The 115343-nt window shown below is 69.5% G+C and carries 85 protein-coding genes, 3 tRNA genes and 6 pseudogenes (2 of these 94 cut by a window edge); 37 read left to right on the forward strand and 57 right to left on the reverse strand.

The window, feature by feature from the left end; translation table 11 throughout:
* Both rng and CJ022_RS06175 read right to left on the reverse strand, forming a co-directional pair.
* Positions 1 to 440: the start of a ribonuclease G gene (gene rng, locus CJ022_RS06170; RefSeq protein WP_101925797.1), read on the reverse strand. Its footprint begins 1072 nt before the window's first position; 440 of the gene's 1512 nt are visible here — the first part of the coding sequence; the start codon lies at positions 438 to 440; the stop codon falls past the left edge of the window.
* An 8-nt stretch (positions 441 to 448) separates the two neighbouring features.
* Complete coding sequence (locus CJ022_RS06175; protein WP_101925798.1) at positions 449 to 1057, reverse strand: Maf family nucleotide pyrophosphatase; 609 nt, start codon at positions 1055 to 1057, stop codon at positions 449 to 451.
* Positions 1058 to 1179: 122 nt separating this feature from the next.
* On the opposite strand from CJ022_RS06175, the gene CJ022_RS06180 reads away from it, so the two are divergent.
* The 3 genes from CJ022_RS06180 (at position 1180) to CJ022_RS06185 (ending at position 3082) form a co-directional block, all read left to right on the forward strand.
* Positions 1180 to 1920 carry an SIMPL domain-containing protein gene (locus CJ022_RS06180; protein WP_101925799.1) on the forward strand — a complete coding sequence of 247 codons (741 nt, stop codon included), beginning with the start codon at positions 1180 to 1182 and terminating at the stop codon, positions 1918 to 1920.
* A gap of 1 nt (position 1921) precedes the next feature.
* A complete protein-coding gene (locus CJ022_RS17045; protein ID WP_158238368.1) occupies positions 1922 to 2095 on the forward strand; it encodes a hypothetical protein in 174 nt (57 codons plus the stop codon).
* Between the two features lie 279 nt (positions 2096 to 2374).
* Positions 2375 to 3082 carry an energy transducer TonB gene (locus tag CJ022_RS06185; protein ID WP_101925800.1) on the forward strand — a complete coding sequence of 236 codons (708 nt, stop codon included), beginning with the start codon at positions 2375 to 2377 and terminating at the stop codon, positions 3080 to 3082.
* Positions 3083 to 3148: 66 nt separating this feature from the next.
* Here the strand turns inward: CJ022_RS06185 and rlmH are convergent, their stop codons facing one another.
* The 6 genes from rlmH to leuS all read right to left on the reverse strand — a co-directional run bounded on the left by rlmH (position 3149) and on the right by leuS (position 9176).
* Positions 3149 to 3619 (reverse strand): 23S rRNA (pseudouridine(1915)-N(3))-methyltransferase RlmH, encoded by a 471-nt coding sequence (gene rlmH, locus CJ022_RS06190; RefSeq protein WP_101925801.1) that lies wholly within the window; start codon positions 3617 to 3619, stop codon positions 3149 to 3151.
* 39 nt (positions 3620 to 3658) lie between these two features.
* Complete coding sequence (gene rsfS, locus CJ022_RS06195; RefSeq protein WP_101925802.1) at positions 3659 to 4072, reverse strand: ribosome silencing factor; 414 nt, start codon at positions 4070 to 4072, stop codon at positions 3659 to 3661.
* Positions 4073 to 4100: 28 nt separating this feature from the next.
* A complete protein-coding gene (gene nadD / locus CJ022_RS06200; RefSeq protein WP_233198630.1) occupies positions 4101 to 4757 on the reverse strand; it encodes a nicotinate-nucleotide adenylyltransferase in 657 nt (218 codons plus the stop codon).
* A gap of 5 nt (positions 4758 to 4762) precedes the next feature.
* Complete coding sequence (gene holA, locus CJ022_RS06205) at positions 4763 to 5809, reverse strand: DNA polymerase III subunit delta (RefSeq protein ID WP_101925803.1); 1047 nt, start codon at positions 5807 to 5809, stop codon at positions 4763 to 4765.
* 31 nt (positions 5810 to 5840) lie between these two features.
* Positions 5841 to 6371 (reverse strand): LPS-assembly lipoprotein LptE, encoded by a 531-nt coding sequence (locus CJ022_RS06210; protein ID WP_101925804.1) that lies wholly within the window; start codon positions 6369 to 6371, stop codon positions 5841 to 5843.
* Positions 6372 to 6437: 66 nt separating this feature from the next.
* Entirely contained in the window at positions 6438 to 9176 is a 2739-nt protein-coding gene (gene leuS / locus CJ022_RS06215) for a leucine--tRNA ligase (protein WP_458351492.1), read from the reverse strand.
* 167 nt (positions 9177 to 9343) lie between these two features.
* Here leuS and CJ022_RS06220 point away from each other — a divergent pair, with 167 nt between their 5' ends.
* Together CJ022_RS06220 and CJ022_RS06225 are read left to right on the forward strand one after the other, a co-directional pair.
* On the forward strand, positions 9344 to 11062 hold the full coding sequence (locus CJ022_RS06220; RefSeq protein ID WP_101925806.1) for a sensor domain-containing diguanylate cyclase: 1719 nt from the start codon (positions 9344 to 9346) through the stop codon (positions 11060 to 11062).
* A 64-nt stretch (positions 11063 to 11126) separates the two neighbouring features.
* Complete coding sequence (locus CJ022_RS06225) at positions 11127 to 12461, forward strand: metal-dependent hydrolase family protein (RefSeq protein WP_101925807.1); 1335 nt, start codon at positions 11127 to 11129, stop codon at positions 12459 to 12461.
* A gap of 6 nt (positions 12462 to 12467) precedes the next feature.
* Here CJ022_RS06225 and CJ022_RS06230 read toward each other — a convergent pair whose 3' ends face one another.
* The 3 genes from CJ022_RS06230 to CJ022_RS06240 are packed head-to-tail and all read right to left on the reverse strand — an operon-like array spanning position 12468 to position 13910.
* A complete protein-coding gene (locus tag CJ022_RS06230) occupies positions 12468 to 13046 on the reverse strand; it encodes a hypothetical protein (protein WP_101925808.1) in 579 nt (192 codons plus the stop codon).
* Positions 13034 to 13249, reverse strand: coding sequence for a helix-turn-helix transcriptional regulator (locus CJ022_RS06235; protein ID WP_101925809.1), 216 nt, complete (start codon positions 13247 to 13249; stop codon positions 13034 to 13036). Before CJ022_RS06235 ends, CJ022_RS06230 begins: the two co-directional genes overlap by 13 nt.
* Positions 13250 to 13271: 22 nt before the next feature.
* On the reverse strand, positions 13272 to 13910 hold the full coding sequence (locus tag CJ022_RS06240; protein WP_143703898.1) for a hypothetical protein: 639 nt from the start codon (positions 13908 to 13910) through the stop codon (positions 13272 to 13274).
* A 153-nt stretch (positions 13911 to 14063) separates the two neighbouring features.
* On the opposite strand from CJ022_RS06240, the gene trxA reads away from it, so the two are divergent.
* Both trxA and CJ022_RS06250 read left to right on the forward strand, forming a co-directional pair.
* Positions 14064 to 14954 (forward strand): thioredoxin, encoded by an 891-nt coding sequence (trxA, locus tag CJ022_RS06245; protein WP_101925811.1) that lies wholly within the window; start codon positions 14064 to 14066, stop codon positions 14952 to 14954.
* Between the two features lie 71 nt (positions 14955 to 15025).
* Positions 15026 to 15508, forward strand: coding sequence for a DUF4442 domain-containing protein (locus CJ022_RS06250; protein WP_101925812.1), 483 nt, complete (start codon positions 15026 to 15028; stop codon positions 15506 to 15508).
* On the opposite strand, the gene CJ022_RS06255 is transcribed toward CJ022_RS06250, so the two are convergent.
* Complete coding sequence (locus CJ022_RS06255; RefSeq protein WP_101925813.1) at positions 15475 to 16803, reverse strand: hypothetical protein; 1329 nt, start codon at positions 16801 to 16803, stop codon at positions 15475 to 15477. The genes CJ022_RS06250 and CJ022_RS06255 overlap by 34 nt on opposite strands.
* A gap of 249 nt (positions 16804 to 17052) precedes the next feature.
* On the opposite strand from CJ022_RS06255, the gene CJ022_RS06260 reads away from it, so the two are divergent.
* The 4 genes from CJ022_RS06260 to CJ022_RS06275 all read left to right on the forward strand — a co-directional run bounded on the left by CJ022_RS06260 (position 17053) and on the right by CJ022_RS06275 (position 23737).
* Positions 17053 to 18756: an NAD(P)/FAD-dependent oxidoreductase gene (locus CJ022_RS06260; protein ID WP_101925814.1), complete on the forward strand. Its 1704-nt coding sequence runs from the start codon at positions 17053 to 17055 to the stop codon at positions 18754 to 18756.
* A 176-nt stretch (positions 18757 to 18932) separates the two neighbouring features.
* Positions 18933 to 21005 carry a bifunctional serine/threonine-protein kinase/formylglycine-generating enzyme family protein gene (locus CJ022_RS06265; protein WP_101925815.1) on the forward strand — a complete coding sequence of 691 codons (2073 nt, stop codon included), beginning with the start codon at positions 18933 to 18935 and terminating at the stop codon, positions 21003 to 21005.
* 49 nt (positions 21006 to 21054) lie between these two features.
* Positions 21055 to 21756, forward strand: coding sequence for a DUF502 domain-containing protein (locus tag CJ022_RS06270; protein WP_101925816.1), 702 nt, complete (start codon positions 21055 to 21057; stop codon positions 21754 to 21756).
* Positions 21757 to 21841: 85 nt separating this feature from the next.
* Positions 21842 to 23737 (forward strand): DUF885 domain-containing protein, encoded by a 1896-nt coding sequence (locus CJ022_RS06275; protein ID WP_101925817.1) that lies wholly within the window; start codon positions 21842 to 21844, stop codon positions 23735 to 23737.
* A 428-nt stretch (positions 23738 to 24165) separates the two neighbouring features.
* On the opposite strand, the gene CJ022_RS06280 is transcribed toward CJ022_RS06275, so the two are convergent.
* Entirely contained in the window at positions 24166 to 25569 is a 1404-nt protein-coding gene (locus CJ022_RS06280; protein ID WP_101925818.1) for a DEAD/DEAH box helicase, read from the reverse strand.
* Positions 25570 to 26014: 445 nt separating this feature from the next.
* On the opposite strand from CJ022_RS06280, the gene CJ022_RS06285 reads away from it, so the two are divergent.
* Positions 26015 to 26380: a hypothetical protein gene (locus CJ022_RS06285; RefSeq protein ID WP_101925819.1), complete on the forward strand. Its 366-nt coding sequence runs from the start codon at positions 26015 to 26017 to the stop codon at positions 26378 to 26380.
* Between the two features lie 3 nt (positions 26381 to 26383).
* On the forward strand, positions 26384 to 28240 hold the full coding sequence (locus tag CJ022_RS06290; RefSeq protein WP_101925820.1) for a monovalent cation:proton antiporter-2 (CPA2) family protein: 1857 nt from the start codon (positions 26384 to 26386) through the stop codon (positions 28238 to 28240).
* Between the two features lie 45 nt (positions 28241 to 28285).
* Here CJ022_RS06290 and CJ022_RS06295 read toward each other — a convergent pair whose 3' ends face one another.
* Both CJ022_RS06295 and CJ022_RS06300 read right to left on the reverse strand, forming a co-directional pair.
* Positions 28286 to 31867 (reverse strand): ABC transporter permease/M1 family aminopeptidase, encoded by a 3582-nt coding sequence (locus CJ022_RS06295; protein ID WP_101925821.1) that lies wholly within the window; start codon positions 31865 to 31867, stop codon positions 28286 to 28288.
* Positions 31868 to 31879: 12 nt separating this feature from the next.
* Positions 31880 to 32791, reverse strand: a complete 912-nt coding sequence (locus CJ022_RS06300) for an ABC transporter ATP-binding protein (RefSeq protein ID WP_101925822.1) — start codon at positions 32789 to 32791, stop codon at positions 31880 to 31882.
* 292 nt (positions 32792 to 33083) lie between these two features.
* Between CJ022_RS06300 and CJ022_RS06305 the strand changes: the two are divergent.
* Positions 33084 to 35136, forward strand: a pseudogene (locus CJ022_RS06305) (M13 family metallopeptidase).
* A 393-nt stretch (positions 35137 to 35529) separates the two neighbouring features.
* Positions 35530 to 37542 (forward strand): annotated as a pseudogene (locus CJ022_RS06310) (M13 family metallopeptidase); the annotation flags it as partial.
* A gap of 140 nt (positions 37543 to 37682) precedes the next feature.
* On the opposite strand, the gene CJ022_RS06315 reads toward CJ022_RS06310, so the two are convergent.
* The 4 genes and pseudogenes from CJ022_RS06315 to CJ022_RS06330 form a co-directional block, all read right to left on the reverse strand.
* Positions 37683 to 38330 carry a rhomboid family intramembrane serine protease gene (locus CJ022_RS06315; RefSeq protein WP_101925823.1) on the reverse strand — a complete coding sequence of 216 codons (648 nt, stop codon included), beginning with the start codon at positions 38328 to 38330 and terminating at the stop codon, positions 37683 to 37685.
* Between the two features lie 62 nt (positions 38331 to 38392).
* A complete protein-coding gene (locus CJ022_RS06320) occupies positions 38393 to 38761 on the reverse strand; it encodes an MGMT family protein (RefSeq protein ID WP_101925824.1) in 369 nt (122 codons plus the stop codon).
* A gap of 299 nt (positions 38762 to 39060) precedes the next feature.
* Positions 39061 to 40171, reverse strand: a pseudogene (locus CJ022_RS06325) (anion permease).
* A gap of 103 nt (positions 40172 to 40274) precedes the next feature.
* Positions 40275 to 40901, reverse strand: coding sequence for a DUF47 domain-containing protein (locus CJ022_RS06330; protein ID WP_101925825.1), 627 nt, complete (start codon positions 40899 to 40901; stop codon positions 40275 to 40277).
* Positions 40902 to 41166: 265 nt separating this feature from the next.
* Between CJ022_RS06330 and CJ022_RS06335 the strand changes: the two genes are divergently transcribed.
* Together CJ022_RS06335 and CJ022_RS06340 are read left to right on the forward strand one after the other, a co-directional pair.
* Entirely contained in the window at positions 41167 to 42477 is a 1311-nt protein-coding gene (locus CJ022_RS06335; protein WP_101925826.1) for a hemolysin family protein, read from the forward strand.
* A complete protein-coding gene (locus tag CJ022_RS06340; RefSeq protein ID WP_101925827.1) occupies positions 42464 to 43111 on the forward strand; it encodes an exopolysaccharide biosynthesis protein in 648 nt (215 codons plus the stop codon). Before CJ022_RS06335 ends, CJ022_RS06340 begins: the two co-directional genes overlap by 14 nt.
* Before the next feature lie 153 nt (positions 43112 to 43264).
* On the opposite strand, the gene CJ022_RS06345 is transcribed toward CJ022_RS06340, so the two are convergent.
* From CJ022_RS06345 to CJ022_RS06355, 3 genes and pseudogenes are all read right to left on the reverse strand, one after another.
* On the reverse strand, positions 43265 to 45397 hold the full coding sequence (locus CJ022_RS06345) for a putative bifunctional diguanylate cyclase/phosphodiesterase (protein WP_101925828.1): 2133 nt from the start codon (positions 45395 to 45397) through the stop codon (positions 43265 to 43267).
* Positions 45394 to 46281 (reverse strand): phosphate/phosphite/phosphonate ABC transporter substrate-binding protein, encoded by an 888-nt coding sequence (locus CJ022_RS06350; protein ID WP_233198637.1) that lies wholly within the window; start codon positions 46279 to 46281, stop codon positions 45394 to 45396. Before CJ022_RS06350 ends, CJ022_RS06345 begins: the two co-directional genes overlap by 4 nt.
* 124 nt (positions 46282 to 46405) lie before the next feature.
* A pseudogene (locus CJ022_RS06355) lies at positions 46406 to 47150 on the reverse strand (RNA methyltransferase).
* Between the two features lie 100 nt (positions 47151 to 47250).
* Between CJ022_RS06355 and CJ022_RS06360 the strand changes: the two are divergent.
* On the forward strand, positions 47251 to 48081 hold the full coding sequence (locus tag CJ022_RS06360) for an inositol monophosphatase family protein (RefSeq protein WP_101925830.1): 831 nt from the start codon (positions 47251 to 47253) through the stop codon (positions 48079 to 48081).
* Between the two features lie 369 nt (positions 48082 to 48450).
* Here the strand turns inward: CJ022_RS06360 and secF are convergent, their stop codons facing one another.
* The 6 genes from secF to CJ022_RS06390 form a co-directional block, all read right to left on the reverse strand.
* The gene (gene secF, locus CJ022_RS06365) at positions 48451 to 49383 is read right to left on the reverse strand and encodes a protein translocase subunit SecF (protein ID WP_101925831.1); all 933 of its coding nucleotides are present in this window, start codon (positions 49381 to 49383) and stop codon (positions 48451 to 48453) included.
* Positions 49384 to 49398: 15 nt separating this feature from the next.
* A complete protein-coding gene (secD, locus tag CJ022_RS06370; protein ID WP_101925832.1) occupies positions 49399 to 51279 on the reverse strand; it encodes a protein translocase subunit SecD in 1881 nt (626 codons plus the stop codon).
* A gap of 134 nt (positions 51280 to 51413) precedes the next feature.
* Entirely contained in the window at positions 51414 to 51752 is a 339-nt protein-coding gene (gene yajC / locus CJ022_RS06375; protein ID WP_101925973.1) for a preprotein translocase subunit YajC, read from the reverse strand.
* A 113-nt stretch (positions 51753 to 51865) separates the two neighbouring features.
* Complete coding sequence (tgt, locus tag CJ022_RS06380) at positions 51866 to 53002, reverse strand: tRNA guanosine(34) transglycosylase Tgt (RefSeq protein WP_101925833.1); 1137 nt, start codon at positions 53000 to 53002, stop codon at positions 51866 to 51868.
* A gap of 25 nt (positions 53003 to 53027) precedes the next feature.
* Entirely contained in the window at positions 53028 to 54068 is a 1041-nt protein-coding gene (queA, locus tag CJ022_RS06385; protein WP_101925974.1) for a tRNA preQ1(34) S-adenosylmethionine ribosyltransferase-isomerase QueA, read from the reverse strand.
* A gap of 337 nt (positions 54069 to 54405) precedes the next feature.
* A complete protein-coding gene (locus CJ022_RS06390) occupies positions 54406 to 54837 on the reverse strand; it encodes an Lrp/AsnC family transcriptional regulator (RefSeq protein ID WP_101925834.1) in 432 nt (143 codons plus the stop codon).
* A gap of 228 nt (positions 54838 to 55065) precedes the next feature.
* Between CJ022_RS06390 and CJ022_RS06395 the strand changes: the two genes are divergently transcribed.
* Positions 55066 to 56565: an aminotransferase class III-fold pyridoxal phosphate-dependent enzyme gene (locus CJ022_RS06395; protein WP_101925835.1), complete on the forward strand. Its 1500-nt coding sequence runs from the start codon at positions 55066 to 55068 to the stop codon at positions 56563 to 56565.
* A gap of 95 nt (positions 56566 to 56660) precedes the next feature.
* Here CJ022_RS06395 and CJ022_RS06400 read toward each other — a convergent pair whose 3' ends face one another.
* The 3 genes from CJ022_RS06400 to CJ022_RS06410 are packed head-to-tail and all read right to left on the reverse strand — an operon-like array spanning position 56661 to position 59823.
* Positions 56661 to 57272, reverse strand: a complete 612-nt coding sequence (locus CJ022_RS06400) for an inorganic diphosphatase (RefSeq protein ID WP_101925975.1) — start codon at positions 57270 to 57272, stop codon at positions 56661 to 56663.
* Complete coding sequence (locus tag CJ022_RS06405) at positions 57263 to 58699, reverse strand: purple acid phosphatase family protein (protein ID WP_233198632.1); 1437 nt, start codon at positions 58697 to 58699, stop codon at positions 57263 to 57265. Before CJ022_RS06405 ends, CJ022_RS06400 begins: the two co-directional genes overlap by 10 nt.
* Positions 58699 to 59823 (reverse strand): NHL repeat-containing protein, encoded by a 1125-nt coding sequence (locus tag CJ022_RS06410; protein ID WP_101925836.1) that lies wholly within the window; start codon positions 59821 to 59823, stop codon positions 58699 to 58701. The genes CJ022_RS06405 and CJ022_RS06410 overlap by 1 nt, the downstream gene beginning before the upstream one ends.
* A 201-nt stretch (positions 59824 to 60024) precedes the next feature.
* Here CJ022_RS06410 and CJ022_RS06415 point away from each other — a divergent pair, with 201 nt between their 5' ends.
* Together CJ022_RS06415 and upp are read left to right on the forward strand one after the other, a co-directional pair.
* Positions 60025 to 62289: a TonB-dependent receptor plug domain-containing protein gene (locus CJ022_RS06415; RefSeq protein WP_101925837.1), complete on the forward strand. Its 2265-nt coding sequence runs from the start codon at positions 60025 to 60027 to the stop codon at positions 62287 to 62289.
* A 109-nt stretch (positions 62290 to 62398) separates the two neighbouring features.
* Positions 62399 to 63031: a uracil phosphoribosyltransferase gene (gene upp, locus CJ022_RS06420; RefSeq protein WP_101925838.1), complete on the forward strand. Its 633-nt coding sequence runs from the start codon at positions 62399 to 62401 to the stop codon at positions 63029 to 63031.
* Positions 63032 to 63165: 134 nt separating this feature from the next.
* Here upp and CJ022_RS06425 read toward each other — a convergent pair whose 3' ends face one another.
* From CJ022_RS06425 to rsmD, 7 genes are all read right to left on the reverse strand, one after another.
* Entirely contained in the window at positions 63166 to 63573 is a 408-nt protein-coding gene (locus CJ022_RS06425) for an MAPEG family protein (RefSeq protein ID WP_158238369.1), read from the reverse strand.
* Positions 63570 to 64472 carry an MBL fold metallo-hydrolase gene (locus CJ022_RS06430; RefSeq protein ID WP_101925839.1) on the reverse strand — a complete coding sequence of 301 codons (903 nt, stop codon included), beginning with the start codon at positions 64470 to 64472 and terminating at the stop codon, positions 63570 to 63572. The genes CJ022_RS06425 and CJ022_RS06430 overlap by 4 nt, the downstream gene beginning before the upstream one ends.
* A 124-nt stretch (positions 64473 to 64596) precedes the next feature.
* Positions 64597 to 66264 carry a gamma-glutamyltransferase family protein gene (locus tag CJ022_RS06435; RefSeq protein WP_425490797.1) on the reverse strand — a complete coding sequence of 556 codons (1668 nt, stop codon included), beginning with the start codon at positions 66262 to 66264 and terminating at the stop codon, positions 64597 to 64599.
* Positions 66261 to 66515 carry a YfhL family 4Fe-4S dicluster ferredoxin gene (locus CJ022_RS06440; RefSeq protein WP_101925840.1) on the reverse strand — a complete coding sequence of 85 codons (255 nt, stop codon included), beginning with the start codon at positions 66513 to 66515 and terminating at the stop codon, positions 66261 to 66263. The genes CJ022_RS06435 and CJ022_RS06440 overlap by 4 nt, the downstream gene beginning before the upstream one ends.
* A 148-nt stretch (positions 66516 to 66663) precedes the next feature.
* Positions 66664 to 67152 carry a hypothetical protein gene (locus CJ022_RS06445; RefSeq protein WP_101925841.1) on the reverse strand — a complete coding sequence of 163 codons (489 nt, stop codon included), beginning with the start codon at positions 67150 to 67152 and terminating at the stop codon, positions 66664 to 66666.
* Positions 67153 to 67190: 38 nt separating this feature from the next.
* Positions 67191 to 67685: a pantetheine-phosphate adenylyltransferase gene (coaD, locus tag CJ022_RS06450; RefSeq protein ID WP_101925842.1), complete on the reverse strand. Its 495-nt coding sequence runs from the start codon at positions 67683 to 67685 to the stop codon at positions 67191 to 67193.
* Between the two features lie 76 nt (positions 67686 to 67761).
* On the reverse strand, positions 67762 to 68322 hold the full coding sequence (gene rsmD / locus CJ022_RS06455) for a 16S rRNA (guanine(966)-N(2))-methyltransferase RsmD (protein ID WP_101925843.1): 561 nt from the start codon (positions 68320 to 68322) through the stop codon (positions 67762 to 67764).
* Between the two features lie 81 nt (positions 68323 to 68403).
* On the opposite strand from rsmD, the gene ftsY reads away from it, so the two are divergent.
* Genes ftsY through CJ022_RS06475 form a run of 4 tightly spaced genes read left to right on the forward strand, consistent with a single transcriptional unit; the run spans position 68404 to position 72363 of the window.
* Complete coding sequence (gene ftsY / locus CJ022_RS06460; RefSeq protein ID WP_101925844.1) at positions 68404 to 69720, forward strand: signal recognition particle-docking protein FtsY; 1317 nt, start codon at positions 68404 to 68406, stop codon at positions 69718 to 69720.
* Entirely contained in the window at positions 69717 to 71006 is a 1290-nt protein-coding gene (locus CJ022_RS06465) for an AsmA family protein (RefSeq protein ID WP_101925845.1), read from the forward strand. Before ftsY ends, CJ022_RS06465 begins: the two co-directional genes overlap by 4 nt.
* On the forward strand, positions 71003 to 72112 hold the full coding sequence (mutY, locus tag CJ022_RS06470; protein WP_101925846.1) for an A/G-specific adenine glycosylase: 1110 nt from the start codon (positions 71003 to 71005) through the stop codon (positions 72110 to 72112). Before CJ022_RS06465 ends, mutY begins: the two co-directional genes overlap by 4 nt.
* Entirely contained in the window at positions 72109 to 72363 is a 255-nt protein-coding gene (locus CJ022_RS06475; protein ID WP_101925847.1) for an oxidative damage protection protein, read from the forward strand. Before mutY ends, CJ022_RS06475 begins: the two co-directional genes overlap by 4 nt.
* Here the strand turns inward: CJ022_RS06475 and CJ022_RS06480 are convergent.
* Both CJ022_RS06480 and CJ022_RS06485 read right to left on the reverse strand, forming a co-directional pair.
* Positions 72339 to 72794, reverse strand: coding sequence for a DUF6491 family protein (locus tag CJ022_RS06480; protein WP_143703899.1), 456 nt, complete (start codon positions 72792 to 72794; stop codon positions 72339 to 72341). The two genes, CJ022_RS06475 and CJ022_RS06480, sit on opposite strands and share 25 nt — an antisense overlap.
* Positions 72795 to 73120: 326 nt before the next feature.
* Positions 73121 to 73196 (reverse strand) — tRNA-Phe (locus CJ022_RS06485).
* Between the two features lie 246 nt (positions 73197 to 73442).
* Between CJ022_RS06485 and CJ022_RS06490 the strand changes: the two genes are divergently transcribed.
* The 5 genes from CJ022_RS06490 (at position 73443) to dxs (ending at position 79888) form a co-directional block, all read left to right on the forward strand.
* On the forward strand, positions 73443 to 73916 hold the full coding sequence (locus CJ022_RS06490; RefSeq protein ID WP_101925849.1) for an LEA/WHy family protein: 474 nt from the start codon (positions 73443 to 73445) through the stop codon (positions 73914 to 73916).
* A gap of 83 nt (positions 73917 to 73999) precedes the next feature.
* Positions 74000 to 75790: an acyl-CoA dehydrogenase C-terminal domain-containing protein gene (locus CJ022_RS06495; protein WP_101925850.1), complete on the forward strand. Its 1791-nt coding sequence runs from the start codon at positions 74000 to 74002 to the stop codon at positions 75788 to 75790.
* Positions 75791 to 75950: 160 nt separating this feature from the next.
* A complete protein-coding gene (locus CJ022_RS06500) occupies positions 75951 to 76613 on the forward strand; it encodes an HNH endonuclease (protein WP_101925851.1) in 663 nt (220 codons plus the stop codon).
* Between the two features lie 121 nt (positions 76614 to 76734).
* Positions 76735 to 77910 (forward strand): hypothetical protein, encoded by a 1176-nt coding sequence (locus CJ022_RS06505; RefSeq protein ID WP_143703900.1) that lies wholly within the window; start codon positions 76735 to 76737, stop codon positions 77908 to 77910.
* A gap of 61 nt (positions 77911 to 77971) precedes the next feature.
* Positions 77972 to 79888 carry a 1-deoxy-D-xylulose-5-phosphate synthase gene (gene dxs, locus CJ022_RS06510; protein ID WP_101925853.1) on the forward strand — a complete coding sequence of 639 codons (1917 nt, stop codon included), beginning with the start codon at positions 77972 to 77974 and terminating at the stop codon, positions 79886 to 79888.
* Positions 79889 to 79933: 45 nt separating this feature from the next.
* On the opposite strand, the gene CJ022_RS06515 is transcribed toward dxs, so the two are convergent.
* The 10 genes and pseudogenes from CJ022_RS06515 to thrS all read right to left on the reverse strand — a co-directional run bounded on the left by CJ022_RS06515 (position 79934) and on the right by thrS (position 88986).
* Positions 79934 to 80986 carry a TraB/GumN family protein gene (locus CJ022_RS06515; RefSeq protein WP_101925854.1) on the reverse strand — a complete coding sequence of 351 codons (1053 nt, stop codon included), beginning with the start codon at positions 80984 to 80986 and terminating at the stop codon, positions 79934 to 79936.
* A 149-nt stretch (positions 80987 to 81135) separates the two neighbouring features.
* Positions 81136 to 81212, reverse strand: a tRNA-Pro gene (locus tag CJ022_RS06520).
* A gap of 49 nt (positions 81213 to 81261) precedes the next feature.
* A complete protein-coding gene (locus CJ022_RS06525) occupies positions 81262 to 81618 on the reverse strand; it encodes a MerR family transcriptional regulator (RefSeq protein ID WP_096209477.1) in 357 nt (118 codons plus the stop codon).
* Positions 81611 to 81928, reverse strand: a complete 318-nt coding sequence (locus tag CJ022_RS06530) for an integration host factor subunit alpha (protein ID WP_101925855.1) — start codon at positions 81926 to 81928, stop codon at positions 81611 to 81613. The genes CJ022_RS06525 and CJ022_RS06530 overlap by 8 nt, the downstream gene beginning before the upstream one ends.
* Positions 81929 to 81946: 18 nt before the next feature.
* Positions 81947 to 84322, reverse strand: coding sequence for a phenylalanine--tRNA ligase subunit beta (gene pheT, locus CJ022_RS06535; RefSeq protein ID WP_101925856.1), 2376 nt, complete (start codon positions 84320 to 84322; stop codon positions 81947 to 81949).
* Positions 84323 to 84410: 88 nt separating this feature from the next.
* On the reverse strand, positions 84411 to 85406 hold the full coding sequence (pheS, locus tag CJ022_RS06540) for a phenylalanine--tRNA ligase subunit alpha (RefSeq protein WP_101925857.1): 996 nt from the start codon (positions 85404 to 85406) through the stop codon (positions 84411 to 84413).
* 169 nt (positions 85407 to 85575) lie between these two features.
* On the reverse strand, positions 85576 to 85935 hold the full coding sequence (gene rplT, locus CJ022_RS06545) for a 50S ribosomal protein L20 (RefSeq protein WP_101925858.1): 360 nt from the start codon (positions 85933 to 85935) through the stop codon (positions 85576 to 85578).
* Between the two features lie 10 nt (positions 85936 to 85945).
* Positions 85946 to 86143 carry a 50S ribosomal protein L35 gene (gene rpmI / locus CJ022_RS06550; protein ID WP_101925859.1) on the reverse strand — a complete coding sequence of 66 codons (198 nt, stop codon included), beginning with the start codon at positions 86141 to 86143 and terminating at the stop codon, positions 85946 to 85948.
* Between the two features lie 357 nt (positions 86144 to 86500).
* Positions 86501 to 87046 carry a translation initiation factor IF-3 gene (infC, locus tag CJ022_RS06555; protein WP_101925860.1) on the reverse strand — a complete coding sequence of 182 codons (546 nt, stop codon included), beginning with the start codon at positions 87044 to 87046 and terminating at the stop codon, positions 86501 to 86503.
* Positions 87047 to 87112: 66 nt separating this feature from the next.
* Positions 87113 to 88986: pseudogene (gene thrS, locus CJ022_RS06560) on the reverse strand (threonine--tRNA ligase).
* Positions 88987 to 89350: 364 nt separating this feature from the next.
* Between thrS and CJ022_RS06565 the strand changes: the two are divergent.
* From CJ022_RS06565 to CJ022_RS06585, 5 genes are all read left to right on the forward strand, one after another.
* Positions 89351 to 91474: a TonB-dependent siderophore receptor gene (locus tag CJ022_RS06565; RefSeq protein ID WP_101925861.1), complete on the forward strand. Its 2124-nt coding sequence runs from the start codon at positions 89351 to 89353 to the stop codon at positions 91472 to 91474.
* Positions 91475 to 91505: 31 nt separating this feature from the next.
* Positions 91506 to 91775, forward strand: a complete 270-nt coding sequence (locus CJ022_RS06570; RefSeq protein ID WP_101925862.1) for a hypothetical protein — start codon at positions 91506 to 91508, stop codon at positions 91773 to 91775.
* On the forward strand, positions 91772 to 92038 hold the full coding sequence (locus CJ022_RS06575; RefSeq protein WP_101925863.1) for a hypothetical protein: 267 nt from the start codon (positions 91772 to 91774) through the stop codon (positions 92036 to 92038). Before CJ022_RS06570 ends, CJ022_RS06575 begins: the two co-directional genes overlap by 4 nt.
* Positions 92039 to 92063: 25 nt before the next feature.
* On the forward strand, positions 92064 to 93644 hold the full coding sequence (locus tag CJ022_RS06580) for a PepSY-associated TM helix domain-containing protein (protein WP_101925864.1): 1581 nt from the start codon (positions 92064 to 92066) through the stop codon (positions 93642 to 93644).
* 75 nt (positions 93645 to 93719) lie between these two features.
* On the forward strand, positions 93720 to 94757 hold the full coding sequence (locus CJ022_RS06585) for a LacI family DNA-binding transcriptional regulator (protein WP_199171438.1): 1038 nt from the start codon (positions 93720 to 93722) through the stop codon (positions 94755 to 94757).
* A 98-nt stretch (positions 94758 to 94855) separates the two neighbouring features.
* On the opposite strand, the gene CJ022_RS06590 is transcribed toward CJ022_RS06585, so the two are convergent.
* Positions 94856 to 96589, reverse strand: coding sequence for an alpha-amylase family glycosyl hydrolase (locus CJ022_RS06590; RefSeq protein WP_101925865.1), 1734 nt, complete (start codon positions 96587 to 96589; stop codon positions 94856 to 94858).
* Positions 96590 to 96611: 22 nt separating this feature from the next.
* Positions 96612 to 98099, reverse strand: a complete 1488-nt coding sequence (locus CJ022_RS06595; protein WP_101925866.1) for an MFS transporter — start codon at positions 98097 to 98099, stop codon at positions 96612 to 96614.
* A gap of 200 nt (positions 98100 to 98299) precedes the next feature.
* Here CJ022_RS06595 and CJ022_RS06600 point away from each other — a divergent pair, with 200 nt between their 5' ends.
* Positions 98300 to 99919 carry an alpha-glucosidase family protein gene (locus CJ022_RS06600; protein ID WP_101925867.1) on the forward strand — a complete coding sequence of 540 codons (1620 nt, stop codon included), beginning with the start codon at positions 98300 to 98302 and terminating at the stop codon, positions 99917 to 99919.
* A gap of 31 nt (positions 99920 to 99950) precedes the next feature.
* On the opposite strand, the gene CJ022_RS06605 is transcribed toward CJ022_RS06600, so the two are convergent.
* Positions 99951 to 100928 (reverse strand): oxygenase MpaB family protein, encoded by a 978-nt coding sequence (locus tag CJ022_RS06605; protein ID WP_101925868.1) that lies wholly within the window; start codon positions 100926 to 100928, stop codon positions 99951 to 99953.
* Positions 100929 to 101289: 361 nt separating this feature from the next.
* On the opposite strand from CJ022_RS06605, the pseudogene CJ022_RS06610 reads away from it, so the two are divergent.
* Positions 101290 to 103982, forward strand: a pseudogene (locus CJ022_RS06610) (TonB-dependent receptor).
* 267 nt (positions 103983 to 104249) lie between these two features.
* Here the strand turns inward: CJ022_RS06610 and CJ022_RS06615 are convergent.
* From CJ022_RS06615 to uvrB, 4 genes are all read right to left on the reverse strand, one after another.
* A complete protein-coding gene (locus tag CJ022_RS06615) occupies positions 104250 to 104477 on the reverse strand; it encodes a hypothetical protein (protein ID WP_101925869.1) in 228 nt (75 codons plus the stop codon).
* On the reverse strand, positions 104477 to 113221 hold the full coding sequence (locus CJ022_RS06620; protein ID WP_425490798.1) for a GH36-type glycosyl hydrolase domain-containing protein: 8745 nt from the start codon (positions 113219 to 113221) through the stop codon (positions 104477 to 104479). The genes CJ022_RS06615 and CJ022_RS06620 overlap by 1 nt, the downstream gene beginning before the upstream one ends.
* Positions 113222 to 113615: 394 nt before the next feature.
* Positions 113616 to 113690, reverse strand: a tRNA-Val gene (locus CJ022_RS06625).
* Between the two features lie 196 nt (positions 113691 to 113886).
* Positions 113887 to 115343, reverse strand: partial view of an excinuclease ABC subunit UvrB gene (gene uvrB / locus CJ022_RS06630; protein ID WP_101925870.1) — the 3' portion only. It continues 577 nt past the right edge of the window; only the last 1457 of its 2034 coding nucleotides appear in the window; the start codon falls outside the window, past its right edge — the gene reads right to left on this strand; its stop codon occupies positions 113887 to 113889.

Consider the following 115343-nt stretch of genomic DNA (forward strand, 5'->3'; position numbering starts at 1 on the left):
GCCGAAACGCCGATCGCACGCGACTGCGGCAGCAGCACGAGATAGCGCGAGGGAATGCTGATCTGGGTCGTCAGCCGCGCGCCCTTGCTGCCGATCGGATCCTTGACCACCTGCACCACGATGTCCTGGCCGTCGCGCAGCAACTCGTTGACCGGCACCGGCGCGGCGGGTCCGCCGAGCAGGCCGCCGGCGTCGTCGCCATTGGTCTGCGGCGGGCGCACCACGTCGTTGGCGTGCAGGAACGCGGCGCGCTCCAGGCCGATGTCGACGAAGGCCGCCTGCATGCCGGGCATCACCCGCTGCACCTTGCCCTTGTAGATGTTGCCGACCACGCCCCGCCGCCAGCCACGCTCGATGTGCAGTTCCTGCAGCATGCCGTTCTCGACGACCGCCACGCGGGTCTCGCGCGGGGTCACGTTGACGAGGATTTCTTCGGACATGCGCGCGCCTACTCCGGGCTTGCGTCGTGGGCGTGGACATCGAACGGACGCGGCGCGAGGCCCGCGCGGCGCAGCAACGCGGCGGTCTGCTGCAACGGCAGGCCGATCACCGCGGAATGGCTGCCCGACAGGTGCGTGACGAACAGTTCGGCGCCGCCCTGGATCGCGTAGGCACCGGCCTTGCCATGCGGCTCGCCGCTGGCGACGTAGGCCGCGATCAAGGCGTCGTCGAGGATGTCGAAGGCGACCGCGGTGACGACGTCGGCCTGCAGGACGCCCGCCGACGACGCGAGTGCGACCGAGGAGATCACCTCGTGCGTGCGGCCGGACAGGCGCTTGAGCATCGCCACCGCGTCGGCATCGTCGCGCGGCTTGCCGAAGACCTCGCCGTCGAGCACGACTTCGGTGTCGGCGCCGAGCGCATGCACTCCGGCCTCGACGCTGACCGCGGCGAGCCCGGCCACGGCCTTGTCGCGGGCGACCCGGCGCACGTATCCCGGCGCGGTTTCGCCCTCGGCGCGGCACTCGGGCACGTCGACATCGACCACCCCGAACGGCAGTCCGAGGCGGCGCAGCAGGTCACGTCGACGGGGAGATTGCGAAGCCAGATACAGCATGCCGCAAGGATACCTCGCGGCCGCCGCGGCCAGCCTCGCAGGGCGCGGCCTAACCCCGTTCCGGCTCACGGGCCGTTCACTGGATCCTGACGACCCTTGTTCCGTCGTCCCTGGAGACCACCATGCGCCGCCCATCCCGTTCCACGCTCCGCCCCCTGCTGCTCGCCTGCGGCCTCGCCCTGGGAACCCTGTCGATGACCGCCAACGCGCAGGATGTGACGCCTGTTTCCGCCACGCCCGGCACCACCCTGCTGTCGGTGTCGGCCCAGGCAGAGGCCAGCCGCCGTCCCGACATCGCCATGCTGTCGACCGGCGTGGTCACCCAGGCGGCCGACGCCAACGGTGCGCTGCGCGCCAACAGCGAGCAGATGACGACGCTGATGGCCGCGATCAAGGCCGCCGGCATCGCCGAGCGCGACGTGCAGACCTCGGGCATCAATCTCAATCCGCAGTACCGCTACGCCGAGAACGAGCCGCCGGTCATCACCGGCTACCAGGCCAACAACAACGTGAACCTCAAGGTCCGCGACATCGCGCGCCTGGGCCAGGTGCTCGATGCGCTGGTCGCCAGCGGCGCCAACCAGATCAACGGCCCGACCTTCGAGATCGAGGATGCCGAAGGCGTGCAGGACGAAGCGCGCGCCGCTGCACTGAAGAAGGCGCAGGCCCGTGCCGAGATGTACGCCGCGTCGCTGGGCCTGCGCGTGCTGCGCATGGTCAGCATCAGCGAAGGCGGCGGCTTCGCGCCCCCGCGGCCGATGATGGCCATGCGGGCGATGGCCGACAGCGCCGCGCCCCCGGTCTCGCCGGGCGAAACCACCCTGAGTGCCAACCTCGACATCGTTTTCGAACTGGGACGCTGACATGACCGACCACAAAGACACCCCGCCCCGCACACCGACCGCCGACGAGGCGCCCGGCTACGCCGAGAAGCAGCCCCGCGACAAGGGCGATGCCCAGCAGAAAGACACCGGGCGCAAGCCCAATCCGGACGACGGCGGTCTCGATCGCGAGCCGGAGACCACGCCGGGCGACTGAGCCCGGTGAGACGCTGCATCGAAAGGCCCGCCACGTGCGGGCCTTTTTTTTTGTCGGTCTGGTGTCGAGTCAATCGCCTCCACCGGCAGCACCACCGCCGGTCGCGCGTCGCAGACCGTGCGTCGGCACGGCCTTGCGGGTGTCGATTCGGGGAGCGCAGCGTCGAACCGCAGTCGCGTCTCAGGCTGGTGGTTCACGGCTCCTTCGACCCCGGGGAAACCGCCAGTGCGTTCACGATCCCTGCCGGGCGGCCAGCCCGGTCTCGCAAGGAGGTGGAGCATGGTGCTGCAGCAGCAAGGTCACGTGTTCTTCGCCCGTCGATCGCAGGAAGACGGCCCCGACCCCACCCGGATCATCGGCATCACCGGCACGCTCGCGTTCAACGCGGTCGTGTTGATGGTCCTGCTGGTCCCCAATCCGTTGCCCGACACGCTGTTGTCGGCACCCGAACGCGCCCCGGAGTTCCGCTGGATCGAGCCTGAGCCGCTGCGTCCGCCTCCGCCGCCTGTCATTGCCGAGGTGGTCCCGCCGCCGCCGCAGCCCCTCCCTCGTCCCGCCCTGCCGGTCGCGGTCGCGCCCGTCACGCCTGGTCCCACACCGGTTGCCGTGTCCCTCGCCCCGTCGCTGGCGGACCCCGGCCCGGCCGTCGATGCGGATCCGGGCATGACACACGCCAGCCCGGCAACGACGGCTGTTGCTCCATTGGCGGGCGTGCAACTCCGGTACGCCAGCGCGCCCGCCCCCGCGTATCCGCGCGATGCCCTGCGCCGGCAGGCCGAAGGCGTGGTGCAACTGGAGGTGCTGGTCGGCGTCGACGGGCGTCCGCTGGAGGTGCGCATCCACCGCAGCAGCGGCGATCGCGAACTCGACCAGGCGGCGTTGCGGCACGTTCGCCGTCACTGGACGTTCGAACCGGCAATGCGGAATGGCCAGCCGGTGCAGGCCACCGGCCTCGTGCCGATCGCGTTCAGTCTCGAGCGCGGCTGAGAGGCAAGCGCGCGGCGGCGCGGGATGGCAGACGTCCTGCGTCGCCGCGTCGTCGCTGGCCCCGCGTCAGGCGCGGTGATAGGGATGGTTGGCCAGCATCGCCGCGGCGCGGTACAGCTGCTCGGCGGCGACCAGGCGCACCAGCATGTGCGGCAGCGTCAGCGGGCCCAGCGACCAGCGTTCGTCGGCGCGTTCGAGCACCTCGGGTGCATGACCCTCGGGGCCGCCAATGAGGAAGGCCAGATCGCGACCCTGCATGCGCCAGTGTTCGAGGCGCTGGGCGAGATCTTCGGAGGTGTGCAGCCGGCCGCAGCCGTCGAGGGCGACGACCAGCGCGTCGCGCGGCACCGCGGCCAGCACGCGCGCGCCTTCGTCGGACATCGCGCGCACGGTGTCCCGGCCCTTGCCGCGCAGGCCGGGCTCGATTTCGATCAGATCCAGCGGCAGCCAGTGCGACAGCCGCTTGCGGTACTCGGCGAAACCCTCGGCCACCCAACCGGGTGCGCGTTCGCCGACGGCGATCAGTTTCGCCTTCATGCCGCTTCCACGCCCGGCGAACAGACCGGGACGCCGCGATCAGGCATCGCGGCGCGGACCGCGGTCCTCGCCCGGCGGCTCGTCGCCGACGGTCCACAGGCGCTCCAGCGCATAGAACTCGCGCACGCGCGGCAGCATCACGTGGACGATCACGTCGCCGAGGTCGACCAGCACCCATTCGGCTTCCCGCTCGCCTTCGACGCCGAGCGGCTGGCAGCCGAGCTTCTTCGCGTGCTTGATGACCTCGTCGGCGATCGACTTGACGTGGCGGCTGGACGTGCCCGAGGCGACGACCATGAAATCGCAGACGCTGCTGCGGCCCCGGACATCGATGTCGACGACGTCGACGGCCTTGAGTTCGGCGACGGCCGCGCGTGCGACCTCCAACAGCGCGTCGGGGGACGGCGGTGGCTCGGGAAGACGGGTCTTGATGACGTGCGCGGGATTGGACAAGGCTCTGGCTCGGAAAGTGCGGCGGAAATTATAGCGGAGCGGCGCGGCCGGCCCCGTACAACCCCTTCTCCTCGATGAATGCGGCTACGTTCCCGGGCAGCAGACCCGTGACCGAGCGGCCTGCGGCGAGCCGGGCACGCACCTCGGTCGCCGAGACCGCCACCAGCGGCTGGCGCAACCGGTAGACGAGGCCGGCCGGGGCGTGTTCGAGCGCCTTGGGCACGGCGGCCCAGCGGCCACGGACCGCAGCGGCGAGCGGCGGCGGCAACACGGCACCCAGCGGACTGCCCGGCCGTTCGGCGACGACGAGGTGGGCCAGATCCAGCAACGACGTCCAGCGCGACCAGGACGGCAGGCCGAGGAAACTGTCGGCGCCGACCAGCCACGCCAGCGGCTGGACCGGACCGAGCGTCGCGCGCAGGGCCTGCAGGGTGTCGACGGTGTAGCTGCGACCGCTGCGTTCAAACTCGAACCGGTCCAGCACGAGACGGGATTCACCGGCGATCGCACGCTCGATCATCGCCGCGCGCTGTGCCGCGGGCGCGCCGGGCGGCGGACGGTGGGGCGGATCGGCGGCGGGCATCAGACGGACCGGGCAGGCCAGCGCATCGCGCGCGGCGCGTGCGATCGCAAGATGGCCCGTGTGGATCGGATCGAAGGTGCCGCCGTAGACCAAATGCAGCACAGAAGTCAGGCCGCGAGCAGCGCGCCGGCCCTGGCGTCGGCGACCGCGACCAGCAGCCGCTCGAGCACGATCCACGCGTCGACCGGATCCTGTCCCGGCCGGCCGCGGCCCTTGGCGATGCGATCGATGCGCCCGGCTTCGACCACGAACCGTTCCCAGCGCGCGGCGGGATGCCGCTGCAGGGCGCGACGGTAAACCGCCTGCTTCGCATCCCAGATGCGCTGCGCCTTGAACTCGGCCGCCATGTTGCCGCCGCGCGCCTGGGCCTGGGCCAGCGTCGCCGCGCGGGTGAGCTCCATGACGATCATGCCCATCAGCGCCGGGATCGCATCGCCTTCGGCGCGCAGGCCGGCGAGCATCCGCGACGCCTGCGCCGGCTGGCCGTTGAGCGCCGCGTCGATCAGCCGGAACACGTCGAAGCGAGCGGCGTCGGCGACCAGCGCCTCCATGCGCGCCGCATCCAGCGTGCCGCCATCGGCGAGCAGCGCGAGCTTGTCGACCTCCTGCGCGGCGGCCAGCAGATTGCCGTCGACACGCGCGGCCAGGCTCTGGACCGCGGCATGGTCGGCCAGCACGTGGCGGCTGCGCAGGCGCGCTTCGATCCAGCTTTCGAGTTCGTGCGGCTTGACCTGCCAGGCGACGACGAGATGCCCGACCGCGGCGATCGCCTCGCTCCACTTGCCGCCGTGCTGGCGGCTCCATTCGCCGCCGGTGACCAGCAGGGTGACGTCGGCGGGCGGATCGGCGCAGAACCCGGCGATCACCTGGGCGCCTTCCTTGCCCGGCTTGGTCGTGGGCAGACGTACTTCCACCAGGCGCCGCGACGCGAACAGGCTGGGGGCGCGGAACGTCGCCTCGAGCCCGTTCCAGTCGATGTCGCGGCCCTCGGGCTCGAACACCTCGCGCTCGGCGACGCCCTGCTTGCGCGCGGCCGCGCGGACCGCGTCGGCGGCCTCGAGCACCCGCAGCGGTTCCGGACCTGCGATCAGATACGCCGGCCGCAGCGGCTCGCGGTCGAGCTGCGCGGACAGGCGTTCGGGTGTCAGCTCCACGACGGCCGCGTGGCGATGGCGCGCCGCGGGTTCACTCGGCGGCGCGGAGCTGCGGATTGCGGAACACGGCGTCGACGCGGCGGAGGATCGAAGCGCTCATCTCGCGTTCCATCTCTGCCGACAGCAGGTCGCGCTCGGAATCGGTACCGATCGCCTGCGTCGGAATCGACAGGTAATCGCGCGCGAGCTCGATCGCCTGCGCCGGCACGATGTCCTCGCCGTCCGCGTCGACCATCGAGAACACGACGCCATAGCGCAGCGTGAACTCCTGCGCACGCCCCTGGGCGTCGATGCTCAACGGCGTCGAAGCCCAGCGTTCCGACTCGATCCGCAACGTCGCCACGTCGGTCTGGCTGGCGCTGGCACGCTGCACACCCGCGCTGTCCAGCGACCGGTTCAGCAACTGGGCGAGACCGCTGTACCGGTCGCGCGCCGTCACCTTCACCGGCCCGAGATCCGGCGGCAACGTCAGCGCGTTGCGCAGGTGGAAACCGCAGGCCGGCAGCAGGAGCACGAGGCCGAGGGCGGCGAGACGGATCGAAAACGGGCGGAGTCGGTTCATGCGCGAAGTCTGGACGAGGCGGAAGGGGGCGGCAAGCAGCGATGGACGGGCAGCGGAACGCCCGGTTCAGCCCGCGACGATGTTGACGATCTTGCCCGGCACGACGATGACCTTGCGCACCGTCAACTCGCTCAGGAACTTGACGACATTGGGCTCATTGAGCGCCATTGCTTCGATCTGCTCCTTCGGCAGGTCGACCGCGACCTCGATCGTGCCACGCAGCTTGCCGTTGACCTGGATCGCCAGTGTGACCGCGTCGCGCGCCAGCGCAGCCGGATCGGCCTGCGGGAAGGCCTGGTCCTCGAGCAGCGTCTCGGCGTGACCCAGCACCTGCCACAGCGTGTGCGCGATGTGCGGGGTGATCGGGTTGAGCAACAGCACGATGGTCTCGAACGTCTCCTGGCGCAGCGCGCGCGCGTTCGCATCCGCCTCGTCGAACTTGCCGACGTGGTTGAGCAGTTCCATCACCGCGGCGATCGCGGTGTTGAAGCTGTGGCGGCGGCCGTAGTCGTCGCCCACCTTCTGGATCGCCTCGTGCAGCTGGCGGCGCAGGGTCTTCTGCGCGGGCGTCGCGGCAGCGACATCGAACGCGCCGACTTCCCCGCCCTGTACGTGCTTCTGCACCTGGTTCCACAGACGCCGCAGGAAGCGCGACATGCCTTCGACGCCGGCCTCGTTCCACTCCAGCGACTGCTCGGGCGGCGCGGCGAACATCGAGAACAGGCGCACCGTGTCGGCGCCGTACTTGCCGATCATCGACTGCGGGTCCACGCCGTTGTTCTTCGACTTGGACATCTTCTCGGTGCCGCCGATCGAGACCGGCTGGCCGTCGATCTTCGACGTGGCGCCGGTGATCCGGCCCTTGTCGTCGCGGGTGATCTCGACGTCGGCCGGGTTGATCCAGTCCTTGGCGCCGTTGCCCTGTTCCCGATAGAACGTGTCGGCGATGACCATGCCCTGGGTCAGCAGGTTGATCACCGGCTCGTCACTGCGCACCAGGCCTTCGTCGCGCATCAGGCGGTGGTAGAAGCGGAAATACAGCAGGTGCAGGATCGCGTGCTCGATGCCGCCGATGTACTGGTCGACCGGTGTCCAGTAATCGGCGCGCTCGTCGACCATGTCGGCCGCGCCCGGCGAGGTGTAGCGCGCGGTGTACCAGCTCGACTCCATGAAGGTATCGAAGGTGTCGGTCTCGCGTTCGGCGGCGCCGCCGCAGGTCGGGCACGAGGTCTTGCGCCACTCGGCGTTCGACTTGATCGGCGACTGCACGACGCCCGGGTTGGCGAACGCGTCCTCGACGTCCTCGGGCAGCAGCACCGGCAGCTGGTCCTCGGGCACCGGCACCGCGCCGCAGGCGTCGCAGTAGATCACCGGAATCGGGCAGCCCCAGTAGCGCTGGCGGCTGACGCCCCAGTCGCGCAGGCGGTAATTGACCTTGCGATTGCCGCGGCCCTGCGCTTCGAATCGGGCGGCCAGGGCGTCGAGCGCCTGCTGGAAATCGAGACCGTCGAACTCACCGGAATTCACCAGCCAGCCGCGATCGGTGTAGGCGCCTTCTTCAGCAATGCGACGCTCGAACGACTCGACGACCTGAACGGCCGCGCCGGTGTCGTAGACGTCGAGCGACGCGCCGCCGCCGAGTGCCGTCGCCACCGGATCGGCGTGCGCGCGGCGGTCGCGGCCGATCTCCTGCAACGCGTCACGGACCTCGTCGGGCACGACCACCATCTGGATCGGCAGGCCGTAGGCCTTGGCGAATTCCCAGTCGCGCTGGTCGTGGCCGGGCACGGCCATGACCGCGCCGGTGCCGTAGCCCATCAGCACGAAGTTGGCGACCCAAACCGGGATCTCCTCGCCGGTGACCGGATGGATCGCGCGCAGGCCGGTGTCCATGCCGCGCTTGACCTGGGTTTCCAGTTCGGCTTCGGACACGCCGCCCTGGCGCAGGTCGGCGATGAACGCCGCCAGATCGGCATCGGCTTCGGCCGCGCGCATCGCGAGCGGATGCTCGGCGGCGACCGACACGAACGTCACGCCCATCAGCGTGTCGGGGCGCGTGGTGTAGACGGCGAGCGTGTCGTCGCTGCCGGCCACGTCGAACGAAAATTCGAGGCCCTCGCTGCGCCCGATCCAGTTGCGCTGCATGGTCTTGACCGACTCCGGCCAGCCGCCCAGTGTGTCCAGGCCGTCGAGCAGTTCCTGCGCGTACGCGGTGATCTTGAGGAACCACTGCGGGATCTCGCGCTTCTCCACGACCGCGCCCGAGCGCCACCCGCGGCCGTCGATGACCTGCTCGTTGGCCAGCACGGTCTGGTCGACCGGATCCCAGTTGACGACCGAATTGCGGCGGTAGGCCAGCCCCTTCTTCATCAGACGCACGAACATGCGCTGCTCGTGGACGTAGTAGTCCGGCGCGCAGGTCGCGAACTCGCGACTCCAGTCGATCGCATAGCCCAGCGACTGCAGCTGGCCGCGCATGTGGTCGATGTTGGCGTAGGTCCACTTGGCCGGCGCGGTCGCGTTCTTGATCGCGGCATTCTCGGCCGGCAGGCCGAACGCGTCCCAGCCCATCGGCTGCAGCACGTTCTTGCCGGTCATGCGCTGGTAGCGGCTGATGACGTCGCTGAGCGTGTAGTTGCGCACGTGGCCCATGTGCAGCGCGCCGGACGGGTACGGCAGCATCGACAGGCAGTAGTACTTCGGCTTGTCGGCCCGCTCGGTGACCTCGAACGCGCGGGTCGACGTCCAGAACCGCTGGGCATCGGATTCCACCGGAGTGGGCTGGTAGGCGTTGGGATCGACGATGACGGATTCGCTGGACACGGACTGCATTCTGCTGGCGGAGGACAGCCGGCAAGCCTACCGCAGGGGCTGGGGCGCCGCCACGCGGACCGCGCGCGCCTGGTGGCCCTCCGGAGGCGGCCGACGCGACCCCTGCATCGCCCGCTACAATCCGGTGCCTGCTTTGCCGAGTGTGTCCTCTGTCCAACTCGTCTTCCCGGTTCAAGTCCTATCGGCTGCCTGCGTTCGCACTGGCGCTGCTGCTGCTCATCGGCACCGGCGCGGCGAGCGTCGTGGGCGTCGAGAACCTGCGCGCCAGCAACGCCTGGATCGAACACACCTACCGCGTGCTCAACCGGATCGAGGTCGTCGATCAACTGGTGCGCAGCAGCGAGGCCAGCGGCCGCGCCTACCGCCTGACCGGGCATCCCGAATTCCGCCAGCAGTACCTGCGGGTCGTGCCCGGCGTCGAACGCGAAGTCGGCGCGCTGGTCGCCCTGACCGCCGACAACCCGGTCCAGGCGCCGCGGGCGCGGGTGCTGCAGGCCCTGGTGCGGACCCACATGGCGGAGCTGCAGCGGCTGCACGACATCCAGGAGATGTTCGACATGGAGGCCGCGCGGACGGCGACCGACGCCACCCGCGCGCTCACCCAATGGCGCCGCATCGAGGACGTCAGCGCACAGATGCGCGACGAGGAGACCCGCCTGCTGACCGAGCGCGAGGCCCGCAGCCAGCGCGCCGCGGTCTGGCTGACCGTGCTGGTGGTGCTCGGCACGCTGGTGTCGGCCGGCCTGATGATCTGGCTGATGTGGAATGTGACCCACGAGAACCGGCGCGCGCAGACGCTCGAGCGCGAGGCGCGCGACGCCTTCCACGAAATGGCCCTGAGCATGGCCAAGGCCGACCGGCTGTCACAGCAGCGGCACCAGCTGAGCCGCTATTCCGGCCTGCTGCAGAGCTGCGAGACGCGCGACGAGATCGTGCGGCTCACCGGCGACACCCTCGCCGGCCTGATTCCCGGCGTCAGTGGCCAGTGCTATCTGCTGCGCGCCTCGCAGAACTTCTACGAGAGCATCGCCACCTTCGGCGACGCGACGATCAGCAGCGCCGACATGCTGCTGCCCAACCAGTGCTGGGCGCTGCGGCGCGGACAGCCGCATCACCTGCCTGCCGGCGCCGGCGGCATGCGCTGCGATCATCTGGATGCCGAAGCCCCGCTACCCGCAACGTCTAGCCTGTGCCTGCCGCTGGTCGCGCAGGGCGCGGCGATCGGCCTGCTGCACATCAGCGCGCCCGCCGACGGCATGATCGACGACGGCGATACCGCGATCGTCGGCCAGATCGCCGAGCAACTGGGCCTGGCGATCGTCAACCTGCAGCTGCGCGAGACCCTGCGCACGCAGTCGCTGCGCGACCCGCTGACCGGTCTGTTCAACCGCCGGTATCTCGAGGAAAACCTCTCGCGCGAGCTGCAGCGCTGCGAACGCCGCGGGCTGCCGTTGTCGGTGCTGATGCTCGACGTCGACCACTTCAAGCGCTTCAACGACAGCCACGGCCATGCCGCCGGCGACGCGCTGCTGAGCCAGGTCGGCCGCCTGATCCAGAGCCGGGTGCGCAGCGAGGACATCGCCTGCCGCTACGGCGGCGAAGAGTTCACCGTCGTCATGCCGGAGATGGACGCCGAAGGCGCGTGCCAGCGCGCCGACGAGATCCGCACCGCGATCGAGACCGCCACCGTGCTGCACCTGCGGCAGACGCTCGGGCCGGTGACCATTTCGATCGGCATCGCGACCTATCCCCACGACGGCGCCACCGCCGAACTGCTGCAGCAGATGGCCGACGCGACGCTCTATCGCGCCAAGGCCGAAGGCCGCAACCGCGTGCTGCACGCCTCGCACCGGTCCTGAGCCCTGCCCGCGCGGCCCGCCGCGTGCTTCAATCCGGGACCTGCCGCCGCTTCCGGAGATCCGCATGGCCCGTCGTTCCCGCGCCCCGTCCCTCGCCCTGCTCGCCACCGCCCTGCTGCTGCCCGCGTGCGCATTCGCCGCGGACCGCACCGCCGTGCACTGCGAGCGGCTGTTCGACGCGCGCAGCGGGCGCATGCTCGGCGAGCACACGATCCTGGTCGACGCAGGCCGCATCGCCGAGGTAATCCCGGGCCGCGCCAAGCTCGAGGGCGACGTCGCATCGATCGTGCTCGGCGACCGCACCTGCATGCCCGGCTGGACCGATCTGCATGTCCACCTGGGGTCCGAATCCAGTCCGCAGAGCTATTCCGAAGGCTTCCGCCTCGATCCGGTCGACTTCGCCTTCCGCGCCGTCGGCTACGCCGACAAGACGCTGCAGGCCGGCTTCACCACGGTCCGCGATCTCGGCGGCGAGGTCAGCCTGCACCTGCGCGATGCGATCAACCAGGGGCTGGTGCACGGTCCGCGGATCTTCGCCGCCGGCAAGTCCATCGCCACGACCGGCGGTCACGCCGATCCGAGCAACGGCTACAACTCGATGCTGTCGCACCTGATGGGGCCGCCCGGGCCGACCGAAGGCGTGATCAATTCCGTCGACGATGCGCGCCAGGCCGTGCGCCAGCGCTACAAGGACGGCAGCGACGTCATCAAGATCACCGCGACCGGCGGCGTGCTGAGCTACGCGAAATCGGGCGACGCGCCGCAGTTCACCGTCGACGAGATCCGGACCATCGTCGACACGGCGAAGGACTACGGCTACACGGTCGCCGCGCATGCCCACGGCACCGAGGGCATGAAGCGCGCGGTCGAGGCCGGCGTCACCAGCATCGAACACGGCACGCTGATGGACGACGAGGTCATGCGCCTGATGAAGCAGCGCGGCACCTGGTACGTGCCGACGATCTACGCCGGCCGCTTCGTCGCCGACAAGGCGAAACAGCCGGGTTACTTTCCCGAAGTCGTCCGGCCCAAGGCCGCGGCGATCGGCGCCCAGCTGCAGGCCACCGCCGAGCGCGCCTACCGCGCCGGCGTGCCGATCGCCTTCGGCACCGATCAGGGCGTGGGCCCGCACGGCGACAATGCGCGCGAGTTCGTCTACATGGTCGAAGCCGGGATCCCGGCCGCGTATGCGCTGCAGTCGGCGACGCTGCATGCGGCGACCGTGCTCGGCGTCGACGACCAGGGGGTCATCGAAGCCGGCAGGCGCGCCGACATCATCGCGATGCCCGGTGATCCGCTCGCCGACATCAACGCCGTGCTGGGCGTCGATTTCGTCATGAAGGAAGGCCGCGTGTTCCGCCAGCCCGACGCCGACGCAGCGCCCGTCGCGATCGAGTAACGGGCGTCAGCGGCGCGGCAGGCGCCAGGCCAGCCACAGCGTCCACGCCCACCAGCACGCGAGCACCACCCGTTCGGCGATGCCGGGGCCGAGCAGCCCCGGCGCCAGCAGGCACAGGCCGACGACACCGGCCAGCAGCAGCGCCGGCCACCGCACCGCGCGCAATGCCAGGCCGGACAGCAGCGCCCCGGCCGCGAACGCCAGGTTCCACAGCATCCAGGCCACCGCGTGCCAGCGGCTCGTACCGGCGTCGAGTTCGAGCGGATCGAGTGCGAACGCGCCCTGCGCCGCGAATGCCAGCGCCGCCAGCAGCATCAGCCGCAAGGCGATGCCGCCGACCAGGCCGGTGCCGGCGGGCAGACCCGTGCGCAGGCGCATCGCGACGCCGGCGACGACCACACCCGGCGCGCCCCAGACCAGCAGATTGAACATCCAGGCCAGCGGCAGGCCGGCGGCGCCCGGCAAGGCGAGCGGGGCGCCGGGCGGCAGGGCCGTCATCGCCGCGAAGGCCAGCAGCGTCAGCAGGCTGCACGCGTGCGCCGCCGCGACGGCGCGCCACAACCGCGAGCCGTTCAAGCCGCCCACCGGAACACGTCCTCGACGCCGACACCGAACGTGCGTGCGATCCGGAACGCGAGTTCCAGCGACGGCGCATACCGGCCTGCTTCCAGCGCGATGATCGTCTGCCGCGTGACCCGGCAGGCATCGGCCAACGCCTGCTGGGTCATCTCGCCCCGTTCGAATCGCAGGCGTCGGATCTCGTTGGCGATGGGGGTGCCGCCGCTCACAGGCCTGTTCCTTTATCGCAGGTCACGCTGCGTCCCGACGATCGTGCCAGTACAGGGCCGCCGTCGCTGCGTACTCGACCAGCCAGCCGCACATCAGCAACAGGATCAACAGATTGGCGATCATGAAATGCGTGGCCCAAGCCAGGCGCTCCACCGGAGACAGACCCAGCGTCACCGCCAGCGCGACGACAGCGAACACAAGCGCGGCGCGGCCCCACCCGGCAGCGCGCGCTTCGATGTCGCGGTCGCGCTCGTCGGACTGCACGTGTCCGTTCCAGCGAGCGGCCAGCACCCGCGACAGCACGGTCCAGGCGATCAGCAGCACGACCAGATTGCGCACCACCACGCGGGAATGCGGGGCATGCGGAATCGACTCGCTGCCGAACACATGCAGCTTGCTGACGAAATACAACGTAGCCACACACATGAAAACGGTGCCAATCCAGGCCTGCCACTCGCCCGGCGCCATCCCCTGCTCGAGCTCGCCGCGCGGCATCGTCGAAACCTGATAGAGCGCTAGCCACGCCGTGCCGACCAGCAGGACCGAGCCCAGCATCCCGACGTCGACGCCAAGTCGCGTAGTGCGACCCGCCAACAACAGCCAGAGAGCGAGGCCGGCCAGCAGCAACATTCCCGTCCATTTCCATCGGCGCCAGACCATGGTGTCAACTCCAGCAGACTCAAAGTAAAAAATAATTTACATCCCCAATGCGGCATGTCAACTATTTTTGACATGGTTGTATCCTGCGCCGGCGCCGCCATGCTTCGGTATCGGCGCCAGGCGCCTTCCCCACGACCGCCCACGGAACCCTGCATGCTCTTCAACGGCAACGCCCCCGCTCCCGCTTCCGCCCCCTCCGCGCACGTGTTCGACGCGACAACCGCGACCTTCGAGACCGAGGTGCTGCAGACATCGCTGCAGACGCCGGTACTGGTCGATTTCTGGGCCGAGTGGTGCGAACCCTGCAAGACGCTCGTGCCGGTGCTCGAGAAGCTGGCGGCCGAATACAACGGCGCGTTCGTGCTCGCCAAGGTCGATGTCGACAAGGAACAGCAGATCGCGGCTGCGTTCCAGATCCGTTCGGTGCCGACGGTGTTTCTGCTGGTCGGCGGGCAGCCGGTCGACGGTTTCCCCGGAGCCCTGCCGGAAGGCGAGATCCGCGCGTTCCTCGAACGCCACGGGATCGTGCCGGCGGACGCTGCCCCCGCGGAAGATGTCGCCCCCGTGCCGCTGGATCCCAGGGCGGAGGCCGAACGCCTGCGTGGCGAAATCGCCGCAGCGCCGGACAAGGACGAACTCAAGCTCGACCTCGCGCTGGCGCTGCTGCAGACCGGCGACACGGCGGAAGCCGAACAGTTGCTCGACGGCCTGCCGGCGAACCTGTCGACCGACGACCGTGCGGTGAAGGCACGTGCGCGCCTCGGCTTCGCGACGGTGCTGGCCGGCGCGCCGTCGATCGATGCCCTGCAGGCGACGATCGCAGCGGATACCGCCGATCTGCGCGCGCGCCACCTGCTCGGCGTGCACCACATCGTCGCCGGCGACGCGGAAGCGGGACTCGCGCAATTCATCGAAGTCCTGCAGCGCGACCGCGATTTCGACGACGGCCTGCCGCGCAAGGCGCTGATCGATGCGTTCCGGATCCTCGACGACGCCGAGCTCGTCGGCCGCTACCGCCGCAAGATGGCGTCGCTGCTGTTCTGATCGGGCGCATCCGGGCGCGTGCGCGCCGTCGCGTCTGGCAAGATCGGCGTCCCCTCGCCGATCGTACGCTCATGACACCGCGCCGTTTCCGCCTGCTGATGAACCTGTGGCCGCCGTTCCTGTTCGCGGGCATCCGCGTGACCCGGATCGACGACGGCTTCCGGCATGCGCGCGTCGAGCTGCGCCAGCGCTGGTTCAACCGCAATTACGTCGGCACGCACTTCGGCGGCAGCCTGTTCGCGATGACCGATCCGTTCTGGATGATCATGACGCTGCGCGCGCTCGGCAAGGACCACGTGGTCTGGGACAAGGCCGGCGAGATCGAGTTCATCCGCCCGGGCCGGGGCACCGTGCACGCGGCCTTCGATCTCGACGACGTCACCGTCGAGACGATCCGCGCCGCGACCGCCGATGGCCGCAAGCACCTGCACTGGTTCACGACCGACGTGCTCGACGCCTCGGGCGAACCGGTCGCCCGCGTGCGCAAGCAGGTCTACGTGCGCCGCAAGCGACGCAGCGGTCAGTCGGACGCCGCCGTCGATTCGACGAGATAGGGCGGCAGCGGTACCGACCACGTCGCGCCGCGGGTGGTGTCGTACTGCGCAATCTCCAGTGAACGCCCGTCGGCGGTGACCGTGATGTCGCGTGCGGGACTGCGCATCGCTGCAGGGCGGCGTGCGAGGCGTTCGGCGAGCGTGCCGTCGTCGGGCTGCTCGCGCAGCCAAGCCAGAGTCGCGAGAAGTTGGAGACGGGCGTTCTGATCTTGAGCCCGCCACACGTAGCTCCCGAATCCCGGACCGGAGATGTCACCCACAATGCACCCGGCACTATTGGCGATGCACTCGAAGCGGCGCCAGAGCGGCACCGAGTTGGCGGGGAAGACCCGCCGATAATCTATTTGCAGTGGTATGCCCTGATCGATGCAGGGAGTAATCATCTGTTCCGCCATGAAAGCCCTGAAACCATCTCGATCAAGCACAAGCCAGCTCCACCACGTGTGGCGACGCATCTCCGGTATCGCTTCAGTCGCGCCCATACTCCATGCGAATTCACCGCGCATAGCAGGACATATGGATGCGTCGGCAGCCACCGGCGCGGCGAGTGCAGCCTCGCAGCTTGACGGCAGCGGTATGTCGCGCGGTAGCTCTGCAACCATGCGGGCCAGCAAGGCCCCATAGCCTTCGGTCGCAAGCCAAATCCCGAGCATCCGTACGATCAGCGTGTCGCTGCGGACCCCGATGCGCCTCCACGTCGTAATTCCGCGGCAAGTCGCCTCGATAGCGCCAGCTCGATCGCCCTGCGCGAAACGGACGGCATGCGCTGTGATCGGCCAGCTGAGCAGGGTGAATGGTGGGAAAGGCGCCCGGTGATCGGGTGGAAGACGTGAACGATGGTGATCGTAAGACGCCAGCGCTTCGACACGTTCGATCAGTCGCGCGTTGTCGCCGACCAGCGAAGCGTACTCGTCAAGGGCGGCGTAGACCTGACTTAGACACTTCGCGCCATCGGCGCCACAGGGTGTAACCGTGCGCTGGGCGGGGTCCAGGTCCGGGTAGCGCGCAGCAACCGTCGTGAACGATAGCGGTTCGTCGCGAATTTGCGCCGCCTCCGTCAGCGCCTGCATATCCGCATCCGCGACCGCCGCGATCTCCGCGTCAGGCACGTCGTAGGGCAGTACCCAGATCGCATCGAAGGCATTGCGCCCTTCGAACGCGTTCGGCGTCTCCAGCAGCGCCAGTGCCGCGCGCTGTTCCGGCGTCGGTCCACGCAGCCGCGACCATGTCCACAGCGCCGCCAGCACCAGCACCACGATCAGCAAACCCACGCCCAACCGCTTCAACCAGCGCATGCCCGATCCCCTTGTCCCCGCATCCTGCGGACCTGCAGTCTGCCATCACGACCGGTCGGCGCGACGAGCGGGCCTCGTCTCCCGGGTTCGGCGGGTATCCTGTCCGCCGCGTCAGCACCCCTGTCGCGGCCGTGAGACGTGCCGGTCCCCGCATCTGCAGCGACGCCGCGCCACAGCTCCGGTGCACGCGCCCCGCCCCGCGCCTGCCTCCGGCGCGCAGTCCACGACACGTCCACTTTCCGAATCCCGATGCTCCGACTCACCGATCTCAAACTGCCCCTCGACCACGACGACGCCGCGTTGCCCGCCGCCATCGTCGCGCGCCTGGGCATCCATGCCGACGAACTCACCGGTTTCACCGTGGCCAAGCGCAGCTACGACGCGCGCCGGCGCGGGGCGATCGTCCTGATCTATTCGGTCGACGTGGCGACGCCGCGCGAGGCGGACATCCTGCAACGGCTGGCGCTCGATCCCGAAGCCGCGTCCGCGGGCGAGCAGGCAGACGGCGCCGTGGCCAGTGGCAGCGGCAAGATCGGCCCATCCCCGGACACCTCGTACCGCTTCGTCGCGCATGCGAAAGAGGCGCTGCCGCTGCGCCCGCTGGTGATCGGCACCGGTCCCTGCGGCCTGTTCGCCGCACTCGTGCTCGCGCAGATGGGGTTCCGGCCCATCGTGCTGGAACGCGGCAAGGCCGTGCGCGAACGCACGGTGGACACCTTCGGCCTGTGGCGGAAGAAGGTGCTCAACCCCGAATCCAACGTGCAGTTCGGCGAAGGCGGCGCGGGCACGTTCTCGGACGGCAAGCTCTACAGCCAGATCTCTGACAAGCGCCACCACGGCCGCAAGGTGCTGACCGAATTCGTCGCCGCGGGCGCGCCGGAGGAAATCCTCTACGTCAGCAAGCCGCACATCGGCACGTTCCGGCTGGTGTCGATGGTCGAGCACATGCGCGCGACGATCGAATCGCTGGGCGGCGAGATCCGCTTCTCGAGTCGCGTCGACGACCTGCTGGTCGACACCGGTGCCGACGGCGTGCGCCATGTCCGCGGCGTCACCCTCGCGAGCGGTGAGGAAATCCGCAGCGACCACGTGGTGATGGCGCTGGGCCACAGCGCGCGCGACACCTTCGCCATGCTGCATGCGCGCGACGTGTTCCTGGAGGCGAAGCCCTTCTCCATCGGCTTCCGCATCGAACATCCGCAATCGCTGGTCGATGCCGCGCGCTTCGGCCCGCAGGCCGGCCATCCGCTGCTGGGCGCGGCCGATTACAAACTGGTGCACCACGCCCGCAACGGCCGCTCGGTCTACAGCTTCTGCATGTGCCCGGGCGGCACCGTGGTGGCGGCCGCCAGCGAGCCCGGGCGCGTCGTGACCAACGGCATGAGCCAGTACTCGCGCAACGAACGCAATGCGAATGCGGCGATCGTCGTCGGCATCGCGCCCGAGGATTTCCTGCCCTATGCGCCCGAAGGCGGGCCGCTCGCCGGCATCGCCCTGCAACGGCACTGGGAGTCGAACGCGTTCGCGCTCGGCGGTGGCGAGTACGAGGCCCCGGGCCAGCTGGTCGGCGATCTGCTCGCCGGGCGCGCGTCGAACGCGTTCGGCAGCGTGGTGCCCTCGTACACGCCGGGCGTGCGCCTGGGCGATCTGTCGAGCGCGTTGCCCGAGTACGCGATCACCGCGATCCGCGAAGCCCTGCCCGCCTTCGACCGGCAGCTGCGCGGCTTCGCGATGCACGACGCGTTGCTGACCGGCGTGGAAACCCGCACCTCGTCGCCGCTGCGCATCACCCGCCATGCCGACGGCCAGAGCTTGAACACGCGCGGGCTGTTCCCGGCCGGCGAAGGCGCGGGCTATGCAGGCGGCATCCTGTCGGCCGGCGTGGACGGCATCAAGGCGGCCGAGTCGGTCGCGATGGCGCTGGTTGCCGCGGGGCACGCACGCGCGACCTGACCGCGAGCCGGTGCGCGACCGCATCGCGCGCATGCTCCGCCGCCCACACGGTGCCCGGCGTGCCGTTGCGATTCGCCTGCACGCGCACCGTGCTGGATCCACAGTCCTGAACCCGTCCGGCGTCACACCGTTTTCGTTCGCGGCATGGGTATGCTGTCCGCCGCACAGGGGGACGCATGCCGCACACGACACCTGGAACCGAGGCCGCGCCGGTCCTGCCGGACATTCCCGGCTACCGGCTGCTGCGCGTCGTCGGCCACGGCGGCATGGCGACCGTCTACAGCGGCACCCAGCTGTCGCTGGGCCGCGACGTCGCGATCAAGGTGATGCTGCCCGAAGCGCTCGCCGACGAGGTCAGCCGGCGGCGGTTCGAGAACGAAGCACGCACGATCGCGCGGCTCGAACATCCGCACATCGTCGGCATCCACGAGGTCGGCCGCACGCGCGAGGGCCTGCCGTGGTACTCGATGCCGTTCCTGCCGCACGGTCACCTGGGCCAGCGCGATCTCAAGGGCCAGCCCGAACGCATCCACGACGTGTTGCGCGCACTGCTGTCCGCGCTCGGCTACGCGCATGCGCGCGGCGTGATCCATCGCGACGTCAAGGCCGAGAACGTGCTGTTCGACGAGGCGGACCGGCCGCTGCTCGCCGATTTCGGCATCGCCCTGCGCCGCGGTTACGGCACCCGCGTCACCATGGTCGGGCTCGCCGTCGGCAGCACCGCCTACATGGCGCCGGAGCAGGCGCGCGGGCACCAGGTCGACCACCGCACGGATCTCTACAGCGTCGGCGTGCTCGCCTGGGAAATGCTCAACGGCGCGCTGCCGTACCAGGCCGACGACGCGTTGTCGATGGCGATCCAGCACACCCAGAGCCCGATCCCGCGGCTGCCGCCGGCGCTGCGCCACTGGCAGCGGTTCATGGACCGCGCACTGGCCAAGGAACCGGGCCGGCGCTTCGCCGATGCCGCGGACATGCTCGACGCACTCGCCCGCGTGCCGCAGCGCGAAGGACGCGAAGCGGCGATCACCCAGACCTTCCGCAAACTCGGCGCCAGCGCGCGCCGGTCGCCGCGGGCGGTGTGGATCCCGGTCGTGCTGCTGGCCGCGGCCGGCACCGGTCTGCTGCTGCACACGCTGCGCACGCCGGAGTCCGAAACCGCCCCGGTCGCCTCGATCGGCCGCACGGCCGCGTCCGGCGACGTCACCGGCGACGCCGCGGACGCAGGCGAGGGAGCGGCCGACCCGGCGACGCGCGCCGCGTCGCCGCCGACGGACGCCGTCACGGCCCCCCGCGCCGCACCGATTTCACCGAGCGACCGCCACATCGCCGACGCCGAGCGCCAGATCCGCGCCGGCAACCTGACCACACCCGAAGGCCGCAGTGCGCTCGACCAGCTGCAGAAGGCCTGGGACGCGGACCGCGAACACCTGCGCGTGCCGGCGGTCGCCACGCGACTCTTCGCCGCGATCGGCACCCGCGCCGGCCAGCTGATCGCACGCGGCGACGATCGTGGCGCGGCGGCGCTGCTGGAACAGACGCGCTCGCGGGCCGCGGGGATCGGCCAGGCCGACGGCGACGCGATGCGCGCCCTGCATGCGCCGGTCGTCGCCGCGATCACTGCGCGCATCGACCAGGCGACCGAGCGCGTCGATCGCGACCAGGCGATCGCGAGTCTCGCCGCCGCGGCCGCGGCCGGCCTCGACGCACCGACGACGTCGCGCTTGCGGCGCGCGGCGCAGACGATTCCGGATCTCGCCGACGCCGGCGATCACGCGCCATCGGGCATGCGCGTGGTGCGCACGGCCGATACCGTGTTCGGCATCGCCAACGCGCCGGTGAGCCGCGCCGAATATGCACGCTTCGCCAGCGCGACCGGGCGGCGGGCCGCGAGCTGCCGGGCACGCGGCTCGGTGCTGCGAGCGCTGGCGCCGCGCAGCTGGGAGAAGCCGGGCTTCGACCAAGCGCCGGGCGATCCGGTGGTCTGCGTGACCTGGCACGATGCGGTCGACTACGCCCGCTGGATCAGCGAGCGCACCGGCCGCGGCATCGTCGTCGCGTCCAACGCGCATGGCGCCGCGCTGCCGCCGTCGGCGTCCGCGCCGGCCGAGTGGCGCAGCGACTGCGCCGCGGTCTGCAAGCAGCGCGTCGCCGTCGGCCGCGGCCACGACGACGGCAAGGACAGCCGGGCGCTCGAACCCGACCGCGGCTACGACGACGTCGGCTTCCGTCTGGTTCACCTGCCCTGAGGCCGGCGGCCTATGATGCGCGTCCCCGCATCGTGTCCGTCCCGTCGCCATGAGCAACACCACCTTGAGCGGCCGTCTGCAGCGCCTGTTCCTGACCGGCCTGCTGACGTTGCTGCCGATCTGGCTGACCTGGATCGTCGTCAAGTTCGTCTTCGTATTGCTGTCGGACATCAGCCGGCCGTGGGTCGCGCCGCTGGCGCACCAGATCGCGGCGTGGTTCCCGAACTCGCTCGGCTGGATCAACGTGGCCTCGGTGCAGGCGACCATCGCCCTGGTCGCGACCATTGTGCTGATCCTCGTCGTCGGCTGGCTGGCGCGCCGCGTCGTCGGCCAGCGCATGCTGTCCTGGGTCGAGGCGCTGGTACGGCGCATCCCGCTGGCGAACGTCATCTATTCGAGCGCGCGCAAGTTGCTCGACATCCTGCAGACCAAGCCCGACGGCACCCAGCGCGTGGTGCTGATCGACTTTCCGCATGCGGAGATGAAGTCGGTCGGCTTCGTCACCCGGGTGATCCGCGAAGCCGGCACCGGTCGTGAACTCGCCGCGGTCTACGTGCCGACCACGCCGAACCCGACGTCCGGCTATCTGGAAATCGTGCCGCTGGACAAGCTCACGCCGACCGACTGGACCGTCGACCAGGCGATGAGCTTCATCATCTCCGGCGGCGCGGTCGCGCCGGACACGATTCCGTTCGATCCGCCCGCGCGCGCCCGGCCGTCCGCGCCACCGGCGCCGACGGCACCGCACTGAGTCCGCGTCGCGACGCGTGACCTCCGTCCCTTGCCACGCGTGGCACCGCGGACCACCATCGACGCTTCGCCTCCGGAGCCTCTCCATGACCCGTCCGCTCGTCCTCGCCATCGCATTCGCCCTGACGGCGACCGGGAGTCTCGTCGCCTGCAGCCGCGATGCCGCACCGGTCGCCACGCCCGCCACCGATGCCGCCGCACCTGAGGATGCGGCTGCGAAGGCCGCGCGACTGACCGCGCTCTATGCCGAGTTCTGGGAAGAGACGCTGAAGCTCAATCCGGTGCAGGCCACGTTCCAGGGCGACATGCGCTACAACGACCAGCTGCCCGATTTCGGCAGTGCCGACTACCGCGCGCAGTTGCATGCATTCAACACGCGCTGGCTCGAGCAGGTCGAGGCGATCGGCGAGGCCGGCCTGACCGGGCAGGACCTGCTGAGCTACCGGATCTTCGTCGACGAACGCCGCCGCGCGCTCGACGGCGAGCGCTTCCCGTCGTGGATGCTGCCGGTCAACCAGATGGGCAGCATCGTCAGCTATGCGGTGATGCTGGGCTCGGGCCAGACCGCACAGCCGTTCAAGACCGTGCAGGACTACGACAACTGGCTGGCGCGCGCGGCGCGTGTGCCGGTGCTGATCGATACCGACATCGCCAACATGCGTGCCGGCATCGAGGCCAACGTCGTGCAGCCGCGCGTGGTGATGGAGAAGGTGTTGCCGCAGCTCGACGCGGTCATCCAGGCGACGCCCGAGGAAAGCCCCTTCTGGGGCCCGCTCGCGCAGTTTCCCGACGAGGTGCCGGAGGCCGAACGCGAGCGCCTGACGGCCGCCTTCCGCACGCTGATCGTCGACCAGCTCAATCCCGCGATGCAGCGCCAGCGCGACTTCATCGCCGACGAATACCTGCCGCAGACGCGCGACAGCGTCGGCATCGACGCGCTGCCCGACGGCATGGCGTGGTACGCCTACTCGGCCCGGCAGCAGACCACGACCACGCTGGCGCCGGACGCGATCCACCAGATCGGTCTCGACGAGGTCGCGCGCATCCACGGGGAAATCCGCGGCGTCATGACCGAGGTCGGCTTCGACGGCTCGCTGCAGGACTTCTTCAGGTTCATGCAGAGCGACAAGCGCTTCGAGTTCCGCTCCGAGGATGCGCTGCTCGCCGCGTACCGCGCCCTCGAGGCGAAGGTCGAGACGCGGGTACCCGAGCTGTTCTCGCTGACGCCGAAGGCCGGGTTCGAGATCCGCCCGGTCGAAGCGTTCCGCGCCGAGTCCGCGGCCGGCGGCTCCTACATGTCGCCGAGCGAGGACGGCAGCCGGCCGGGCATCTTCTACGTCAACACCTTCGACCTGCCGACGCGCAAGACCTGGGACGCGGAAGACCTGTTCCTGCACGAAGCCATTCCCGGCCACCACTTCCAGCTGGCGCTGCAGCAGGAACTCACCGACCTGCCCGCGTTCCGCCGCTTCGGCGGCGAGACCGCCTTCATCGAAGGCTGGGGCCTGTACGCCGAGGGGCTCGGGAAGGACCTCGGGCTGTACACCGATCCCTACAGCTACTTCGGCCGCCTGCAGGGCGAGCTGTGGCGCGCGGTCCGTCTGGTCGTCGACACCGGCCTGCACAGCAAGGGCTGGACCCGCCGGCAGGTGCTCGACTACATGTTCGAGAACTCCTCGGTCAGCGAGCCCGACGCGATCGCCGAGGCCGAGCGCTACATCGCCTGGCCCGGCCAGGCGCTGGCATACAAGATCGGCGAACTGAAGATCAAGGAGCTGCGCGCGAAGTCCGAAGCCGCGCTCGGCGAGCGCTTCGACATCCGCGAGTTCCACGCCGAAGTGCTGAAGGACGGCTCGGTGCCGCTGGCCGTGCTGGAGGCGAAGATCGACACGTGGATCGCCGCCGTGCAGTCGCGTCCCGCGACGCCCGGTGCCGACGCCGGAACCGGAGCTGCCGCGGACGCACCTGCCGACGCGGGTTGATCGCACGACCGCGCGGCACTACCGAGCCGCGCGCTTCCCGGTCAGGAGCGCGCTCGCGCGCGATGGTCGCGTGGGGATCGTCGTCTTCGCGTGCGTGCATGTGGCCTGCACGACGGACGCATGACCGTGACGGCTTGTCGCGCGCAGGCGCGCTTCTACAGGAACTGCTCGCAGCCACGCGATTGCGAGACGGTTCGGGGACGAGGATCGGAGTCGCCGTTCGGCACGGAATGCCGTCGACAGGACCGTCAGCTCGGCTCCACGGGGTACCGCGTGCGGCGCGCGATACGACGTTCAATCCCTCCCCAGCACACGAGCAACCGGGACGGTTGCGATGGCTTGCTCGGCAACAGCCGCCGGTTCGCAGACAAAAAGAAGGGCCGGCAATGCCGGCCCTTCTTCATCGCGTCAGCGCAACGCGCCGGGGATCACGCGCTGTCGCGGCGTGCGCCCTGTGCGCGGCCCGGGCCGCGGCTCTGCTTCGGGCCCGCGTGTGCGTGCGCGCCGCGTTCCTGCGGCTTCGCGTGACCATGGCCACGGCTGCCGGCCTTGCGCGGCGGGCGCTGGCCTGCCGGCTTCTGCTCGCCCGGGCGCAGGCCCGGACGCGCGCCCATCGACGGCTTGCGCTGCTGCTGGCCGCCGTTCTTCGGGATCGGCGTGTCGAGGCGGATCGGCCGGCTCGGCGCGAAACCTTCGACGACTTCCATCGTCAGTTCGGCGTTGAGCATGCGCTGGATCTGGCGCAGCAGGCCGCCCTCTTCCGGCGACACCAGCGACAGTGCCTCGCCCGTCGCACCGTTGCGACCGGTGCGGCCGATGCGGTGCACGTAGTCCTCGGCGACCATCGGCAGGTCATGGTTGATGACCAGCGGCAAGTTCGGGATGTCGAGGCCGCGCGCGGCGACGTCGGTGGCGACGAGGATGCGCGCCTTGCCACTCTTGAACAGGTTCAGGGCCTTCTGGCGCTGCGCCTGGCTCTTGTTGCCGTGGATCGCGACGGACGGCAGGCCGGACTCGGCCAGCTGCTCGGCGAGACGGTTGCAGCCGTGCTTGGTCTTGCCGAAGATCAGCACCTGGTCGGTGTGGCGCTTGGACAGCAGTTCGACCAGCAGGTCGCGCTTGCGCGCGTTGTCGACCGGATGCGCGCGATGGCGGATCGTCTCGGCGATCGTGTTGTTGGTCGCGACCTGGATCTGCTTCGGATCGCGCAGGAACTCCAGCGCCAGCGCGCGGATCTGCGACTCGAACGTGGCCGAGAACAGCATCGTCTGACGCGTCTTCGGCACGCGGCCCATGATGCGCTTGATCGACGGCAGGAAGCCCATGTCGAGCATGCGGTCGGCCTCGTCGAGCACCAGCACTTCGACCATGTCGAGCTTGGCGTGGCCCGATTCGATATGGTCGAGCAGGCGACCCGGGCAGGCGACGAGGATGTCGACGCCGCGGCGCAGGTTCTCGATCTGCGGCTGCATGCCGGCGCCACCGAACACGGTGGTGACGTTCAGGCGCAGGTGCTTGCCGTAGCTCTTGATGCTGTCGGCGACCTGCACCGCGAGCTCGCGGGTCGGCACCAGGATCAGCGCGCGCGGCTTGCGCGGACCCTTGGCCGGCGTTTCCTTCGACAAGCGCTGCAGCAGCGGCAGGCCGAACGCGGCGGTCTTGCCGGTGCCGGTCTGGGCGCCGCCCAGCAGGTCGTGGCCGGCCAGCGCCAGCGGGATCGCCTGGGCCTGGATCGGCGTCGGCGTCGTGGAGTTGGTTTCGGCGAGCGCGCGCAGCAGCGCGGGCGACAGACCCAGGTCTTCGAAGGTCTGGGTTTCGGTTTCGAGCGTCATGGAGGGAACTCCTTGCGCTTCCGCACGCCGCCGTCCGTGGATCGTGCAGACGCACGACACCGGTGACGGGAACGCTGGGAAGTCTTGCTCGGAGCTATCCAGAACCGCGCTGCGAGCAATGATGGAACGGCTGCCGGATGCTCCGGGCCGTGGTCTGCGCGACGAAAGACGTGCGGAATAAGTCCGCGCGGATCGGAGATCGATCAATGCGGAAGGCGTACCAGGATCGTATCCGTCGACGCGGATCGCGTCGGACGGGGGCAGCCGTGTTGCAGAACGAGACGGAGTGTACGCCAATTCAGCTTGATTCTCCAGCCGGGGTGCCAGACCGGCGATCACCGGGGACAGCGCCGCATTCCTGCGACGCAGCATCCGGCGGGGCGGCTCTGGGCGAGACCATGGCCCTGTGGCAGCATCGACCGCATTCCCGGCTGGATCCCTCTCCATGCGCCACCGCTCCGGTGCCACGTCGCCGACTGCCCTGCTCGCCCGCTGGCTGCTGGCCAGCGTCTTCCTCGTGCTGGGCGGCTCGCGTCTGTGGATCGCGGTCGAGGGCGCGACAGTGCCGGACGCCGCGCTGGCCTTCAGCGTCGCGGAATGCGTGCTGGGTCTGGTCATCGCCAGCGGGTGGCGACTGTCGTGGACCGCATCCACCGCCGCCGCGCTGCTGCTGGTCGACGCCGTCGTCTCGCACCCGTTCTGGACGCTCGACGCCGCCGCGCGCGATGGCCAGCTGCTGCATTTCATGAAGAACGCCGGGCTCGTCGGCGGCTTCCTGCTGCTGGCGCAGTCCGCGCCGCGGAGGCGCTGAGCCATGGCCGGCGACGCGGGAATGGTGACCGAGCAGCTGGTCCGCGTGGTCGCGCTGCTCGGCGCGGCCGTGGTCGCGGTGCCGCTGTTCCGCAGGCTCAAGCTGGGTTCGGTGCTCGGCTATCTCGCGGCCGGCCTCGTCATCGGCCCGTTCGGCTTCGGCTGGTTCTCGGATCCCGAATCGATCCTCCACGTCGCCGAGCTCGGCGTGGTGATGTTCCTGTTCGTCATCGGCCTCGAGATGCGCCCCTCGCACCTGTGGAGCCTGCGCCGGCAGATCTTCGGCCTCGGCGCGCTGCAGATCATTCTCAGCATCACCGCGCTGACCCTGCTCGGCGCGGCGTTCGGCTTCCCGTGGCCCATCGCCTTCGTCGGCGCCGCCGGCTTCGTCATGACCTCCACCGCGGTGGTGATGCAGCTGCTGTCCGAGCGCGGCGAAGTGGCGCTGCCGCACGGCCAGAAGATCGTCTCGGTGCTGCTGTTCGAGGATCTGCTGATCGTGCCCTTGCTGGCCCTGATCGCATTCCTTGCGCCGACGCCCGAGGCCGCGGTCGACGCGCCGTCGCGCTGGGTGTCGGTCGGCATCGGCATCGCATCGCTGGTGGGTCTGATCGTCGCCGGCATCTACCTGCTCAATCCGATGTTCCGGATCCTCGCCGCGGCCAAGGCCCGCGAGGTCATGACCGCGGCCGCGCTGCTGGTCGTGCTGGGCGCGGCGCTGCTGATGCAGCTCGGTGGCCTGTCGATGGCGATGGGCGCATTCCTGGCCGGCGTGCTGCTGTCGGAATCCTCGTTCCGGCACCAGATCGAGGCCGACATCGAGCCGTTCCGCGGCATCCTGCTGGGCCTGTTCTTCCTCGGCGTCGGCATGGCGCTGAACCTGACGGTCGTCGCGGCGAACTGGCCGCAGATCGTCGGCGGCGTGCTCGCGGCGATGGCGACCAAGGCGCTGTGCATCTACCTGGTGGCGCGCGTCACCCGCAGTTCGCATCCCGAAGCGCTGGAGCGCGCGGTCCTGATGGCGCAGGGCGGCGAGTTCGCGTTCGTGCTGTTCTCCACGGCCGCGGCGACCGGCCTGATCGCCGCCGAGGTCAATGCCAACCTGACCGCGATCGTCGTGCTGTCGATGGCGTTGACGCCGCTGGTCGTGCTGGTGAGCCAGCGCTTCATCGTCAGGGCGCGGGCCGCGCGTCCCGACGACGTGGAAGAAGTCGCAGGCCAGAGTGGCAGCGTGCTGATCATCGGTTTCGGCCGCTTCGGCCAGGTCATGAGCCAGTCGCTGCTGGCGCGCGACGTCGACGTCACGATCATCGACACCGACATCGAGATGATCCAGAGCGCGGCCGAGTTCGGCTTCAAGGTCTACTACGGCGACGGCACCCGGCTCGACGTCCTCCGCGCCTCGGGCGCGCACACCGCACGCGCGATCGCGGTCTGCATCGACGACCGCAGTGCCGCGAACCGGATCGTCGAACTCGCGACCCACGAATTCACCCAGGCCAAGCTGCTGGTGCGCTCGTTCGACCGTGAGCACTCGCTGGCGCTGGTCAACGCCGGCGTCGACTTCCAGATCCGCGAGACCTTCGAATCGGCCGTGCAGTTCGGCGCCGCAGTGCTGCGCGAGCTCGACGTCCCTGAAGAGGATGCCGACACCATCGCCGCGCAGGTCCGGCGCCTCGACGCCGAGCGTTTCGAGCTGGAGACCGCCAGCAACGACACCCGCGCCGGCATTCCGCTGCTCATCAAGAACACCGGTGCACCGGGTCCGAAACCGACGCCGCTGACGCGCCCCAAGCGCGAGAGCAAGTCGCTCAACGATCCGGCCGCTTCGACGCCCGGCCACGAGCCGCCGTTGCCCTGACCGCGGCCGACGGGGCGATGATCCGCATCGCCCCGTCGCAGTCCCTTACAACGTCACCCGCCGCCGATTGTCCGCCGACACCCGGTCGATCAGCTTGTTGTAGGGATCGAAGCCGGCCTCGAACGGCGCCTCGTCGACGGTCACGGTGATCACCGGATCCGCCGTCGTGATGTGGTGGCGCTCAAGGTACAGCACCTTCTCGTCGCGTTCCTTGCCCGACGGTCTGCGTGCGAACACGCCGACCTCGACCCAGTCGTCGAGCGCGCCCTCGGTCTCGCGACCGGTGCCGTCGGCGTAGCGCTTGGCCGCGTGCAGGGTCAGCGTGACGTCGTAGCGGCCATCGTCGCGACGCGTCGCCGCCGCGGTCACGACGCGGTTGTCGTAGAAGCTGATCGTCTCGAATAGATCGGTGATCAGCGTCTGCTGGTCGGGGCGCGCTTCTTCGCGGATGTAGTCCAGCAGTTCGCGCGAGGTCGTGTACGGCGGCGGCTGGTAGCCCTTGTCCTCCAGGAAGCGCTTGAGCGCGCGATTGAGCGCGGCCTCGCCCATCTCATCGCGCAGGCGGTAGAACACCAGCGAGCCCTTCTGGTAGTGGATGTGCTGCTGGTTCTCGACGCGATAGAGCGGCAGCTCCTCCAGCAGCTCGCCGCCACGCCCGCCCAGATAGCGGTCCAGTTCGTACTTCAGGAACTGGCGCATGCGCGTGCGCCCGTACGTCTGCTCCATCACCATCAGCGCCGAGTACTGCGACAGCGATTCGGACAGCATCGTCGCGCCCTGCACGTTCGCGCCGATCACCTGGTGCGCCCACCACTGGTGCGCGACTTCGTGCGCGGTGACGTAGAACACGTAGTCCAGCGTGTCCGCATCGCGCAGGTCGGCGATGAAGCCGATCGACTCCGAGTACGGCACCGTGTTGGCGAAGGCCTGGGCGAAGCTGGCATAGCCGGGAAACTCGATGATGCGCAGTTGGCGATGCTGGTACGGGGTGAAGTTCGCCTCGTAGTACGCCAGCGACTTCTGCGTCGCCTCGATCATGCGGTCGACGTTGAACGGATGCTTGGGATCGAAATACACCTCGATCGGGATGTCCTTGTACATGCCTTTGCGGACCTCCCAGCGCGCCGACAGGAACGCGTAGAAGTGCAGCATCGGGCGATCCATCGCGTAGCTGAAGCAGCGGCGTCCGTCGCGTTCGAACTCGCGCTCGATGTAACCCGGCGCGAGCGCGATCTGGTCGGGCGCGGTGCAGATCGTGGTGCTGAAGTCGATCCAGTCGGCGTCGTCGGTCAGATAGGTATTGGCACGGGCGGCTTCGTCCTCGAGTTTCGGCATGCGCCGCGGCTCGCCCAGATCGCGCTTGCGCCGCTCGTTGCGGTCGCTGATCTCGGCGCGTGCGGTGTAGCCGAACTGCGGGAACATGCCGCTGTTGAAGAAACTGCCGTTCTCGACGAACTGCGTCTGCGCCTGGCCGCTGGTGAGGCCGGTCGGATGGAAGTCCACCTGGAAGCGGAACTCGCGCGTTTCGCCCGGCGCCAGCGGCGTCGCGAGCCGGTAGATGCGATAGCCCAGCGGTTCGTCGTGCCGCGCGAGCGTCTGCCCGCCCAGATCGACACCGACCAGCGCGCGGTCCTCGGTCATGCCGATGTGGATCTCGGGGATCGGCCCGGTATGCGGATTGCGCACCGTGTACACCAGCGTACCGGTCATCGATTGCGTTTCGGGACGCAGATCGATCTCCGAACGACTGGCGACGATGCGCGGCTGGGGGAGCGACTCGTACTGCTTGTAGTCCCGCTCGTAGCGGGCCTGCAGATCGAGCTGGCCGTCGGGCGAGACGAACTCGTTGCGGACGTTGGTGTTCCAGAACAGCACGCCGCCGACCGCCGCGAAGGCGAGCACGGCCACCGCGAACGCCACGCCCAGGCCGCCGCGCAGCTGCGTGCGCATGCCGGCCAGGCGCTGTCGCCAGCCGCCCTCCACGCCGCGCACCCACAGGGCGGCCGCGAGCAGCAGCATCGCCGCGACGAACAGCCCCCAGTAGCCCTGGAACGCCAGCTGGCCGGCGAGGAAATGGCCGTAGCCGTTCATGTCGGAATACGGCGCGTTCGGCCAGGCGCCGATGGTGTAGAGGTTGTGGGTGAAGTCGAGCATGCCGAGCACGGCCTGCGCGACGAGCACCAGCACCAGCAGCCCGTAACCGATGAACTTGTTGTTGGCGAAGACCTGCAACGCCAGCGCCAGTCCGCCCATGATCACGTAGGGAATCGAGTCGAACACCAGCGCCTGCGCGTAGACCAGCGGTTCGAGCTGCACGCTGCCCTTGAACAGCTGGATCGCCATCGCCATCGCCATGCCGATCAGCTGGAACAGCGCGATCACGACCAGCAGGGTCAGGAACTTCGCCAGCAACGGAATGCGGTTGGGCACCGGCATCGCATCGACCACTTCGTTGAGCTTGGCGCTGCGTTCCTTCCACACCAGTTCGCCGGCGTAGAACATCACCACGATCATCAGCAGGAAGCTGTAGCTGCCTCGCAGCGCATCGAGCATCTGCGAGGTCACCGGGTAGACCGGGGTGCCGTACATCGACTCCTGCAGCAGCGCCGAGGGCACGAAGTTGACGATGCCGAACAGCAGCATCACCAGGAACGGCACGCTGCGCAGCACGCCTGCGGTATCGAAGCGCAACTGCCGCCAGGTCTGCGTCCATGCGGTGGACGAGCCGAATACCGGCTGTACGCGGATCGGTGCGCGCGACGGCACGACGGCCGCCACGGTCGCCGGCGGCGCCACGCGGCGGCGCGTGAACAGGCTGCGCCCGGTGCCGCTGCGCTCGGTCCGGAACAATGCGAAGGTCGCCGCCAGCAGCATCAACGACACGCCCCCCCACAGCGCGCGGTTGGCGAGCAGATAGCCGGCGAACGCCGGCAGGCCGGCGTTGCGCTCCTCGGCCGACCAGTACCGCACCGTGCGCGACAGCGCGCGTGCACCCAGCGGCTCGACCAGCGTCGCCAGCCAGATATTGTCGATGTCCCGCATCATCGCCGCGCTGATGAAATAGAGCACGAAGAAGGCCAGCACGCCGATGTAGACCCACAGGATCGCGCGCGTGGTGACCGCCAGCAGCGCCAGCAGCGCGGTGACGAACAGCAGGTTCGGTACCACGATCACGCCCAGCGCCCACAGGTAGGGCCGCAGCGACACCGGCCCCAGGCGCGCTGGATCGATCCACGGCATGAACTGCGCGACGAACAGGCCGATGGCGATGACGACGAACACCGCCAGGCTCGCCAGCAGGGCGGCGCCGATCCGGCCCAGCAGATAGTCGCGCCGTCGCACCGGTCCCGAGAACAGAAGATCCGCGGTGCCCTGCTCGAAATCGCGCAGCAGCGCGGTGCTGACGAAGATCGGCACGATCAGCATCGTGAGCAGGGTGAACGCGCCGAACAGCTGCGCGACCACGACCGGCGCATTGCGGTGGACATTGCCGATCGCGCCGCCGATCTGCACGGCATCGCTGGAGGCGGCGCCGAACCCGAGCAGCGCGAACAGCACCGCGAGGAACCAGAGCAGCGGCGAGCGGAGCTGCTGGCGCAGCTCGAAGCGGAAGAATTCGAAGATCACGGCGGCCTCCGTTCAGGCGGCCGGCGCAGGCGTCGCCTGCTGCCGCGCCTGCAGGCGCAGACGCTGGAAGTACACGTCCTCCAGATCCGGATCGATCTGCACGAAGCCGTCCTCCGGCCGCTCCGCGCTGTGCACGTGGATCACCGGCTGGCCGGCGACCAGGCGCGTCGACAGCACCGTGTGCGCGGCCTCGTAGCCGGACAGCGTCTCCTTGGTGACCTGCTTGCGCCAGACCTGCTGCGACAGCGCGTCGATCGCGTCGCTGGGTCGCCCGGTCAGCAGCACCTGGCCGCGATTCATGATCGCCATCGTCGGGCACAGATCGGTGACGTCCTCGACGATGTGCGTCGACAGGATCACCACCACGTCCTCGCCGATCGCCGCCAGCAGGTTGAGGAAGCGGTTGCGCTCTTCGGGATCGAGGCCGGCGGTGGGTTCGTCGACGATGACCAGGCGCGGATTGCCGAGCAGCGCCTGCGCGATCCCGAAGCGCTGGCGCATGCCGCCCGAGAACGTGCCGAGCTTGCGCTTGCGCGCATCCCACAGGTTCACCTGCGCCAGCAGGCCGTCGACGACTTCGCGCCGCTGTTTGCGGTCGGTCAGGCCCTTGAGCACCGCGAAGTGCTCGAGCAGATCCAGCGCGCTGACCTTGGGATAGACGCCGAAATCCTGCGGCAGATAGCCGAGCTGCCTGCGCACCGCGTCTTTGTCGCGCAGCACGTCGATCGGACCGTCGCTGCCGTCGAGCGTGACGCTGCCGCCGTCGGCCGACTGCAGCGTCGCCAGCGTGCGCATCAACGAGGACTTGCCCGCGCCATTGGGACCCAGCAGGCCGAACATGCCGCGCGGGATATCGAGCGTCACGCCGTCGAGGGCGCGCACGCCGTTGGCATAGGTCTTGGTGAGGTCACGGATCGCGAGCATCGGTCTTCTCCCTGTGCCATCGGCACGACGCGGTGATCGTCGCCCAGGACCCTCGGGCCTGCACGGGTCGAACGTCACCCTGCCGGATGGACACATTCGGCAACACCGCAGGAAAAATGCCCGTTCCGACAACGGCTTGACCCGGAACCGCGGCGACGCGTCGCCGCGCCCGCCATGACCTTCGACACCCTCCCCGCCCCGGCGCCGGGCGTAGAGTGCCGGCAGCCCGGGCGCTGCCGTCCGGCGTTCTTTCCTTTCCGGAGTTCCCGCCGTGATCAACACCCCCAAACGCCTGTTCCTGACCGGCGCCATCGTCTTCGCGCTGTCCGCCTGCGGCAACGACGCCGGGACGCCTGCCGCGCCGACCGCGGCCACGCCGCCGGCCACGGACGCCGCACCCGCGCTGACGCTCGACGAAAGCACGCTGCCGCCCTACAACCGCTTCCTCGCCAGCGACCTCGACACCAGCAAGAACGCGTGTACCGATTTCGGCGGCTACGTCAACGGCACCTGGCTGGCGGCGAACGCGATTCCGGGCGACCGCACCTCGTGGGGCGCGTTCGAGATGCTCGACGAACGCTCGACCGCCGTGCAGCACCAGCTCGCGCAGCAGGCGGCCGCCGACGCGAACGCGAGCGGCACCGAGAAGCTGGTCGGCGATTTCTGGGCCACCGGCATGGACGACGCCAAGATCAACGCGCAGGGCATCGCGCCGCTGCAGGCCGAGCTCGCCGCGATCGACGCGTTGACCGACACCGCCTCGGTGGTGAACTGGCTCCGCACCACCGCCGCCAAGGGCCAGGGCTTCCTGTGGGGCATCGGCGCGATGCCGGACTTCAAGGACTCCTCGGTCAACATCGCCGCGACCGGCCAGGGCGGTCTCGGCCTGCCCGACACCACCTATTACACCGCCGCCGACAAGGCCGGCATCCGCGAGGCCTACGTCGCCCACATCGCCAAGGTGCTGGAACTGTCGGGCACGCCGGCCGCCGACGCGCAGGCCCAGGCCGCCAACGTGCTGGCGTTCGAGACCCGCATCGCCAAGGCGTCGAAGTCGCGCGAGGAGTTCTCGCGCAATGTCGAGCTGTACTACAACCCGATGAGCGTGGCCGACGCCGACAAACTGACGCCGAACTTCCCGTGGACCGCGTTCTTCGAATCGCAGGGCATCGCGGTGCCGACGACGTTCTCGATGTCGGTGCCGACGTTCCACCAGGAAGTCGACAAGATGCTGGTCGACGTGCCGGTCGACCAGTGGAAGAGCTACCTGCGCTTCCATGTCGTCGACGGCGCCTCGCCGTACCTGTCGGACGCGTTCGCGCAGCAGAACTACGCCTTCTACAACAAGACCCTGAGCGGCCAGCAGGAGATCGAACCACGCTGGAAGCGCGTGCTCGGCACCGTCGACAGCCAGGTCGGCGAGGCGATGGGCCAGCTGTACGTGCAGGTCGCGTTCCCGGCCGAATCGAAGGCGAAGATGGAAGCGCTGATCAAGAACCTCAGCGACGCCCTGAAGATCCGCATCGAGAATCTAGAGTGGATGAGCGCCGAGACCAAGCAGAAGGCGCTCGAAAAGTGGAACACCTTCGAGCCGCGCGTCGGCTACCCGGACAAGTGGCGCGACTGGGCCGGCCTGACCACGAGCCGCGACAGCTACATCGGCAATGTCATGGCCGCGACCGAGTTCAACTACAAGTGGGACCTCGGCAAGATCGGCAAGCCGGTCGACAAGAGCGAATGGGGCATGCGCCCGCAGACGGTCAACGCGTCCTACAACCCGCTGGCCAACCAGCTGACGTTCCCGGCCGCGATCCTGCAGCCGCCGTTCTTCGATCCCGACGCCACCGACGAGATGAACTACGGCGGCATCGGCGCGGTGATCGGCCACGAGATGACCCACGGCTACGACGACCAGGGTGCGCGATTCGGGCCGACCGGCAACATGGAGAACTGGTGGAGCGAGGCCGACATGACCGGCTTCAAGGCGCGCACCGGCAAGCTGGTGCAGCAGTTCAACGACTACACGCTGCCCGACGGTCGCGCGCTCAACGGCAACCACACGCTGGGTGAGAACATCGCCGATCTCGGTCGCCGGCGACACGCCCGACCCGGTGACCGACGGCCTCACCCGCGACCAGCGCTTCTTCCTGAGCTGGGCCACGGTGTGGCGCCGCAACTTCACGCCCGAGGAGCTGACCAAGCGTCTGGCGACCGACGAGCACGCGCTGTCGTCGTTCCGCGCCATCGCCGCACCGTCGAACCTGCCGGCCTTCGCCGCCGCGTTCGACTGCAAGGCCGGCGACCCGATGGTCCGCGGCGGCGAACAGCAGGTCGTGATCTGGTGAGCGGGACGCGCCACTGATCGAAGGAAAGCCCGGCAGCGATGCCGGGCTTTTTTCGTTGGCCGGGTGCGAACCGACGGCGCGGATTCCCGAACGGCATCGAGATGACGCAGCTGCCGCGCGCGGCTTGACGCAACACACGTCCACACATGGCGCAGCCACGATGCCGCCCGGCATGCCGACAGGTGTCGATGCGATGCCGACAACCGCATCCTGCAGGAGTGCGCGCGCGCGACCGGTCGCGCACCTGAACGCGCCGCCGCGACGCGCAGTGAAGACAAGGCGCCGCTCCCGCGCCGGGGCGTCGTGCCGCGGCCGTCGACGGGCGTGACACCACACCGTTTCGGCCGCCACGGCTTGCTAGACTTGCGCGATTCACGCCGCACGGACTCCGCGATGCCGATCCAGTACCCGTTTGCCCGCCCCGCCCTGCTCGCCGCCTCGATCGCCCTGCTCGTGGGCCTGAGCGCGGATGCCGATGCCCAGCGTCGCCGCGCCGCCGCCCCCAAGGGTCCGCCGCCGGTCACCGCTTGCACGGACCTCTACACCTTCGTCAACAAGGACTGGCTGGACGCGAACGTCGTCGTCGCCGGTCAGGGCACGCGTTCGGCCTTCGGCGACCTGCAGGCGCTCGCACTGCAGCAGCAGCGCGATCTGCTCAACGCCGCGATGCAGGCGCCGCAGAACAACGTGCAGACGCTGCTCGGCGATTTCTGGGCCAGCGGCCTCGACGAAGCCGCGGTCGAAGCGGACGGCGCCCAGCCGATCGCCCCGCTGATCGCACGCATCGACGGCATCCGCCGCACCCGTGACGTCGCCCCGGCGATCGCGGCGCTGCACCAGGTCGGCATCCCGGTGCTGTTCAACTTCGGCGCCGAGATCGACCTCGCCGATCTCGAAGGCCACATCGGCTACTTCACCCAGGGCGGCCTCGGTCTGCCGGACCCGGCGTTCTACACGCGGGGAGATGCCGAGTCCCACGAGATCCGCGCGCAGTACACCCAGTACGTGCGCAACATGCTCGCGCTGACCGGCACCGCCGAGGACCGACTGGACGCCGAGTCGCAGCTGGTGCTCGACCTCGAGAACCGCATCGCGGCGATCTCGCGGCCGCTCGCCGACCTGCGCGATCCGCGCACGCAGTACGCGCTGGTCCCGACCGAAGGCCTGGGCAAGCAGTACCGCCGCCTGCAGCTCGACGAGTTCCTCGCCGCGCAGGGCGTCACCGACACCAACGTATCGCTCGCCAATCCGGAACTGTTCGCGCAGCTCGACGCGCTGGTCAATTCGCTCAAGCCCGAGCAGTGGAAGGCCTACCTGCGCTTCCATATCGGCAACGCGATGGCGCCGTACCTGGCGAAGAGCTTCCGCGACGCCGAGTTCGAATTCGCCGGTCGCATCCTGCGCGGCGAAACCGCGCCGCCGACGCGCGAAGCGCTGGTGCTCGGTGCGATCAACCGCGCCGCGGGCCCGATGATGTCGCGTGAGTACGTCGCCCGGCACCTGCCCGATGCGACCCGCGCGCGCGCCGAGAGCGTCGCCGGCCAGGTCCGCGACGCGCTGGCCCGCGGCATCGACCGCAACGCCTGGATGAGCGACGCCGCCAAGACCGAAGCCCGCGCCAAGCTGGCCAAGCTGAAGATCGAGATCGGCGCGCCGGTGCAGGACATCGACTACACGGTGCAGCCGATGGGCCGCGGCAGCTTCGGCGGCAACATGCTGATCGCCGCGACCTGGCGTCATGCGCAGGAGATGCGCCGCATCGGCCAGGCGGGCGCCTCGCGTCGCTGGGACGTGCTGCCGCAGACGCCGGCGCTGGCCTACGACATCGCGTTGAACCGGCTGATCGTCTCGGCCGCGGTGCTGCAGGCGCCGGTGCTCGACATGAGCGCCGAGGGCGCCAGCCATTACGGCACCTATGGCGCCCTGGTCGGCCACGAGCTCAGCCGCGCGCTCGACATCAAGGGCAAGGTCGTCGACAGCAGCGAGACCGTCCGCACCTGGTGGACGCCGGCCGACGACGCCGCGTGGCTGACGGCGACCGACAAGCTGGTTGCGCAGTACAACGCCTATCCCTATCCCGGACTGACGGCGGTCAACGTCAACGGCGCGCTGACCCGCGACGAGAACGCGGCCGACCTGGCCGGTGTCGAGCTGGCCTGGGACGCGCTGCAGCAGTCGAGCCCGGAGCTGCAGCAGTCGGGCAAGGAAGCGTTCTACCGCGGCTGGGCCCAGCTGTGGCGCCAGCAGTCGGCGGTCGACACCGCGACCCGCAACGCCGCCACCAGCCTGCAGGCGCCGGGCATCTGGCGCGTCAACGGCCCGCTGGCGAACCAGCCGGCATTCGCCGAGACGTTCTCCTGCAAGGCCGCCGATGCGATGACGCGGGTCGAGGACGACCAGGTCCGCACCGCGCCCGGCTCGAATACGACGACGCCCGCGCAAGCGGGCGTCGTGCGTTGTGGAGGTCGGAGGATGCGCCGGACCCTGCCGGCGCGTCTGCTCTGCCCTCGCGGCGTGCCGCGAGCAATCTTCGCGTCGCGGTGGACCTACAGCCGGCGCACGTGTCCGCGGCGACGGCGATTGAACGGCGGACGCCCGCGCCAGTGCTGGATCAGCAGCCAGCCGAACAGCATGCCGCCCAGGTGCGCGAAGTGGGCCACGCCCGACCGCGTGCCGGTGATGCCGAGCACCAGCTCGACCAGGCCGTAGACGATGACGAAGGTGCGCGCGCGCATCGGGATGGGCGGGAACAGCAGCATGATCCGCTGGTTCGGGAACAGCATCCCGTAGGCCAGCAGCAGGCCGAACACGCCGCCGGACGCACCGAGCGTCGGATACGGAAATGCGCCCTGCGCCAGCGACCAGGTGACCACGCCCAGCTGGCACAGGCCGGCGCCGACCACGCACACGCCGTAATACGTCAGGAACCGCTTCGGGCCCCAGGTGTGCTCCAGCTGCGCGCCGAACATGAACAACGCGAGCATGTTGAAGAAGAGATGCGTCAGGCTGCCGTGCAGGAACCCGTAGGTCACCAGCTGCCACGGCATGAACGACAGGCCGCCCGCATCGCCGCCGCCCAGCGGCCACAGCATGAAGGGATAGAACGGCGCGTTGTTCAACGCCAGCTGCAGCACGAACACGATGGCGTTCATGACCAGCAGCGCTTTCACGACAGGCGGCAGGTTGGGGAACATCCGGACTCCTCGACAATGCCGCGCCATGATACCGGCCGCGCGCGATGCGATGGCGTCGTCGCTCAGGACATTGCGTCCGGACCCCAGACCGCTGCATCGAGCGCCGTCGCCGCGACCGGCATGCGCACGCGTCCTCGCACGACCTCGACGCCTTCCGCGCGCAGCCGCTGCGTCTGTTCGACGAAGCCCGGCGTGTCCGCCGCGAATGCGATGCGGCCATCGCTGCGCACGATGCGATGCCAGGGCAGGTCCGGATCGCCATGGTCGCGCAGCACCCGCGCGACCAGCCGTGCGCGTCCCGGCAGGCCGGCGCGCCGGGCGATATGGCCATAGCCCGCGACGCGACCGACCGGCACCGCGCGGATCGCCGCGAGGATGCGGGCCCGGGAGGCGGCGTATCCGCTGTCGGCGTCCGACGTGTTCACTGCCATGCGTGGTGCGCGCTCGGACCCGGCGTGGCGGGACGCGTAGCGTGCGGAAGCCGTCCGATGCCGGGGAGCACCAAGCCGCCGACGCATCCGCCCTGCACCCACGGCAGCAACACCGAAGACGTGCCGCCGAGGTGCGGCCGCGTGGTGGACGGCGCGACAGGGCGGGCCGGTCCGATCGCGTGCGGGACCGGCCTGCATTTCGGGTCGAACGTCGTCAGGCCGGATCGGGGCACGGGCACGTCCTCCTGCAGGTGGCCGAGGACTCTAGCAAACGGCCGACGGATGTCGGCCTCCGCCGATCAGACCCAGCCGACGCTGTGCAGCAGCCGGAACAGGCCGTAGGCGATGCCGCCGGACATCGGGATCGTCAGGATCCACGCCCAGATCATCTTGTTGACGACCGTCCACTTGATCGCGTTGAGGCGCTTGGCCGTGCCCACGCCCATGATCGCCGCGGAGATGTTGTGGGTCGTCGAGACCGGAATGCCCAGCGACGACGCGCCCAGGATCACCGAGGCGGCGCTGGTCTCGGCCGCGAAGCCGTGGATCGGGTGCAGCTTGACCAGCTTGTGGCCCAGCGTCTTGATGATCCGCCAGCCGCCGGCTGCGGTGCCCGCCGCCATGACCAGCGCGCAGGTGATCTTGATCCACAGGTCGATGTCGCCCTCGGCCAGCGCGGCGTCGGAGGGATGCAGGAATGCCAGCCAGGCCGGCAGGTCGTCGAGCGTGCCGACGCTCTGCGCGCTGACCAGGGTCAGCGCGACGATGCCCATCGTCTTCGTGGGCGAAGCCCATGCCGGCCGCCGAGACGATCTGGCTCTTGCCGAAGAACGCGTTGACCCACCGCGGCCGCGCGATCCGCGCGAGCACGCCGCCGCTGCGCGCCATCATCGAGATCGCGAAGAACAGCACGCCCATCATCAGGAAGCCGGCCGCGAACCCGAGCACCGGGGAACTCACCATCGGCACGATGACCTTCCACAGCACGCCGGCGCTGTGCCAGAACGGCTCGGCCGGCTCGGACCAGATGACGACACCGACATTGTTGTTCGCCGCGGCGAAGGCGGCGCCGATCAGCCCGCCGATCAGCGCGTGCGACGACGACGACGGCAGGCCCCACCACCAGGTGATCAGGTTCCAGACGATGCCGCCCAGCAGCGCGCAGAGGATCAGCTGCGAGCCGACGTCGACGACGCCCGCGTCGATGAGCCCCGACGAGATGGTCTTCGCGACCGCGGTGCCCATCAGCGCGCCGATCAGGTTCATCGACGCGGCCAGGCCGACGGCCTGCATCGGCGACAGCACCTTGGTGGCGACGACGGTCGCGATGGAGTTGGCGGTGTCGTGGAAGCCGTTGATGTACTCGAACACCAGCGCGGTCGCGACCACGATCAGCACGAGGGTCAGCATGGCGCGGCCTCCCCGCGCGGACGCGGACCGGAGACGGCGCGCGACGGCATCGCGGACGGCGAAGCGGACTGGATACGCATGGTCTGGCAGGTCCCGGGGCGGCTCAGGAGTTCTTCAGCACGATCTCATAGGCCACCACGCCGGCTTCGCGGCAGCGGTCGATGGCCTTCTCGAGGATTTCGAAGAATTCCTTGAGCAGGAACATCTGCAGCGGATCGAGCTTGCCCGAGTAGATGTCTCGGTACAGCTCGAGCATCAGCCGGTCGGCCTCGTTCTCCAGCGCGCGCAGTTCGTCGTTGAGCGCCTTCATCGGCTCGAGTTTCATGCTGCGCAGGGTCTTGACCATCTTCACGACGACGGCCGACGCCTGTTCCAGCATCGCCGCGCGCGGGGCGAAGTCGATGTGCTCGAGGTGCATCGTCGCCAGCGAGTAGCGGTCGGCGAACTTCTCGATCTGCTTGGGGATCTTGTACAGCGCCGAGCCCAGCGCCTCGATGTCCTCGCGCTCGATCGGCGTGATGAAGCTGTCGACCAGGGCCTGGCTGATCTTCTCCGAGATCTCGCGCTCGCGGTGGCGGGCCAGCTTGAAGGCGTCGAGCGCCGGCTGCCGGTCGGCCTCGCGCAGCATTGCGTGCAGCGCCCGGGCGCTGTCGTGCGCGGCGATCGCGGCCTCCTCCAGCAGGGTGTAGAACTGGTTGCCTTGACCGAACATCGTCTGCAGGGAAAACATGACGCCGCCTTGGATTCTGGTCGCCAGCGGAGGGCTGGCGCTTGGACAGGCGCGGATTATGACGGTTTGATGACAGTTCGGGCCAGCCCGGCCCCGTGGCGTCGTCTCGACGGCCCCCTGCTATAGTCCCCGCCGCGCCCCAATGCGCTGCCGATCCCCCGATGGACGACGACTCTAGACCGCCCCCCGGCCCGCGTGATGTTCCCGCGGCCGCTCGCTTCCCCCTCCTGACGATGCAGGCGCCCGCCGCTTGCGTGGTGCACTGATGTTCGAATTCCTGGTCGTTCTCCTCCTGATCGCCTGCAACGCGTTCTTCGCGATGTCGGAAATGTCGGTCGTGACCTCGCGCAAGCCGCGGCTCAAGCAGCAGGCGCAGACCAGCGCCAGCGCGCGCCGGGCGCTCGAGCTGGCCGAGCATCCGGAACGGTTCCTGTCGACCGTGCAGGTCGGCATCACCCTGGTCGGCATCCTGACCGGCATGTTCGGCGGCGACGCGATCGGCGCGCTGATCGGCCGCTGGCTGGTCGAGCACCTGCCGATCCTCGGCACCTACGCGATGACCGTCGGCCTGGTGCTCGCGGTCGGCATGATCACCTTCCTGACCATCGTGCTGGGCGAGTTGCTGCCCAAGCGCCTGGCGCTGCTGGCGCCGGAGAAGGTGGCCAGCGCGATCGCGCTGCCGATGCAGATCCTGTCGCGGGTCGCGACCCCGGTGGTCACGCTGCTGAGCAGCAGCACGCGAGGCCTGCTGCGGCTGCTGCGCCTGCACCGGACCGAGGCCTCGCAGGTCACCGAAGAAGAGATCCGCATGCTCGTCAGCGAAAGCCACGAGCAGGGTGTCATCGACGCCGACGAGCGCAACATGATGAACCGCGTGCTGACGCTCGGCGATCGCGACGCGGAAAGCCTGATGACGCCGCGCAAGCGCATCGCCTGGCTCGACAGCGCGGCCAGTTTCGAGGACAACCTCGCCGACATGCGCGAGACGCCGTATTCGCGCTATCCGGTCTATCGCGGCAGCGATGCCGACGTCGTCGGCGTGCTCGAGATCAAGTCGCTGATCGACCGCCTCGAGGAACGCGAGTTCGACCTGTTCAAGTATCTGCGCGAGCCGCTGTTCGTGTCCGAGTCGACGCCGGCGATGAAGCTGCTGGAGATCCTGCGCGAGGCGCAGCAGTCGCTGGCGCTGGTGGTCGACGAATACGGCGACATCACCGGCATGGTCACGCTCAACGACGTCATGGAAGCGGTCATCGGCCGCACCCAGAGCAGCGGTGCGGATTCGACGCCGCTGGTGGTCATGCGCGAGGACGGCTCCATGCTGATCGACGGCAGCCTGACCACCGACAACCTGCGCGAGCTGATCGGTGGCGGCCCGCTGCCCGGCGAGGACGAGCATTTCTTCCACACGGCCGCCGGCATGACCATCGCCACGTTCGGCCGCATTCCGAACGTCGCCGAACACTTCGACTGGAACGGCTGGCGGATCGAGATCGTCGATCTGGATGGACCCCGCGTCGACAAGCTGCTGCTGCAGCGGCTTGCGAGCGACGAGGTCGCCGATGACGCGGGATGACCGCCGCGCGCCGGATGCCGCCGCGCGCGCGGAAGCCGGCACCCGCGACCTGCTGGCGGCCATGGCGTTCGGCGACCCCGACGACCAGCTGCGGTTCGGCGAGCTGCTGATCGGGCTCGGCAAGCGGGTCTTCGGCATGATGCTGTTCGTCGCGACGCTGCCGGCCTTCATCCCGGTGCCCGGTGTCGGCGGCGCGGTCGGCGGCCCGCTGGTGGCGCTGGTCGGCCTGCAGCTGCTGGTCGGCCTGCGCAAGCCGTGGCTGCCGCGCTTCATCGCCGAGCGCGGACCGCACCGCAGCTCGGTGCAGCGCTTCGAGAAGATCCTCGAACCCTGGTTCCGGCGGCTGGAGCGTGTCAGCCGTCCGCGGCTGCCCGCCCTGCTCGACCACCGCGCGGCGGCGATGTTCACCGGCCTGTTGCTGGTGCTGCTCGGCGTGCTGCTGGCACTGCCGATCCCGTTCACCAACTACGTCTTCGGCGTGCTGCTGCTGGCGTTCGCGCTGGCGCTGCTGGAGCGCGACGGCGCCCTGATGCTGGCGGCGTGGGTCGCGGGCATCGTCGCGATCGGGTTCTTCGGCGTGCTCAGCGGCGCGCTCGCGACCGCGGCGACCGAATGGCTGGGGCGGCTGTTCTAGACGCGCGGTACCGGGATACGTGGGACGACCCGCGGCGACGTTGATCGGGCGTTTGCTGAAGACGCGATGCGTGCGGGATGCATCCGGGCACCCTCGCGCGCGCGCCGTCACCCGCCTGCACGGCATGCCGTGCCGACCGACCGGGCCTCGCGCTCACTCCAGCAGGGCGCGGAATTCCTCGGCCCGCATCGGATACCCGAGCCAGTAGCCCTGGGCGAGATCGCAGCCGCGATCGCGCAGCACGTTGAACTGCCCTTCCTTCTCGACGCCTTCGGCGACGACGGTGATGCCGAGCGAATGCGCCATCGAGATGACGGCCGTCGTCAGCGCCAGGTCGTCGGGGTCGCGCAACAGGTCGGCGACGAAGCTGCGATCGATCTTGACGCCATCGACCGGCACCCGCCGCAGATGGCTCAGACCCGAGAAACCGGTCCCGAAATCGTCGAGCCAGACCTTGACGCCGAGCCGGCGCAGCGTCGTCAGCAGCTGGCCGATGCGCGCCTCGTCGCCGATGATCGCGGTCTCGGTGAGCTCGATGTGCAGATGGCGCGGATCCAGCGCGCAATCGCGCAGCGCCGCTTCGACATCGTTCGCGAACTCGCCGCTGCGCAGCTGGCGCGGCGAGACGTTGACCGACACGAACAGGTCGGCCGCGTCCGGCACCGCCTGCTGCCAGGCACGCGCCTGGACGCAGGCGGCACGCAGCACCAGGGGGCCGATGACGTCGATCAGGCCGCTCTGCTCGGCGACGTCGATGAACACCGCCGGCGACACCGCGCCCAGCTCCGGGTGCTGCCAGCGCAGCAGGGCCTCGACGCCGACCAGCACGTTGTCCTCCATCCGGTACACCGGCTGGTAGACCAGGCTCAGTTCGTCGCGATCCCAGGCCCCGCGCAGTTCCTGCTCCAGGCGGACCCGGCGCTCGACCGCCTGGTTCATCTCCAGGCTGTAGAACCGGTAGCCGTTCTTGCCCGACTGCTTGGCCTGGTACATGGCGATGTCGCCGTTGCGCAGCAGCATCGCCGTCGTGGCCGCGTCGTCGGGAAACACGGTGACGCCGATCGAGATGCCGAGGAAGACCTGGCGTCCCTGCACGTCGATGGGCTGGGCGACGATCTCGACGAGTCGCGCCGCGAGCCGGCCCGCGCTCTCGGCCAGGGTCTCGTCGGCGTCGCCGTCCTGCTGGAGCAGGACCACGAACTCGTCGCCGCCGAAGCGCGCGACCATCGCGTCGTCGACGCCGTGCGCATCCACGGCGTCGCGGATGCGCGCGGCGAACTGCACCAGCGCTTCGTCGCCGACGTCGTGTCCGAGGGTGTCGTTGACGCGCTTGAAGTCGTCGATGTCGGCGAACAGCAGCGCGACGCGGCCGGGCCCTCCCTGCAGCGCAGGCAGACGCTGGTCGAGACTCTCGCGCAGCGCCAGCCGGTTGGCGAGGCCGGTCAGCGTGTCGGTATAGGCCATGCGGCGGATGTCGCGGTCGTGACGCGCGATGCTGTCGCGCATGCGGTCGAAGGCCCGCATCAGGTCGCCGATCTCGTCGCGGCGGCCGTCGGCCGGCAGGCGCGCGGCATAGTCGCCCGCTTCGATCTGCTGCGCCGCTGCGGCCAGTTGCCGGACCGGACGCACCAGCCGGCGCTGCAGCACCAGCGCGACCACCGCGCCGAGCGTGACCAGGGTCAGCAGCAACAGGCCGATGACCGTCAGGTGGCGCAGGCGGATCCGGTCCAGCTGCGCCTGCATCGCCGCGACGACGCCCCGCTCGTCCGCGCGTGCGGTCGCCAGCGAGTAGCCGATGCGCACGCCGCCGAGGCGCTGGTCGCCCATCAGGATCGGCGCGGCGATGTCGAACAGGTCCTCGTCGCGCTGCACGTGCAAGCCGAGCGCGGCGACCGCCTCGCGCGAGAAGGCGTCGTCCATCGGTTGCCCGTAGACGGCGATCTCGCGCGTGCCGTCGTGCAGGATGCGCCCGTCCGCGTCGTAGACCAGCACGTAGCTGACGTCGGGCTGGCGCAGCACGTTGCGGATCGTGGTGCCGATCGCCTCGAGGTCGAAGTAGTACACCGGGTTCACCAGGGCCTCGGCGACCTGCTCCGAGATCGCCTTGCCGCGCGACAGCAGCCGCTGCGACGCCAGCGTGTGCATCGACTCCTGACTCAGCGCGAGGATCGCCCGCTGGGTGCGGTTCTGCTGGTGCAGCACCAGGCCGATCGCCACGACGGCGAGCAGCAGCGTGACGCCGCTGAGGGCGAGGAAGGTCCGCTGCAGGCCACCCTCGCGCGTCATTCGACGTCCGCCGCGACGCGCAGGGCGCCCACGCCCAGCTGGTCGATCTCACGGCGCACGTCCGCGTCGACCGGCAGGAGCGCGGTCGTGCGGAAGAACCGCTGGAGGGCATCCTGCGCCGCGGGATCGTCCGCGGCGGCGAGCAGCACGTCGCGCAGGCGCGCGGCCACCCGCGGCTCCAAGTCGCCGCGCACCATCTCCAGCGCACGCGGGAACGGCGGCGTCGAATGGAACGCCACGAAATCGCGCTTGAAGGCCGGCGGCACGCGCCGCGGGTTGTCCCAGTCGAGGTTGCTCATCGCGCCCGCGTCGACCAGGCGCTTGTGCACCCACGACGCGATGTTGAATTCCGAACGCGCGAACAGGTAGCCGACCGAGCCCGCGCCCGGCTGGTCGGTCGGCGACAGCAGGATCTCCAGCGGCAAGCCGCGCACCAGCAGTTCCCCGGCGGGCACGAAGTACGCACTGGACGACTGCCGGTTCTGGAACGCGAGGCTGCGGCCGCGCAGATCGTCGAGCGTGGCGATGCCGCTGTCGCGGCGCGCGAAGAAAATCGTGTGGTAGCGGCTGACGCCGTCGCGCTCGGTCAGCAGCATCGGCACCGCGCCAGCGCGCGATTCCAGCAGCGTCGCGCTGCTGGCGGTCTCGGTCACCCAGTCCACGCGGCCGCGGCGCAGGTAGCTCTGCATCTGCTGCACGTCGCGCGCCATCAGGATGCGGCCGCGGGTGATGCCGACATCGCCCATCCGCGCGACCACGTAGTCGAGCAGCGGCCTGAGCTGTTCGTAATGCGACTGCGGATCGTCGCTGATCCGGCCGAGCACCAGTTCGTCGGGATGCTCGGTGGCCTCGGCCAACGCGCCGCCCCAGGGCAATGCGGACAGGAGGATCGCGGTGAACACACCGGACAGGACGCGTTGGAAAGACGGGAATCGCGCTGTCACGGAATCGCCGGACCTGGAGGCAAGTCGCGAGACTAGCGGAAAGCCCGGCCGCGCGACAGCGCCGTCAGGCGCGGTCGGCGTCGCGCGCGAGGCGCGCCATGCGCTGGGCATCGGCGAGGATGCCGCGCAGCAGGCGCACTTCCTTCTCGTCCAGCCCGGTGCGCACGAACAGCCGGCGCAGCTTGCGCATCGCCGAATCGGGCGCGCGGCCCTTGTGGAAATCGATCGCCTCGAGGGTGTCGGCCAGCTGGCCGAAGAAGCCTTCCAGCTCGGCGTGCGGCACCGCATCGGGGGAGGCCGGCCAGCCGCAGTTCGTAGCTCAGCACCTGCACGGCGGCCGCCAGGTTCAAGGAGCTGTAGTCGGGATTGGCCGGGATGTGGACCGCGGCCTGGCACAGCTGCAGCTCGTGGTTCTCGAGACCGGTGCGCTCGCGGCCGAACACCAGCGCCACCTCGCCACCGGCGAGCGCAGCCGTGTGCGCGGCGGCGGCGGCATCGCGCGGGCGCAGTTCGCGCAGCTGCACGCGGCGGCTGCGCGCGGTGCAGCCAAGCACCAGGCGGCAGTCGGCGACCGCGTCGGCCAGGGTGTCGACGACGACGGCCGAGGCCAGCAGGTCGTCGGCGCCGGCGGCCATCATGTCGGCCTCGTTGTGCGGATATTTCTGCGGATCGACCAGCACGAGCCGGTGCAGCCCCATCGTCTTCATCGCGCGGGCCGCGGAGCCGATGTTGCCCGGATGCTGGGTGCCCACCAGCACCACGCGGAGGCGGCTGGCGGCGTCGGACGCGGGTCCGGTCGTGGTGTTCATGGGCGCGTGCATGACGCGAATGGTAAACTGCGCGCCCGGCCAACGCGCCGGCAGCGCTCTTTTCCCCCTCGATTCCCGACTGCGCCCGGAGCTGTCCGCGATGCAACAACCTGCTGTCAACATCATGATCAAGGCGGCACGCGCGGGCGGCAACGTCCTGCTGCGGCACATGCACCGCCTCGATGCGCTCAACGTGGTCGAGAAGGACCGGCTGGATTACGCCAGCGAGGTCGACGGGCTGGCGGAAGAGGCGATCGTCAAGGAACTGCGCAAGGCGCATCCCGACTACGCGGTGCTGGGCGAAGAAGGCGGCGCGAAGCCCGGACGTGGCGGCGGCACGCGCTACACCTGGGTCATCGATCCGCTCGACGGCACCAGCAACTATCTGCGCGGCATTCCGCACTGGTGCGTCTCGATCGCACTGGTCGAGGGGGTCGAGGCGATCCACGGCGTGATCTTCGATCCGCTGCGCAACGAGCTGTTCACCGCGAGCCGCGGCGGTGGCGCCCAGCTCAACGAGCGCCGTGTGCGTGTCGCCGACCGTCGCGACCTGTCGGGCGCGATGCTCGCCACCGGCTTCGCACCGCGCGAGCGCAAGCGCGCCGGCGCCCAGCTGCGCGGCATCGACGTGCTGCTGGAGACGGCCGAGGACATCCGCCGTTGCGGTTCGGCCGCGCTCGACCTGGCTTACGTGGCCGCGGGTCGCTACGACGGCTATTTCGAAGCCGGCGTGCATCCCTGGGACATCGCCGCGGGCGTGCTGATGGTGCGCGAAGCCGGCGGCCGCATCTGCGATTTCAAGGGCGCGCCGACCGGTCCGATGAACGCCGCGCCGGCCGGCGGTCGCCAGATCGTGGCGGCCAACGTCAAGCTGATCGACGGCCTGCAGAAGTCGCTCGTCGCCTCGGGCTACGCGAAGGCGTTCGACTGACGGTGTCGGATCCCAGCGTCGCTGGATGATCGGAGAAGCCGCGCACCGCGCGGCTTTTTCTTGGGCGGCAGCGCGTGTCGGGCACTTCGTCCGCCCATCGAGCCCGCACAACCTGCTGGAGCGCGCTCGCGCGCAACAGCCCAGGACCTTGCCGGCCTGCGCGTGTCCATCCCCATGCCGGTTCGCAAACGTGGCGTACGCGGGTGCGCGCAAGCATGCCACGCGAACGGATGGCGCCTGCTCGGCCCTGTCGGGCGCGAGCGTCCCCTGCAGGGAACGCGGGGTCCCGGAATCCGGGAACACGCCCCGCTCGAACCCAAAAAAAAGCCGCGCAACGCGCGGCTTTTCCCGTTTCGGCACCCTGCCCGGTCAGGGACGACGGGCCAGCGCGGCCTCGTCGCGGGCCTTCGGCAGCAGGTCCTGCTTGGTCACCCGCAGCGGACCGACGGTCAGCAGCGGACAGGCGATCAGGATCGACGACAGCGTCGCCACGACCGCACCGATCATCTGGGTCAGCGCCAAGCCCTCGAGCGAGCCGCCACCGTAGAGGAACAGCGCGAGCACCGACAGGAAGAACACCAGCGACGTGATGATCGTGCGCGACAGGGTCTGGTTGATCGAGCGGTTGAAGACTTCCAGCGGCTCGGCGCGCAGGCCGCGGAAGTTCTCGCGCACGCGGTCGAACACCACGATCGTGTCGTTGATCGAGAAGCCCATGACCGCGAGCAGGCCGGCGAGCACCGTCAGGTCGAACTCGCGTCCGGTCAGCGCGAACAGGCCCGCGACCACCAGCACGTCGAACAGCGTGGTGATGCTGGCGACGATCGCGAACTTCAGCTCGAAGCGGAAACCGATGTAGAGCAGGAAACCGACCAGCACGAAGATCGCGGCGTAGATCGCGTTCTGGCGCAGGTCGCCCGAGACCTGCGAGCCGATCGATTCGATGCCGAGGATGCGGCCCGGATTCTCGTCGGTGGTCTTGCCGTCGACGTTGGTGACGTCCTCGGCCGCACGCACCCGGATCAGCAGGTCGTTGCCGCTGCCGAAGGTCTGCACCTGCGCGTTCTCCACGCCGGCGACGTCCAGGCGCTCGCGCACGTCATCGACGCTGACCGGGTTCTCGAAGCGGACGTTGACCGCGGTACCGCCGGTGAAATCCAGGGCGAAGTTGAAGCCCTTGATGCCGATGACGGCCAGCGCGCCGACGATCAGCGTCGCGGCGATCAGCAGCCAGATGTGGCGGAACCGCATGAAATCGATGCGGGTGTCGTTGGGGATCAGCGAAAGCGGGAACAGTGTCATGGTCAGGATCTCCCGTCAGATCGCCAGAGTCTTGAGCTTCTTGCGCGGCGCGTAGATCAGCGTCACCAGCGCGCGCGACACGACGATGGCCGTGAACATCGACGCGATGATGCCGATCACCAGCGTGACCGCGAAGCCCTGCAGCGGACCGGTGCCGAAGGCGTACAGCGCGATGCCCGCGATCATGCCGGTGAGGTTGGAATCGAGGATGGTGTCGGAGGCCTTCTCGTAGCCGGTCACGATCGCCGCCTTCGCCGGCATGCCGGCGCGGAGTTCCTCGCGGATGCGCTCGTTGATCAGCACGTTGGCGTCGACCGACAGGCCGATCGACAGCGCCAGGCCGGCGAAGCCGGGCAGCGACATGGTCGCGCCGAACAGCGACATCACCGCGACGACGATCAACAGGTTCAGCACCAGCGCCAGGCAGGTGACGATGCCGAACATGCGGTAATACAGCATGAAGAACACCAGGGTGAACAGAAACGCGTAGAGCACCGCGGTCATGCCGCGCTCGACGTTCTCGGCACCGAGGCTCGGACCGACGACCCGCTCCTCGACGAAGTCCATCGGCGCGGCCAGCGCGCCGGCCTTGAGCTGGCGGGCGAGATCCGCCGCTTCGTCGTGGCTCAGGCCCGTGGTCTGGAACTCGCGGCCGAACACGCCCTGGATCGTCGAGGAGCTGATGACGCGCTCGACCGAGCGCGACGAGCGGACTTCCTCGCCATCGACGACGCGCACCGTCGGGATGCGTTCGACATAGACGATGCCGAGGCGGTTGCCGACGTTCTGCAGCGTGTGGTCGAGCATGCGCTTGCCGCCGGCGCTGTTGAGCGTGATGCCCACGGCCGGGGTGCCGGTCTGGGAATCGGTCTGCGGCGTCGCGTTGATCAGCTGGTCGCCGGACACGAGCACGCGTCGCGACAGCAGCAGCGGCTGGTCGAGATCGTTGTAGTAGACGCGCGAATCGGCCGGGATGTTGCCCGATGCCACGGCCGCGGCCGCCTGGTTCTCGTCGCCGGTGACGGCGCGGAACTCCAGGGTCGCGGTCGCGCCGATCAGGCGCTTGGCCTCGGCGGTGTCCTGCAGGCCGGGCAGCTGGATGACCAGACGGTCCTCGCCCTGGCGCTGCAGCACCGGCTCGGACACGCCGATGGAATTGATGCGGTTGGCGATGACGGTGCGGTTCTGTTCGACGGCATCGGTCGCGATGCCGGCGATCTCGGCCTGCGACAGGCGGACCGTGATGCGGTTGCCGTCGACCGCCGTCTGCGGCGCGTTGCCGGGCATGCCGCCCGAGGTGCCGGCGACCGCGGTCGCGACGAGGCCGCGTGCGCGGGCGACGTCCGCGCCCTCGACCAGCACGATGCCGATGCTGTTGTCGGCGCGGCGCTCGACGCTGGAATAGCCGATGCGCTCGTCGCGCAGCGTGGTGCGGATGCCGTCGGCGTAGCCGTCGACGCGCTTCTGCAGCGCGGCTTCCTGGTCGACCTGCATGACGAAATGCACGCCACCCTGCAGGTCCAGACCCAGCGACATCGGCGAGGCGCCGATGTTCTCGAGCCACTCCGGCACCGTCGATGCGAGATTCAGCGCGACCGAATAATCCTCGCCCAGCGCGCCGCGCAGGGTGTCCGATGCGAGCGTCTGCGCGTCGGAATCCGGCAGCCGCACCAGCAGATGGCTGTCGTCGATCTCGACGCCCACCGGCGTCACGCCCGCGGTCTGCAGCAGGCCGTCGACCCGCTGGCGCAACGCATCGTCGACGCGCGCCTCGCTGGTGTTGGCGGTGATCTGCACCGAAGGATTCTTCTGGTAGATGTTGGGCAGCGCGTACAGCGTCGACACCACCAGCACCAGCAGGATCAGGACGTACTTCCAGCGGGGAAATTCAAGCATTGCGGATACCGCCTAGCGGAAAGGGGTGGAACGCGCCCGGGATCGGACGCGGCACCGCCCCGGCGTGGGGACGGCGCGCGACCGGAAACGGGGCGTCCGCGGACGGACCCGGCGGGCCCGGTGGCCGGATGCGATCAGGCCGACTTCAGGGTGCCCTTGGGCAGCACGTTGCCGACCGCGCCCTTCTGCACGCGGATCTCGACGCGCTCGGCGATCTCGATCGTCAGGAAGCTGTCGCCGATCGCGCGGACGACGCCCGCGATGCCGCCGTTGGTGATGACTTCGTCGCCGACCGACAGCTTCTCCAGCATGGCGCGGTGTTCCTTGGTGCGCTTCATCTGCGGGCGGATCATCAGGAAATACATGATGCCGATCAGGATGATCGGGAAGGCCAGCGTCGACAGCATGCTCGGGCCCGCGGGGGCGGCAGCGGCGGCGTGGGCGGGAGCGATCACAAGGTCGAGCAGATTCATCGGGGCATCCATCGGGCGAAAAACAGCGGGCGATTATGCCACGACCCGGCGCCGGCACAGGGACGGGCGGCGGCGGGGCCGTGGCGGCAAGGGTCGCGGGGGCGGGACGGCACTCAGGCGGCGCCGGTTCCCCGTCGCGCCGCATGGAAAGACTCCCGGAACACGGAAAAGGTTCCCGCGGCGATCGCGGCGCGCATGTCGGCCATCAGCGTCTGGTAGTACCAGAGGTTGTGCAGGGTGCCGAGCATCGGCCCGAGCATCTCGCCGCAGCGGTCCAGATGCCGCAGGTAGGCGCGGGTGAAGCCGCCGCTGCAGGCCTCGCAGCCGCAGCCCTCCTCGATCGGCCGCAGATCCTTCTCGTATTGCGCGTTGCGGATGCGGATCACGCCGGTCGAGGTGAAGAAATGGCCGTTGCGCGCGTTGCGGGTGGGCATCACGCAATCGAACATGTCGACGCCGCGGGCGACCGCTTCGACCAGATCCTCCGGCCGCCCGACGCCCATCAGGTAGCGCGGGCGGTCTTGCGGCAGCTGCGGCGCCGTGTGATCGAGCATCGCGTTGCGCTCGTCCTCGGTCTCGCCGACCGCCAGGCCGCCGATCGCATAGCCGTCGAAGCCGATGTCCTTGAGCCCCTCGGCCGAACGCGTGCGCAGGTCATGGTGCACGCCGCCCTGCACGATGCCGAACAGCGCGGCATCGTTGCCTTCGTGCGCACGCTTGGAGCGCGCCGCCCAGCGCAGCGACAGCTCCATCGACGTCTCGACGACGCGCGGATGCACCGGCTTGCCGTCGATCTGCACCGGCGGGCACTCGTCGAAGATCATCACGATGTCCGAGTCGAGCACCTTCTGGATGCGCATGCTCTCCTCGGGGCCGAGGAACACCTTCGAACCGTCGGTCGGCGCGGCGAAGGTCACGCCCTCCTCGGTGATCTTGCGCTTGTGCGCCAGCGAGAACACCTGGAAACCGCCCGAATCGGTGAGGATCGGCCCGTCCCAGCGCGCGAACCCGTGCAGGCCGCCATGCGCCTCGATGACGTCGAGCCCCGGCCGCAGATACAGGTGGAAGGTGTTGCCGAGGATGATCTCCGCGCCCAGCGCACGCACCTGGCCGGGCAGCACGCCCTTGACCGTGCCGTAGGTGCCGACCGGCATGAAGGCCGGGGTTTCGACGGTGCCGCGCGGGAAGGTCAGCCGGCCGCGGCGCGCGACGCCATCGGTGGTGAGCAGTTCGAATTGCAGTCGGGACATGGGAACTCGTGGGCGCGGACGACGGTCAGGCAGCGGGCGCGTCGGCGCCCCACAGCAGCATCGCGTCGCCGTAGGAGAAGAACCGGTACTGCGCCTGGACCGCATGCGCGTAGGCCGCGAACACGCGGTCCTTGCCGGCGAAGGCCGAGACCAGCATCAGCAGGGTCGATTCGGACAGGTGGAAATTGGTCACCAGCCCGTCGACGCTGCGGATGCGGTAGCCGGGAAAGATGAAGATCTGGGTCTCGCCCGCGAACGGATGCAGCTCGCCGTCGACGCTGGCGCTCTCCAGCGCGCGGACGACCGTCGTGCCGACCGCGATGACCCGGCCGCCGGCCTCGCGGGTGCGCCGGATCTGGGCGACGAGTTCGGCGCCGACATTGAGCCACTCGCTGTGCATGCGGTGCTCGCGGACATCGTCGACCCGCATCGGCAGGAAGGTACCGGCGCCGACATGCAGGGTCACGTGGCCGAAGGCGACGCCCCGCGCGCGCAGGCGCTCGAGCAGCGCGTCGTCGAAATGCAGGCCTGCCGTCGGCGCCGCGACCGCGCCGACCTCGCGCGCGAACACGGTCTGGTAGCGCTCCGCGTCGTCGTGGCCGGGCGCGCGGCGGATGTAGGGAGGCAACGGCATGCGCCCCGCCTTCAGCAACCAGGACTCGAGCGTGTCGTCGATCTCGAACCGCAGGTGGTAGAAACCGTCCTCGCGCGCCAGCACCTCGGCCTCGCCACCGCCGTCGAGCACGATGCGGCCGCCGGGCCTGGGCGACTTGCTCGCGCCGATCTGCGCCCGCGCCTCGTTGCCGGGCAGCAGCCGCTCGATCAGGATCTCGACCCGCCCGCCGCTGGTCTTGTTGCCGAACAGCCGCGCCGGAATCACCCGCGTGTCGTTGAACACCAGCAGGTCGCCCGGCTGCAGCAGCGCCGGCAGGTCGCGCACCTGGCGGTCGTCGAAGGCGCCGTCGCCCGGCGGCACGTGCAGCAGACGGCTGGCCGAGCGCTCGGCCAGCGGCGCCTGGGCGATCAGCGCCTCGGGCAGGTCGAAATGGAAGTCGGACTTCTTCAAGGGACGCGAAGCGGCGATGCGGCCGCACATTGTAATGAAGTGGACGGGTCGCCCGCCCTGCCTGCCCGGGGCCCGCTGGCGGATGCGCCGGCAGACGCGGTCAGTGCCGCCCCCGACTCCGTCGACGGTCAATCCGCCATGGGCGTCCGACTGGACGTGGCACGCCTCATCCCTTCTCCGTACACGGGGCGCGGTGCCCTTCATGTCGGAAGGTGGTCATCGCCGGATGCCCGCGCCACCGCGGCAAGCCGCCCCCGCCGCTGGACGCTCCAGCCGGCAGACCTCCCACGCGAGTGAACGGCGCCGTGATCCCGGCCTCCAGCGCGCGGCGCCCGCGTCAGCGCTCGAACTTCGTCGACAGGATGATCGACGAGGTGGTGCGCTCGACGCCCTCGATATAGCCGATGCGGTCGGTCAGCACGTCCATGTCGTCGACCGAGGGCACGACGCCCAGTGCGATCAGGTCGTAGGGCCCGCTGACCGAATGCAGGCTGCGGACCTCGCTGATCGCGCGCAGCGCGGTCACCACCGGGGTCATCTGCCGCGGGCGCACGGTGATCATGATCTGGGCGCGGATGTGGCTGCGCTCGTGGTCGTCGCGCACCCGCACCGTGTAGCCGCTGATGATGCCTTCGCGCTCGAGCCGTTCGATCCGGCTCTGCACCGTGGTGCGCGACAGCTGCAGGCGGCGTGCGATCTCCGCGGTCGACAGGCGCGCGTTCTCGCGCAGCAGCGACAGCAGCAGGGCATCGGAGGCTTCGGTGCGCATTAGGACGAACAGGTTCGGCGATCTGCCGATAGTCTACGGCTTTCTGCGCAATCCGCACCTTACAACCGACAGTTTGATCGAGATAATGGAGTGACCGCGTCGTGTCTCGTCGCCGGCCGTGCCCATCGGGCAGGCGCCGCGATCTCATCGCCGCGCCCGGCCCCGGACCGCGCCGTCGATGCGACGCCGACCCGATCCGCCGCCTCCCCTGCTTTCCAAGGAGCCCGTATGTCCGTCATCGCCCCTCTCGCCCCGCTGCGCCAGCACGGCGGCCAACGCACCACCGGCCTCGCCGACGACGTCCTGGCCACGTTCGCCGCCACGCACCCGGACCTGCGCGAGGCCATCGATGCCGCCGCCGCCGAGTACGCGCGCATCCAGGGCGAGTTCCCCGAGCTGCTGGACCTGGACGAGGACGCGCAGGTGCGCGCCGTGCAGGCCGGCTACGTGAACTTCTATCCCGGCGACGCGGTGAATCCGTACGTCGCGCTCGTCGCGTGCGGCCCGTGGATCGTCACGCTGAAGGGCGCCGTGCTGCACGACTCCGGCGGCTACGGCATGCTCGGCTTCGGCCACACGCCTGCCGCGGTGATCGAGGCGATGGCGCGTCCGGTGCCGATGGCCAACATCATGACGCCGAGCCTCTCGCAACTGCGGCTCGAGCGCGCCCTGCGCCGCGAGATCGGCCACACGCGCGGTGACGACGCCTGCCCCTTCAGCCACTTCCTGTGCCTGAACTCCGGCTCGGAATCGGTCGGCCTGGCCGCGCGCATCGCCGACATCAACACCCGCACCCAGACCGATCCGGGCGGGCGCCACGCCGGCCGCACGATCAAGCGCGTCGTGGTCAAGGGCAGTTTCCACGGCCGCACCGAACGCCCGGCGCTGTATTCGGATTCCTCGCGCGCCGCGTACAAGAAGTATCTGGCGAGCTTCCGCGACGAGGATTCGCTGATCACCGTGCCGCCCTACGACGTCGACGCGCTGCGCCAGGTATTCGCCGATGCGGAGAGCAACGGCTGGTTCGTCGAAGCCGTGTTCCTCGAGCCGGTGATGGGCGAAGGCGACCCGGGCCGCGCGTTGCCGCCGGCGTTCTATGCCGCCGCGCGCGAGCTCACGCGGGCGCACGACAGCCTGCTGCTGGTCGATTCCATCCAGGCCGGCCTGCGCGCGCACGGCGTGCTGTCGGTGGTCGACTACCCGGGCTTCGAAGGCCTGGACGCGCCGGACATGGAGACCTATTCGAAGGCCCTCAACGCCGGCCAGTACCCGCTGTCGGTGCTCGCCGTGAACACGCGCGCCGCCGGCCTCTACAAGAGCGGCGTCTACGGCAACACGATGACCGCCAACCCGCGCGCACTCGACGTCGCCTGCGCCGTGCTCGACCAGCTGACCCCGGCGATCCGCGAGAACATCCGCATCGCCGGCCGCAAGTCGGTCGAGAAGCTCGAAGCGCTGAAGGCCGAACTCGGCGGACTGGTCACCAAGGTCCAGGGCACCGGACTGCTGTTCTCCTGCGAACTCGCGCCGCAGTTCAAGTGCTACGGCGCCGGCTCGACCGAGGAATGGCTGCGCGAGCGCGGCCTCGGCGTGATCCACGGCGGCACCAATTCGCTCCGCTTCACCCCGCACTTCGCGATCGCCGACGACGAGATCGACCTGCTGGTCGCGATGATCGGTCGCGCCCTGCGCGAAGGACCGCAGCAGCAGGCCGCCGCGGCGGCGTAAGCCGCGCAACTACCGCTGTTTGCAACAGGAAAGCCGCCGGTCTCCCGGCGGCTTTTTCTCGTGTCACCCATCCGAGCGTGCCCGTGCAGGCCGGCTCAGTCGTCGAACGCGTCCACAGCGGCGCGGATCAGCCCGCGCGCCTCGTCGGCGTCGCCCCAGCCCGACAGCCGCACGCGATTGCCACCGGCCGGCAGGTCCTTGTAGATCCGGAAGAACGCTTCGATGCGCGCGCGCTCCATCGCCGGCAGGTCGTCGAGCGAACGGATTTCGGCATACGTCGGATCCACGTCGTCGGCCGGCACGCCGATGAGCTTCTCGTCGGCGGCGCCGTCGTCGACCATGCGCAGCACGCCCAGCGGCCGGAACCGGACCAGCACGCCCGGCGGCAACGGCGCGCGCGTCAGCACCAGCGCGTCGAGCGGATCGCCGTCGCCGGCCAACGTGCCCGGCAGCGCACCGTAGTTCGTCGGATAGGCCATCGGCATCGACAGGAACCGGTCGACATGGATGCGGCCGGCGGCATCGCTCTCGTACTTGATGACGCCGCCCGCCGGGATCTCCACCCGCAGCACGGCCTCGTCCGGCGCATTCGCCGGTTGCCGGTCGTGTGCAGGCGGCGTTGCAGCCGACGCCGCGACCGGGATCGCCAGCGCCGACGCGGTGACGAGCACCGCTGCCGCGATGCGACGGCGCAGGCTCACTCCCAGCACCGGTCGGTCCGACCCTTGAGCGTCGCAGCCCGGGTGCAGTCGCGCGGCGCGATCCGGCCCTCGGTGATCTCGTGCAGCGTGCGCGTGGCCGGCGTCGCGCCGCGGAGTTCGAACGCGTCGTAGAGGCGGCCGGTCGCGGTACGCGATTCGTAATGCAGCGTATCGCCGTCGAGGCGGATGACCTGGAACAGCTGCGTGTCCTCCGCCGTCGGCGCCATGTCGCGACGCGCCCCGTCCGACAGCCGGTACTGCTTCGCACCGACCACCGAGACCAGGTACTGCGGCGTGGCGCGCGACGCGTCCTCGCCGGCGCGACGACCGTAGACGTGGTCGTGGCCCTGCAGCACCAGATCGACACGGCGACGTTCCAGCACGGGCAACACGTGATCGCGCAGGGCGACGTTGTCGCGGTCCTGGCGCGGCGAATACATCGGCTGGTGGATCAATGCGATCGACCACGGATGCGGGTTGTCGGCCAGCGTGCGATCCAGCCACGCCGCCTGCGCTTCCGCCGTGCCGAGATCCAGCGCCGAAGTCCCGTCGAGCACCACCACGCGCACGCCCTGGTAGTCGAACCAGTAGCTCGTGCCCTCGGCGCCCGACGCGCCGTTGGCCGGCAGCGCGAACGTGCGCGACCAGTGTCCGCCGAGCACGCGGCGCTCCTGCGGCGTGTCCTCGAACTCTTCCCGGTACTCGTGGTTGCCCGGCGCCGGTGCGTTGACGACCATCGTCGCCAGCGGCCCGATCGCGTCGAACCACTCACCCCATTCGTTGTCGTCTGCGCCGTCGCCGCCGCTGACCAGGTCGCCGGCGAACAGCGCGAGCTTCGCGTCGGGCGCACGGCGATGCGCTTCGCGCAGCACGCGCGTGCTGAGGCTCGCGTTCTTGTTCTGGGTATCACCGAAGTACAGCAGCGTCAGCGGCGTATCGGCCACGGCCGCGGTGCGGGTCTGCATCCACGGGCTCCAGGTGCCGCCGCCCTGCACGCGCCAGGCGTAGAGCGTGTCCGGTTGCAGGCCGTCGATATCGGCGTGATGGAATTCGGCGGCGCCGTTCTCGCCGTCCAGGGACGTGCTGCGCGCCGCGATGCGGCGACGCGGGCCCATGTCCGGCGAGTCGCCAGCGACGACGACCTCCACGACGAGCGCATCGACGACGGGCGACGACTGCGCCGGCAACGCCGTGCGCCAGGACACGCCGAAGCCCGTCGAGGCATCCTGCGCCGGCGAGGCGACGATGCGGTCGGGAAAGACACTCGGCGCGTAACGCATGACGCCCTTGGGGACGAGCGTATTCGGCTCGGGCGTCGTGGCGTCCGCCGGCGTCCGGCCGATGTCGGCGGCGCCGGCCGCGGGCAGTGCCAGCAGCAGCGCCATCAGCAGGAGGCTGCGGCGCAGCGGCGACGGAATGATGGACGCGGCCATCAGCGGGCGCACGCCGGCAGCTTCAACGCGGACGCGATGTCGCGCCAGTCGATGGCGACCGCGCCCTGGTCGTCGTGCACCGCGTACAACACGCCGTCGGGGAAGGCCGCCGTCGGCGCATCGTGCAACCAGATGCCGTCGGTATTGGCCACCGTGGGCCCGGCGACCACGCCGGCATGGGCCAGCGACGCGCGTTCGAATAGATGGAATGCCGTGCGGCCCTTGCCCTGCTCGGTGGTGATCCACCAGCCGCTGCCGTCGGCGCAGGTCTTCAGCATGATGCCTTCGGCCTGCGCCTTCAGGAATTCGCCGCCGATGGTGCGACCGCTGAACCTTCCCTGCAGGTCGTAGACCTTGAACTCGTTGGCATAGGTCTCGTCCTCTTCGGCCACGAGGAGACGATCGTTGGCCGCGTCGCCCCACAGCGATTCCACCACGCGCAGCGCGCCTGCCGGCGACGTGTCGCCGAACGCGCCGAGGTGCCGGCCGGTCAGGGCATCGCCGTCACCCGCGACCGCGAAGCGGTGCACGCGACGGTCGAGCGCATCGAGCGGCGGCAGGATGTCGTCGCCCGCGGCGTCCTCGCCCGCCATGTAGGCGTCGGTCACGTAGACCTCGTAGCCGCCGGCCACCGGGGTCACCCACAGGCCGTACGGCTGCTCCAGCACGTCGGCGCCGAACACCGCGACGGGCTGCATGCCGGGCAGGCGCAACACCTGCACGCGGTGGTTGTCGCGCTCGACGACGAAGGCCAGGTCGCCGGCGACGGCAATGCCGTTGGGACGGTCGAACTGGCCCGGGCCCTGGCCCGGCCGGCCGACGTGTCGGACGAACGCGCCGGTGCTGCCGTCGTAGATCACCAGGCGATCGGTGGCCTTGGCCGTCGCCAGCAGCAGCACGCGGCCGTCGGCACCGGTCCAGCTGGCGACCGAATCGATGTTGTCCGCCGGCGTCATCGGGGTGACGAACGCCTCGGGCACCGGCACGGCGTCCAGGGTCGCGGCAGGACGGATGGCTTCACGCGCGCGGTCGGCGCGATCTTCGGCATCGCCGGCGACGGGCGTGCCCGCACAGGCGGTGAGCAGGAAGCAGGACGCAGCAACGGCAAGCAGACACTTTGGCATCGGAAAATCGACCTTTGGAGCGGGAGGGCTGTCATCTAACCGTCAAATCATCCGCGCGCTTCATGACGGCTGGATTGCAGACGCCGCCGCTGCCGGTGCGGCGCGGGTACGGTCGCACGTCCGCGTCCGGGACGGTCACACGCCTGACATGCAAGCGACATTCAATGCCCGGATCACTTCACACCCGGATTCCCCGCGCGCATGAACCGCATCTCCAAGGCCACCGTCCTGTCGCAGGCCCTCCTGCTTGCCCTGGTGGCGCCGACGGCACTCGCCCAGACCACGACTCCCGACGGTGCGTTCGATGCCGCGCCCGATCCCAAACAGCTCGACACGGTCGTCGTGCAGGGCGAGATCGCCTACCGCAACCGCACGCCCGACACCGAGCCGGTGCTGAGCTACGACCTCGAATACTTCCAGCGCTTCGAGCCGAACACCGTCGGCGACATGGTCAAGCGCGTGCCGGGTGCGGCGTTCGTCGGCTCGGACATCATGGAATACGACGGCGTGCAGCTGCGCGGCCTCGGCGGCGGCTACACCCAGGTGCTGATCAACGGCAAGAAGGTGCCGGGCGCGGGCGACGACCGCTCGTTCTGGGTGGACCGCATCCCGGCGGAGATGGTCGACCGCATCGAGGTCCTGCGCAGCAACAGCGCCAACCGCTCCGGCGACGCCATCGCCGGCGCGATCAACATCGTCCTGCGCGACGCCTACGAGTTCGACGGCAGCTACCTGCGCGTCGGCGTGAACCGCTGGGACGACGGCGAGGTCAACCCGACCTTCGGCGCCGTGAACAGCGGCGACGCGCTGGGCGGCCGCATCCTCGCCGGCGTCAACGTGCAGGACCGCTACCGCGCCAAGACCAAGCGTTCCGACCGCTTCGCCGATCCCTCGATGGAGGAACTGGTGAGCTTCGAGGACCAGCAGGAGGTCAAGGACGGTCGCGACTACTCGGGCAACGTGTCCTACACCGCCGACATCGGCGCCACCGGCCGCCTGAGCATCGACGGCTTCTACGTCAAGACCGATCGCGACATCACCGAGGTGTCGTTCGAAGAGGAATACGACGACGGCGAGGTCATCACCGCCGACGTGCCCGGCATGGCGACCGTCGACCAGAAGAACTGGGGCGTCGGCGCGGAATACAAGTTCGACATGGCCGGCGGCACCACCGAGCTGGACGCCGACTACGCGCGGTTCGAAGACAAGACGATGGAGACCGAGGAAGCCCACGCCTACGTCGATGGCGAGTGGGACGAATCCGAGGCCGAGCGCCTGGACATCGACGCCAGCGACGCCGAGACCAGCTTCAAGCTGGCGCACAAGCGCCCGGTCGGCAGCACGGTCATGGAGTTCGGCGTCGACTACCGAAGCAAGGAGCGCGAGATCGACCACGCCTACTACGAGTTCGCCGCCGAGAACGAAGGCGACCCGGTGGTCTACACGCCGGACACCCTCGTCGGCAGCCTCATCGAAGAGACCCGCGTCGATCCCTACCTGATGTTCTCCGGCGCCGCCGGCGTGCTGGCCTGGGAAGCGGGCCTGCGCTACGAGACCACCGATTCGGACGTCGAATCGACCCAGGACGGCGACACCCTGCGGGTGACGAAGGACTACAGCGAACTGCTGCCGTCGCTGCACCTGAAGTGGGACCTGACCGATGCCGACCGCGTCAGCCTGTCGCTGGCGAAGAGCTACGGCGACAACGACTACATCGGCAATCCCGATCTCGATGCCGAGTCCGCCAACGGCCTCGATCTGGGCTACGAGCGTCGTCTGGGCAAGCGCGGCGTCGTCGGCGTCAATCTGTTCTACCGCGACGTCAGCAACCTGATCGAACTGGTCAACACCGGCGCGCCCAGCGACGAGATGCAGGGCATCTGGGAAGACCTGGTGGACGACGGCGAGTATGCGACCGTCGAAGAGGCGATGGCCGCGGAGCCCGCGGAGAGCTTCGTGTTCACGTCGGCCAACGTCGGCGACGGCAAGGTCTACGGCGTCGAGTTCGACCTGTCGACGCCGCTGACCAGTTTCGGCATGGACGACACCGGCGTGTTCATGAACTACGCCTACGTCAAGTCGAACGTCGACGACTTCATCGGCGAACGCCGCTTCAACGACCAGGCCCGCTCGACGTTCAACGTGGGCTTCATCCAGGATCTGCCGACGCTGGCGGCCAGCTTCGGTCTGTCGTACCGCAAGCAGGGCGACGCCTACAACCGCATCGTCGGCGAGGAGGTCACGATCAGCTACGGCGACGACCTGGAAGCGTTCGTCGAGAAGCGCTTCGGCACCAACGTCTCGCTGCGCCTGACCGCGTCCAACCTGCTCGACGCCTCGAAGGACGAGGAGTTCCACAAGTTCAACACGGTCGGCGACCAGCTTGCGCGCGACTACGACGAGTACGAGCTGGAAACGGAGTTCGCCGGCCCGAGCTACCAGATGGTCATGCGCTGGGCGTTCTGAGCGCACTGCCAACGCGACATCGGGAAAGCCGGCGCACGCCGGCTTTCTTCTTTGTGGGCCGATCGGGTTTGAGGCAGACTCCCTGCCACGTTTCCCGCCCGGCACCGCCATGAAGATCGTCGAAGTCCGTCATCCGCTGGTGCAGCACAAGCTCGGCCTGATGCGCCGCGCCGACAACAGCACCAAGACCTTCCGCGAACTGTCGGCCGAGGTCGCGACGCTGCTGACCTACGAGGCGACGGCGGATCTGGAAACCGAGGACGCCACCGCCGACGGCTGGGCCGGCCCCGTGCAGGTGCGCCGCATCAAGGGCCGCAAGATCACCCTGGTGCCGATCCTGCGCGCCGGCATCGGCATGCTGCCGGGCGTGCTCGACCTGATTCCCGCGGCCAAGGTCAGCGTGGTCGGCATCAGGCGCGACGAGGATTCGCTCGAGGCCGTGCCCTACTACGAGAACCTCGTCGGCGACATGGCCGACCGCACCGCGCTGATCCTCGATCCGATGCTGGCCACCGGCGGCACCCTGATCGCGACGGTCGCGATGCTCAAGGCCGCGGGCGCGAGCCGGATCAAGGGCCTGTTCCTGGTCGCCGCGCCCGAAGGCCTGCGTGCGCTCGAAGCCGTGCACCCGGACGTCGAGGTCTACACCGCCTCGATCGACGACCGCCTCAACGAGAAGGGCTACATCCTGCCCGGCCTCGGCGATGCCGGCGACAAGATCTTCGGCACGCGGGTGGATTGAGCGCGCGCCACCGACCTACGTCCGCGCGATGCGCGCGGCGACATGCACCGGCGCCAGTCGAGAAGAAACCGCAGGCGCGCGCGCTTGCGCGATGCAACCGGGCAACACGCGGACGCGCGGTACCCGCGCCTATCTCAGGCCGTGATCATCGCGCCGGCGATGAACCGTCCGATGCCGATCGCGGCCATGACCAGCATCACGGCGAACGTCAGCAGCGCGCCGGTCGCGCGGCCGAACGAATAGCCGGCCGACCCGCCGAGGCCGATCGCATGCAGCACGCGCGCGACCAGCAGCGCGATGCCGCACGTCCACAGCAGCGTGGTGCTGGTCGTGGCCAGTTCCAGCATCGCCAGCATGAGCAGCGACAGCGGCACGTACTCGCTGAAGTTGCCGTGCACGCGCACCTTGCGCGTCAGCGTTTCGTCGCCGCCGGTGCCGACGCCGATCTTCTTGACGTTGCGGTGCAGGACCACGCGCGCGGTCAGCGCCAGATACAGCAGGACGTGCAGCGATGCGATCAACAGCGAGATGCGTGGGGTCACAGGACGTCCTCGGCGCGCAGCGGGCGCGCGGCCAGCGATGCGGTGGGGTGGATGGCGGTAAAGCGGCCCTTGTCGTCCTGCGCCACCTGGGCGAGCGCGACGTCGGGATCGTGGGTGAAGAACAGATGGACCCCGCGCGCGGCCTTGTCGGCGAGAAAGGCCTGCTTCTCGTCGATGATCAGCTCGGGATAGCGGTCGAAGCCCATCGTGATCGGCACGTGCACCCAGGGCACGCCCGGCACCAGATCGGCGCAGAACACCACGCCGCCGTGTGGCGCGGCGTCGCGCAGATCCGGACCGACCAGTTCGGCCAGCATCATGCCCGGCGTGTGGCCGTCGCTGTAATGGAAGCGCACCGCGTCGCCGAGCGATGGCGTGCGGTCGCCTTCGACGAACTCCAGCCGCCCGGTGGCTTCCAGCAGGTCCGGCAGTCCGGGAATGAAGCTGGCCCGGTCGCGCGCATGCGGGCGGCGCGCGCGCAGCCAGTGCGCCGTGCTGAGCACGAAGGTCGCGTTGGGAAACAGCAGCTCGGGCGCACGCCCCTCGGCCCAGGGCGCCAGCAGGCCGCCGGCGTGGTCGAAATGCAGATGGCTCAGCACGACGACGTCGATGTCGGCATGGTCGAAGCCGGCCTCGCGCAGCGACTCCAGCAGTACGTGGCGGTCTTCCTGCACGCCGTAGCGGTCGCGCATCGCCGGATCGAAGAACGCGCCGATGCCGGTTTCGAACAGCACGGTCTTGCCGTTCAGGGGCGAGGCCAGCAGCGCGCGCGTCGCCAGCGGGATGCGGTTGCGCTCGTCGGGCTCGGCCCATTGCGTCCACATCGCGCGCGGCGCATTGCCGAACATCGAACCGCCGTCGAGCTTCTGCGCGTTGCCCTGGATCGACCACAGTTTCATAGGCCCTCCCGGGGCGCCGGTGCAGGCCCATTGTAGGAACGAAGCCCGTCCGGCGCATCGTCGCGTTGCAGCACGCACGCGATGCAGCCAAGCGGCGCCGGCGAAGACGCAAGCAGTACGGTGGCTACGGCGTGCGCAGGTCCACCTTCGCCGCGCCGGTCGGGTTGCGCGGATCGCTGCCACCGGTCAGCGTGCCGGCCGCGCGGTTCCACTCGATCGTCTGCAGGTTGCCCCAGACATGGCTCGAGCCGCGCCCGCCCGCGGCGCGATCGCCCGGCAGATCGACGGTGTGGCCCATCGCGCGCAACGCCGCCGCGGTGTCGGCGCTGAACGCATCCGATTCCGCCGACACCACGTCGGGCATCCACTGGTGGTGGTAGCGCGGCAGCGCGGCGACGCCCTGCGCGTCGAGGCCGGCATCGAAGCCGAGGATGCCCAGCAGCACCATCGTGATGATGCGGCTGCCGCCCGGCGTGCCGAGCACGGCGACGCGATCGTCGGAGACGAGGAAGGTCGGCGTCATCGAGCTCAACGGACGCTTGCCGGGCTTGGGCGCGTTCGCATCGAAGCCCATGACGCCGAACGCGTTCGGCACGCCGGGCTGCAGCGCGAAGTCGTCCATCTCGTTGTTGAGCAGCACGCCGGTGCCGGGCGCGACCAGGCCCGAGCCGAACAACAGGTTGACCGTCTGCGTGACCGCGGCGCGGTTGCCGGCGGCGTCGACGATCGAGAAGTGCGTGGTCTCGTCGTCTTCCAGCGGCGTCTGCGCGCCCGACAGCAGGTCGCTCGGCGTGGCCCTGTCCGGGTGGATGGTCGCGCGCAGGCCGGCGGCGTAGTCGGGGCTGGTCAGGATGCGCTGCGGCACCGCGACGAAGTCCGGATCGCCCAGATAGAACGTGCGGTCGCGGAATGCGCGGCGCATCGACTCGACCACCAGATGGGTGCGCGCGGCGGCGTCGAGCGACGGCAGTTCGTAGGGCTCGAGGATCTGCAGCATCTGCGCCATCGCGATACCGCCCGACGACGGCGGCGGTGCGGTGACCACGTCCCAGTCGTGATAGCGGAAGCGGATCGGCTCGCGCTCGACGACTTCGTATGCCGCGCCGGCAACGAGCTTCGCACCCGTCTCGCCACCGTAGAACCCGTCGAAACCACGCTCGGCTAGCAGGCGGAGCGTGCGCGCGAGATCGGGCTGGCGGAACACGTCGCCTTCCTGCGGCGCGCGCCCTCCGGCGAGGAACACCGCGCGCGTACCGGGATAACGCTCCATCACCGCGCGACGCGACTGGTAGCCGCGCGCGAAACGCGCATAGACCGGGAAGCCCTCTTCGGCGATGCGGATCGCAGGGGCCAGCGACTTCGACAGCGGCAGCGCGCCGTAGGTCTCGGCGATGTGCACGAACGCGGCCGGCAGACCGGGAATACCGGCCGACCACGGCCCGTTCTCGGCGCGGTCGCGATCGAAGCTGCCGTCGGACTTGCGGTAGCGATCCGACCGTCCAGTGCCCGCAGCGCCGCGATGGCGACGGCGGCATTGCGCAGCTGCACCGGCGCGGCTCGCGACCGCCGCGTCGAAGGCGTTGCCGCCCTCGCGCATGACCTGCAGGCCGGCTTCGGTCGCCAGCGCATGCGCCGAGGCGACGGCGTTGCCCGGCGGCGTCGCCTGCACGGCGGCAACCGGCACGGGCGCGATGTCGGGCCGGGTCTCGCGCGCGCACGAAGGCGCGACCACCAGCAGCAGACCGAGCAGCAGGGCCGAAGCGGTGGTCGACGCGGCGCGCATCATCGTCATGGCGATTCCTGCTGGAGTCGGAACAGCTTGGCCAGCAGCTGCTCATGGGTTTCGGGGATGTCGGGATCGGGGTCGATGCATTCGACCGGACAGACGACGACGCACTGCGGCTCGTCGAAATGGCCGACGCACTCGGTGCAGCGCGCGGGGTCGATGACGTAGATGTCCTCGCCCTGCGAGATCGCCTGGTTCGGGCATGCCGGCTCGCAGACGTCGCAGTTGACGCAGAGCGCGTTGATCTTCAGGGACATGCGCACATTGTAAGGCTTGCCCCTCGCGGCGGCGTTCCATGCGTGGAACCGCGTACGCCATCCACCGCGTCCGGAAACGACGCCGCCACCGGGCACGGGGCGCGGTGGCGGCGGATGCAGCGGCGACGGCCCGGCGGGCCGTGGCGGATTACCGGGCGGTATCGACGAACACGTACTCGACACCGGCCGGCGTCACCGCGGCCTTGACGCGGTCGTTGTCGGCCGCGGCGCCGACGAAGATCACGCGCACGCCGTTCATCGTATTCGGGGCGACGCCCTCGAACGACGAGACCACGAGATCGGCGGTGCGGGCCGAGTCGGCACCGGCGTAGGTCAGCAGGTTGCCGCGGACGATGCCGCGCGCGACGTCGCTCTGCGCCTTCTCGAGCAGGCGGTCGTACTCGCCGTCGACCTCGGTACCCGCCGGCGGCGGCACGAGATAGATGAAGGGCGTGTTGTTGATGCCTTCCATGTGGCGCGGCACCAGGTCCTGCAGGTAATCGCGCCACGCGGTGCGGTCCGCGGTCTGCGGCACGGCGACCGGCGCCGCTTCGACGACCTGCGGCTCTTCCTTGTTGCAGGCGACGATCGGCAGGGCGAGGCAGGCGATCAGCAGCGCGCGGGTGATGGACTTCATGGCGTTTCCCTCTTCATTTCGTTTTGGTGTGTGCAACGTCAGCGTTGCGTCTGTTTGCGCAGTGCGCGATCGACCGCGGCAGGCACGAAGCCCGACACGTCGCCGCCGAGGCGCGAGATCTCGCGCACCAGCGTGGAGGAGATGAAGCCGTACTGCTCGGCCGGGGTGAGGAACAGCGTCTCGACATCGGGAATCAGATGCCGGTTCATGCTGGCCAGCTGGAACTCGTACTCGAAGTCCGACACCGCGCGCAGGCCACGCAGCAGCACGCCGGCGCCGACCTGGTGGACGAAGCGCGCGAGCAGCGAGTCGAAGCCGATGACCTCGATGTTGTCGTGGTGCGCCAGGGCCTCGCGCGCGAGTTCGACACGCTCGGCCAGGGTCATCGCGGGCTTCTTGGCCGGACTCTCGGCGATCCCGATGATCAGCTTCTCGAACAGCGGCGCCGCGCGATCCACCAGGTCGACGTGACCGTTGGTGATCGGATCGAAGGTGCCGGGATAGACCGCGATGCGGTGGCGGCTCGCACTCATGCTGGCGTTCGCTGTCCGGGGCGTGTCTGGCGCGGGAGACGGGAGTGTACCAGCGCCGACGGGCGCACCAGACGGATCAGCCGACGCGGCGGTAGAGCGCGTTGTGGCTCTCGCGCATGCACAGTTCCCGGTGCGGCTGCCAGTCCGGCCCAGGCAGCGCGGGCTGTCCGGCACGCGACTCCACGTACAGCCAGGCGTCGGCGGCCAGCGCCCGGGGCAGCGCCGCCAGCACGGCCGGCCACAGGCCGTCGTCGAACGGCGGATCGACGAACGCGAGATCGAAGGGCGCGGATGGTGCGGTGGCCAGCACCTGCAGGGCATCGGCGCGACGCACCTCGACCGCCGCCCCGCCGGGCAGGCGCGACGCGGTCGCCGCGAGCGCGGTCGCGAGCACCGGATCGCGCTCGACCAGCAGCGCATGGGCCGCGCCGCGCGAGACGGCTTCGAGTCCGAGCGCGCCGGTGCCGGCGAACAGATCGAGCACGCGTGCGCCCGGCAGCATCGGCTGCAGCCAGTTGAACAGCGTCTCGCGGGCCCGGTCGGACGTCGGCCGCAGGCCACGGACCTCGGGCACGTCCAGCCGCGTGCCGCGCCACTGTCCGCCGATGATGCGGACCTTGCCGGGAGCGGGTTTCATCGTCGCCCCGCTGCACGGGGCGTTGAAAATGCGGGTGATACCATGCGCGCCATTCTCCCCCATCCAGGCTCCGACGGCCGCATGGTCAGCTGGTTCAAGCGCGACACCCCCCAATCCGACAGTGGCCGCCGCCGTCTCAGCGACGAGGAAATCGCCGCCGCGTTCGGCGCCCCCGTCGCGCCCGCCCCGGCCCCTGCGCCCGCTCCCGCCGTTCCGCCCCCGGCCCTGCCTGTCGATGCCGCCGGTGATGCGCCCATCGCCGATCCGGACGCGCCCGCGAGTCCTGCACGCGATGCCGACGGCCGGCACGGTGACGCGGCGCCGTCAAGGATCGAGCCCACGCCGGCATCCGCCGCGCCGACTGCCGGCACGGACGCGCCGGTCGCGAGCCCCGCGCAGGCTGCACCGCCCGCCTTCGTCGATCCCGCCGCGGCCCTGGCCGACTACGTGTTCGCGAGCACCCTGCCCGCCGCCGCGCCCGGCAAGTCGGGCTGGCGCGAACGCCTGGGCGGCAGCACCTTCGCGCGCAGCTTCGGCGGCCTGTTCTCCAGCAATCCCAAGCTCGACGACGATCTCCTCGACGAGATCGAGACCGCGCTGCTGACCGCCGACGTCGGCGTCGCCGCCAGCACCGAGCTGGTCGAATCGCTGCGCAAGCGCATGAAGGCGCGCGCCTTCGTCGATGCCAACGCCCTGCTGCAGGCGCTGCGCGCGGAGCTGATCGGCATCCTGGAACCGGTTTCCAAGCCGCTGGTCATCGACCGCGGCGCGCGGCCGTTCGTGATCCTGACGGTCGGCGTCAACGGCGTCGGCAAGACCACGACGATCGGCAAGCTCGCCAAGCGCTACAAGGACGAAGGCCACCAGCTGATGCTGGCCGCCGGCGACACCTTCCGCGCGGCTGCGGTCGCCCAGCTCAAGGCCTGGGGCGAGCGCAACGGCGTGCCGGTGATCGCGCAGGGCCAGGACGCGGATCCGGCCTCGGTCGCCTTCGATGCGTTGCAGGCCGCCAGATCGCGCGGCACCGACGTGCTCATCGCCGACACCGCCGGCCGCCTGCACACCCAGCAGGGCCTGATGGCCGAGCTCGGCAAGATCCGCCGCGTGCTCGGCAAGATCGACGCGAGCGCGCCGCACGAGGTGCTGATGGTCATCGACGGCACCACCGGCCAGAACGCGCTGTCGCAGCTGCGCCAGTTCAACGCCGCAGTGCGCGTCACCGGCCTGGTCGTGACCAAGCTCGACGGCACGGCCAAGGGCGGCGTGGTGTTCGCACTCGCGCGCGAGTTCGGCATTCCGATCCGCTACGCGGGCATCGGCGAGCGTCCGGAAGACCTGCGCGTGTTCGACGCCGAAGCCTTCGTCGACGCGATGCTGCCGGAGACGCTGGGAACGTGAACGCGGCGGACCCGGCGCCCGACCCGGCGCCGCCGCCCCGGCGCGGGCTGCGCCTGCTGCTGTTCGCACTGATCGGCCTGGTCGCGCTGGCGCTGCTGGTCCGTCTGCTGCTGCCGCCCGAGCGCGCCCTGCGCCTGGTGCTCGCGCAACTCGAACCCACACTCGGCCTGCAGATCGACTTCGAAGGCGAGGTCGACTATCGCCTGCGCGGCACGCCGCAGCTGGTGGTTCGCGATGTCGTCGCGCGCATTCCCGGCGACGTCCAGCCTCTGCTGCAGGCCGAACGCGTGTTGCTGTCGTTGCCGTGGAAGACCATCCGCAGCCGCGGCGCCGAGCTGGAAATCGCACGCGTCGAACTCGATGCGCCGCAGTTGCACCTGCCGACCCTGTTGCGCTGGCTGGACGCGCGCCCGCCGGGCGACGGCAAGGTGCCGGCCTTCACCGACGGTGCGCGGATCGTCCGCGGCAGCCTGCTGGCGGACGGCTGGCGCATCGACGGTCTCGCGATCGACGTGCCGTCGCTGTACGCCGCGCGGCCGCTCGACGCGCGCCTCGGCGGCACCTTCGTCAGCGGCGCGCTGCAGGCCCCGTTCCGACTGCACGCGACCGCCGATCGCGTCGTCGATGCGCGCGAGCTGACGGCGGTCGGCACGGTCTCGGTCGAACAGGACGACGCGGTGCTGTCGACCACGCTCGAGGCCAGCGCCACGCGCGTCGAGGCGACGGCCGGCCTGCGCCTGTCGCCGCTGCGGGTCGCGATGGATGCGCGCTGGCGCGATGGCGACATCGACCTGCCGTTCGCGCTCGGCCTGCACGGCACCCTCGCGGTCGAGAGCAACCGCGTGCGCTTCGCGCCGGTCGGCATCGCGACCCGCGCCGACGGGCTGGTTCCGACGTTCTCCGCCGGCGGCCGGGTCGCGCTCGGCAGGATGTTCGACCTCTCGCTCGACGGTGCGCTGGCACGCTGGCCCGAGGCCTGGCCCCTCCTGCCGCCACCGATCGGCGACAGCGACGCGCCGGTGCCCTTCGCGCTGCGTTATCGCGGACCGACGGCGCTCGATGCGCCGATCGGCCTGCGCGTCGCGCCTCCCGGCGCCACCTTCGATGGCAGCGCGCGCATCGCCGACATCGTCGCGTGGCTCGATGCCGGCGCGACCGGCGCGCCGTTGCCGGCGATGCGCGGCAGCCTGCGCGCGGACCGGATCGACATCTCCGGCGCGCAGCTCGATGGCGTGCAGATCGAATTCGACGACGGCAGCGGCGACGCGCCCGCGACCCGGCCATGAGCACGCCGGCGCCCACGTACGCGTCCCGCCTGCTGGCGTGGTTCGACGTGCACGGCCGCCACGATCTGCCCTGGCAGCACCCGCGCACGCCCTACCGCGTGTGGCTGTCGGAAATCATGCTGCAGCAGACCCAGGTCCGCGTCGTCATTCCCTACTTCGAACGCTTCGTCGCGGCGCTGCCGGATGTCCGCGCCCTGGCCAACGCGCCCGACGACGACGTGCTCGCGCTGTGGTCGGGCCTCGGTTACTACGCGCGCGCCCGCAACCTGCACGCCGCCGCGCGTCGCTGCGTCGACCTGCACGACGGCGACCTGCCACGCGATTTCGAAGCACTGCTGGCCTTGCCGGGCATCGGCCGCAGCACCGCCGGCGCGATCCTCTCGCAGGCCTGGGGCGACCGGTTCCCGATCCTCGACGGCAACGTCAAGCGCGTGCTCGCGCGCCGCCATGTCGTCGACGGCTGGCCAGCCCTGCCCAAGGTCGAGAGGCAGTTGTGGGCGATCGCCGACACGCTGCTGCCCGACGACCGCATGGCCGACTACACCCAGGCGCAGATGGATTTCGGCGCGACGCTGTGCACGCGTTTCGATCCGGCATGCCTGCTGTGCCCGGTCAACACCGACTGCGCCGCCTTCGCGCAGGGCCGGGTCGGCGAGCTGCCGTCGCCGAAGCCGAGCCGGGTGCTGCCCGAGCGCGAGGCGACGGTGCTGCTCCTCGAAGACCGCGGCGGCCGCGTCCTGCTGCTGCGGCGCCCGGCCAGCGGCATCTGGGCGTCCTTGTGGTCGCTGCCGCAGGCCGAAACCCACGACGCCGCGCTGGACTGGCTACGCCTGCACCAGCCCGGCCTCGTCGATGATGTCGATCTGGATTCGCCGTCGAGACTCGACACCATCCAGCACGGCTTCAGCCATTACCGGCTGCAGTTACATCCGCTGCACTGGCGTGGCCTCGCCCCGCGCAACGGCGTGCGCGACAATGGCGACGCTGGCCTGGACACGGCCCCCACCCTGCGCTGGGTCGCGCGCGATGAACTCGCGTCGCTCGGCATTCCCGCACCGATCCGGACGCTGCTGCAATCCCTGCGCGCCGGCGAACAGGACACCTGACATGCCCCGTACCGTCTTCTGGCCTGGATTTCGCGCCGTGGCCCGGCGAGCTCGGCAAGCGCCTGTATGCCGAGATCGGCAAGACCGCGTGGGCCGCCTGGCTCGCCCACCAGACCATGCTGATCAACGAGAACCGGCTGTCGCCGCTCGATCCCAAGCACCGCGCCTTCCTCGAAACCGAGATGCGCAAGTTCCTGTTCGAAGGCGGCACCGAGCGTCCGGCCGGTTACGTGCCCGTCGCGGACGCCTGATCCGGCTCGCCGAGCGCATCGCGCGCGGTGCGCTCGGCTTCGCGCACCGCCTTCACGTCGAGCGCCCGGATCTGCTGGATGTGGCAGGGAATCTGCACGCCCGGTCCGCGATGGCCGACCAGCACCTTGTCGAAGCGCGCACTGACCCGGTTCGTCGTGCTGGTGACGCCGATCGTCGTCGCGTACGGCAGGTTCTGGCAGGGACCGGACAGATCCAGCAGCCAGGCTTCGCTGGGCCGCGTCCAGACCGCGATCGCCGCATCGCCGAGCGACGTCCAGCCGTTGATGCTGCCGTTGTAGTGGAAGCTGTTGACCGGTGCGCCGGCATTCGCCGCGTAGATCGCGTATTTCGCATCGCCTCGCAGGCCGCCGCTGACGCAGCCCGCGAGCAGCGCGACGACGAGGGAGCGTGCGTGTCGGGACGCGGACACGGACACGGACGGCAGAGGGACAGGCATGGGCACGGGCGGCTCCTGCGTGGACGCGGTGATCGGGAGACGTCCGATGATGCGCCCGTATCGGGCCCCGCGCGACCCGCGGCGTGCGCCGCTTCCGGCACGGCGTCGGAGGCTGCCGGCAGACTGCAGGATCCATGCGGCAACCGGAACGCGCGAACGCGCCCTGGCGAGAAGCATGGGAACCTCGATGCGCGCGATCTCACGCGCCCGGAACGTCACGCAGCCGCAGCAGGAAACCTCCTGCGCCCGGACGCCGGGCACAAAAAAACCCGCTTCGCAGCAGGCTTTTCGTTCCGCAATGGTGGCCGGGGACGGAATCGAACCGCCGACACGGGGATTTTCAATCCCCTGCTCTACCAACTGAGCTACCCGGCCACTGCGGGAGGCGCATGATACGGGGCGACGTTCGCCACGGCAACACCTTTGCGAGCGGACGTCGGCAGGAGTGCCGTGGCGATGCCATCCCGCCGACGCCGTGGTGCGCCGGGGCCCTCGGTGGCCTGCAGCGCTACGGCGGTGCGCGCACGCATCGCCCGTCGGAAGACCCGCGCGTGCGTGTCGCAGGGCGCATGCCCGGGTGCTCGCGTTAACATCGGACGCCCAATCCGCTGGAGAGTCGCGATGAAGACCTGGAAGCTGCTGGCCGTCGTCGGCCTGGCCGTGCTGATGACCGCATGTGCGACCGGCACCCGTCGCGTCTCCGAACCGACGGCGAGCGTGCAGCAGTTGACCGTCGGCACCGACGGCAACTGGTCGGTGGACCTGCGCCTGCAGAACTACAGCAGCATCCCGATGCGTTTCGAGTCGCTGCAGCTGACGCTCGCGGTCGGCGGCGACGAGGCCGGCACCCTGTCGCAGGCGACCGGCCTGACCATCGGGCCGGAGTCGGCCGACATCGTCACGGTCGCCCTCGTCCCCGACGCGCAGGCACGTGCGCGCATCGCCGATACCCTGGCCGCGAACCGCGCACTCGGCTATCGCCTCGACGGCACCTTGCGCGTCGCGCCGGAAGACCGCGGCAATGCGCGCGACTATCCGATCCGCCGCGAGAGCAGCCTCAATCCCGTGCCCGGCCTGCCGGGCGTGATGCGCTGATCGGGCGCCAGCCCCCGCTTACGACACGACGCGTCCTCCGCCGCCCACCGCGGCCACTCCCGAACGAGATGCCAGCCAACACCATGAGCCGCTATACCGCCCCCCTGACCGATATCCGTTTCGCCCTGCACGACGTGCTCCAGGTCGAAACCCTGTTCGCCGGACTCGGCTTCGACGACGCCAACCGCGAGACCGTCGACGCCGTCCTCGACGAATGCGCGCGCCTGTGCGAGACCGTGCTCGCGCCGCTGAACCGCACCGGCGACGAGCAGGGCGTGCGCTTCGACAAGGCCACCGGCAACGTCACGACGCCGGACGGCTTCAAGGCGGCCTACGACCAGTTCGTCGATGGTGGCTGGAGCGGCATCAGCGCGCCTCTGGAGTTCGGCGGCATGAACATGCCGCACGGCGTGGGCATCTGCCTGGAGGAAATGATCGACGCGGCGAACCTCGCGTGGAGCAACTTTCCGCTGCTCTCGCACGGCGCGGTCAATGCGTTGCACCACCACGGCGAGGACTGGCAGAAGGAGGTCTTCCTCAAGCCGCTGATCGCCGGCACCTGGACCGGCACGATGTGCCTGACCGAACCGCAGTGCGGCACGGACCTGGGCCTGCTGAAGACCCGCGCCGAGCCGTCCGACGACGGCACCTACGCCATCACCGGCACCAAGATCTTCATCACTGCCGGCGAGCACGACCTGACCGACAACATCATCCATCTGGTGCTGGCGCGCCTGCCGGACGCACCGGCCGGCAGCAAGGGCATCTCGCTGTTCATCGTGCCCAAGGTGCGGGTGGCACGCGACGGCACCGTCGGCGAACGCAACGCGGTGCGCTGCGGCGCGGTCGAACACAAGATGGGCATCCACGGCTCGGCGACCTGCGTGATGAACTTCGACGGCGCCGAGGGCTATCTGATCGGCCATCCGCACAAGGGCCTGATGGCGATGTTTACGATGATGAACACCGCGCGCCTGGGTGTCGGGGTGCAGGGGCTGGGCCTCGCCACGCGCGCGTACGAGAACGCGCTGCGCTATGCGCGCGAGCGCCTGCAGTCGCGGGCGCTGTCGGGTGCCAAGCTGCCGGCCAAGCCGGCCGACCCGATCCTCGTGCAGCCCGACGTGCGCCGCATGCTGCTGACCTGCAAGGCACTCACCGAGGGCGGCCGGCTGCTCGCCTACCACGCCGGTCTGCTCGTCGACAGCGCCGAACATGGCGCCGACGAGACGGCCCGCAAGCAGGCCGACGACCTTCTCGGCTTCCTGACGCCGATCGTCAAGGGCTGCCTCACCGAATGGGGCAACGAGTGCACCTACCACGCGCTGCAGTGCTTCGGCGGCCACGGTTACATCGCCGAACACGGCATGGAACAGCTGGCACGCGATGCCCGCATCACCACCCTGTACGAAGGCACGACCGGCATCCAGGCGCTCGACCTGATGGGCCGCAAGACCATGCAGCTGCAGGGCGCCGGCCTGCGGGTATTCCTGGGCATGATCGGCACGTTCTGCGAGGAACACGCAGGCAATCCGGAACTCGCCGAGTTCATCGGCCCGCTGCGCGAAAAGGCCGGCGAGTGGCAGCAGCTCACCCGCGCCATCGCCACGCGCGCCGCGGTCGATCCCGAAGAAATCGGCGCGGCCGCGCACGACTACCTGTTCTACTCCGGCTATGTCGCCCTCGCCTACTGGTGGGCGCGCAGCGTCGCAGTGGCGGATGCGTCCTCGCACTCGGCGTTCTTCAAGGCCGGCAAGCGCGAGACCGCACGCTTCTACTTCGCGCGCCTGCTGCCGCGCACCCTGGGCCACGCCGCGGCGATCGCGAGCGGCCCGGCCTCGCTGCTGGGCATCGCCGACGAGTCGCTCGACAGCTGACCTGCCCCACGCGGGCCCTGCGTCGCGACGTGTTCCGGCACGTCGCGCATCGCTGACGGGGGCCATCCGAACGCCATCGATTCCCGCGTTCCATCGACCTGCAGACGGCCGCGCAGCGCTTGCGCAAACCGTCATCGAATGGGTATATGCTCGGTCTCCAATGGAGGCCTACAGCGCGATCGCACGCCTGACCCCCACCGGCGCCGCAACGGCTTCGGACTCCGACTTTTCCCCGATCGTTTCCGCACGCAACGGCCGTCCCGGCCGCGATGGCGTGCGCCTGCTCGCCCTCGACGCACATGGCCGCGCGCTCAACTGGATCAGCTGGCAGGACGCGGCCTGCCTCTACGCGCGCGGCGCCGTCGCGTGGACGCTCGGCGATCCCTGCATCGAACTGCACGGCGGCACCTGCCGCGATACCGGCGTGCAGAGCCGCATGGAACTGCACCCGATCATCGCCGGCCGCAGCCATGTACGTCCGACGGCCGGCGACCCGACGCCGGCGCTGACCAACGTCGCGCTGTTCGCACGCGACCGGCACCTGTGCCTGTATTGCGGCCGCAGCTGCAGCCGGCAATTGCTGACTCGCGACCACGTCGATCCGCTGTCGAAGGGTGGGCTCGACATCTGGGAGAACGTGGTCTCGGCGTGTTTCCAGTGCAACTCGCGCAAGGGCGGGCGCACGCCGCAGCAGGCGTCGATGCCGCTGCTCGCCGTGCCGTTCCGGCCGAGCTGGATCGAGCATCTGATCTTGAGCAACCGCAACATCCTCGCCGACCAGATGGCGTTCCTCACCCATCACCTGCCCAAGCGCCGGCGCTGACCGCACGGCGTCGGGACTGCGTCACGTCCCGGCCTGCGACACGGCGACATCCCGGACGCACCGCGCACATCGTGGCCGCTGCTCGCTACACTCCAGCCACTGCGTCCATCGGTAAGCCTGCATGCCCCTGACCATCAGCCTGAGCGGAATGGATTCCGCGACGGAAACCGCGCTGCGCGCGGCATTCACCGCCGCCAACGCCCGCCTCGGGGGTCGCTGCGAGCTGTTGCCCGACGGCCAGGCCGAGTACGTCATCGTCGACATGGACAGCATGTACGGGCCGATGAGCTGGCTACGCCTGCACGCCGCCGGCAAGCAGATCATCGGCCTGACCTCCGCGCCGCGCGTGCAGACCCATTACCGTCTCGGCCGCCCCTTCGACGATGCCGCGCTCGCGGCGCTGCTGCAGGAGATCGATCCCACGCTGGCCAGCGCCACGGACGCGCCGGCGGCGCCCCGGATCGAGACTCCCGGTACCGCGCAGGACTCGAACGCTGCTGCGCCGGCACCGGCACCGTCGCCAGTGAAGCCCGAGCCGCCCGACGCCGCGCCCGTCGTCGAGGTCCCGGCGCCCGTCTCGCCACTGCCCGCTGCGGTTCCCGCGGAATCGCACGCGACGCCGACACCGGACGTCGAACACACGAACGAGGCGCCGGCAGCCGCTGCCACCCCCGACATCGCAGCGCCCGTTGCCGTGCACGTGGTGCCGCTGGTGCCGCCCACCCCCGATCGCGATCCGGTCTTCGCCGACTGGCTGGTGCCCGGTGCCCTGCAGGGTCGACTGCGCTACCGGCGCGACACCGGCCCGACCCTGTGGCTGGATGCGGACGCACAGCAGTATTTCGGCCCGACGACCCTGAAGCCGCTGACCCAGTACTTCAGCGGAAGCGTCCGGCGCGAGGATTTCGAAGCCGTCGCCGACGACGCCTGGGCCCGCGACACCGCCGACGCCGGCGCGCCGCAGCCGCAGCAGCGCCTGCAATGGCTGGCGGGCCTGTTGGCCGACGACGCGGATCTCCTCGTCAATGGGGACTCGCCGACGCGCTTCACGCTGAACAAGTGGCCGCAGACCGAGCGCGAGTATCCGCGTCACTTCCGCATCGCGACCGCGATGATGCGCGGCCCGGCGACGATCGCCGAGGTCATCGCCGCCAGTGGCGTGCCGGCCGACGAAGTGGTCAGGTTCGTCAACGCCAGTCTGGCGACAGGCCATGCCGAGCCCGTGGCCGATCCCGCCGCGGAGCCCCTCGATACGGCGAAAAAGGGCGGGTTCTTCTCGCGTCTGCGCCGCGGCTGAGACGCGGTGCGCATGACCGCGCGATGACACGGCCCCCGGCGGCAAGCCTTACAATGGCCGGATGATCGATTCCACGCGCTACCCGCGCCTCGCGCGCATCGGCGTGCCGTCCGACCTCCGCCAGTTCGACGAGTCCGAACTGCGTGCGATCGCCGACGAACTGCGCGCCTACCTCATCGAATCCGTCGGCAGGAGCGGGGGCCATTTCGGCGCCGGCCTCGGCGTCATCGAGCTGACCACCGCGCTGCACTATCTGTACGACACGCCGGAGGATCGCATCGTCTGGGACGTCGGCCACCAGACGTATCCGCACAAGATCCTGACCGGCCGCCGCGACCAGATCCACACCGTCAAGCAGAATGACGGCGTCGCGCCGTTCCCGAAGCGCGAAGAATCCGAATACGACACCTTCGGTGTCGGCCATTCGTCGACCTCGATCTCCGCCGCGCTGGGCATGGCGATCGCGAACGCGCAGGCCGGCAACGAACGTCGCGTGGTCGCGGTCATCGGCGACGGCGCGATGACCGCCGGCATGGCCTACGAGGCCCTGAACCACGCCGGCGGCATGGACCCCGAGCCCGATATGCTGGTGATCCTCAACGACAACCGCATGTCGATCAGCGAAGCCGTCGGCGGCCTGACCCAGATGCTCGGCCGCATGACCGGCAACCGCACGCTCAACGCGCTGCGCGAGGGCGGCAAGAAACTGCTGGGCGACAAGAACAATCCGACGGCGAAGTTCGTCCGCCGCTGGGAAGAGCACTGGAAGGGCATGTTCGTGCCGTCCACTCTATTCGAGGAGATGGGCTTCCATTACACCGGTCCGATCGACGGCCACGACGTCAAGGCGCTCGTCGCCGCGCTGAAGACGCTCAAGACCCTGAAGGGCCCGCAGTTGCTGCACGTCATCACGACCAAGGGCAAGGGCTACGAACTCGCCGAAGGCGACCAGATCGGCTATCACGCGGTGTCGCCGTTCGATCCCACGCTCGGCATCGTCGCCAAGGCCGGCGGCGTGAAGAAGCCGACCTATACCGACGTGTTCGGCGACTGGCTGTGCGACATGGCCGCGGCCGACGATCGCCTGCTCGCCATCACGCCCGCGATGCGCGAAGGCTCGGGCCTCGTGCGCTTCAGCCGCGAATATCCCGAGCGCTATTTCGATACCGCGATCGCCGAGCAGCACGCTGTCACGCTCGCCGCCGGCATGGCCTGCGAAGGCGCGAAGCCGGTCGTCGCGATCTACTCGACCTTCCTGCAGCGCGGCTACGACCAGCTGGTGCACGACGTGGCGGTGCAGAAGCTCGACGTGCTGTTCGCGATCGACCGCGGTGGCGTCGTCGGCCCCGATGGCGCCACGCACGCGGGCAACCTGGACCTGAGCTTCCTGCGCTGCGTGCCGAACATGGTGATCATGGCGCCCGCCGACGAGAACGAATGCCGGCAGCTGCTGTCGACCGGCTTCCGACACGACGGTCCGGCGGCGGTGCGATATCCGCGCGGTACCGGTCCCGGCGTCGCCGTGCAGACCGACCTCGAGCCGCTGCCGATCGGCGAGGCGGAGGTGCGCCGCGAAGGCGACCGGCTCGCCCTGCTCGCCTTCGGCGCGCTGGTGCCGGTGGCCGAACGCGTCGGCGCCGAACTCGGCCTGACGGTCGTCAACATGCGCTTCGTCAAGCCGCTGGACCGCGCGCTGCTGCTGGCGCTGGCCGGGACCCACGACGGTTTCGTGACCCTCGAGGACAACGTCGTCGCCGGCGGTGCCGGCTCGGGTGTCGCCGAGCTGCTCAATGCCGAAGGCGTGACCCTGCCGATGCTGCATCTCGGCCTGCCGGACGCGTTCCAGCATCACGCCAGCCGCGAAGACCTGCTGGCCGAAGCCGGACTCGACGATGCCGGCCTGCGCGCCGCATTGCGCGCGCGCTGGCCGCAGGTGGTCGCGACGCCGCAGGCGCCGGCACGCAGCCTGGCGAGCTGATCGAGGACGCGTCCCGTCCGACGGCGATGCCGGCGCGTCCGCGCCTCAGGGCGCTTCGACCGTGTAGCCGCGGTCCGCGAGTGTCGCCAGGTAGCCGTCGGGTGCGAGCACCAGCGCCATCGGCAGGGTCGCGAACGTCGATCGATGCGTCGCGAGCGCGTCTTCCGCCGATGCCAGCCACTTCGCCTCGATCTGGCGATCGATATCGGTGATGCCCAGCCGCTGCGCGATGCCGGAACCGGTCAAGACGCGCACGCAGGCGGCGAACTGGCTCTGCATCGGCAACGCGCGCAGGGCCGCGATGTCACCGCCGGCCCAGGCGTTGGCACGCTCGCCCATGCGCTGCAGGTCGTTCTCGATGCGCGTGAGCGTGCGTTCGAAACACTCGAGATCCGCCAGCGGGCCGTCGCCGAACTCGCGGATCAGCGCCTTCGGATCATCGATCTTGATCTCGACATTGCTCGCGATGACCGGGATGTCGTGGCGGCGCGCGAGTCGCGACACCAGCGGCTCGACCACGCTGTCCTGGCTGAGCCCGGCCTGCTGGATCGCATCGCCGTAGAGCTCCTGGGCCGCGAAGATCGGACGCCAGCGTTCGACCCGGTCGCTGCGGCCGATGTAGCGCGCCTTCAGCGGCTGCCAGCGCGCGTACATCTCGGCAGGCACCACGTCGGCCAGGCGCTTGTCGTCGGGAATCCGCCGCGCGCGCAGTAGCGACGGCACCAGCATCAGCCCGCGGATCCGGCCGATGCCGCTGCCGACCGACACCGACGGCGAGGCGAGGATCGCCTGCGACTGCGCGACGACCGCCTCGACATCGCCCGACATCCACTCCATGCGGCGCGGCAGTGGCGAGATCTCGCCCAGCACGTGCAGGGTGTGCTCGCCACGCGTGACCCGCCACAGGCCCGGGCCCGGCTGCCGGCCGGACACCACGACGACGCCCATGTCGACGATGTCGGTGTCCTCGGCCTGGATCGTCGCGACGATACCGCCGTCGAGCGCGGTCTCAGGCGCCGGCGCCTGCGCGGCGGCGCATCCCATGGCGCATGCCAGCAGCAGGCCGGCCAGACCGCGTGATTTCCGACCCATGCTCATTCCCTGCACTCCTGCGACGCGTCATTACACCCAGTGCCCGCGCGTCCGGCAACGTCCGGAGGTCACGCACGCGGCGCTGTCCTCGGCCCCGGTTCATGCAACGGCGTCCCGGAACGAAGAAGGCCCGCACGTGGCGGGCCTTCAGGATGTGGTCGGGGTAGCCGGATTTGAACCGACGACCACTTGTCCCCCAGACAAGTGCGCTACCAGGCTGCGCTATACCCCGGAAAGATCGGAATTATACCGGTCGGCGGGGAATTCCCCTAGCGTTCCGGTCAACGCTTGAGCAGTTGCAGGACGTCTTCGAGCTCCATGCGCACCTGGCGCACGATCTGGTTGCTGAGCGCGGATTCCTGCTTCGCGCCTTCGCCCTCGAGACGCAGCCGCGCGCCGCCGATGGTGTACCCCTGCTCGTACAGCAGGCCGCGGATCTGACGCACCATCAGCACGTCGTGGCGCTGGTAGTAGCGCCGGTTGCCGCGACGCTTGACCGGCTCGAGGCTCGGGAATTCGGTCTCCCAGTAGCGCAGCACGTGCGGCTTGACGTCGCAGAGCTCGCTGACCTCGCCGATCGTGAAGTAGCGCTTCGCCGGGATCGGCGGCAGTTCGCGGTTGCTGCCCGGATCAAGCATGGACCGCTCCGGCGTGGCCGGTGCCGGTGTAGGCCTCGACGCGTTCCTTCAGTTTCTGGCCGGGGCGGAACGTCACCACCGTGCGCGCGGAAATCGGAATCTCTTCGCCGGTCTTCGGATTGCGGCCCGGACGCTCGTTCTTGCGGCGCAGATCGAAGTTGCCGAACCCCGACAGCTTCACCTGGCGGCCGTTCTGCAGCGCCTCGCGAAGCACGTCGAAGAAGGCATCGACGAACTCCTTCGCTTCGCGCTTGTTGAGACCGACTTCCTCGTAGAGCTTCTCGGCCATGTCCGCCTTGGTCAACGCCATCCTGATTCCCCTGTGACCTCAGCTTCGGATCTTCGCGCCGTGTTCGCGCTCAAGCGCGGCCATCACATCGGCGACCCCCGCATCCACATCGCGGTCGGTCAGAGTGCGGGAAGTTTCCTGCAGAATCAAGCCCATGGCGAGACTCCTGAAGCCGGATTCGACCCCCTGTCCGGCGTAACGGTCGAACAGACGGACGTCGGCCAGCAAGGGGCCGGCGGCGGCACGGATGGTCGCGTCGAGCGCGCTCCAGCCGGTCTGCTCGGACACCACGACCGCCAGATCGCGCCGCACCGACGGGAATTTGGACAGCGCGCGTACGCGTGGCAGCGCGCGGGTGCGCAATGCGGCGGCGTCGACTTCGAATGCGAGTACCGGCACGTTGATGTCCAGCGTGCGCAGCAGGCGCGGATGCAGCTCGCCGAGCCAGCCCACGCGCACGCCGTCGCGCAGCACGTCGGCCGAGCGGCCCGGATGTCCGTGCGCCACGGTCGAGCGTGCGAACGTCAGCGTCGCGCCCGACAGCGCCGCGAGGCTTTCCAGATCGCCCTTGAGGTCGAAATAGTCCGCGGGCCGCGAGGCGTCGCCCCATTGCTCACCGCCACTGTCGCCGACGATCGCCGAAGCGATGCGCAGGGTTTCCTGCGGTGCGTCGCCGGACGCGGTCGGCGCCGTGAAGACCTTGCCCAGCTCGAACAGGCGCACGCGCGACTGCTGGCGCGCGACGTTGCGCGACAGCGCATCGACCAAACCGGGCAGCAGCGCGGTGCGCATGACGCCCAACTCGGCGCTCAGCGGATTGGCCAGCGGCACACTGCCGGCATCGAGCTGCCAGGCCGCCAGCAGCGACGCATCGACGAAGGCGTAGTTGATGGTTTCCAGCTGGTCGCGCGCGACCAGGTGGCGACGCAGGTCCGGCTCCGTGACCTCGGTTTCGCTCGGCGCGGCGATGCGCGTCGCGCCACCGGGCAGCGTGGTCGGCACACGGTCGTAGCCGTGGATGCGCACGACCTCTTCGATCAGGTCCTCCTCGATCGCCAGATCGAAACGCCGCGTCGGCGCGGTGACCTGCCAGCCCTCGCCATCGGCGGCGACGTCCAGCCCCAGCGCGCGCAGGATGCGTTCGATCTCGGCGTCTTCGACCGTCAGCCCGAGCACGCGTGCCAGGCGCGCGCGACGCAGCGCGATCGTGCGCGGCCGGGCGAGATGCGCGTCGAGTTCCGCGGCGGTGACCGGGCCCGCCGCGCCGCCGGCGACGTCGAGAATCAGGCGGGTCGCGTACTCGAGGGCGGTCCGCGGCAGTTCCGGATCCACGCCACGCTCGAAGCGGTGCGCGGCGTCGGTGTGCAGGCCGAGGCGACGGCTGCGACCGATGATCACGTCCGGCGCGAAATGCGCGGATTCGAGGAACACGTTGCGGGTGCCGTCGGTCACGCGCGTGTCGAAACCGCCCATGACACCCGCCAGCGCGACGACGCGATCCGCGTCCGTGATCGCGAGAAACTGTTCGTCAAGCGTCGCATCGCGACCGTCGAGCAGCGTGAGCATCTCGCCCTTGCGCGCGCGGCGCACGCCGACCGGGCCTGACAGCAGGTCGCGATCGAAGGCGTGCATCGGCTGGCCGAGCTCCAGCATCACGTACTGGGTGACGTCGACGAGGAAGCTGACCGGACGGATGCCGCTGCGACGCAGGCGCTCCGCTATCCACACCGGCGTCGGGCACGTCGCATCGACGCCTTCGATGACGCGGCCGAGATAGCGCGGCGCATCGGCGCCGGCGTCGAGCACGACCTGCAGCGCGGCCTCCGACGTCGCCGGCACGGCCGGCGCCTCGAGCGGAACCACTTCGCTGCCGCAGGCGGCGGCGACGTCGAACGCGATGCCGCGGATGCCGAAGCAGTCGGCCCGGTTCGGCGTCAGCTTCAGTTCGATGGCCGCGTCGGGCAGTCCGAGATAGTCGGCCAGCGGCGTGCCGACCGGTGCGTCGTCGGGCAGCTCGAGCAGGCCCGACGCATCGGCGTCGATGCCGAGCTCCTTGGCAGAGCACAACATGCCGTTGGAATCGACGCCGCGGAGTTTGGCGGCCCGGATGGTCAGCGTGCCGACGGTGGTGCCGATCGTCGCCAGCGGCGCGACCAGACCCGGGCGCGCATTCGGCGCACCGCAGACGATCTGCAGCGTGCGGCCGCCGGCATCGACCTGGCAGACCTGCAGCCGGTCGGCTTCGGGATGCTTCTCGGCCGAGACGATGCGCGCGACGACGACACCAGCGAGGGCGTCGCCCAGCGGCGTGATCTCCTCGACCTCCAGGCCGATCGCGGTCAGCGTCGCCGCCAGTTCGTCGCGGGTGGCATCGGTCTTGACGTGCTGGCGCAGCCAGTTCTCGGAAAATTTCATGGCGTTCTCGTGGAATCGTCGTCCCGGCATGGCGGGACCTGGTCGCGACGGATGACGCGGAGTTGACGCAGGCGCGGCGCGCCCGCGGCTACGCGAACTGGCGCAGGAAGCGCACGTCGTTGTCGAAGAATGCGCGCAGGTCGTCGACGCCGTAGCGCAGCATCGCGAAACGCTCGACGCCGAGGCCGAACGCGAAGCCGGTGTAGCGCTCCGGATCGATCCCGACGGCCTTGAGCACGTTCGGATGGACCATGCCGCAGCCCAGGACCTCGAGCCAGCGCGTGCTGCCGTCGGCCTGCTGCCAGGCGATGTCGACTTCGGCGCCGGGCTCCACGAACGGGAAATAGCTGGGCCGGAAACGCATCTCGAAGTCGCGCTCGAAGAACGCGCGGACGAACTCGCTCAGCGTGCCCTTGAGGTCGGCGAACGTCGCGTGCTCGTCGACCAGCAGCCCTTCGACCTGATGGAACATCGGCGAATGCGTCTGGTCGCTGTCGGAGCGGTAGACCTTGCCGGCGGCGATCATGCGCAGCGGCGGGGCGTGCTCGCCCATGTAGCGCACCTGCACGCCCGAGGTGTGGGTCCGCAGCAGGCGACCGTCGCCGAAGTAGAACGTGTCGTGCATCGCGCGCGCAGGATGGTGCGGCGGGAAGTTCAGCGCCTCGAAATTGTGCCAGTCGTCCTCGATTTCGGGCCCGTCGGCGAGCTCGTAGCCCAGGCGTCCGAAGATGTCGGCGATGCGCTCGAGCGTGCGGCTGATCGGATGCACGCCGCCGGTGCCCGCATCGCGGCCCGGAAGCGAGATATCGATCGTCTGCGACGCGAGGCGTGCATCGAGCGCGGCATCGTCGAGCGCGCGCTTGCGCGCGGCCAATGCTTCGCCGAGTACGTCGCGGGCCCGGTTGATGGCTTCGCCCGCGGCCTTGCGCTGGTCGCCGGGCAGCGCGCCGAGCGCCTTGAGCTGCGCGGTGACGCTGCCGCTCTTGCCGAGCAGGCCGACGCGCAGTGCTTCGAGCGCCTCGGGCGTGGTGGCCGCGGCGATCTCGTCGAGCGCGCGGTGGGACAGAGCTTCGATCTCACTCATCGGACATCAGGACCCGTGATGCATGGCGACAGGGCGCCGGATTGCGGTGCTGGCGGCGACATGCGACGCCACAAACAACAATGGGGAAGGACTCGCGCCCTTCCCCATGTCTGGGACTACTCCTGGCAGGCCCGCACGGGGACGTGCGGGACCGTGCCGGACGACGGCATCAGGCCGCCAGCGCGTCCTTCGCCTTCTCGGCGAGCGCGGTAAACCCGGCTGCGTCGTGCACGGCGATGTCGGCCAGCACCTTGCGGTCCAGGGTGATGCCGGACTTCAGCAGACCGTTCATGAAACGGCTGTAGCTGATGCCGTTCAGACGGGCTGCCGCATTGATGCGCGCGATCCACAGGGTGCGGAAATTGCGCTTCTTCTGTTTGCGACCGATGTACGCGTACTGCTCGTCCTTGAGGACGGCCTGCTTGGCGACGCGGAAGACCTTGCGGCGGGCGTTGTAATAGCCCTTCGCGCGGCCGAGAACCTTCTTATGACGACGGCGTGCCTGCACACCACGTTTGACTCGTGCCATTGTTCAGTCCTCAGAGATACGGAAGCATACGATCGAGACGGCCGCTGTCTGCGGCGCGAATGATATTCGTCTGCCGGAGACCGCGCTTCCGCTTGGTCGTCTTCTTCGTGAGGATGTGGCTGCGGTTGGCGTGGCCTGCCTTGTACTTGCCGGAAGCGGTCTTCCGGAAGCGCTTGGCCGCGCCCCGATGCGTCTTGATCTTGGGCATTGCGATTGTCCTTTTAGGTCTCTTTTGACTGGCCCGGGCGCCATCTTCCGGATTCCGCGACGGTGTCGCGAGCTCCCGATGGACTTTCCATCCTGCCCCTGCCGGCTTTAAGCCTTTGATCTCCAACGAGATCAAGGCGGGTCCTGGGTACAACTCGATTCCCCGGCGAACCGGGCCGCGCATTATGCCGGGCTTGGGTTTCGCTTGCAAATCATTGGCTTGGATGCCGCGACCGCGGGGTCGCGAACATCAATCCCTGAGCAGCGAACGCAAGCCGCGTGGGCTCCCTGACCAAATGAAAAAAGCGCGCCGGAGCGCGCTTTCCTCAGATCCGATCGCCGCAGACGCGGCGCCGGGTCACTTCTTCTTCGGCGCGATCATCATGACCATCTGCCGGCCTTCGAGGCGCGGACGCGACTCGATGACGATGTCCTCGCCCAGGTCGGCCTCGATGCGGGCGGCCATCTCGCGACCCAGCTCCTGGTGGCTCATCTCACGGCCACGGAAGCGGATGTTGACCTTGATCTTGTCGCCTTCTTCCAGGAATCCGCGCATCTTGCGCAGCTTGATCTGGTAGTCGCCCTCGTCGGTCACCGGGCGGAACTTGAGTTCCTTGATTTCGACCTGCTTGGTCTTCTTCTTGGCCTCGTTCGCCTTCTTCTGCGACTCGAAACGGAACTTGCCGAAGTCCATGATCTTGCAGACCGGCGGATCCGCGTTCGGCTGGATCTCGACGAGGTCGAGACCTTCTTCCTCGGCGGCCTTGAGCGCGTCTTCGCGCGACAGGACGCCGATCATTTCTCCGTCGGAACCAATGACACGCACCCGCGGTACGCGGATGTCCTGGTTGCGCCGATTCTGCTTGTCAGGGGTGCTAATACTGCAATCTCCGAAATGAAACATACCGCCGGTTCGTCAACCAACGGGGCGACCGGCGCGATCCATGATGGACCCGCGCCGGTGAAGGACTCATGCTGGAGCGTGTTCGGCGCGAAGGCGCGAAACGAAGGCGTCGATCGGCATCGTACCCAGATCTTCCCCGGACCGCGTCCGAACGGCGATGGCGCCGGTTTCCTTCTCGCGGTCCCCGACCACGATCAGATACGGCACCCGCTGCAGCGTGTGCTCGCGGATCTTATAGCCGATCTTCTCGTTCCGCAAATCGGCCTCGATCCGGACCCCTTGATTTGCAAGGGATTTCCGAACGTCCTCGACGAAATCGGCCTGCGCGTCGGTGATATTCATCACCACCGCCTGCACCGGCGACAGCCAGGCCGGGAACGCACCGGCGTGATGTTCGATCAGGATGCCGATGAAACGCTCCATCGAACCGACGATCGCGCGGTGCAGCATCACCGGCACCTGCTTCTGGCTGTGCTCGTCGACGTACTCGGCGCCGAGGCGGCCGGGCATCATGAAATCGACCTGCATCGTGCCGAGCTGCCAGGTGCGGCCGATCGCGTCCTTCAGGTGGTACTCGATCTTCGGGCCGTAGAACGCGCCCTCGCCCGGGAGCTCTTCCCAGGCGACGCCGCAGGCCGACAGCGCATTGCGCAGCGCGGCTTCGGCCTTGTCCCACGTGGCGTCATCGCCGAGACGCGACTCGGGACGCAACGCGATCTTGATGTTGATGTCCTCGAAACCGAAGTGTGTGTACACCGCCAGCGCCTGCTGGTGGAACGCGGTGACTTCGGATTCGATCTGCGATTCGGTGCAGAACACGTGACCGTCGTCCTGGGTGAAACCGCGCACGCGCAGGATGCCGTGCAGCGCGCCCGAGGGCTCGTTGCGATGGCAGCTGCCGAACTCGCCGTAGCGGATCGGCAGGTCGCGGTAGCTGTGCAGGCCCTGGTTGAAGATCTGCACGTGGCCCGGGCAGTTCATCGGCTTGACCGCGTACGTGCGCTTCTCCGACTCGGTGAAGAACATGTTGTCCTTGTAGTTGTCCCAGTGGCCGGACTTCTGCCACAGCGACACGTCGAGGATCTGCGGGCAGCGCACTTCGCCGTAGCCGCTGTCGCGGTAGACGCCGCGCATGTGCTGCTCGACGACCTGCCACAGCGCCCAGCCCTTCGGGTGCCAGAACACCAGACCGGGCGCTTCTTCCTGCAGGTGGAAGAGTTCCTGCTGCTTGCCGATGCGGCGGTGGTCGCGCTTCTCGGCTTCCTCGATGCGCTGGATGTAGGCCTTGAGCTGTTTCGAATCCGCCCACGCGGTGCCGTAGATGCGCTGCAGCTGCTCGTTCTTGGAATCGCCGCGCCAGTACGCACCGGAGATGCGCGTGAGCTTAAACGCCTTGAGGAAGCGCGTGTTCGGCACGTGCGGGCCGCGGCACATGTCGACGTATTCCTGATGGTGGTACAGGCCCATCTCGGTGATGTCGGCCGGCATGTCGTCGACGAGGCGCAGCTTGTAGTCCTCGCCGCGGGCCTTGAACGTCTCGATGACCTCGGCGCGCGGCGTCATCTTCTTGATGACGTCGTATTCGGTGTCGATGAGTTCGACCATGCGCGCTTCGATCGCGGCCATGTCGTCGGGCGTGAACGGGCGCTCGCTATAGATGTCGTAGTAGAAGCCGTCGTCGATGACCGGGCCGATCACCATCTTCGCGTCCGGGTAGAGCTGCTTCACTGCATGACCGACGAGATGCCATCTTTCGGCGTGAGGATCTGCAGCGTCGCGTCGTGGTCGATGACGTCGGACGCGTCGACCTGGCGGCCGTCGACCTTGCCGGCGACGGTGGCCTTGGCCAGACCGGGGCCGATCGACTGGGCGACCTCGAGGACGGAAACGGGCTGTTCGAATTCGCGGCGGCTGCCGTCGGGGAGCGTGATCGTGATCATGGCGGAGTCTGGCGTGGTGGCCGGTCGGACCGGCGGTGCGGAAGAAGGCGGCAACAAAAAGGCGCCGCGAGGGCGCCTGCTGGGCACACCCGGGAACGGTCAGCGATGGGCGGTGGTAGTGCTCATGTCGCACGCGCGGCCGGCGTGATCGCGGGCCACCTGTTCCTGCTGGATCGGAGCGCCCGATTCTAGCCGAGAAAGCACCGCGTCGCGCCCGCAGGCGGCCCGGCGGATTGGTGGCGGAGGATTGCAGCCGGCGACGGCGGAGCGCAAAATGATAATCACTCCTATTCGCATCGATTGCGCTGGCGCTCCCGCTGCCGCGTCCCTGCGCCACGTCACCCGCACACTCGAGACGCTTCCGATGCACGCTGCCCACCGCCCCGTCGGCGCCCCCCGCCCCCTCGTCACCGCACTGCGTCTGGCGCTGCTGCTGGCGCTGCCCGTCAGCGCCCAGGCGCTCGCCCAGTCCGCGCCGACCGCCGACGCCCGCACGCTCGATGCGATCGAGGTCACCGCGCCGATCGCCCGCGACAGCGGCACCGCGACCAAGACCGATACGCCGATCCTCGAAATCCCGCAGTCGGTCTCGGTCATCACCGACCGGCAGATCCGCGACCGCGGCCTGCACGGCGTCGAAGAGGCCGTGTGGTTCACCGCCGGCGCGCAGGGCGGCGGCTACGGCCCCGACACGCGCAGCGACTGGCTGCTGGTGCGCGGCTTCACCCCGGCCCGCTATCTCGACGGTCTGGCGCTGCCACTGGGGTCGGGCACCGGCATCACCCGGATCGAGCCCTTCGGCCTGGAGCGCATCGAAGTCCTCAAGGGGCCGGCATCGGTCAACTACGGCGCGATGCCGCCCGGCGGCCTCGTCAACTACGTCAGCAAGCGTCCGACGGCGACGCCGCTGCGCGAGGTCGAGCTGCAGCTCGGCAGCCACGACCTGCGCCAGCTCACCGGGGATGTCGGCGGCCCGCTCGGCGACAGCGGCACGCTGTCGTACCGCCTGACCGGCCTGGCGCGCAACAGCGACAGCGACGTCGATTTCATCCACGACGACCGGTACTACCTCGCGCCCGCGTTGACCTGGACGCCGGACGACGCCAATACGCTGACCGTGCTCGCACGCTTCCAGAAGGCCGACACCAAGGCCGGCGCCGGGTTCCTGCCGGCGGAAGGCACGTTGCTGCCGAACCCGAACGGCAAAATCCGCGCGAGCCTCTACACCGGCGAGCCGAACGCCAACGACTACGTCAAGACGATGGCGTCGATCGGCTACGACTTCCGCCACGACTTCGGCGGCGGCACCGCGTTCGCGCAGAACGTCCGCTGGGGCGAGAGCGAAATCGATCCGGCCGTGACCGTCGGCACCTTCGGCCTGCTGGCCGACCAGCGCACGCTGTCGCGCTATCTGTGGTCGACCCGCGAGCAGGAGCGCACGTTCTCGCTCGACAACAACCTGAGCTGGAACTTCGGCGGCGAACGCGTCGAGCACACCGTGCTGGCCGGGCTCGACTACCGTCGCACCCACAACGACTACGCGTCGAATTTCGCGTTCACCGCGACCGGTCTCGATGCCTACGCGCCGGTCTACGGCTCGATGCCCGACCTGCGTCCGGACTTCGGGCCCGGCACCGCGTTCACCGACCAGACCCAGGACCAGATCGGCCTGTACCTGCAGGACCAGGTCCGCATCGACCGCGTCGTGGTCACGGTCGGCGGTCGCCAGGACTGGGTCGGCACCGAGACCAATGGTGCACGCCAGAGCGACGAGCGCTTCTCCGGCCGCGTCGGCGTCAACTACGTATTCGACAACGGCGTCGCGCCCTACGTCGGCTGGTCGCAGTCGTTCCAGCCGACCGTCGGCACCGACTTCGACGGCAACGCCTTCGTGCCGACCACGGGCCGCCAGGTCGAGGCCGGCCTGAAGTTCCAGCCCGAAGGCGGCCGCCTGCTGGCGACGCTGGCGGCCTACGAACTCATCCAGACCAACACCCTGACCGTCGATCCCGACAACACCCTGTTCTCGGTGCAGCAGGGCGAGACCCGCGTGCGCGGCGCCGAACTCGAGGGCCGCTGGAACGTCGGGCGCGGGCTAAGCGTCTACGGCGCCTACGCCTACATCGACTCCGAAGTCACCGAGAGCACCGATCCCGCGACGCTGGGCAAGGAGATCGCCCTGCAGCCGCGTCAGGCGGCGTCGCTCGGTGGCGACTACACGATCACCACCGGCGCGCTCGCGGGGTTCGGCATCGGCGCCGGCGTGCGCTACACCGGCGATCACTTCGGCGACGCGCGCAACGACTGGGAAACGCCGGCCTACACCCTGTTCGACGCCTCGCTGCACTACGACGTGTCCGACTGGCGCTTCCAGCTCAACGCGCAGAACCTGGCCGACCGCGAGTACGTCTCGGTCTGCAATTCGGCCGCCTGGTGCTACTACGGTTACGGCCGCACCGTGACCGCGAGCGCGCGACTGCAATGGTGACGCGTGCCGGTCGCGCGGGTCGGTGCCGCGCATGCTGCTGAGCCTGGTCGGCATCGCCGCCGCGTGGCTGTCGGCGCTGGCGTCGTACGCGGCATCGCCGCAGTGCCGCTGGGCACGCCTGGGCACGCATCGCGTCGCCGCGACGTGGACCGGCGCGGCGCTGGCCGCCGTCGCTTGGCTGGCCTGGAGTCTGGCGCTCGGTGCCGGCGCGGGCCTGTGCGCGATGCTCGGCAGCTGGATGCTCGCGGCCATGGCGTTGCCTTGGCTGGCGCTGCGCGCACCGCGGGCGACATCGCGATGAGCCTGTCGCGCGCGGCCGCCGCATTGCTGGCGGGCTTCTTCCTCGCGGCCGGACTGGTCGGCCTGGTGTCCTGGGCGCTGCCCGGCCCCTGGCAGTCGACCCTGGTGCCGGGCCTGGTCGCGTTCTTCCCGATCTGGATGGGCACGGCGGCGCTCGCCTTCGCGTTCGAGGATGCGGGACGCGCGTGGGCCTGGATGGGCGGTCTGGCCGCGCTGTCGCTGACCGCACTGTGGCTGCTGCAACTGTCGGGGCTGGTGCGATGAGCGGCAAGAAAGGGAACGCCCTGCGATGAAATTCCGGAGCGCGACCCTGCGCCGCTTCACCGCGCTGCACACCTGGGTGGGATTGGCCGCCGGCTTCGCGCTGTTCGTCGCGTTCTACGCTGGCGCGATCACCGTGTTCCATCACGACCTGATGCTGTGGCAGGCGCCGCACGCCGCAGACGCGCCGGTGCACACGCTCGACGATGCCCAGCGCCTGCTCGACGAAACGCTCGCCCGGCACGCGGACGCGCGCACCCACGTCGGCATGCTGTTTCCGGGGCCGGAAAGCCCGCACGCGATCAGCTACTGGCAGGACGCGCACGGCACGTGGCAGTACGCGACGCTCGATGCGCCCGACGGCACCAGCACCCTGCCCCATGCGGCGCTGTCGGAGCTGGTCAATGCGCTGCATTACGCGCTCGGACTGCCGGGCATCGGCACCTGGTTCATGGGTGCGGTGAGCCTGCTGTACGGCGTGGCGCTGATCAGCGGCGTCGTGATCCACCTGCCGAAACTGGCCAAGGATCTGTTCGCGCTGCGCCCCGGGCGCAACCGCAAGCAGTTCTGGCAGGACGCGCACAACGTCGTCGGCGTGCTGAGCCTGCCCGTGCACGTGATGTTCGCGGTCACCGGCGCGCTGCTGTGCCTGATGATGGTGGCGCTGCTCGCGCTCGACCCGCTGGTCCATCGCGGCCAGGCGATGGCGGCGTTGCCCGCGGCCTTCGACACCGCGCCGGTCGTCGCGCCTGCTGCGTCGCCCGCCGGCCCGCTGCCGTTGTCCGACCTCACCCGCCGCGCGCGCCAGGCCGCGCTCGCGCAGGGCCTCGACGCATTCGAACCTGCCTACCTGAAGCTCGCCAACGCCGGCGATGCGAACGCGGTCATCGAGATCACCGGCGCCGCGCCGCGCACGCTCGGCCCGCTCGGCGCGGTCGCGCTCGATGCGGCTTCGGGCGCCGTGCTCGCGACCGAACTGCCGGGCCGGCGCGACGCCAACCACGCGACGCTGCAGATCGCCTACGCGCTGCACTTCGCCGAGTTCGGCAACGCGTGGATCCGCGTGCTGTATTTCGTGCTCGGTCTCGGCGGCGCCTTCCTGTTCTATTCCGGCAACCTGCTGTGGATCGAATCGCGGCGCCGGCGGCGCCAGGTCACGCAGACGCGCACGTCGATGGCGACGGCGCGCGCGACGATCGGCCTGTGTCTGGGCGTGTGCGTGGCGATCTCGGTCGCGTTCGTCGCGACCCAGTTGCTGGAATGGCAGGCGCCGGCCTGGGCCGACCGCGGCATTCCGCTGGCGTGCTTCCTGACCTGGGCAGGCTGTCTGGTGTGGGCCGCGCTCCGGCCGCCGATCCGCGCCGCGCGCGAGCTGCTGCTCGCCGCCGCTTGGGCGAGCGCCGCCATTCCGGTCGCGCACGGCGTCGCGTCCGGCTGGTGGTTGTGGCGCAGCGCGGGTGCCGGCCATTGGGCACTGTTCGCGATCGACGCCGGTGCGCTCGCCCTGGCCGTCGGATTCGCGACGCTGGCGCGGGCGACCGCGCGACGTGCGCGCGACAGCGATCCCTGCAGCGTCTGGGCCGATCCAGCGCTCACGCGCGCGGCCTGAGGGCAGCGGTCCGGACCGGTCCACTGCGACGGCGTGGCATCATCGATCGAGCTTCCGTCGCCCTGCGCAGGCCCGATGACGATCAAAGGCAAACCGACGTCCCTGGATATCGCCCACCTCGCCGGGGTCTCCCAGCCGACGGTGTCGCGTGCCTTGCGCGGCCATCCGTCGGTCAACCGTGAAACCCGCGAGCGCATCCTCGCGATCGCGCGCGAGCTCAACTACAAGGTCGACAAGAACGCGTCCAACCTGCGTCGACAGCAGTCGGGCACGCTGGCGCTGCTGCTCTTCGAGGACCCGACCAGCGACCAGTCGCACATCAATCCGTTCTTCCTGCCGATGCTCGGCTCGATCACCCGCGCCTGCGCGCGCCACGGCCAGGACCTGCTGATCTCGTTCCAGCAGCTGTCCGACGACTGGCACGCCGATTACGGCGACAGTCACAAGGCCGACGGCCTGATCCTGCTCGGCTACGGCGACTACCTCGCCTATCAGGGCAAGCTGCGCACGCTGGTCGAGCAGGGCACGCAGTTCGTGCGCTGGGGCGCGGTGCTGCCGGACCAGCCGGGCATCTCGATCGGCTGCGACAACGCCGGCGGGGGCGCGCTGGTCGGCGCGCACCTGGCGGGCCTGGGCCATCGCCGCATCGCGTTTCTCGGCGACGCGTCGAGTCGCTATCCGGAATTCCTGGACCGCTGGCTGGGCTGCGAATCCGCGCTCGCGCCGCTGGGCCTGACGATGGACCGCGCACTGCAGGTCGATGCCGAAAGCGCGGAAGGGTCGGGCCATGCGGCCGCGACCGAACTGCTGCGCCGCGGCCTGCCGTTCGACGCGGTGTTCGCGGCCAGCGACCTGATCGCGATCGGCGCGATGCATGCGTTCGCCGAGCACGGCCTGCGGATGCCCGAGGACATCGCCATCGCCGGCTTCGACGACATCCCCGCCGCGCGCATGACGACGCCGGCGCTGACCACCGTCGTGCAGGACACGCTGACCGCCGGCGAGTTGCTGGTCGACACGCTGATGCGGCTGGTCGTCGGCGAGCCGGCGGAAAGCCTGCGGTTGCCGACGTCGCTGGTGGCGCGGGATTCGACCGGCCGGCGTCCCCTGTAGGAGCGCGCGCGACCGCGCATTACCGGGCAAGCCACATCGTGCGCGCGCGCGCTCCTACAGATACAACGCCTAGCCCGGCGTTTGCTGACGCGGACAAATCACCGTGCGTCCGGACCACCATGTCGGTCGACCATCAGCGCCTGCAACCGCGCGCGTAATACGTCAGGCATCGCCACGTCATCGCGCAGCAGCACACGGACTCCATGGGCAGGCACATCGATGCGCAGCCCGGCATCGACAGCGACCGGACCACCACTGAACGTATCCCGCCAGCTGCCCGCCGAAATCTCGTCGCCGGCCAGCGTCGCCTGCCAAGGGACATCGCCCTTGTTGAGCAGCACCAGCGCCGTCTGGCGCGTGTCGCCATCGTCGAGCACGCGATAGAACGCGGCGTGATCGCCCTCGAGGTCGAGCACCAGTTGCAGTCCGCGCTGCAGCGCCGGCGTGGCGCGGCGCACATTCGCGATGCGGGTCAGCGCGGCGTGGATCGGATTCTGCGCACCAGCATCGACGCGATCCTGCCCGTAGTACGCGCGGTTGCCGGCGTGTTCGGCGCGGCCACGCATGAAGCCGGTTTCCGAGCCGTAGTAGACGACCGGAATGCCGCGCGCGGTGAACAGCCAGTGGTGCGCATCGATGAAGCCGGTATCGCTGGCCGCCATGCGCGGCATGTCGTGGTTGTCGTAGAACGTCGCCAGATCGTAGGGATTGGCATACGGCCCACGCTCGAGATGCAGCGCCGGCGCGAGGCGCTCGAAGCCGGCACCGCCGGCGAAGACCTCGTCCATCGCCTGCTTCATCGGAAAGTCGAGCACGCTCACGCCACCATTCCGCGCCCAGGTGTGCTCGGCGATCTTGTCGGCGTTGTAGTCGAAGGCTTCGCCGAACATGAAGAAACCGGGGTGCTGCCCGCGGATGCGGTCGGAGAAACGCTTCCAGAACGCGTGCGGCATCCAGGCGATGGTGTCGATGCGGAACGCGTCGGCGCCCTGCCCGATCCACTGTTCGTAGGCACCGGCAAGGTACTCGAAGACCGCCGGGTTGGCGGCGTCGAAATCGGAGAGCTGGGCAAGATTGCCGTCGAAGATGGAGCCGGTCTTGCCATCGACGACGCCGGTCGCGTTGTAGAACGCGTGCAGCGGATTGCCCTTGGGATCGAGCTGTTGCGGCGGCAGGTTCTGGTGATCGGCGATCAGGCGTCCGTCGGCATCGAAGATCTGGCCGAAGCCGGGCTGCGCTTCGGGCATCGTCCACGACGGCGCGCCGTGGTTGCCGACGATGTCGAGCACGGTCTTCAATCCGGCCGCGCGCATGCCGTCGGTGAAGCCTCGGAAATCGAGGTCGGCGCTGGGCAGGTGCTCGTCGACCCGGTAGAAGTTCGTGCCCCAGTAGCCGTGATAACCCGTCTTGCCGCGATCGGTCAGCGAACTGCCGCAGGCGACCGGATCGCCGCCGGTGAACGCCTCGTCCGGGTTGGCCACGATCGGCGTGATCCACACCGCCCCGAAACCCATGTCGCGGATGTAGCCGGCGTTGTCGAGCACACCGCGGAAGTCGCCGCCGAGATAGCCGATGTTGCCGTCGATGCCGTCGGGGCAGCGGACGGGGATGTCGAACGTGCGATGCGCGCCGCCCTGGTCGCGTTGATCGTTGGACGTGTCGCCATTGACGAAGCGGTCGGTAACGACGAAGTAGACCGCGTGCGCAGCGAAGGGCTCGCGCGTGCCGTACAGACCATCCTGATCGGCAACCTGCCCCGCCCGGACAGCGCCCGCGGAACTGCAGCCCGCGCACAGCAGCGCGGCAATGGCGACGGTCGAGGCTCGGGTCATGCGGAAACTCCTGTTGTGGATGTCATCGCGCCGCCTGTTCCGACAGCGGCCGCGACACGCGCAGTGCGAACAGTCCGGCGATCGCCAGGCTCGCGCCCCCGAGCATCAGCACGCGCATCGGCGCGCCGCCGAACACGTGGCCGAGCAGAAAGCCCAGCGTGCTCACCGCGACCAGCTGCGGGATGACGATGAAGAAATTGAAGATGCCCATGTACACGCCCATCTTGTGCGCGGGCAGGCTGTCGGACAGCAGCGCATACGGCAGCGAGAGGATCGAGGCCCAGGCGAAGCCGACGCCGGCCATCGACAGCAGCAGCCACTGCGGATCGCGGATGAAGGCGATCGACACCAGGCCCGCGCCGCCGAGCCACAGGTTCACCAGATGGGTCATGCGCAGGCCGAGCGCACGCGCCATCCACGGAATCGCCACGGCAGCGAGTGCGGCGAAGCCGTTGTAGGCGGCGAACAGCACGCCGACCCAGTTCGCGCCTTCGTTGTAGGCGGCCGACTGCGGATCGGTGGTGCCGTAATGGGTCTGCGCGACGGCGGCGGTGGTGTAGATCCACATCGCGAACAGGCCGAACCACGAGAAGAACTGCACGACCGCGAGCTGGCGCATCGTGGTCGGCATCGCATGCAGGTCGCCGGCGATCGCAGCGATCATGCCGCGACCGCGTAGCGCCGCGATCTGCCGCAGCAGCCCATAGGCCAGCGGCAGCGCAGCCAGCACGTACAGCATGCGGTCCCAGCCCATCGCCCAGACCAGCGAGACGCCGGCGACGCCGACCAGCAGCCAGGGCAGCCCGCCGATCGCCGTGGGCACGGGCACATCGCCCCCCGCGACCGTACCGGGCGGATGTGCATCGTCGAACGCGGCCAGTGCCTCGGGCGGATACTCGCGCGTGCGCAGCACCGTCCACAGCACCGCGCCCAGCAGCACCGCGCCGCCGAAATAGAACGCATAGCGCACGGTGTCGGGCACTTCGCCCGGGCCGGCGGTGTTGGCGACACCGAACTTCGCCAGCACGAAGGGCAAGGCGCTGGCGACGACCGAACCGACGCCGATGAAGAAGCTCTGCATCGCGTAGCCGCTGGGCCGCTGCTTTGGCGCCAGCTGGTCGCCGACGAAGGCGCGGAACGGTTCCATCGACACGTTGAGCGAGGCGTCGAGCACCCACAGCGTGCCGGCGGCGATCCACAGCGCAGGCGAGTTCGGCATCACCAGCAACGCGGCGGTGGAAAAGATCGCGCCCCACAGGAAGTAAGGCCGACGGCGTCCGAGACGCGTCCAGGTGCGGTCGGAGAAATAGCCGATCACCGGCTGCACCAGCAGACCGGTCAGGGGCGCGGCGATCCACAGCCCGGGCACCTGCTCCATGTCCGCGCCCAGCGTCTGGAAGATGCGGCTGACGTTGGCGTTCTGCAGGGCGAATCCGAACTGGATGCCGAGGAAGCCGAAACACATGTTCCAGATCTGCCAGAACGACAGCTGCGGTTTGCTGTGCTGCATACGTTGCGACTCCCCTCCCAAGGACCGCGGTGCCGCGCCGTGTCGACGCGACCTGCTGCATGGTAGCCACAGTGCGGCGACGCACCGGCGAGCTGCATACGTATTCATCGCGTCCACCGCCACCCCGTGCTTCCGCATGCGGGCTGCGATGCACTAACGTCGCATCGCGGCGCGCACGGCGTCGGGGAGCGAGACAGACGATGGCGAACCACCCGTGGTGGCGCGGCGCGGTGATCTACCAGATCTATCCGCGCAGCTTCAGGGACAGCGATGGCGACGGCATCGGCGACCTGCCGGGCATCATCGCGCAGCTGCCCTACGTGGCCGGGCTCGGCGTCGATGCGATCTGGGTGTCGCCGTTCTTCCGCTCGCCGATGCACGACTACGGCTATGACATCGCCGACCAGTGCGATGTCGATCCGATGTTCGGCACCCTCGCGGATTTCGACACGCTGCTGGCGACCGCGCACGGGCTGGGGCTGAAGGTCATGATCGACCAGGTATTCAGCCACACCTCGAACGAGCACGCCTGGTTCCGCGAAAGCCGCGCGTCGCGCGACAACCCCAGGGCCGACTGGTACGTCTGGGCCGATGCGCGTCCCGACGGCACCGCGCCGAACAACTGGCTGTCGATCTTCGGCGGGCCCGCCTGGCGCTGGGAGCCGCGGCGCGGCCAGTACTACCTGCACAACTTCCTGTCGAGCCAGCCCGACCTCAACTTCCACAATCCCGAGGTGCAGCAGGCGACGCTCGATTACGTGCGCTTCTGGCTGGACCGCGGCGTCGACGGCTTCCGTCTGGATTCGATCAACTTCTGTTTCCACGACGCGCAGCTGCGCGACAACCCGCCCAAGCCGCCCGAACTGCGGCTGGGGCGCGGCTTCGCGCCCGACAATCCGTACGCGTTCCAGTACCACCACTACAACAACACCCAGCCCGAGAACATCGGCTTCATCGAGCGCCTGCGCGCGTTGATGGACGGCTACAGCGACGTCGCCGCGCTCGGCGAAATATCCTCCGAGGATTCGCTCGCGACGACCGCCGAATACACCAGCGCCGGCCGCCTGCACATGGGCTACAGCTTCGAACTGCTGGTCGAGGATTTCAGCGCCGGCTACATCCGCGGCACCGTCGAGCGTCTGGACGCGGCGATGACTGAAGGCTGGCCGTGCTGGGCGATCTCCAACCACGACGTGGTGCGCGCGGTTACGCGCTGGGGTGGACCCGACGCCGACGCCGCGTTCGCCCGGCAGATGGTGGCGCTGGTCTGCACGCTGCGCGGCTCGGTCTGCCTGTACCAGGGCGAGGAACTCGGCCTGCCGGAAGCGGACGTGCCGTTCGAGGCGCTGCGCGATCCCTACGGCATCACGTTCTGGCCGAACTTCAAGGGCCGCGACGGCTGCCGCACGCCGATGCCGTGGACCGCCGATGCCGACGCGGGCTTTTCCACCGGCACGCCGTGGCTGCCGATCCCCGACACGCACCGGCCGCTGAGCGTGGCCGCGCAGGACGCCGATCCGCGGTCAGTGCTGGCGTCGACGCGGCGTTTCCTGCAATGGCGATGTGCGCAGCCCGCGCTGGTGACCGGCGCGCAGGTGTTCCTCGACGCGCCGGAACCGGTGCTCGCCTTCGTGCGCGGCGATGCCGACGCGCGCGTGCTCGTGGTCTTCAACCTCTCCGCGGACGACGTCACGTGGAACTTGCCCGCGATCGCCGCGGGGGCCACGCCACTCGACGGCCATGGCCTGCCCGGCGCGCAGCGGAACGGCACGACGCTGACACTGGCACCGCGCGGCGCCTGGCTCGCGCGCCTCGTCTGACCGCTGGCACCCCGGTCCGTGCGCAGCACGCTCAGCGCGTGGACGCGCCGGTGTCGCGCGCCTCGGCGCCGCGCGATGCCGCATCGGCGACGTCCGGCCATCGATGCAGGCAGTCAGGTGATACACCGACGCGTCGGCAGGCACGCGGCGCGACGCCGTCGCCGAGCGCGCTCCGGAATACCGGCCCCAGGCCCTGCATCACGCGCGCCGCGACCGGATCGCCGGCGCGCTGCCAGGCGCTGCGTGGCAGCATCGCGTGTGCCCAGTCGGGCAGCAGGGCCGCGCCCGCACCGAGGAACAGGGTGCGGGACACGCCCGGCAGCGGTACCGGGAGCCGGATGCGCGCGAGCACGTCGAGCACGTCGCGCGAGCGCGCATCGACGCGCAGCTGCGGCCGGAGCGCATCGAAATACGTCGCAACCTCGGCTTCCGAGGCCGGCACGTCGCGCGCGCCGAGCGCTTCGGCGATGCGGCGCGCCTCGTCGTAATAGCGATCGGCTGCGCCGGGCGGCAAGGCATCGGGCGAGTAGCGGCGATACCCCTGCAGGAACCCGTAGGCCTCGGTGACGTGCACCCACGTCAGCAGCGCGGGTTCGTCGGCCGCGTACGGCGTCCCGTCGTCCAGCGCGCCGCGCACGCGCGTGTGGATGCCGGCGACGCGTGCGATCAGGCGGTTCGCCTCGTCGGTGCCGGCATAGGACGTGCCGGCGACGAATGCCGTGGTGCGGCGCAGGCGACCGACCAGATCGGTGCGGAAATTCGAATGGTCCCAGACACCGGCCAGCGCGCGCGGATGCAGGGTCTGCAGCATCAACGCGCACAGGCCGCCGGACAGCATGCCGGGGAAATCCGCATGGATCCGCCAGGTCGCGCTGTCGGGACCGAACAGGCCGGGATCGCCCGGCGGCGTGTCGTAATCGATCGTGCTCTGGCCGCGCGGGAACACGCGCAGCACCCAGGTGCGGAGACGGGCGGCGAGCAGCGATGTCGCGAGCGGCGATGCGGTCATGCTCGGAGGCTAGTCGGTCGCGCGTCGTGCGTCCGCGAGGGTCGCGTCACACGGCATCGCACGTCGGCGGTCTGCATCGGATCGGCGGACGTGCTGTCGTCTCGATTGCGTCTCGACGGATGCCGGGGACTGGACCACATAAATGCCCTCGCGCCCGGCGCAGCGCGTCCGCGAATGCGCGGACACCATCGCCTGCGCCTGCCCGCAATGAATACGTATGCAGCGCCGGTCCGCGCGTCGATGCCGGGACTACCATGCGCGTGACCGCTCGAACCGCGCCGTCGCCGCACAGATCCCACGACGGGACATGGCGCCGGACGCACCACTGCATGCAGTCCGCTGGACATCCTTGGGAGGGGACATGTCGAAGCTCAATCGCAATCTGCTGAGCGCCGCACTGGCGTCGGCGCTGTTCACGATCGCCGCCGCTGCGCACGCGCAGACCACCACCACGACCACCGACGCCACCGCGGGCGACGACGCCGTCGAGCTCGACCGCGTCCAGGTCACCGGCATCCGCCGCGGCATCGAAAGCGCGATCTCGATCAAGCGCGACGCCACGCAGATCGTCGAGGCGGTTTCCGCCGAAGACATCGGCAAGCTGCCCGACGTGAGCATCGCCGAATCGATCGCACGCCTGCCCGGCGTGTCCGCGCAGCGCGTCGCCGGCCGCGCGCAGGTGATCAGCGTCCGCGGCCTGTCGCCCGACTTCGCGACCACGCTGCTCAACGGGCGCGAGATGGTCAGCACCGGCGACAACCGCAGCGTCGAATTCGACCAGTACCCGTCGGAACTCGTCAGCGGCGTGACCGTCTACAAGACGCCCGACGCCGGCCTGTTCGGCCAGGGCCTGTCGGGCACGCTGGACATGCAGACCGTGCGGCCGTTGAACTTCAACGAGTCGGTGATCACGCTCAACGGCCGCTACCAGCGCAACTCGCTGGGCGAAGCGGCGAAGACCGATCCCTACGGCAACCGCATCAGCGGCAGCTGGATCGGCCAGTCCGCCGACCGCCGCTTCGGCTTCTCGATCGGCTACTCGCACAGCGACACGCCGATCCAGGAAAACCAGGTCGGCCTCTACGAACCGTGGAAGACCGATGCGCGCCCGGGCCTCGCGCCCGGCACCTGGGCCACCGACGGCATGAAGGCGCTGCGCCGCACCGGCTACACCAAGCGCGACGGTGTGATGGCGACGCTGCAGTTCCGGCCGTCGAACGCCTGGACCAGCACGCTCGACCTGTTCCACTCGCGCGCCGAGCAGGAAGACACCGCGAACCAGTTCGAGGTCAACACCCAGTTCAACGGCTCGTTCCCGTGCAATCCCGAGTGCGTCTACAGCGACGTGCGCACCAGCGAGAACGGCAGCTTCGCCGGCGGCACGCTGACCGGCGTGTATCCACTGGTCCGCGGCATGTACAACCGTCGCGAAGACCGCATCTCGTCAGCTGGTCGAAGGCCAGGCGCTCCGAGATCAGTCTCGAGAACAACGCCCAGCGCCTGCCGAACCCGTCGCTCGACACGATCGAACTCGACATCCGCAGCAACGATTTCACCCAGCTGGCGCCGGGCCTCGACTACTCCGATCCGAGCCAGCTGTTCCTGACCAACACGATCTACGGCTCCGGCTACGGCAAGACGCCGCAGGTAGAAGACGAACTCAAGGCCGCGCGCGTGGGGCTGACCCTGCCCGCGCCCGGTTCGATCACGTGGCTGTCCGAGTTCGACTTCGGCCTCAACCACACCGATCGCGAGAAGTCGAAGCGCCAGCCGGAAGGCAACATCGTGCTCGGCGCGCAGGGCGACACCGCCATCGCCAGCGATCTGCAGTACGGCCTCGTCGATCTCGGCTTCGCCGGCGTCGGCTACATCCCGGCCTGGAACGTGCCCGCCGCGGTCGACCGCTACATGGTGTTCGAGCCGACCGAGGATCTGGATTACCTGATCCCCAAGGCCTGGACGGTCAGCGAAAAGATCACCAGCGCGTTCGCCCGCGCCAACCTCAGCACCGAATGGGGCGCGGCCACTGTTACCGGCAACGTGGGCGTGCAGATCCAGCGAGTCGACCAGTCGTCCGCGTCGCGCTACTTCGATTCGACCCAGCCGGCCGGCAGCAACGTGCGGCCGTTCGAATCGGGCAAGACCTATACCGACGTGCTGCCGAGCATGAACCTCGCGTTCCAGCTGCCGAACGAACACACGCTGCGTATCGGCCTGGCCGAGCAGGTCGCGCGTCCGCGCGTCGACCAGTTGCGCTCGTCGCTGGAATTCGGCGTCGACACGAGCAACGGCCGGCCCGGCGGCAGCGGCGGCAACCCGCTGCTGGATCCGTGGCGCGCGTACGCGTTCGACGTGTCGTGGGAGAAGTATTTCGGCAACCGCGCCTACGTGGCCGCCGCGTTCTTCTACAAGGACCTGCGCACCTACATCTACACGCAGACCGTCGACGACTACGATTTCTCCGATTTCGTCGACAGCTACGTGCCGCCGCCGGGCACGCCGCCGGTGCAGGACATCGGCAACTTCACCGCGCCGCAGAACGGCGAAGGCGGCACGCTGCGCGGCCTGGAACTGACGGCGTCGCTGCCGTTCGACCTGTGGACCGAATCGCTGCGCGGCTTCGGCATCGTGGCCAGTGCCAGCTTCAACGACAGCAGCATCCAGATCTTCGACCCCGAAAGCGCCAACAGCGTCGGCAGCGGCCCGATCGACCTGCCGGGCCTGTCGAAGCGCGTCTACAACCTGACGGCGTACTACGAGCGCGACGGCTTCGAGGCACGCGTCAGCCAGCGCCGGCGCTCGGACTTCATCGGCGAGATCGGCAACTTCGACGGCGCGCGCACGCTGCGCTACGTCGTCGGCGAGAACATCACCGACGCGCAGATCAGCTACAGCTTCGGCGAAGACTCGTCGATGGACGGCCTGACCCTGCTGCTGCAGGCCAACAACATCACCAACGAGGCCTACCGTACGTACGCCGGCACGCGCGACCGCCCGCTCGAGAACCTCGAATGGGGCCGCACGTATCTGCTCGGTCTGAACTACCGGTTCTGACGGGGACGCGGTTCGGGCAGAAAAAGGCGGCCGATCGGCCGCCTTGTTTTCTCTGATGCTGCCGGGGGGCGACGGACAACGGGCGGGACCACGTCCACCACACTTTGATCTTCCGGCGCCGTCCACCCGCGGGCACCGAGCGCCTCCTGCTCCTGTCGTCTCGCGTGGCAACCCGCGCCTTCGCGCCCCCCGCGGGCCTGGCACCGTGCGCGGCTGCACAAGCGCAATCCCCGCTCTGCACGCCTCCCCTGAGGCGCAGCGCCATCCTCAGCGCCGCCGCCCCGGCCGCGTCAGGCCCTGCGCGGCCAGCATCGCATCGAGCCGCTGCCGCACCTCGGCCTGCTCCGCGTCCGTCCGGGCGCGCACGAGGATCTGCCGCGACAACGCCTCGAACTGCGGCCAGAACGCATCGGGCTTCCGCAACTTTTCCTGCCACATCGGCACCATGCCGGCGAGCGCATCGAGCGCGCTCTCAAGCTCGATGCGCAGCGCCATCAGTCGCGCGGCCCTTGCGCGTCACGCGGCCACTGCAGCACGACCTCGTGGATCGCATCCGCGGTGTGCAGGGCGATGTCCAGGCCGTCCTGCAGCACACCGTCCAGCATCAGCCGCGCCGGCCCCGTGTCGAAGCAGGTGATCTGGATCCGGTACACCGCCGCGCCATGCCGCAGCTGCATCCGGTAACCCGGCCACGATGCGGGCACGCAGGGCGTGATCCGCAGACGGTCGCCATGGCGATGCAGGCCGAGCAGGGATTCGCTGAGCAGCCGGTACATCCAGCCCGCCGACCCCGTGTACCAGGTCCAGCCGCCGCGCCCGACATGCGGCGCGACACCGTAGACATCGGCCGCCATGACGTAGGGCTCGACCTTGTAGACGGCCGCGCCCGCGGCGTCTTCCGCGTGGTGCACCGGATTGATCATGCGCGCGAGTTCCCATGCGCGTTCGCGATCGCCGAGCGTAGCGAACGCCATCGCCGACCACACCGCCGCATGCGTGTACTGGCCGCCATTCTCGCGCACGCCCGGCACGTAGCCGCGGATGTAGCCGGGGTCGTGCGCGGTCTTGTCGAACGGCGGGTCCAGCAGCTGGATCAGCCCGGCATCGCGTTTGACCAGGTGCGTATCCAGCGCCGCCATCGCCTGTCCGGCGCGCTCGGGATCGGCCGCGCCCGACAGCACCGACCAGCTCTGCGAGATCGAATCGATCCGGCATTCGTCGCTGGTGTGCGAGCCGATCGGCGTGCCGTCGTCGAACCACGCGCGCCGGTACCAGCCGCCGTCCCAGGCATGCGCTTCGAGGTTGCCCTGCAGCTGCGCCGCGGCGTCGCGACAGACCACGGCGAACGCGTGGTCGAAGCGCTGCAACGCGTCGTAGAGGAAGAAGCCCAGCCACACGCTCTCGCCGCGGCCGCCCTCGCCGACCCGGTTCATGCCGTCGTTCCAGTCGCCGGTGCCGATCAGCGGCAGGCCGCGTTCGCCTAGCAGGCTCATGCCCCGCTGCAGGGCCAGCACGCAATGGTCGTAGAACGGCTGGACCCGGCCGGACGCGACCGGCAGGTCGTAGTAGGACTCTTCGTCGGCATTGACCAGGCGGCCTTCGATGAAGCCCACGCGCTCGTCGAGCACGCTGGTGTCGCCGGTGACGTCGAGATAGCGGCACGCGGCCACGGGCAACCACAGGTAATCGTCGGAACAGCGCGTGCGCACGCCGCGGTCCGCCGGCGGATGCCACCAGTGCAGCACATCGCCCTGCGGGAACTGGTGCGCCGCGCTCAGCAGCAGATGCGCGCGGGTCAGCGCCGGCGCCGCGTGCACGGTAGCCATCGTGTCCTGCAGCTGGTCGCGGAACCCGAACGCGCCGCCCGACTGGTAATAGCCGCTGCGCGCGACATAGCGGCAGGCCAGCGTCTGGTACAGCAGCCAGCCGTTGACCAGCAGATCGGTGCCCGGTTCCGGCGTCTCCACCCGCACCGCGCCGAGCGTCTGCAGCCAGTGCAGGCGCACGCCGTCGAGGGCGTCGTGGGCCGGCATCGTGCCGCGCACGCGCGCGGCGAGATCGAGCGCAGTACCGAAGTCCTCGCCGATGCCGAGCCGGAACACGGTCTCGGTCGCCTGCCCCGGCCCCAGATCCACCTGCACCTGGATCGCCGTGCAGGGATCGAGGCCCGCGCCGATCCGCCCGGACAGGCCCTCGCGGCGCAGCGCATCCGGCGCGCGCAGGCTGCCGTTGCGGCCGAGGAACTCGGTGCGGTCGCCGGTGAACGTGCGGCGGTCGCCATCGACGTCGAAGAACGCGACGCGCCCGCCGAACTCGGTGTTGTAGGGATTGCGAGCGGTCAGCATGCCGGTCGCCGGGTCCTGCTCGGTGACGACGTGCATCTGCGATTTCAGCCGGATGTCGCCGAGAATCCATTCGACGTACCCGGTCGCCGACAGGCGGCGTGGCCGGCCCGACAGGTTGCGCAGCTTCAGCACCGAGAATTTCACCGCCTCGTGCAAGCCCACGTAGACCCAGAGTTCGCTGGCGATGCCGTCCTCGACGTGCTCGTAGACGCTGTAGCCGAATCCGTGGCGGGTGCGATACGCCCCACGGCCGCGCAGCGGCAGCGGCATCGGCGACCAGACCTGGCCGGTCTCCTCGTCGCGCAGGTAGAAGGCCTCGCCGCCGGTGTCGGACACCGGATCGTTGTGCCACGGCGTCAACCGGAACTCGTGCGCATTCTCGAACCAGGTGTAGCCCGGTCCGCTTTCGCTGACGACGGTGCCGAGCTTCGGGTTGGCCATGACGTTCGACCAGGGCGCAGGCGTCGTCGCCGCGTCGTCGAGCACGATGACGTACTCGCGGCCGTCGGCCGCGAACGCGCCGAGGCCATTGTCGAAGTGCAGCGCGTCGGCCACCGCTTCGAACGGCCACGGGTCCTCGTCGTGCGACAGCGTCTGCGGCGGCGGCAGGCCGTACAGGCCACTGCGTTCGGCCGGGCCTTCGCGCTCCACATCGGCATCGAACGCCGCCGCGCCCGTCTCCACCGGCACCAGCAACGGCAGCGCCCGCTCGGGCACGACGTGACGCCCGACCTGCGACGCCAGCGTGCCGTGCTGGTCGCCGACGATGACGCGCGCCACGGACTGGATCAGGATGCGGTCCTCCTGCGAGATCTGGTGCGCGGGCCGCACGAAGATGCCACCCGGGCGATCGAGCACATTGCCTTCCGGTCCGGCCGAGACCAGGCCGAGGATCTGTTCCTGCAGCTGCTGCCGGTAGCCGGCCTGGTCCTCGTTCCAGATCACCAGGTCGACATGCAGGCCCTTGAGCCGCCAGTACGCATGCGCCTGCACCATCTGCCGCACCAGCTCGATGTTCTCGGCGTCCGCAATCTGTACCAGCACGATCGGCAGGTCCCCGGAAATCGAATGTCCCCACAGCCCCGACTGCCCGCGGCGGTTCTGCAGCAGCACGGCGCTGGTGGCGCGCAGGAACGGATGCGCGAACACCATGAGCCCGGCGATGCGCTCGTAGAGCTGCGCATCGGCCTGCGAGGCATTGATCTGCCGGCGCACGACCTGGCTGTGGGTCCAGGCGAGATCGAACACGCGGTCGGCGAGACGCCGGTCGCGGTACTTGTCGATCAGCCCCGCACAGGCGTCACGGTCATCGCCCACGCCGGTGACCAGATCGAGGATCGCCGTCTGCTCGGGGGCCAGCGTCATCCGCACGCGGATCGCGACGATCGGATCGAGCACCGAGCCCGCGGTATCCGACAGCGCGCCGGGCGCGGCCAGCGCCTGCGGCGTGCGCGGCGAGTTGCCGCGGCCGAGGAAACGCGCGCGGTCGGTCTCGTAGGAAATCTCGACGATGTCCGCATCGTGCGCGGCGACAAGATGGAACATCCACGGCGGCACTTCGTCGTGCGCGCGCGGTCGACGCGTGCACAGCAGCGCCTGCTTGTCACGGACGATCTCGGTCTGCACGAACAGGTTGCTGAAGGCCGGATGCAGCTCGTCGGCGATCGCCGGCGCCAGCACCACTTCGGCGTAGGTCGTGATCTCGATCGTGCGCGGACGCCGCGAGCGGTTGACCAGGCGCAGGCGGCGCAGCTCGATGTCGTCCTCGGCCGAGACCGCGATCTCCAGATGCGTCTCCAGCCCGCGATGGCGGCCGCGGAACTCGGCCTTGGCGTCGGAGAAGATCGCTTCGTAATGCTCCACCGGCACGCAGGTCGGCTGATGCGCCGCCGACCAGACATCGCCGTTCTGCACGTCCTGCAGGTAGCAGAAGCTGCCCCACTGGTCGCGTGTCCCATCCTCGCGCCAGCGCGTCACCGCCATGTCGTGGTGGCGGGTGTAGCCGCCGCCGGCATTGGTCAGCAGCGCGTGGAAGCGGCCGTTGGACAGCATCTGCACCGCGGGGCGCGATGTGTCGGCGGTGCGGAAGATACGCAACTGGGTCTCGTCGATCGCGCTCGCGGTGCGCACGCCGACCGATTCGACCTCGTGCGGGCGGAACACGCCGGTGCGCGGCAGGCGCTCCTGCAGCAGCAGCAGCGTGGCCTGGAACTCGGCATCGGCGGTGAAGCGCTTCTGCATCGGCTGCTCGCGCAGCAGATGGTCCAGCGCGAGGAAGCCCATGCCCTGGTGATGGGCCATGAACGAGCGGACGATCGCATGCGTCTGCCCGCGCGGCAGCCGCGAGGCGGTGTAGTCGATCGCCTCGTACAGGCCGAACCGTCCGGAGAATCCTTCGGCATCGAGCCGTTGCAGGTTCTGCGTCGCGGCTTCCGGCGCGACCATCAGCGCCATCATCGTCGCGTACGGCGCGATCACCAGATCCTCGCCGAGCCCGCGCTTGAGCCCCAGCCCCGGCACGCCGAACGCGCGGTACTGGTAGTTCATCCGCGCATCGACGGTGTTGTAGCCGGACTCCGAGATGCCCCAGGGCACGTCGTGCTGGCGCCCGTAGGCGATCTGCGCCTGCACCGCATGGCGCGAGGTCTGGTCGATCAGAGTGTCCGGATAGCTCGGCATCACCAGCTGCGGCATCAGGTACTCGAACATCGAGCCGCTCCACGACAGCAGCGTCGGGTCGCCGTCGACCTCGGTCAGCAGACGGCCGAGCGCGAACCAGGTGTCCTGCGGCAACTGGCCCTGGGCGATCGCGACGAAACTGCACAGCCGCGCTTCCGACGCGAGCAGGTCGTAATGGCCCTGATCGAGCCGGCGGTTGTCGACGTCGTAGCCGATCGACAGCAGGTGCCGCGCGCGGTCGTAGAGGAAGCCGTATTCCATCAGCGAGAACTGGCCCGCGACGTGCGCCAGGCGTTCCAGCTCGTGCACCTGGGCACAGGCCCACGTGCGCACGCCGGCATCGGTGCCCGGCGCACACAGCGCGCGCAGCGTCGGCATCGCGTCCGGTTCCGTGCCGTCGACCGGCCCCGATTCGCCGGGGACGGGCGCGGTCTGGCCCATGCCCGGCTGCAGCGCTGCGCGCGCATCGACGCAGGCCGCGTGCAGGCGCGCCACCCAGGCGCCGACATCGTCGTCGGCGGCTTCGGCTGTGCCTGCCGGTGGCGCGATCGCCAGCAGCGTCGCGGCGTGGGCCCGCAGGCCATCGAGCACGGCCAGCGCGCGGCGGCACGACACCGGTGGCAGCGTCAGCGCATCGTCGAGCTGGCTGCGGAACGCGTCCAGCGCCGGCTGCCAGCCGGCATCGGCGCGCGGCTGCGCTTCGCTGGCCAGGGTCAGCACGCCGAAGGTGTCGGCCAGGCCGGCGAAGGTCTGCGGCGCCAGGATCGGCGCGTCGATCAGGCCCAGCAGGCCCTGCCGCAATGTCAGCAGGTGGCCGGCGAGATTGCCGCTGTCGACGGTCGAGATGTAGCGCGGCGGCAGGGGCGCCAGGGTTTCGGTGTCGTACCAGTTGTAGAAATGGCCGCGGTGGCGCGGCAGCTGGTCCAGCGTCGCGAACACGCGCTGGGTACGCTGCATGACGGCAGCGGTCTGCAGGTAACCGAAGTCCCAGGCGCCGACGTTCGCCAGCAGCGACAGGCCGATGTTGGTCGGCGAGGTGCGGCGCGCGATGACCAGCGCCGGATGCTCCTGGATGTTGTCGGGCGGCAGCCAGTGGTCTTCTTCGCGGATGTTGACCTCGAAGAACGCCCAGGTGCGACGCGCCAGCCGGCCGAGGAACGCGCGGTCCGGCAGCGACAGTTGCGCACTGCGCTTCGGCGGCGGCTGGCCGAGCCAGGCCATCAGCAGCGGCGATGCGGCCCACAGCGCCAGCACCGGCGCGGCCACCCACAAGGCCTGCGGATTCAGGCGCCACAGCAGCGCGGCGACGACGATCGCGAGCAGCGGCGCCACCGACATCGTGCGCAGCTCCGCGGCGACGCCGCGTCCCAGGCTGCGTTCGACTTCGCTCGAGGGATTCCACTGCAGCAGATGGCGGCGGCTGACCAGCGAGCGCCACAAGGTCACGAGGATCGCCGACAGGCTGAACATCGCCTCGTACGGCAGGCAGGCCAGGTTCACCGCGGCGCGGACCAGGCCGCGGCCGGTGGCATCGCCGACCTGCAGCAGGTGCGTATCGAGCCGCATGTCCGCGGGCTTCGACAGCAGGTCGCGCAACGCGGGCACCAGCACCGGCGCAAAGAACACGGTCGACAGCCACAGTGTCCACGCCAGCGGCGAGTCCAGCATCACCCAGCCGAACACCAGCAGCGCGAGCGTCGAGGCCGGCACCAGGCTGCGGCGCAGGTTGTCGAGCAGCTTGCCGCGCGACAGCCACGACAGCGGATTGCGCGCCAGTCCCGCCTGCGCGGTCGGCACCCACGGCAGCACCCACGGCAGCAGCTGCCAGTCCCCGCGGATCCAGCGGTGCCGGCGTTTGACGTCGGCCGCGTAGCGCGAGGGATAGTCCTCGTACAGGCGCACGTCGCTGACCAGACCGGCGCGCGCATAGCAGCCCTCGAGCAGGTCGTGGCTGAGGATGCGGTTGTCGGGGAAGCGGCCGTGCAGGGCCTGCTCGAACGCATCGACGTCGTAGATGCCCTTGCCGACGAACGAGCCTTCGCCGAAGAGATCCTGATAGACGTCCGACACGGTGCGCGTGTAGGGATCGATGCCCGGCTCGCTGCCGTACATGCGCGCGTAGCGGCTGATCCGCCGCCCGCTGAAACTGCTGCCGACGCTGGGCTGCAGGATGCCGTAGCCACGGGTCACGCGCTGGCGGCCGGGATCGAAGACCGCCCGGTTCAGGGGATGCGACAGCGTGCCGGCGAACTCGCGCGCCGCGTCGCGCGGCAGCCGCGTGTCGGAGTCGAGGGTGATGACGTAGCGCACGTTCTCGAGCACCGCGACCCGCCCGACGACCTGCTGGAACGCCGCGGCGCCACCGCCGCGCAGCATCGCGTTCAAGGCCGCCAGCTTGCCGCGCTTGCGCTCCTCGCCGATCCAGCGGCCTTCGCTGGGATTCCAGTGCCGCGGTCGGTGGAACAGGAAGAAGCGCTCGCCGCCCGGCGCCGGACTATCGGCGAGATAGCGCTGGTTGAGCTCGTCGATGCGCGCCGCGGCGTGTGCCAGCGTCGGTGCATCACCGGGCAGAACTTCCTGGTCGGCGTCGAGATAGTCGCTGAGCAGGGCGAAGTGCAGATGCGGATCGCGGTTCGCGAGGAAACGCACTTCCAGCCCTTCGACCAGCACATCGACGGCGGCGATGTCGCCGAACATGCAGGGCACGACGACGAGCGTGCGCGAACCCACCGGGATGCCGTGCGAGAAATCCAGCCGCGGCAGCGGCTTCGGCGCGACGACGACCGTCGCCAGCCAGTTGGTCAGGGCGATGCCCAGTTCGCTGAAGACCAGCACGCCCAGGGCGGCCAGCAGCCACACCGGCGCCCAGCCGACGTCGCGCGCTCCGGTCTGTCCCAGCAGCCCGCTGGTCGCGAGGGCGACGACGACCGCGATCAGGCCCAGATAGACCGGTAGCGGCACGGTCCGCGGCGCGCGGCGGGCGCTGACGCGCCGCTTTCCGGCGCCTGCCAGGGCCGCCATCGTCTGGTCGAGCCCGTCGTCGACGAGGTAGTAGCCGACGTGCGCCTCGATCGCATCCGCGGGCTGCGCCTGCGCGAGACGCAGCGTCGCCTCGGCGACCGCGACTTCGCCGACGCCGGTGCGCCGGGCGATCTTCTCCACCGCGTGGCGGTAATGGTCGCGGGTACTGAAATCCATCAGGCTGTAGGTCGCGCCCGGATCCTCGCGCAGCACCGCGTCGACGAGGCTCATCGTCTCGACGTACTCGCGCCAGTCCATGTGCGCGAGGAAGCGCAGGCTGCCGATGCTGTTGCCGATCGAGACCTGGTCGGCCGCCTGCTGCTGGCTCTCCGCGTGCACCAGCGCCTCGATGCGCAGGCCGGTATCGGTCAGCCACTGCTCGATCCACGTCAACGGCAGCGACAGCAGTGCGCCCCGCCCCTGCAGGCCGCGGGTCAGTTCCGCGACGAAGGCGCCGGTGGCCGGCGGCGCGCTGCGCGCCATGTCGGCGACGACCAGCACGATGTCCTTGGGCGCTTCGACCGCAGTGACGTTGAGGCGCTCGGCCCAGCGCCGCGCATCGCGGTGGTCCTGGCCGTCGCGCATCACCCGCACGGCCATGCGCCGCAGGTTCTCGATGACCGCGAGCCGCAGCATGATCGGGATCGCCCACAGCTCGCCGAGCGCCAAGGGCGTGACCGCCTGGTAGGCGGCGACGAAGCGGCTCAGCGTGGTCGCATCGACCTGGCCGTCGCCGTGCGCGACCGCTTCCATCGCCAGGTCGTAGACCCGCGGCAGGCCCGCCGAAGCGCCCTGCGCCAGCGTCGGCAGTTCGCGGCTGTAGCCCTTGGGCAGATGCCGCCGCGCCAGCCGCACCTGTTCTTCGATCAGGTGGTAGTTGTCGAGCAGCCACTCGCCGGCCGGCGTGATACGGATGTCGTCGCGCACCATCCGCGCCAGGAAGGTGCGGGCGTCCTCGAGCAGGGCCGCGTTCTCGCTGAGGCGCAGCAGCAGGCGGTCGGGCGACGGCCCCGTCCGGATGCGATGGGTCAGTGCCAACGCGCGGCCGTGCAGCTCCATCTGCTCGGCGCTGAAGAGCTGGGCGCGAAGCGGCGCTTCGACGTCGAGCGCCGCGGGGCTGACCTCGTGCCGGGAGCGTGCGAAACGGCTGCGCAGACGCAACCAGCGGCGGTACAGCGTCGAGGCAGCGGTCATTGCGGAACCCGTCAGGCCGACGGCCCGGAGGGCGCCATCATTGCACCCGCTCGGCGTACCGGCGTGACGATCACGGCCCCGCGCCTCGACGTCCCCGCGCAATACGCGGCTCGCTGTTCCGGGCCGCATGCCGCGGGTTTCGTCCTCCCGAAGCGATGCGCAGAACCCGTGTGCCGCGCGCACGACGGGATGCATCCGCCGACGCCGGATCCCCGCCGCTGCCGGCGCCTCGCCCACGTGTCGCCAGGGACACGCGACCACGACAGCGGTCCACGAAGAAACGTATGCGGCGTGCCGCATTCGCGAGATCTGTCTGGGAATCAGCGCGGGGTCGATGCCCACCCGTGCTGCGTCTTCGAATCCACCGAAAGCCTGTCGTATCAAGGCTTTGAGGTGGTGGGCGGTACAGGGTTCGAACCTGTGACCCCTACCATGTCAAGGTAGTGCTCTACCGCTGAGCTAACCGCCCGAAGGGTGCGCATCATACACCGGATTCGCGCGTTGGCGACAACTGGCGTCCAACATTTTCAACATATCCGTTGACCGCCCGGCTCGGGCCTCGGCGGCCGTGGCATTCCGTGCGCCGCGGGCGATGGCATCGCCGGCACCGGCGCGCGGGATGCGCGAAGACCGCGGACACGGGCGCCGGCCTGCGCGCCGGCCCGTCACCGGACCAGGCTGGCCTCCTTGATCTGCCGGATCTGGTCGCGGATGCGGCCCGCATCTTCGAACTCCAGGTCGCGCGCGTGCTGGTACATCTGCTGCTCCAGCGTCTTCAGGCGCGCCGCCAGCTTCTCGGGCGGCAAGGCGGCGTAATCCTCGACCGGCTCGGCGACCTTGCGGCCCTTGCCGCGTCCTTTCTTCTCCAGCGCGGGTTCGGCGCGCGCGCCTTCCATGATGTCGACGATCGCGCGTGCGACCGACTTCGGCGTGATGCCGTGCTCGGTGTTGTACTCGACCTGCTTGGCCCTGCGTCGGTCGGTCTCGTCGAGCGCCATCTGCATCGAATTGGTGATCCGGTCGGCATAGAGGATCGCCTTGCCGCGCAGGTTGCGCGCCGCGCGACCGATGGTCTGGATCAGCGAGCCGCCCGAGCGCAGGAAGCCTTCCTTGTCGGCGTCGAGAATCGCCACCAGCGAGACCTCCGGCATATCGAGGCCTTCACGCAGCAGGTTGATGCCGACCAGCACGTCGAACTTGCCCAGGCGCAGGTCGCGGATGATTTCCACGCGCTCGACGGTGTCGATGTCCGAATGGAGGTAACGCACCTTGATGTCGTGCTCGCCGAGATATTCGGTCAGGTTCTCGGCCATGCGCTTGGTCAGCACGGTGATCAGCACGCGATCGCCCATCGCGACGCGCTCGTTGATCTCGCCGAGCACGTCGTCGACCTGGGTCGCGACGGGGCGGATCTCGACGGTCGGGTCGATGAGTCCCGTCGGCCGCACCACCAGCTCGGCGATCTGCCCTTCCGACTTCTCCAGCTCGTACTTGCCCGGCGTCGCCGACACGAAGATCGCGCGCGGCGCGCGGCCTTCCCACTCCTCGAACTTCAGCGGACGGTTGTCCATCGCGGACGGCAGCCGGAAGCCGAAATTGACCAGTGTCTCCTTGCGCGCTCGGTCGCCCTTGTACATCGCGCCGATCTGCGGAACGGTCACGTGGGACTCGTCGACGACCAGCAGGGCATCCGGCGGCAGGTAGTCGAACAGGCACGGTGGCGCCTCGCCCGGCATGCGCCCGGTGAGATGCCGCGAATAATTCTCCACGCCGTTGCAGTAGCCCACCTCGGCCATCATCTCGAGATCGAACTGGGTGCGCTGCTGCAGCCGCTGCGCTTCCACCAGCTTGTTCTCGGCGTAGAACTGCTCCAGCCGCGGTGGCAGCTCGGCCTTGATCGCGTTGATCGCCTCGTGCGTCGTGCGGCGCGTGGTGACGTAGTGCGACTTCGGATAGATCGTGTAGCGCGGCAGCGTGCGCTTGGTCTCGCCGGTCAGCGGATCGAACTGGGTGATGCGCTCGATCTCGCCGTCGAACAGCTCGATGCGCAGCGCGTCCATCTCCGATTCCGCCGGGTGGATGTCGATGACCTCGCCGCGCACGCGATACGTACCGCGCCGCA

Source organism: Luteimonas rhizosphaerae (assembly GCF_002849595.1).
Classification (GTDB): Bacteria; Pseudomonadota; Gammaproteobacteria; order Xanthomonadales; family Xanthomonadaceae; genus Luteimonas; species Luteimonas cellulosilyticus.

Bases quoted from the DNA above. Each gene is read 5' to 3' on its own strand.
- CJ022_RS06175 (WP_101925798.1), bottom strand. From the start codon at position 1,057: ATGCTGTATCTGGCTTCGCAATCTCCCCGTCGACGTGACCTGCTGCGC.
- CJ022_RS06180 (WP_101925799.1), top strand. From the start codon at position 1,180: ATGCGCCGCCCATCCCGTTCCACGCTCCGCCCCCTGCTGCTCGCCTGC.
- CJ022_RS17045 (WP_158238368.1), top strand. From the start codon at position 1,922: ATGACCGACCACAAAGACACCCCGCCCCGCACACCGACCGCCGACGAG.
- CJ022_RS06185 (WP_101925800.1), top strand. From the start codon at position 2,375: ATGGTGCTGCAGCAGCAAGGTCACGTGTTCTTCGCCCGTCGATCGCAG.
- rlmH (WP_101925801.1), bottom strand. From the start codon at position 3,619: ATGAAGGCGAAACTGATCGCCGTCGGCGAACGCGCACCCGGTTGGGTG.
- CJ022_RS06210 (WP_101925804.1), bottom strand. From the start codon at position 6,371: ATGAACCGACTCCGCCCGTTTTCGATCCGTCTCGCCGCCCTCGGCCTC.
- CJ022_RS06225 (WP_101925807.1), top strand. From the start codon at position 11,127: ATGGCCCGTCGTTCCCGCGCCCCGTCCCTCGCCCTGCTCGCCACCGCC.
- CJ022_RS06240 (WP_143703898.1), bottom strand. From the start codon at position 13,910: ATGGTCTGGCGCCGATGGAAATGGACGGGAATGTTGCTGCTGGCCGGC.
- trxA (WP_101925811.1), top strand. From the start codon at position 14,064: ATGCTCTTCAACGGCAACGCCCCCGCTCCCGCTTCCGCCCCCTCCGCG.
- CJ022_RS06250 (WP_101925812.1), top strand. From the start codon at position 15,026: ATGACACCGCGCCGTTTCCGCCTGCTGATGAACCTGTGGCCGCCGTTC.
- CJ022_RS06255 (WP_101925813.1), bottom strand. From the start codon at position 16,803: ATGCGCTGGTTGAAGCGGTTGGGCGTGGGTTTGCTGATCGTGGTGCTG.
- CJ022_RS06260 (WP_101925814.1), top strand. From the start codon at position 17,053: ATGCTCCGACTCACCGATCTCAAACTGCCCCTCGACCACGACGACGCC.
- CJ022_RS06265 (WP_101925815.1), top strand. From the start codon at position 18,933: ATGCCGCACACGACACCTGGAACCGAGGCCGCGCCGGTCCTGCCGGAC.
- CJ022_RS06270 (WP_101925816.1), top strand. From the start codon at position 21,055: ATGAGCAACACCACCTTGAGCGGCCGTCTGCAGCGCCTGTTCCTGACC.
- CJ022_RS06275 (WP_101925817.1), top strand. From the start codon at position 21,842: ATGACCCGTCCGCTCGTCCTCGCCATCGCATTCGCCCTGACGGCGACC.
- CJ022_RS06280 (WP_101925818.1), bottom strand. From the start codon at position 25,569: ATGACGCTCGAAACCGAAACCCAGACCTTCGAAGACCTGGGTCTGTCG.
- CJ022_RS06285 (WP_101925819.1), top strand. From the start codon at position 26,015: ATGCGCCACCGCTCCGGTGCCACGTCGCCGACTGCCCTGCTCGCCCGC.
- CJ022_RS06290 (WP_101925820.1), top strand. From the start codon at position 26,384: ATGGCCGGCGACGCGGGAATGGTGACCGAGCAGCTGGTCCGCGTGGTC.
- CJ022_RS06300 (WP_101925822.1), bottom strand. From the start codon at position 32,791: ATGCTCGCGATCCGTGACCTCACCAAGACCTATGCCAACGGCGTGCGC.
- CJ022_RS06315 (WP_101925823.1), bottom strand. From the start codon at position 38,330: ATGTTCCCCAACCTGCCGCCTGTCGTGAAAGCGCTGCTGGTCATGAAC.
- CJ022_RS06320 (WP_101925824.1), bottom strand. From the start codon at position 38,761: ATGGCAGTGAACACGTCGGACGCCGACAGCGGATACGCCGCCTCCCGG.
- CJ022_RS06330 (WP_101925825.1), bottom strand. From the start codon at position 40,901: ATGTTTTCCCTGCAGACGATGTTCGGTCAAGGCAACCAGTTCTACACC.
- CJ022_RS06335 (WP_101925826.1), top strand. From the start codon at position 41,167: ATGTTCGAATTCCTGGTCGTTCTCCTCCTGATCGCCTGCAACGCGTTC.
- CJ022_RS06340 (WP_101925827.1), top strand. From the start codon at position 42,464: ATGACGCGGGATGACCGCCGCGCGCCGGATGCCGCCGCGCGCGCGGAA.
- CJ022_RS06345 (WP_101925828.1), bottom strand. From the start codon at position 45,397: ATGACGCGCGAGGGTGGCCTGCAGCGGACCTTCCTCGCCCTCAGCGGC.
- CJ022_RS06360 (WP_101925830.1), top strand. From the start codon at position 47,251: ATGCAACAACCTGCTGTCAACATCATGATCAAGGCGGCACGCGCGGGC.
- secF (WP_101925831.1), bottom strand. From the start codon at position 49,383: ATGACACTGTTCCCGCTTTCGCTGATCCCCAACGACACCCGCATCGAT.
- secD (WP_101925832.1), bottom strand. From the start codon at position 51,279: ATGCTTGAATTTCCCCGCTGGAAGTACGTCCTGATCCTGCTGGTGCTG.
- yajC (WP_101925973.1), bottom strand. From the start codon at position 51,752: ATGAATCTGCTCGACCTTGTGATCGCTCCCGCCCACGCCGCCGCTGCC.
- tgt (WP_101925833.1), bottom strand. From the start codon at position 53,002: ATGTCCCGACTGCAATTCGAACTGCTCACCACCGATGGCGTCGCGCGC.
- CJ022_RS06390 (WP_101925834.1), bottom strand. From the start codon at position 54,837: ATGCGCACCGAAGCCTCCGATGCCCTGCTGCTGTCGCTGCTGCGCGAG.
- CJ022_RS06395 (WP_101925835.1), top strand. From the start codon at position 55,066: ATGTCCGTCATCGCCCCTCTCGCCCCGCTGCGCCAGCACGGCGGCCAA.
- CJ022_RS06405 (WP_233198632.1), bottom strand. From the start codon at position 58,699: ATGGCCGCGTCCATCATTCCGTCGCCGCTGCGCCGCAGCCTCCTGCTG.
- CJ022_RS06410 (WP_101925836.1), bottom strand. From the start codon at position 59,823: ATGCCAAAGTGTCTGCTTGCCGTTGCTGCGTCCTGCTTCCTGCTCACC.
- CJ022_RS06415 (WP_101925837.1), top strand. From the start codon at position 60,025: ATGAACCGCATCTCCAAGGCCACCGTCCTGTCGCAGGCCCTCCTGCTT.
- upp (WP_101925838.1), top strand. From the start codon at position 62,399: ATGAAGATCGTCGAAGTCCGTCATCCGCTGGTGCAGCACAAGCTCGGC.
- CJ022_RS06430 (WP_101925839.1), bottom strand. From the start codon at position 64,472: ATGAAACTGTGGTCGATCCAGGGCAACGCGCAGAAGCTCGACGGCGGT.
- CJ022_RS06435 (WP_425490797.1), bottom strand. From the start codon at position 66,264: ATGACGATGATGCGCGCCGCGTCGACCACCGCTTCGGCCCTGCTGCTC.
- CJ022_RS06440 (WP_101925840.1), bottom strand. From the start codon at position 66,515: ATGTCCCTGAAGATCAACGCGCTCTGCGTCAACTGCGACGTCTGCGAG.
- CJ022_RS06445 (WP_101925841.1), bottom strand. From the start codon at position 67,152: ATGAAGTCCATCACCCGCGCGCTGCTGATCGCCTGCCTCGCCCTGCCG.
- coaD (WP_101925842.1), bottom strand. From the start codon at position 67,685: ATGAGTGCGAGCCGCCACCGCATCGCGGTCTATCCCGGCACCTTCGAT.
- rsmD (WP_101925843.1), bottom strand. From the start codon at position 68,322: ATGAAACCCGCTCCCGGCAAGGTCCGCATCATCGGCGGACAGTGGCGC.
- ftsY (WP_101925844.1), top strand. From the start codon at position 68,404: ATGGTCAGCTGGTTCAAGCGCGACACCCCCCAATCCGACAGTGGCCGC.
- mutY (WP_101925846.1), top strand. From the start codon at position 71,003: ATGAGCACGCCGGCGCCCACGTACGCGTCCCGCCTGCTGGCGTGGTTC.
- CJ022_RS06490 (WP_101925849.1), top strand. From the start codon at position 73,443: ATGAAGACCTGGAAGCTGCTGGCCGTCGTCGGCCTGGCCGTGCTGATG.
- CJ022_RS06495 (WP_101925850.1), top strand. From the start codon at position 74,000: ATGAGCCGCTATACCGCCCCCCTGACCGATATCCGTTTCGCCCTGCAC.
- CJ022_RS06500 (WP_101925851.1), top strand. From the start codon at position 75,951: ATGGAGGCCTACAGCGCGATCGCACGCCTGACCCCCACCGGCGCCGCA.
- CJ022_RS06505 (WP_143703900.1), top strand. From the start codon at position 76,735: ATGCCCCTGACCATCAGCCTGAGCGGAATGGATTCCGCGACGGAAACC.
- dxs (WP_101925853.1), top strand. From the start codon at position 77,972: ATGATCGATTCCACGCGCTACCCGCGCCTCGCGCGCATCGGCGTGCCG.
- CJ022_RS06515 (WP_101925854.1), bottom strand. From the start codon at position 80,986: ATGAGCATGGGTCGGAAATCACGCGGTCTGGCCGGCCTGCTGCTGGCA.
- CJ022_RS06525 (WP_096209477.1), bottom strand. From the start codon at position 81,618: ATGCTTGATCCGGGCAGCAACCGCGAACTGCCGCCGATCCCGGCGAAG.
- CJ022_RS06530 (WP_101925855.1), bottom strand. From the start codon at position 81,928: ATGGCGTTGACCAAGGCGGACATGGCCGAGAAGCTCTACGAGGAAGTC.
- pheT (WP_101925856.1), bottom strand. From the start codon at position 84,322: ATGAAATTTTCCGAGAACTGGCTGCGCCAGCACGTCAAGACCGATGCC.
- pheS (WP_101925857.1), bottom strand. From the start codon at position 85,406: ATGAGTGAGATCGAAGCTCTGTCCCACCGCGCGCTCGACGAGATCGCC.
- rplT (WP_101925858.1), bottom strand. From the start codon at position 85,935: ATGGCACGAGTCAAACGTGGTGTGCAGGCACGCCGTCGTCATAAGAAG.
- rpmI (WP_101925859.1), bottom strand. From the start codon at position 86,143: ATGCCCAAGATCAAGACGCATCGGGGCGCGGCCAAGCGCTTCCGGAAG.
- infC (WP_101925860.1), bottom strand. From the start codon at position 87,046: ATGTTTCATTTCGGAGATTGCAGTATTAGCACCCCTGACAAGCAGAAT.
- CJ022_RS06565 (WP_101925861.1), top strand. From the start codon at position 89,351: ATGCACGCTGCCCACCGCCCCGTCGGCGCCCCCCGCCCCCTCGTCACC.
- CJ022_RS06570 (WP_101925862.1), top strand. From the start codon at position 91,506: ATGCTGCTGAGCCTGGTCGGCATCGCCGCCGCGTGGCTGTCGGCGCTG.
- CJ022_RS06575 (WP_101925863.1), top strand. From the start codon at position 91,772: ATGAGCCTGTCGCGCGCGGCCGCCGCATTGCTGGCGGGCTTCTTCCTC.
- CJ022_RS06580 (WP_101925864.1), top strand. From the start codon at position 92,064: ATGAAATTCCGGAGCGCGACCCTGCGCCGCTTCACCGCGCTGCACACC.
- CJ022_RS06585 (WP_199171438.1), top strand. From the start codon at position 93,720: ATGACGATCAAAGGCAAACCGACGTCCCTGGATATCGCCCACCTCGCC.
- CJ022_RS06590 (WP_101925865.1), bottom strand. From the start codon at position 96,589: ATGACCCGAGCCTCGACCGTCGCCATTGCCGCGCTGCTGTGCGCGGGC.
- CJ022_RS06595 (WP_101925866.1), bottom strand. From the start codon at position 98,099: ATGCAGCACAGCAAACCGCAGCTGTCGTTCTGGCAGATCTGGAACATG.
- CJ022_RS06600 (WP_101925867.1), top strand. From the start codon at position 98,300: ATGGCGAACCACCCGTGGTGGCGCGGCGCGGTGATCTACCAGATCTAT.
- CJ022_RS06605 (WP_101925868.1), bottom strand. From the start codon at position 100,928: ATGACCGCATCGCCGCTCGCGACATCGCTGCTCGCCGCCCGTCTCCGC.
- CJ022_RS06615 (WP_101925869.1), bottom strand. From the start codon at position 104,477: ATGGCGCTGCGCATCGAGCTTGAGAGCGCGCTCGATGCGCTCGCCGGC.
- CJ022_RS06620 (WP_425490798.1), bottom strand. From the start codon at position 113,221: ATGACCGCTGCCTCGACGCTGTACCGCCGCTGGTTGCGTCTGCGCAGC.